The following is a 114,813-nucleotide window of genomic DNA, read 5'->3' as shown; positions in this document are numbered from 1 at the left end:
AGTGGCCAGCAAGGTTTCAAGCGGGCGGTGATAAAGATGGCGGATGACCAGCCGTTCCATCGCAACACCGGCTCCAAAGGTGATGGCAAATGCCAAGGGCAACGCCATCACCAAAGACAAGGTGTAATCCGGCACAATCAGTTGCACGACATAGCCGGTATACGCGCCCATCATGATGAACTCGCCATGGGCCATGTTTATCACCCCCATTTGCCCAAAGGTGATGGCAAGGCCGATAGCCGCAAGAAAATAGATCGAAGCCAACGATAATCCATCCAGCGTCAGATCCACCGACTGTGCCCATCCCACACGGGTTTCGACCGCGTCGAGGGTTTCGCGCGCCGCATCGGTGATTGCCGGGTTGCCCTCGTCATAGACTTCGTAAAAGACATGAGATGACAGGGCCTCGAGCTTGTCGTCCTCGGTCACAAGCGGCGGGACGATCCCGGCCTCGGCCAAGGCGCTATAGGCCTTTTGGCGCGCGGCCTTGGTGTCCAATTGGGCCACCGGCACGCCCCCCACGCGGCCCTCCACGATGTTGGCCTCAAGCTCGGCACGCAACTCTGACGCGGTAACCGCAGGCGGGGCAAGACCGGCCTCCACCAGCTCGGCATAGGCGGCATCGGGGGTGTTCGTTGGGTCGATAATGCGGGCAATATTGCCCTCGGGGCGGGTTGGCGCGACGCCTGTTGAACTGGCAAGGATCTGGCTTAGTGCGGCGCGCACCTCAACCGAGGTGTCCGATGACAGACTCTTGATGGCTGCCACCCGTTTTTCGGGATCATCCCCGAAGCGCGCCGTCAGAAAGGTGATCAATTGCTCTTTGCGGGCGCGGATATCAGGGTCGGTCTCGGTGTCCAGCGACGCGATCAGCGGCTCAAGTTGCGTGGCGTTGCCGCGGCGGGCAATGCTTTCCAAGGCCGCCTTGCGGCGCTCTGCATCCGGGTCAGACAGTTGGAATTGAACCAAAACAGTACTAATGACCCGGCGCACACCGCCATTGGGTTTGATCTGGGTAAACCCATCAGCCGGGGCCGTGGTTTCCGCACCGCTGTCAATATCTGTCAGGGCAAGGGTTTCGCCGTCCTCGGAGGCAAAGAAGAACCGCCCGCTGGCATCATCGCGCCAGACATTCTTTTCCGCCCATTGCTCCAAAAACAGCGCGGCCCGTGGTGAGCCGGATGTTGCCAAGTCTTCCACAACATCCCCGACCGAGCCGCGCGATGGTTTGGCGACCTCGTCTGCGTGGGTCTGCAATATGTGTTGAAGATCTTGGGCCGCGGCTGCGCTGACAAAGACAGACAGCCAGACTAGGCAAAGCAGGGCACGAATCATGAGGACACGAGCTTTCAATAAAAGGGGTGCTGGGTTCGTCCGGGCGCAGGTGGCCTGCGCCCGGAAACAGGCTTAGTAGTTCGAAGTCATCTGCACACAGGTCTCGGTTTCGGTGTTGTACATACCGCACCCGAGGTCTTTCCAATCCGAGACCAGAACCGCGCTTTCAGGCAGGTAATCCGTCCATGCATCGCCCGGAACCTCTTCGGTTTGTGAGACGATGTCGAACTGACCATCCGCGGTGATTTCACCGATCAACACCGGTTTGGTCAGGTGGTGATTGGGCAGCATGACCGCCGTCCCGCCAGTCAGGTTCGGGAACTCTTGCCCGTACATGGCTTCACGCACGGCGTCCACATCGGTGGTGCCCGCTTCGGTGACTGCGTTCACCCACATGTTGAAGCCGATATAATGCGCCTCCATCGGGTCATTGGTCACGCGGTCTTCGCCCATGCGCGCTTTCCATGCGGCGATCCATTCTTCATTGGCCGGGGTATCGGCCGACTGGAAGTAATTCCACGCCGCCAAGTGGCCGACAAGGTTCGAGGTATCAAAGCCTGAAAGCTCTTCCTCACCAACCGAAAAGGCGACCACGGGAATATCCGCGCTGTCGATGCCCGATGCGGCCAGTTCCTTGTAAAAGCCCACGTTCGCGTCACCGTTGATGGTGGAAACCACGCCCACGAAGGACCCATCCTCGCCCAGTTCCACAACATCCGACACGATGGTCGACCAGTCCGAGTGCCCGAAGGGCGTATAGTTGACGAAGATGTCGTCTTCGGGGATGCCCTTATCCATCAGGTATTGCTTCAGGATATTATTTGTGGTGCGCGGATAGACATAGTCGGTGCCCAAAAGCGCGAATTTCTCGACCCCCAGTTCTTCGAGGTAATAGTCCACCGCCGGGATCGCCTGCTGGTTGGGCGCGGCCCCGGTGTAGAAGACGTTTTTCGAGCTTTCCTCGCCTTCGTATTGCACCGGGTAGAACATCAAACCATTGAGTTCTTCCAGAACCGGCAGCGCCGATTTGCGGCTCACACTCGTCCAGGAGCCAAAGATCACGTCAACCTCGTTGACGGTTAGCAACTCACGCGCCTTTTCGGCGAAGAGCGGCCAGTCCGAGGCCGGATCAACGACCACCGGCTCAATCTCACAGCCCAGAACGCCGCCTTTCTCGTTCTGCTGGTCGATCAGCATTAGCATGGTGTCTTTCAGGGTCGTTTCTGAAATCGCCATGGTGCCGGACAGCGAATGCAAGACGCCGACTTTCACCGGGCAGTCCTGCGCCATGGCGGGCAGCGCCGTCAGGCCAAGTGCCGTGGCGCCGATAATGTTCCAAGGATTAATCTTCATAGGTCTTTCTCCACGCGGGGTCGCCCGCCGCATTGCGCTGTTGCGCGCAAGGGCATAGGTTTAACCCCGCAACCAATGTTGCAATCAGTGTGGCGGCCGTTTCGAGGTCCAAGTCAAATGGTCGTCACACGCCCCCAAGCCTTCTGTCGGATCGCCGACATGGGCACAGGCTCCTGAAACATTCTGCAACGCGGCACTGCGATCAATCTGCGGGGCCTCTTTTCCAAGGCCGCCTCGATTTTAGCTTAATTTTTGCGCGATATTGATGGGCGTTGCCGCAAATTTAGGCGTTATTTCGGATCATTCGCTTCGCAGGTGCAGCATCATTGGCCTTGGCGCGGCCTGCGTGGTCAAACCCAAGGCATCCAATGCGCCAGAGGCCCGCCATCACCAAGATGCAAACGCATATCGCCCACACCACCCCCCCGCGTGCGCGGGGCCAGGTTGCGCTGTCGTCCAAACTGGTCAATGGCCAAAGCGTGCTGGCCGATCTACACCAATCCGGCGCGTTCAAAGTTCTGTTCCCGCGTGGCAATGATGCACTGCGGCCCATCCTGCTGAATACGGCCGGCGGGCTGACGGGCGGCGATCGGTTTGCGCTTGATGTCCATGTCGCGGCAGGTACTCACATCAGCCTGACAACCCAAGCTGCCGAACGCGCCTATCGCGCGCAACCGGGTGAGGTCGGGGATGTTCAGACCACCGCCAAGGTGCAGGATGGTGGCTGCCTGCATTGGCTGCCTCAGGAACTTATCCTTTACAACGGATGCGCATTGGAGCGGCAGCTGCGGATCGATCTGTCCGCCACGGCCCGGCTTTTGATGGTCGAACCCGTCGTCTTTGGCCGCGCCGCCATGGGCGAAACCGTGACCGCGGGCCATTTCAAAGATCGTATCGAAGTGACACGCGCCGGGTGCCCGCTTTACCGCGACGCGCTGCGGCTCAAAGGTGACATAGCCGCCAAACTGGCGGGCCCCGGAACCGCTCAAGGCGCGGCGGCGATGGCCAGTGGTCTTTACGTCGCGCCCAATGCCGAAGCGATGCTTGACGCTGTTCGCCAGCACCTTGGCGATTTGGGCGGGGCCAGTCTTCTGCAAGCGGATGCCCTCGCCCTGCGCCTCATTGCCCCTGACAGCCATATCCTGCGCCAGCATCTTTTGCCGGTGCTTGATCTGCTTAGCCAATCCACTTTACCCGTCTCCTGGAGATTGTAACCCATGAACCTTAGCCCGCGAGAGAAAGACAAGCTTCTTGTCGCCATGGCCGCCGAGGTCGCCCGCAAGCGCCTGTCGCGCGGTGTGCGCCTGAACCATCCCGAAGCGATCGCGCTGATCACCGATGTGGTGGTTGAAGGTGCACGCGATGGCCGCTCTGTTGCCGACATGATGCAGACCGGGGCTCAGGTCATCACGCGTGACCAATGCATGGAGGGCGTGCCCGAGATGATCGACGAAGTGCAGGTCGAGGCCACCTTTCCCGATGGCACCAAGCTTGTCACCGTCCATAACCCGATCCGATAGGAGACAGAAATGAGATATACCCTTCCACTTGTCCTGCTTGCCAGCCCGGCCTTGGCACATGATGGTATTCACGCCCACCCCCACGGGCTTGAGGCCTGGATTGTCGGCCTTGGGCTTCTGGTCATTGCCGCCGTTGGCGTGGTTGCCCTCAAGGTGCGCAAATGATCCCCGGTCAGGTCTTCGCGGCAGAGGGCGAGTTGACCCTCAACGCCGGGGCCGAGGCGATCACCCTTATGGTCGCCAACACTGGTGACCGCCCCGTTCAGGTCGGCAGTCACTACCATTTCGCCGAGGCCAACCCGGCCCTGGAGTTCGACCGTAGCAAGGCACGCGGCCGCCGCCTCGACATCGCGGCGGGAACCGCCGTGCGGTTCGAGCCGGGACAACGCCGCGAGGTGCAGTTGATCCCGATCACGGGCGCGCGCCGCATCTTTGGGTTCAATCAACAGGTGATGGGGGCACTCTGATCATGCCAGCCAAGATCAAACGTTCCGACTATGCCGCCATGTTCGGCCCCACGGTGGGCGACACGCTACGTCTTGCCGATACTGACCTTATGATCGAAGTCGAACGCGACCTGACCGGCCCTTACGGTGAAGAGGTCAAGTTCGGCGGCGGCAAGGTCATTCGCGACGGCATGGGGCAAGCGCAGACCACTCGCGGCGAGGGCGCGGTCGATACCGTCATCACCAACGCGCTGATCGTCGATCACACCGGCATCTACAAGGCCGACGTGGGCCTCAAGGACGGGCGCATTCACAAGATCGGCAAGGGGGGCAACCCCGACACGCAACCGGGCGTCGATATCTTCATCGCCCCCGGCACCGAAGTAATCGCCGGTGAGGGGCGCATCCTCACCGCAGGCGGGTTCGACAGCCATATCCATTTCATCTGCCCGCAACAGATCGAGGATGCGCTGCATTCCGGGCTAACAACCATGCTAGGCGGCGGCACCGGCCCGGCGCATGGCACATTGGCCACCACCTGCACGCCGGGTCCGTGGCATATCGGGCGAATGCTGCAAGCGGCGGATGCCTTCCCGATGAACCTTGCCTTTGCAGGCAAGGGCAACGCCTCGCTTCCCGCAGCACTTGAGGAACAGGTGAACGCAGGCGCTTGCGCGCTGAAACTGCACGAGGATTGGGGCACCACGCCGGGCGCGATTGATTGCTGCCTCAGCGTGGCCGATGCCATGGACGTTCAGGTGATGATCCACACCGACACCCTGAACGAATCCGGCTTTGTCGAAAACACCGTCGCTGCCATGAAGGGTCGCACCATCCATGCCTTCCACACCGAAGGCGCGGGCGGCGGCCACGCCCCCGATATCATCAAGATTTGCGGGCAGGATAACGTCTTGCCCTCCTCCACCAACCCGACCCGCCCCTTCACCGTCAACACGCTGGAAGAGCATCTCGATATGCTCATGGTGTGTCACCACCTCGACAAATCCATCCCCGAGGATGTGGCCTTTGCCGAAAGCCGCATCCGGCGCGAAACCATCGCCGCCGAGGATATCCTGCACGACATGGGCGCGTTTTCGATCATCGCCTCTGACAGTCAGGCCATGGGCCGGGTGGGCGAGGTGCTGATCCGCACATGGCAAACCGCCGACAAGATGAAGAAGCAGCGCGGGCGACTGCCCGAGGAAACCGGCGAGAACGACAATATGCGCGTTCGCCGCTATATCGCCAAATACACGATCAACCCGGCCATCGCGCACGGGCTGTCGCATGAAATCGGGAGCATCGAAGAAGGCAAACGCGCCGATCTGGTGCTTTGGAACCCGGCGTTTTTCGGGGTGAAGCCCGAAATGGTCCTGCTGGGCGGCACCATCGTCTGCGCCCAGATGGGTGACCCCAACGCCTCCATCCCAACGCCACAGCCGGTCTATAGCCGCCCGATGTTTGGGGCCTATGGGCGCTCTGTCGAACAGTCCGCCGTTTGCTTTGTATCCCAAGCGGCACAGGCCAACGGCATCGGCGATACCCTTGGGCTGGCCAAGCAAACCATCGCGGTCAACAACACCCGCGCCATCGGCAAGAAAGACCTGATCCTGAACAACGCCATGCCCGAGGTCGAGGTAAACCCCGAAACCTACGAAGTACGCGCCGACGGCGAATTGCTCACCTGCCAACCTGCCGAAACGCTGCCCATGGCGCAACGCTACTTTCTGTTTTGAGGTCTGCCATGACAAAGTTGCCCATCGCACAAACCCTGCACCGCAAAGGCCACTGGACCGGCCCGGCCCAAACCTGCACGTTGGACTACGACGCGCGCTTTTTGCGCCGCAAACGCCTGACCACCGACGAAGGTCAGGGCTTTGTCGTCGATCTTGCACAAACCACTTCGCTGGATCACGGCGATGCCTTGGAAACCGACACGGGCGCGCGGGTGATGATCTGTGCGGCGGCTGAAAACGTGCTTATTGTCACGGGCAACAACCTTGCCCGTCTGGCATGGCATATCGGCAACCGGCACACGCCTTGCCAAATCGAACACGACCGGCTGCTTATTCAGAACGATCCGGTGATTGCCCATATGCTTGAACATCTGGGCACCAATCTGACCGAGGCCAAGCTACCCTTCACCCCTGAAGGTGGGGCCTACGGCCATGGCCGGACCCATTCGCACGAACACGGGGCAACAGCCCATGCCCACTGATCCAAGGCTGCTGATCCTGACGCAATGGCTTTCGCCCGCATATCCGACAGGGGCCTTCGCGTGGTCACATGGGCTTGAGGCCGCAATTCACGCGGGATGGGTCCGTGATGCGCAATCGCTGGAGGGCTGGCTGGAAGACCTGCTCACCGATGGCTCTGGCCGGTCCGACGCCATATTCATTGCCCTAGCTGCAACCTGTAGCCACCCCAAGACGCTGCGCGGGATTGATGACACCGCGCGCGCCTTATGCGCCGCCTCCGAGCGTATTAAAGAAAGCGAACGCCAAGGCGCGGCTTTTGCCCGTATCACTCGCACGGTCTGGGAATTGGACCTGCCAGATTGCCTTATGCCGGTTGCCCTTGGGCGCGCGGCGCATTTGGTGGCCCTCCCTAAGCGCGTAGTTACAGCACTGTATTTGCAAAATTTTTGCTCCAACCTGATCGCGGCTGCGCAACGCCTAATGCCGCTTGGTCAGACCGACGGTCAGATGATCCTTGCCCGGCTGGGTCCGCTTTGCGCCTCTCTTGCCGCCGAAACCATAAGCGCCCGCGAGGACGATCTCTATTCAAACTGCTTCTTGTCGGACATCGCGGCTATGAAACACGAAACAGTAGAACCAAGGCTTTTCCAATCATGACACAAATGAACGGTCCTGTACGTATCGGTATAGGAGGCCCGGTCGGGGCCGGAAAAACGACGCTCACCGCCCGGCTGGCCGAACGGCTGAAGAAAGATTTCTCAATCGGGGTCATTACCAACGACATCTACACCCAAGAGGACGCCGAGGCCCTGATGCGGATGCAAATTTTGCCATCAGACCGGGTGATCGGGGTCGAAACCGGCGGCTGTCCGCATACAGCAATCCGCGAGGATGCCAGCATCAACCTTGCTGCCGTGGCCGAGATGCAATCCCGCCATGTCGATATAGACATCGTGTTGATCGAATCCGGTGGCGATAACCTTTCGGCCACCTTTAGCCCGGAACTGGCCGACCTGACAATCTATATCATCGACGTCGCCGCAGGCGAGGAAATACCCCGCAAAGGCGGTCCCGCCATCACCCGGTCGGATATCCTCGTGATAAACAAGGCCGACCTTGCCCCCCATGTCGGGGCCTCGCTCGACGTGATGCAGCGCGACGCCACCCACATGCGCAATGGGCGGCCATTTGTCATAACCAGCCTTAAGAACGGGTGCTGCGATACCGAAATTGTTGATTTGATATTTGAACATGCCGGTTTGCAACGGAGCGCCTGATGGGTTTCAATTGCAAGGGGGAATAGAAGTCTGAATGGGAAGCGCATTGCTTTGAGCGTATCACTCAGCAAGGGAGATGCCATTTGAAATTGACCTTATTGGTGCGGCTGAACGAAGGCTTTGATGTCCGAGCAAAACAGCGGCAACTTGCGCGCCATATTTGCGAGGGCTAACTGTGGCCGCCAAGGCGACATCTGGAGAAGCCTTAAAAGCGCACATGGCAGCAGCGCAAAAGCTGCCCAGCTGCTTGGACACATCTGTTGGAGGTTTGCAATGGGCCGATCACGTTCCGAATGGCGACGAAGGCTCCCGGCTTTGTAAAGCTTGCTTTTTCGCGCAGCTGCCCTTCGCCCACAGCGTGCCATTCGGCAAAGCAGGCTTAACGGAAAATTCGCTGCAAATTGCCAGAATGACCAAAATAATTTGTTGTCTACGCCAACTTCTAGCCCTTGTACCCGGTGAACTTAAGTTCACTCTGCCGGTTGATCTGCCAGTATCCGATAAACTGACGCCCTGCCGATACCGATGCGCTTTGCAATTTCGGTTGGCCCCACTCCCGACTTAGAAAGTTCCAACACTTCGGATGAATGCGCGCGCGCCGTGGCCTTACGCCCTTTGTATTTTCCTGCCGCTTTCGCCTTGGCTATACCTTCCCGTTGCCGTTCCAGCATAATCTCGCGCTCGAACTGAGCAATACTAGTCAGCATGTTGAGAACCAACCTTCCGTTCGCTGTGCTGGTGTCTATAGCACCGTCGAGTATCCGAAGAGCGACGTTCTTGGCTTCAAGGCGTTCCGTTATCTTGACTAAGTGGGAAACCGACCGGGCCAAGCGATCCAGTTTGGTGACAACCAAGACGTCCCCGTTGCGAGCAAAGTCTATCGCCTCTTCAAGTTTCTCACGATTGGCCACGTCGACTGACGAGACCTGTTCTGTGAAAACCTTCTCACAACCTGCGCCCTGAAGGTCTCGCTGCTGGGCTTCAAGTCCGGCTTTTTGGTCTAGCGTTGATGTTCTGGCGTAACCTATTAGCATGCAGGTGAACTCCTGTATCAAAATGTCTAAGACATATAGATACAAGTGTATCAAAAATCAAGATATAGCTTTTGTGAGACGCTTTTTGGCCGAACAGATACTGTCTCGCAGGGGCAAGGCCTATTGGGCACAACTTGCACTCTCGGCCCATAGCGGACCTCGGACGTTACCACTTACGCTGCAGTGCCGCCTCCCCGAACCGGACATTCGCGCAATGCTCAGCATATCTGGAGAGGAAATTACTGCTTCACAGAAGATTACCGACCTTAATAGACGTCGCTGGTCACAAGTAGGTCGGCCACGGGGGTACTTTATCCTTTCTTGCTGCTGAGATGCTGATCCTGTCAGACTAAGATCATCCGACAATCAACTCGCGTTGGGTTTTGAATGCGCCCATTTTCTAATCACCCAGATGAATCTCGCGCCAGGCTATAGAATTGCGCGGCACTCTGTATGCCCGTTTGTTGCTCGGAGGCCACCAAATTGTCATTTCGAACGCGATGGGTACAAAACTAACAATAGTCGTTGTCGAAGAGGATCGAGATCGCGCAATCGCGATTATAGATGCCTTGAAGGACAGCTTGGACTGCGATGTCTTCGTGATTTCGGGAGCCACTGGACTTGGCCGTAAGATTGCGGCGCATGCGCCCGATATCGTCTTGATCGACATAGACAACCCAACGCGCGACATGCTGGAAGAACTCACGCTGGCCTCTGGGCCCTTGGAGCGCCCGGTGGCGATGTTCGTTTCGGGGGCGGCGGGCGGATTGGCGCAGACCGCGATCGAGGCGGGGGTTTCGGCCTATGTGGTCGATGGGCTGTCGCCCGAGCGCATCAAGCCGGTGCTGGATACCGCCATTGCGCGGTTCCGCATGGTGCGACAGATGCGCAGCGAGCTGGCCGAAACGCGGCGTGCCTTGGAAGAGCGCAAGGTGATCGACCGCGCCAAGGGGCTTTTGATGAAGGCCAAGGGTATTGATGAGGATGCCGCTTATGCCCTGTTGCGCAAGACAGCGATGGATCAGGGCCGCCGCGTGGCGGATGTTGCCGAGGCGCTGGTCACGGCCTCGGGGCTATTGGGATGAAGACGGTGGATATCTCTGTGGCCTATATGCCCTTGGTGGATGCAGCCCCCTTGATAGTGGCCCAAGAGATGGGTTTTGCCGAAACTGAAGGTATATCGCTGGATCTGATTGCCGCGCCCTCATGGTCATCGGTGCGGGATATGCTGGCTTTTGGGCGTGTGGATGCGGCGCATTTGCTTTCGCCTGTGCCGGTGGCCATGGCCTTGCGTCTTGGCGGGGTGTCAACCCCGATATCGGCGGTGTCGATCCTGTCGGCCAATGGCAATGTTCTGGGGGTTGGGCGCGCCTTGGAAGAGACATTGCGCGCGACTGGATACGATTTTGATTTCAATGATCCGATTAAGGCCGCCGCCGCGTTATCCGCTGTGCGCGAGGGGCCAATCACCTTTGGCGTGCCGTTTCCGTTTTCCATGCATGTAGAGCTTTTGCGCTATTGGTGCGGCCATACGGAGTTGGGCGAGGATGGCATTGATATTCGCACCGTACCCCCACCCTTGATGGCCGAAGCCCTGGCCGCAGGAGATATCGATGCCTTTTGCGTTGGCGAGCCGTGGGGGTCGGTCGCGGTGGACCGCGGGCTTGGGGCGTTGTTGCTGCCCGGAAAAGCAATTTGGGAGTTCGCGCCGGAAAAAGTTCTGGCCGTGCGTACAGATTGGGCCGAGACCGAGCCTGACCTGTTGGGCCGCTTGATGCGGGCCGTCTGGCGGGCGGGGCGGTGGCTTGCCAACCCGGACAGCCGAAGTGCCGCAAGCGAAATACTGTCGCGCAAGGCCTATCTGGATGTTCCCGCGGAATTGATCGACCGGGCGCTTTCGGGGCATCTGTCGGTCTCTGGCTGCGGTGAGCAACGCAGGATTGAGCATTTCATCGAGTTCTACGCCGGAGCGGCGACCTTTCCGTGGCGCAGTCAGGCCAAATGGATTGCCCATCAATTGCTGCAACGCCACGGGGCGAGCGACGTGGTTTCGGTGGCACAAGCGGCGGGTGTCTTCCGAAGCGATCTGCATCGCCGTCACTTGGACGCGACCGGGGCGGATTTACCCGGGGCATCGGAAAAACTGGAAGGCGCGATTCGTCATGCAACCGCCGTTGCGTCAATGAAAGGCGGGATCAGCCTGCTGCCGGATGCGTTTTTCGATGGCCAAATTTTTGATCCAAACGAATGTGAGTGATGCATTTTTAGGCAATCGCCGCTGCGACATCGCTTTGTTGGGGCCGGCTTTCACGCTTTCAGCGATTTTTGCTTTGCCAAAATGCTGCGCTGCCGCATGGTGATTGCATCAGCCCACAACGGGGTGAGCTGATCCGAATTTTCCCACCGACAGGGACTTCTTGAGCAAGGCCGCTCGCGCACCGCTGATTTTCAGCGGTCTGTGCAGTGGCCTTTTTTGCGTTTGCCCGGGTCTCCTTCTTCCTTCCCGGGCACATCGAAAGGAAAAACGATGAAAAACCTTCTTTTTGGGCTGGCCGCCTCGACTGCGTTGCTGAGCCCTGCGTTCGCCGAAATGCTGCAACTAGAAAAAGATGAACTGACCTTCGGTTTTATCAAGCTGACGGATATGGCGCCGCTCGCTGTGGCCTATGAAAAGGGATATTTCCTCGACGAGGGCCTGTTCGTGACGCTTGAGGCGCAGGCCAACTGGAAAGTCCTTCTGGATGGCGTGATCGACGGGCAACTGGACGGTGCGCACATGCTGGCCGGTCAGCCGCTGGCCGCCACGATCGGCTTTGGCACCGAGGCGCATATCATCACGCCCTTTTCCATGGACCTGAACGGCAATGGCATCACCGTCAGCAACGAGGTCTGGGAAAAGATGCTGCCGCACATCCCGAAAATGGACGATGGCCGCCCGCAGCACCCGATTTCCGCCGAGGCGCTGGCCCCGGTGGTGGAAGAGTTCAAGGCCGAGGGCAAACCGTTCAACATGGGCATGGTCTTCCCGGTGTCGACGCATAACTACGAGCTGCGCTATTGGCTGGCCGCCGGTGGTCTGCACCCGGGCTATTACAGTGAGCAGAATATCTCGGGTCAGATCGACGCCGATGTGTTCCTGTCGGTGACGCCGCCGCCGCAGATGCCCGCCACCTTGGAGGCTGGCACGATCCATGGCTATTGCGTGGGGGAACCGTGGAACCAGCAAGCGGTCTTCAAAGGCATCGGTGTGCCGGTGATCACCGATTACCAACTGTGGAAGAACAACCCCGAGAAGGTCTTTGGTATCACCGCCGAGTTTGCCGAGGAAAACCCCAATACCACGCTGGCGCTGACCAAGGCGCTTATCCGGGCCGCGCAGTGGTTGGATGAAAACGACAACGCCAACCGCCCTGAAGCGGTCGAGATCCTGAGCCGTTCGGAATATGTGGGGGCCGATTACGAGGTGATCGCCAACTCGATGACCGGGTTCTTTGAATTCGAGAAGGGCGACAAGCGCGACATTCCCGATTTCAACGTCTTCTTCCGGCACAATGCGACTTATCCCTTCTATTCGGATGCTATTTGGTACCTGACGCAGATGCGCCGCTGGGGCCAGATTTCCGAACCCAAGGCAGATAGCTGGTACGACGAGGTCGCCAAATCGGTCTACAAGCCTGAGATCTATCTGGAAGCGGCGCGGATGCTGGTCGATGAGGGTCTTGCCGATGAGGCGGACTTCCCTTGGGACAGCGACGGTTACAAGGCCCCGACGCCGGCCGAGGATATCATTGACGGTATCCCCTACGACGGCCGCGCGCCCAATGCCTATCTCGACAGCTTGCCGATTGGCCTGAAGGGCGAACAGCGTGTCGTCGGCACCGAGGTCGAAGGCTGACCAAAGCGTTGCACCGCGCCTTGATCCCCAAAGCGCGGTGCACCCGATCCCTGACATCAAGGACTATTCCCATGACAACCGTCGACCCCGATTTCGCAAATGCAGAGGCAAAAGAGGCCCGGCGCGCGCGCCTCTTCACCCGCATCAACGCCGCCGACAAATGGTTTCAGGTGCTTGGCCTGAGCTGGATGACGCCCGTTCTCAAAGCCGTGGCCGGGGACAACCCTCAAGCGCAGTTCAAGGAGATCTGGCGCCTTCTGGCAGTGCCCCTGTTGGCGATCTTTGCCTTTCTGCTTCTATGGGGCAGCTTGGCCCCCAAGGTGGAAACATCGCTGGGCGCGGTGCCGGGACCGGCGCAGGTTTGGCAAGAGGCGGTCAACCTGCACGAAGACGCGCAGGCCAAGGCCGAAAAACGCGCCGAATTTCAGGCCAAGGTCGATCAGTTGAACGAACGGTTGATAGCCAATGGCCGCGAACCAAAGGAGCGCGCCTATACCGGCGCCCCCAGCTATTACGAGCAAATCTGGACCTCGATTCAGACGGTGTTCTTTGGCTTCCTTCTGGCCACGGTGATTGCCGTGCCGCTTGGCATCCTTGCGGGGCTTTCGCCGACGGCCAATGCGGGCCTCAACCCGTTGATCCAGATTTTCAAACCGGTTTCGCCTTTGGCGTGGCTGCCGATCGTGACGATGATTGTCTCGGCGCTGGCCGCGACCGAGGGCGGGCTGTTTCCGAAAAGCTTTATCATCTCGGCGGTGACGGTGACGCTGTGTTCGCTTTGGCCCACCTTGATCAACACGTCGCTGGGCGTGGCGAGCATCGACAAGGATTTGGTCAATGTCTCGAAGGTTCTGAAAATGAACACTTGGACCAAGATCACCAAGCTGGTCCTGCCCTCGGCGCTGCCGCTGATCTTTACCGGGCTGCGCCTGAGCCTTGGTGTGGGTTGGATGGTTCTGATTGCCGCCGAGATGCTGGCCCAGAACCCCGGCCTTGGCAAATTCGTCTGGGATGAGTTCCAGAACGGATCAAGCTCTAGCCTTGCCAAGATCATGGTTGCGGTCTTCACCATCGGGATCATCGGCTTCTTGCTGGATCGGGTGATGTACGCGCTGCAATCCCTTTTCACCTTTACGAATAACCGGTGAGCGACATGAGCATTCTGAAGTTTGATAACGTCAGCAAATCCTTCGGCGAAGGCACGCATAAGACGAATGTGCTCAAGGATATCGACCTTGAGGTGGCCGAAGGCGAGTTTCTGGTGATCCTTGGTTTCTCGGGCACTGGCAAGACCACCTTGATCAACCTGATGGCGGGGCTGGAACGCCCCACCACGGGCAGCGTCACCTTCAAGGACGCCCCGATCACTGGGCCAGGCCCGGAACGCGGTGTGATCTTTCAAAGTTACTCGCTGATGCCGTGGCTGACGGTGAGCGGCAATGTCGGCCTTGCAGTGGAGACGGTTTTCCCAGGGCTGAGCAAGGCCGAGAAAGCCGAGAAGGTTGCGCATTACGTGGATATGGTGGGGCTGAGCCATGCCGCCAGCCGCCGCCCGGCGGAATTGTCGGGCGGGATGCGGCAGCGGGTGAATGTGGCCCGCGCACTGGCCATGAACCCCGAAATGCTGCTTCTGGACGAGCCGCTTTCGGCGCTGGATGCGCTGACGCGGGCCAATCTGGCCGACGAGATCGAGCATATCTGGGAGGCCGACAAGAAAACCTGCGTTCTGATCACCAACGACGTGGACGAGGCGATTATTCTGGCCGACCGGATTATCGCGCTGAACCCAGATGGAACACTGGGTGAGGAATTCATAGTCTCCATTCCGCGCCCGCGTGAACGCAGTGCCATGAACGCTGATGACACATTCAAGCGGCTGCGGGCAAATGTGACGAAATACCTGATGGATGTGGGGATCGAAGCCAAGGTGGAAGGCACCCGCGAATTGCCGGATGTAACGCCCATTCATGGCGTACCGACTGCGGTGCAGGATGCCCAAAAGGGCCTGATCGGGTCTCGGTTCCTCGACTTTTCGCAGCTTCATAAGGTTTATCCCACACCCAAGGGGCCGCTGACCGTGGTCGAGGATTTCGACCTCAAGATCGACCGGGGGGAGTTCATTTCGCTGATCGGGCATTCGGGCTGTGGTAAATCCACGGTGCTGACCATGGCCGCCGGGCTGAACGAAATATCCAAAGGTGCCATCAAGCTGGATGGTCGCCACGTCGAGGGGGCCGACCCCGAACGCGCGGTGGTCTTTCAATCGCCCAACCTGTTTCCCTGGCTGACCGCCAAGGAGAACGTGGCGATCGGGGTGGACAAGGTTTATCCCAAGGCCTCACAGGCCGAGCGCCAGGACGTGGTGGAATACTATCTTGAGCGTGTCGGTCTTGCCGAGGCGATGGACAAGCCCGCCGTTGATCTGTCGAACGGTATGAAACAGCGGGCCGGCATTGCGCGCGCCTTTGCGCTGTCGCCCAAGCTTTTGCTTCTGGATGAACCGTTCGGGATGCTGGACAGCCTGACGCGCTGGGAGTTGCAGGAAGTTCTGATGGAGGTCTGGAGCCGCACCAAGGTGACGGCGATCTGTGTCACCCATGACGTGGACGAGGCGATTTTGCTGGCGGATCGGGTGGTGATGATGACCAACGGCCCGCAGGCCACGATTGGCAAGATCACGAAGGTCGACTTACCGCGCCCCCGGACCCGCAAGGTCCTGTTGGAGCACCCCGATTACTATGCCTACCGGCAAGAGGTGCTTGATTTCCTTGAGGAATATGAACACGGCGCTAAGCCCAAAACATCAGCCCCAAAACCCATAGCGGCGGAGTGAACCCATGACACAGAAACTGGTTATAATCGGGGCGGGTATGGCCTCGGGCCGGGTGATCGAACATTTGGTCGAAGAAAACGCCGGCGCCTTTGACATTACGCTGTTCAATGCCGAGCCACGCGGCAATTACAACCGCATCATGCTCTCGCCCGTGCTGTCCGGCGACAAGACCTATGAGGATATCGTCACACACGGTGCCGATTGGTATGAAGCGCATGGCGTCACCTGCCGCTTCGGCGAGCATGTGGTGAAGATCGACCGCGAGATGAAGGTTGTCGAAGGTCAGAACGGCTATGTGCCCTATGACAAGCTGATCATCGCTACCGGCTCGGCCCCGTTTTTAATTCCCGTTGAGGGCAAGGATTTGCCCGGAGTCATCACCTACCGCGATCTGGACGACACCAACGCCATGATCGAGGCCGCGCAAAAAGGCGGCAAGGCCGTGGTGATCGGTGGCGGTCTTTTGGGCCTTGAGGCGGCTGCAGGTCTGGCTGAGCGGGGCATGGAGGTCACTGTGCTGCACCTCATGGGCCATCTGATGGAGCGGCAGCTGGACGAGGCCGCCGGATACCTCCTGCGCCGCGATCTGGAAAAGCGCGGGATCACGATCATGACCCAAGCCTCGACCGCCGCCATTCTGGGCGAAGATAGGGTCGAAGGTGTCATGTTGGAGGATAACACCGCGCTGGAGGCCGATTTAGTCGTCATGGCGGTGGGGATCCGGCCCGAAACTCGGCTGGCCACCGATGCCGGGGTCGAGGTGGCCCGCGGCATTGAGGTGAATGCCCAGATGCAGACCTCGGACCCGAATATTTACGCCGTGGGCGAATGCGTGGAATTCGACGGCCATCTGTTTGGCCTTGTCGCGCCGCTTTACGATCAGGCGAAGGTGTTGGCCCATACCTTGATGGATCAACCCGATGCCTTTGTGGTCAAGGATATTGCCACCAAGCTGAAGGTGACTGGCTGTGACCTGTTCAGCGCAGGCGATTTCGCCGAGGGTGACGGCCGCGAGGATATCGTTTTTCGCGATCCGGCGCGCGGTATTTACAAGCGTTTGGTGATCGAGGGCGATCATCTGGTTGGGGCGGTGATGTATGGCGACACCGCCGACGGCAATTGGTTTTTCGGGCTGATCAAGGACGGCACCGAAATTGATGAGATGCGCGAGACGCTGATCTTTGGCCCGACCTTTCAGGGGGGCGAACAAGCGGACCCTCTCTCAGCCGTTGCAGCCTTGCCGCGTGACGCGGAAATCTGCGGTTGTAACGGCATTTGCAAAGGTAAGATCGTGGATGCCATCGAAGGCGGGGCGACGGACCTTGGGGCCGTCAAGGCACAGACCAAGGCCAGCGCCTCCTGCGGGACCTGTACAGGGCTGGTTGAGCAGCTTTTGCAGGTGACTTTGGGCGATGACTTCGAAGCGCCGACAGCGCAGCCTGTTTGTGGCTGTACCGACTTGAGCCACGAGGATGTGCGCCGCCTGATCAAGTCGCAGGAGCTGAAATCGCAGGCGGCGGTTTGGCAGGAGTTGGGGTGGAAAACGCCCAATGGCTGCCATGCCTGCCGCCCGGCGGTGAATTTCTACCTGCTGGCCGACTGGCCGCTTGAGTATCAGGACGATCCGCAAAGCCGGTTCGTCAACGAGCGCAAGCACGCCAACATCCAGAAGGACGGCACCTTCAGCGTGGTGCCGCGCATGTGGGGCGGGATCACCAACCCCGATGAATTGCGCGCCATCGCGGACGCCGCCGATAAATATAACGTGCCCACCGTCAAGGTGACCGGCGGGCAGCGGATCGACCTTCTTGGGGTCAAGGGCGAAGACCTGCCGGCGATCTGGGCGGACTTGAATCGCGCGGGGCTGGTCTCGGGTCATGCCTATTCCAAGGGGCTGCGCACGGTGAAAACCTGCGTCGGGACCGATCATTGCCGCTTTGGCACGCAGGACAGCACGGGCCTTGGCATCAAGCTGGAACAGGCGCTTTGGGGGTCTTGGACGCCGCACAAGGTCAAGCTGGCTGTCTCAGGTTGTCCGCGCAATTGCGCCGAGGCGACCTGCAAGGATGTCGGCATCGTCTGCGTCGACAGTGGCTATCAGGTGAGTGTCGGCGGTGCTGCGGGTATGGACGTGAAGGAAACCGAGCGCCTGATCGACGTGCCCACCGAGGAGGAGGCCATCGCGGTGACGATCGCCTTCGTCCAGCTTTATCGTGAAAACGCAAAGTATCTTGACCGACCCTATAAGTGGCTTGCCAAGGTCGGGTTGGATTGGGTGAAAGAGCGCATCATGGACACCGATGAGCGCGCCCGACTGATCGAGGCGTTTGAGCTTTCGCAATCCATCTACCGCAAGGATCCATGGGCCGAGCACGCGCAAGAGCGCGCGTCAAGTTATGCGCCCTTGGCGGATCTGACATTGGAGGCCGCAGAATGAGCTGGATCGACATCGGACATATCGACGACATTCCCCCGCGCGGGGCGCGGGTGGTGAAAACGCCGGTGGGTTGCGTGGCCCTGTTCCGCACCGCCGAGGCCGAGGTGTTCGCCGCATCGAACACCTGCCCGCACAAGGGCGGCCCACTTTCCGAAGGGATCGTGCATGGGCAATCTGTGACCTGCCCACTGCACAACTGGGTCTTTAACCTCGATACCGGCCAAGCCGATGGCGAGGACGGGCGCATCGCCACCTATCCTGTGCGTCTGGAGGGCGCGCGTATCTTGCTGGATGGTGAGGCCGTGGGCAAAAGGAGTGCCGCGTGATGGATGGCACGGGCCTGCCGGAGACCCGCTCGACATGCCCTTATTGCGGCGTGGGCTGCGGGGTACTTTTGCGCCCCGATGGGCAAGGCGGGCTGGATGTACGCGGTGATCCCGAACATCCGGCGAACTTTGGGAGGCTGTGTTCCAAGGGCTCGGCGCTGGCCGAAACCGTGGGGCTGGAGCATCGCCTGTTGGCGCCGCAGGTCAATGGGCGCGAAGCCGGTTGGGACGAGGCATTGCAATTGGTGGCGGATCGGTTCGCCGACACCGTCGCGCAAAATGGCCCCGACAGCGTGGCGTTCTATGTCTCGGGTCAATTGCTGACTGAGGATTATTACGTCGCCAACAAGCTGATGAAAGGCTTCATCGGCTCGGCCAATATCGACACCAATTCGCGGCTCTGCATGGCGTCCAGTGTGGCAGGCCACAAGCGCGCCTTTGGCACAGATACGGTGCCCGGCACCTATGAGGATTTGGATGAGGCCGACCTGGTGGTTCTGGTCGGCTCCAACCTCGCCTGGTGCCACCCGGTGCTGTACCAGCGCTTTTTGGACACGCGAAAAAAGCGCGGAACGCGGATCGTTGTGATTGATCCGCGCCGCACGGCAAGCTGCGACGGGGCCGATATGCATCTGGCCTTGCAGCCCGGCAGCGATGTGGCGCTGTTCAACCGCTTGCTTGCCACGCTTTATGAAGGTGGTGCGTTGGACAAGGCCTATATCGCTCGGACGCAAGGGTTTGACGCGGCTTTGGCTGCGGCGCTGCGCGACGACGTATCTGTCACCGGTTTGAGCGACGACGAGATCACCGCCTTTTGTGAGCTTTGGATGCAAAACGAAAAGGTGGTGACCATCTATAGTCAAGGCGTCAACCAATCGACCAGCGGTTCGGATAAGGTCAATTCCATCCTCAACTGTCACCTCGCCACCGGCCGCATCGGCAAGCCGGGCATGGGGCCGCTTTCGGTCACCGGGCAGCCCAATGCCATGGGCGGGCGCGAGGTTGGCGGCTTGGCCAATATGCTGGCCTGTCACCTTGATCTGGAAAACCCCGATCATCGCGCAGCTGTGCGCGATTTTTGGGATGCGCCGAGCATCCCAGAGGCCCCGGGTCTCAAGGCGGTGGATATGTTCCGCGCCGTGGGTGACGGGCGGATCAAAGCCCTGTGGATCATCCACACCAACCCCGCCGTGTCGATGCCCGAGGCCGACGCGGTGCGCGACGCGATCGAGGGCTGCGATTTCACGGTGGTCAGCGATATCACGGCGGCCACAGATACGGGGCGGCTGGCTGATGTTGTGTTGCCGGCCACGGCATGGGCCGAAAAAGATGGCACCGTCACCAATTCCGACCGCACGATCAGCCGCCAGCGCAGCGTTCTACCCGCCCCCAAAAACGCTCGCGCCGATTGGGCCATTCTGGCCGAGGTCGGGCAGCGCATGGGCCATGACCGGGCCTTCGATTATGACAGCCCGGCCGAGATTTTCGGCGAATATGCGGCGCTGTCGGGGATTGCAGGACGGTTTGGGCGGGATTTCGATATCTCGCGCCTTTCGCAGTTGAACGACGCGGACTACGCGGCACTTGCACCGATCCGCTGGCCTGTCACGGCGGCGCGCGAAGGCGGTCGCTTTTTTGCAGACGGTCGTTTTTTCCATGCCGATGGAAAGGCGAGGTTCGTGCCAGTAAGCTATAGGCCGCCGGCCTCGAAAACCGGGCCGCGCTATCCATTTCGCCTCAACACCGGGCGGCTGCGGGACCAGTGGCACACCATGACCCGTACAGCCCTTAGCCCCCGCCTGTCTGCCCATATGCCAGAGCCGTTTGTCGAGTTGCACCCCGAGGATGCCACGGCCCAGGGCATTGAGCCCGCCGATCTTGTGGAGCTGCAAAGCCCCCACGGCCGGGCAATATTGCGCGCGCGGATCACCGACACGGTGCAGCCCGGACAGGTCTTCGCCCCGATGCACTGGACCGGGCAAACCGCGCCGTCGGCCCGGATTGATGCGCTTGTCGCTGCGATGACCGACCCGGTGTCGGGTCAGCCGGAAAGCAAGGCCAGCGTTGTGGCGCTGTCGCGCTTCGAGGCGGATTGGTACGGCTTTGCCGTGTCGCGTGCCGAAATGACGCCAAAGGCCGAATACTGGGCCATGGCCCGCACCAAGCACGGCTATCGCGCGGAGTTAGCGGGCCTTACGCCTTGCAAGGATTGGGAGGAGGAAGCCAAACGCCTGTTCGATGCGCCCGGCGCCGAGGTGACATCGGTCTTGGATGCAGGGCGCAGTGTGGCGCGTGTGGCCTTGTACGAGGCTGGCGCATTGATCGGTGCGGTCTTCGTGGCGCCGCGCCCGGTGGCGGTGATGCGTGACTATCTGATGGGATTGCCGGGGGGCGCAGCCGAAGCTGTGCTTCAGGGGCGCCCGGCGGCGGATGTTCCGAACCCGGGGCCGGTTCTGTGTTCGTGCCTCGGTGTTGGGGTGAATACCATCGTCGAGGCAGTCGAGAAGCAGGGGTTGATTTCGGTCGACGCGATTGGGGAGGCCTTGGGGGCGGGCACAAATTGCGGGTCGTGCCGCCCCGAGATCGCAACCCTCTTGCAAAACCTGCGCAGACCGGAGGCGGCACAATGAGCCTTGCAGAGCATGTCCGCACCTTGGGGCGTGGCCCCGGACGGTCGCGGTCTTTGACCCAAACCGAGGCCTATGACGCCATGCATCTGATGCTGTCGGGCGATGCGGCGCCGGCGGCGGTGGGCGCGCTATTGATGCTTTTGCGTATGAAGGGGGAAACCGCCGAGGAAATCGCCGGGCTTGCCTGCGCGGCACAGGCCAGCGCACCGCGTATTGAGGCGGTCGATCTGGATTGGCCAAGCTATGCGGCGGGGCGCACCCGCGGGGCGCCGTGGTTCCTGTTTTCCGCCGCCATGGTGGCGCGGGCCGGACACCGGGTTTTGCTGCATGGCTGGAACGGGGCGGACCAAAAAATTCGCGAGGGGCTTCAAACCGCAGGCATCAAAACTGCGCGCACTGCCGATGAGGCCAATATCCTGCTGGATCGTCATGGCATTGCCTATCTGCCACTTGAAACCCTGCATCCCGCACTTTTTCGCCTTTTGACGCTGCGCGACGTGTTGGGCCTTCGTTCGTGTATCAACACGGTGTGCCGCATGTTGAACCCGGGGCGCGCGAAGGCCAGCGTGCAAGGGGTTTTCCATCCGTCCTATCGGCTACTGCAAGCTGATGCCGCCGCCCTATTGGAGTGGCAGAGCCTAAGCGTGATCAAGGGCGGCGGCGGTGAATTTGAACGTCACCCCTCCAAACAAATCGCGGCGTTTGGGCTGCGGCGCGGGCGGCTCTATCAATCGGTCCTGCCTGCCTTGCTGGATGAAACACGGCGGCTCTCCTCGGCGTCAGCCCCGCCACTGATCGCGGCACGGCAGCCTCACAGCCTACCGGCCTTTGAGACGCAAACCATTGTCGGCACTGCGCGGTTGGCGCTTGAGACACTTGGCCACTCGGATGCAACCGAACTGGCCACCTCGCTTTGCACCGCGTCGGCCCCTCTCCACCCCGCTTGAAAAGGATACAGCCATGAAAGCCTTCCCTATGTTCATTCGTACCAGCGGCCGCCGCGTTGTGATCGTGGGCGGTGGTGAACAGGCCGCCCAGAAAACCCGGCTGATGCTGAAAACTGACGCCCGCATCGTGCTTGTTGCTGCCCTCCTTGAGCCTGAGCTTGAGGGTGTTGTGGCTGAGGGTAAGGCCGAGCATATCCCCGCATTATCCGCCGAGGTTTTCAAAGACGCGGCAATGGTCTTTGTCGGAACCGGATGCCCAGGATTTGATGCGGCCGTGCATGGCGTGGCCAAGGCCATGGGCTGCGCCGTGAATGTGGTCGACCAGCCCGAGTTGTGCGACATGACCACGCCTGCGATCGTTGATCGCGATCCCATCGTCGTCGCCATCGGCAGCGAAGGCACCGCGCCGGTCCTGACGCGCGATATCAAGACCCGACTGGAACGGACGCTACCGCAAAACCTCGGGGGGTTGGCCGCCTTGGCCGGACGCTTGCGCCGCAGTGTCGAGACTCATGTGCCCCGGCCACAGCGCCGCGCGCTTTGGGCTTGGGTTTTCAAGGGCGCACCGCGTGACCTTTGGGTGCGCGGCGGGGAGCGCAAGGCCGCGCGTCAAATCAAAACGGCGATCGCCGCAGGCGCAGCCCCGCAAGATGCCGCACAAGGCTGTGTCTCGCTTGTCGGCGCCGGGCCGGGTGCGCGGGATCTGATGACCCTGCGCGCGGTGGAGCGTCTACAGGAGGCTGATGTTATCTTTTATGACCGTCTGGTGGACAGTGAGGTTCTGGAATTGGCGCGTCGCGACGCCGAACGGGTTTTCGTTGGCAAACATGTTGGCGCTCATAGCTGGCCGCAGGAGCAGATCAACCAGATGATCGTGGCCGAGGCCCTTAAAGGTCGCCGTGTGGTGCGCCTCAAATCGGGGGATCCGGCGATCTTCGGACGCGCCAGCGAAGAGATCGAAGCGGCTAAGGCCGCAGGTGTGCCGGTTGAGCTGGTCCCCGGCGTGACGGCGGCTTCGGCGGCGGCCTCTGCGCTCGGCCAAAGCTTGACCGAGCGCGGGGTTGCCAACACCTTGGTTCTGGCGACGGGGACAGGACATGAAAAAGACCCACTGCCCGATTGCACACGTCTTTCCGGGCCGGGCACGACGACAGCGTTTTATATGTCGGTCGGGCAAGCCGCTCGGATATCAGAATCGCTCATGCGGCAAGGCTTGCCAGCACAGGCGCCCGTCCAAATCGCAGTGGACTTATCGAAGCCCAGTCAACGGCTGTTGACCACCGAGGTGGCGAGGCTGGCCGAAACGATTGCACAGCAGACCATAATGCGATGTGCGGTTTTGCTTGTGACCTGGCCCGAGAACCAAGAGGCTCAAAGTACGCCTTTCGGCACCGAAAGGCGTGAAGCTCCGATTCAGGCGTGGAATGAAATTGAAGTTGTGTGAAGCTCTTCTCCTGCAGGTCCATTCGACACGAAGCATGATGATCAACATGGACCAATCGCAAAGGCATCACCTTTCTTGGAGGACGAAAACAGTCGAAAACCACAATTTGAAAGGTCAAAAAACCTTCTGATTGGTTCCAACTGCGACTTGCGCATATCGCTACAAAGCTAACTTTCGGCTTGGTGCCGCCTTGCAGCAATTCCAAGAAAAGGGTCATACAAAAGGGTACTGGATGTCGGCTTCCAGCATCTATCTTTGATCCAATCGCAGGTGCAGAGAATAACCGGTTTCCGCCCTTGTTGCAGAATCCCCCTCATTCCTGTCCTTCACGGAAAATCATAAGAAAAGACTTATGGTGGGTATAATGGTGGATTATAATATGCAAAAATTTGTTAAGTAACGAAAATATATATATTTTTATCAATTTTGTGGTGCCGGTGATAGGACTCGAACCTACGACCCCATCATTACGAATGACGTGCTCTACCAGCTGAGCTACACCGGCACTCGGAGCGCGGCTATAGCACCGCGCGCGCCCCTGTGGAAGCGTTATTTTTCAGCTTTTTCTTCGGGCGTGTCGCCTTCGTCTTCAACGATCTCGGCATCCACCACGTCGGCATCCGCCTCAGATTCCTCGTTGTCGCCCAACGACTTATCCTCAACTGCTCCGACGATCAGTGGCAGCATTTCAACACCGGTGGCGGTGCTGACCGCTTGGGCTGGCGGCGATTTCCACGACAGGGTGTCGAAGGATTCACAATGCTCACAAACCGGCGCCCATTCGGCGTGGATATGGTGGCAGTTGTCGCAAACCCATTGCGGCCCACGCGGCGCCGACAGCGCCCGCGCCAGCCAGCCCTTGACCACCGCGTCCGAGGCGCCTTCGCCCCGCTCCACGGCCGCCATAATCGTCAAAGCCCGCGCATCCGGGTCGCCTTCGGCCAAATCGCCCAAGGCGCGCCGCGCCGCCGGGAAGTCTTCCGCAGCGATGTGCAGCTCGGCTTCAAGCAGTTTGGTTTCGCGATTATCGGAATGAACGCGAAGCAATTTGTTGAAGCGTTTCAGACGCTTATCTGGTGACTCATCGGGCTCAATCTCGGCAAAGGCTGCCGCCAGATCAGGGTGTGGTTGGGCATCCCATGCCTTCTTAATGACCCGCGTCGCATAGCGTTTCGAGCCTTGCTCGATATACCCCCGCGCGGCCAGAACAGCGGCTGGGACCAGATCGGGCGACAGGCGATTGGCCTCGATCGCGGCTTCCCGCGCCTCGATGCTCTGACCCTCTTCAAGAACCTCGCGCGCTTCCGACAAGGCCAGAACCGCATCGCGCCGCTTGTGCACATCCCGTGGCAGGGTGCCGTACTTCAGCTTGGCATTCAGGGTCTCGCGAGCGCCTTTCCAATCCTCGGTCTTGGCCTGCAACTGCAGGAGCGAATCCTGTACTTCGGCATGCTTGGGCTTCAGGGCAAAAGCCGTCTGCGCCAGCTTGAGCGCCGTTTCGGTCTCGCCGTCCGACAGCTTCTGCTTCAGCAGCCCCCGGACGCCAACGAAACGGGTATTCTCGTTTTTCAACAAACGTTTATAAACTGCCTCGGCCTTTTTACGATCACCGGACATTTCAGCAGCCTGAGCCGTGATCAGGTTCGTCAGGGCAGGCTTCTTCAGATATTTCTCGGCCTTGTTGGCCTTGCTCATTGCCACGTCACCTTCACCCGATGCCAAAGCAAGCAACCCCTCGGACAAGGCGCGATAACCTTTTTCCTGCCGGTTGCGATCAAAGTACCGCGACAGGGCCGTCTCATCGCCGTTGATGAACTTCAAAACGGCAATCAAAAGACCGGCCAGCTTCAGGAGAATCCAAATCGCCAGCACCAAGAGCAACAGCGCGATCACGGTCATCATCGGGCTGAGGTTGAACTCATACCCCGCCATGACGATCTGTACCCCGCCGTCTAGTTCCAGCAGGAACCAGGCGCCATAGGCGGCAGCAGCAACCAGGGCGCCGAAAACAACTATTTTAATTATCGACCAAAGCATAAAACGCCCTTTCAGGTTCAGTTCAGGTTTTCGCCAAGCGCTTGCGCGGCAGCGATGGCATCCAAGCGCTGAGCCGCAGCGCCGGACCAATCGGACAACTCGGCACGGCCTTTTTCGGGAAGCCCCTCCAGTTCCGCCAGTGCATCCGTCAATCGGCCTTCCCGCAAGGCAGCTTCGGCGCGACTTAGCACCGCATCAGGGCTGTTGCCTTCTTTCGGTTCAAGCGAACGACCGCCCAGTTGCGCAAAAAGGAAATCGGAAAACCCGCCGTTTTCACCCTCATTCGTAGCGACAGAACGCGAGGCGCCAAGTGCCCGCCGTGCCGCGTCGGGGAAGCTTTCTTGCAATGCCGTAAGAGACGCCACGCCTTGATCAGCGACGGACGCAAGCGCCTCTGGCACCTCGACTCCGGCGGATTGCAAGTCGGCCAGTGCCGGGGCAAAGCCGGTGCCTGCATCCAATGCTGTTTGGATACGTGTCAGCGCCGCACGCCGCATGGTGGCCTGTGCCGTGGCCTCGGCGTTTTCTTCCAGTTCACGCGCCTCAGCGGTCATGGCTTCGATTTCGGAACGCTGTGCTGCCATTGCATCCTGCAAGGCGCGCAATTCCCGCTCATAAGCGGCGACGGCAGAGTCCGAGGCCCCTTGGGTTATCGGGCGTTGTTCAACGTCGGTGAGGCGCGAGTCGAGCGTGGAAAGCTGGCTTTCGATATCTGCCAATTGGTTGGAAATATCAGAGACAGAGGCCGCGATCGATTCCTGTGCTGTTTCGATACCGCTCAGGTCAGGGCCTTGTACGGCTGTGTCGAGCTTGCTGTCGAGATCGGCGATCCGGGCGGCTTGTTCGTCAAGCGTAGCTTGTAGGTCGGCGGTTGTCTTGTCTTCGGATTGAGCGCCGAATGGTAGGAATCCTTCGGGCAGATACTGCGCGGCACCGATACCGATGGCCGCGGCGGCAATCCCGCCAAGCAGCATTGGAAAGAACCCGCCCTTGCGTATGACGACCTGTTTCTCGGCGGGTGGCGTGGGTGCCATCGGCTCTGGCTGGGGCGAAATATCATCATCGCTTGACGACTTATCACTGGCCAGCTCGAGTTCTGCGTCTGCGTCTGCGTCTGCGTCTGCGTCTGCGTCTGCGTCGGGCGTTGCCTCATTATCCTCGGATACACCCTCTTCCGGCTTGGTGTCAGAAGAGCTTTCATCCACGTTGGCGTCGTTCGGCTCAATCTCGGTGGCTTGAGTGTCTTCGGACAGCGGAGTTTCCGTGTCAGTCGCAGGGTTTTCTTCCACCGTACTATCTTTTGACGATTTGTTTTTTCCAGCCACTATAAAACACCCTTTCGAATCTTGCGCGCGCTGCGCATCTTTGGACCTTACTGCGCAGGTTAGCGGCCCTCAAGTCGGTTGGCTTTGATCCAAAGCTGTTCAACGGTCTCTTGCATCGCATCCCCATTGGGGACCTCTGCGACGACCATGCGATTAACGTAGGGCTGTGGTACCTGGTCGGCCACGGCTTGGCTTATTGCAACGATGGTCAGGTCCGCTCGCCAGTTTGCCTGTCGCGCTTGGGCAAAGAATAACCCCGCACTGCGTGGGGAAAACAGGGGAAGAATAACTTCCCCTCCCCGTTCCAAGATTCGTTGAGCCTTAGCGCTGAGTGGTCTTGGTTGCTGGTGGTATAAAACGGCCTCCAGAGTCTCTATTCCGGCGTCAGACAGAGTTTTGGCCAGAGGGGATGCGGCATGCTCTCCCCTTATATAAAGACAAGGCGCAGGCGGAGACTCGGTTATGATTTGCTTTGTAAGCTGCTTGACATCGCCCTTTCCAATCGTAACGCGCAGGCCGATGGCGCGTGCTGCCTCGCCTGTGGCAAACCCGACAGCATAGGCAGGGATATCGCGCTTATCAGTGAGGTTGGCAAAGGCTTCGACCCCGTTGCGAGACGTGAAGATCAGCGTGCCGAAGGGGGCGAGGTCAGGCAAATGGGCGCAGGTTTCTATTTGCATGATGGGCGATGTACAAACCGTACATTTTTTGCCAAGTTTTGTACGTAATGCCGTAGCAAACTCTGAACCTGCAGGATCGGGTCGGGTGATCAGGATGCTTGGCGTCATCTGGTGTCCGCAGTTGTCTGTGTCACCCCTTGGTGTTACCTGCCTGACAACACTCATGCAACGGGCACACCATGGACCAGACCCTGACCATTCTTGGCTTGGAGAGCAGCTGTGACGACACGGCGGCGGCTGTCGTGCGGGTTGGAGCCGATGGAGCGACGGTCTTATCTTCCGTCGTGCATGGCCAAACCGCGTTGCACCAGGATTTTGGCGGTGTTGTGCCCGAAATCGCGGCGCGCGCCCATGCCGAGAAACTGGATAGTTCGGTTGCGGGAGCGATGTGTGAAGCCGAGGTTGGCTTTGGCGATCTGGATGCTGTGGCTGTCACGGCGGGGCCGGGCCTGATTGGTGGGGTTCTTTCGGGTGTGATGTGCGCCAAGGGGATTGCCGCAGGTACGGGCTTGCCTTTGATCGGCGTAAACCATCTGGCCGGTCATGCCCTGACCCCGCGCCTGACCGATGGGGCCACCTACCCCTACCTGATGCTTTTGGTGTCGGGCGGGCATTGTCAGTTCCTGATCGTGCGGGGGCCCGAGGATTTTTCGCGGCTGGGCGGGACCATCGACGATGCGCCGGGCGAGGCCTTTGACAAGGTCGCCCGCCTGTTGGGCCTGCCGCAGCCCGGTGGCCCGGCAGTGGAGCGCGAAGCCGCTCAGGGTGACGCAAAGCGGTTCAAGCTGCCCCGCCCGCTATTGGATAGGCCGCAATGCGATATGTCCTTTTCTGGTTTGAAGACTTCCGTACTGCGTATCCGGGATGCCTTGGTGGTGGAAAAAGGCGGGCTGACCCGTCAGGATCGGGCCGATTTATGCGCGGGCTTTCAAGCCTCTGTCGTGGATGTCTTGGCTGAGAAAACCCGGCGGGCCATGAGGCTTTACATGGACGAACAGCCGACCAAGCCAGTGATTGCCGTGGCGGGAGGTGTTGCCGCAAATAAGGCTATTCGTGGTGCATTAGAGACTGTTTCCACAGATTTTGGCGCGGCGTTTCTTGCACCACCTTTGTGGCTTTGTACCGACAACGCGGCCATGATTGCCTACGCGGGGGCAGAGCGTTTCGCGCTGGGCCATCGTGATGGTATGGACCTTATGGCGCGGCCACGCTGGCCCTTGGATCAAAACAGCCCTGCGATGTTGGGCAGCGGAAAAAAGGGGGCCAAGGCATGATCACGGTGATGGGTGCAGGGGCTTTTGGTACGGCTTTGGCGGTTTCTCTGTCCAGAGACTGCCCTATCCTGCTCTGGGCACATGATCCACGGCACGTCGAGGAGCTTCGGAGAACCCGGGAGAACGAACGCCGCTTGCCCGGTGTACCCCTGTCGGAGAATATTACCTTTTCGGCAGAAGTTGAGCCAAAAACCGACCAAGACATCGTCCTCTTGGCGGTGCCGATGCAACGCCTGCGCGGTGTTCTGGAACAGCACCGTGAGGCGTTGGCGCAGGCGCGTCTTGTTGCCTGTTGCAAGGGGATGGAGTTAAGCACAGGACTTGGCCCCGTTCAGATCATCCATGAAGTTTGCCCCGGATCGAGGCCTGCGATTCTTACGGGGCCTTCCTTTGCATCAGACATTGCCAAGGGGCTGCCGACGGCTCTGACCTTGGCCTGTGCCCATGAGGCCGAGGGGGAAACACTCCAAAAAGCTCTTACCACGGCGAATTTGAGACTGTATCGAACGACTGACACAATAGGAGCCGAGCTTGGCGGAGCCTTGAAGAATGTCATGGCAATCGGCGCCGGTGTGGTTATGGGGGCAGCCTTGGGCGATAGTGCGCGCGCGGCCCTGATGACACGCGGATTTGCCGAGATGACGCGGATGGCGGTGGCGGTTGGGGCTGAGCCCGAGACATTGTCGGGGCTGTCAGGGTTTGGCGATCTGGTTCTGACCTGTACCTCCGAGCAATCGCGAAACTATCGATTTGGGTTGAGCATGGGGCGAAACGAGACCTTTGATTCGTCGGTGACCGTCGAAGGTGCCGCGACTGCGCAGGCCGTTCAAAGCCGGGCGCAGGCGCTTGGCCTCGACATGCCGATTACGGCTGCGATCACCAGGTTGATCGCTGGGGAATTGCGGGTGGATCAGGCCATGGATATGCTTTTGTCACGACCATTGAAGGAAGAATAAATGCTGATTGCCCTGATTGCCCGCGACAAGCCCGGTTCTCTGAACATCCGTAAGGCCAACCGGGATGCGCATCTGGCCTACATTGAAGAGACTGGTGTGGTCGCGGAAGCCGGCCCGCTTTTGAACGATGCGAATGAAATGATTGGCTCTCTAGTCATTTTGGAGGTCAACGACATGGCTGCGGCGCAGGACTGGGCCAAGGATGATCCCTATGCCAAGGCGGATCTTTTCGCGGATGTAGAGTTGATCCCTTGGAAGAAGGTGATTGGTTGATGCGCTATTGGCTATTCAAATCCGAGCCTTCGACTTGGAGCTGGGATGACCAGCAAGCAAAGGGTGACGCGGGTGAGGAATGGGATGGCGTGCGCAACTATCAGGCCCGCAATTTTATGCGTGAGATGGCGATAGGTGACCGTGGCTTTTTCTACCATAGCCAAAAAGAAAAGGCCGTGGTTGGGATCGTTGAGGTGATTGCCGAGGCGCACCCCGATAGCACAACGGACGATCCGCGCTGGGAATGTGTGGATATCAAGGCGATAAAGGGTGTGAAAACACCTGTGACACTTGACATGATCAAGCATGACGAACGCCTGGCTGATATGGTTCTCGTCAATAATTCGCGACTATCGGTGCAGCCGGTTACCGAGGGCGAGTGGTGCATAATTTGTGATATGGCAGGCGTGGCGGCCCAAAAAAGCTGAGCGTGGATATGATGAACGGAGGGTATTCGGCGGATGCCGGTACCCTCCGTTACCCCACGTGCTCCCTACACACCACACGCGTCTTTGGAATGGGTTCCGGCCATCCTGGCCTGTTGCGCCCCACACTAACTTATTCCGACAGTTGCGCCAAACACGAAGTGCAAAGGATGCAGTTCAAATTGGCTGGTTTGTCCGAATTCTAAAGTGCATGGCTTCAAACATTTTCCACAAGGCCATGATTCGAACGGCGAGATGCCTGTTCCGTGTCGGTTTGCCATCGATGAATGTATTAAACGGGCGCGATGCTGCATCGCAGAGTTTAGCGATTTTGAACAGGGACTTCTCTCCGATATCAGACCTTTGATATCTATAAGAAATCCAAGAAAAAGTGAAAAAATTTACAAAATAGGAATTACATCAGAAAAAATTTTCTCTAAAAAATCCCGCCTTAACAGGGGCATATTTCAAAATTTACATATTTCATGTAGTGTATACGAATGGATACACAAGTGGGGCCGCCCAAGTCGCAACAATCTTGCTGCGATGCCGCTATCGGAGGAGCGCGGAGGGTACCCTAAGATGGATTACGCGGCTGTGACCCGGGTGGTTCGAAAAGGGACAGGAGGACTCAACCGATGGACGGAACGAAAGCGCCGCAATCTGCGGCCAATCTTATTCTTTTAGGGCCGCCGGGCGCGGGCAAAGGCACGCAGGCGCGGATGCTGCAAGAGCGGTTCGGCCTTGTGCAACTGAGCACCGGTGACCTTTTGCGCGCAGCCGTTGCCGCGGGCACCGAAGCAGGCAAGCAGGCGAAAGCCGTCATGGAAGCCGGGGATCTGGTGAGCGATGACATCGTCATCGCCATTTTGCGAGATCGTCTGGGTGATGATGACTGCGTGCGGGGTGTTATCCTTGATGGTTTCCCGCGCACCACCGCGCAGGCCGAGGCATTGGACGAGTTGATGGCCGAAAGCGGCAGCGAGATCGGTGCCGCGATCAGCCTTGAGGTGGACGACGCCGCCATGGTGACCCGGATTGCCGGGCGCTACACCTGTGGCAATTGCGGTGAAGGCTACCACGATGAATTCAAGCAGCCCCAAACCGAGGGCACATGCGACAAATGCGGTGGCACCGAGATGAAGCGCCGGGCCGACGACAATGCCGAGACCGTCTCGCAACGTCTGAAGGCCTATCACGCGCAGACCGCGCCGCTGATTGAATACTACGACAACAAGGGCGCGCTGAAGCGTGTCGATGCGATGGGCGACATCGACGCCATTGCAAAAGAGCTGACCGTGATCGTCGAACAGGTGGTCGCGTAAGGGAGAGCCGGTGGCGCACCCGCGCAGCCGGAAAAGAGGAAACTGGAACGGGAGGACAAGACGTGTCCGAAGAGTCTTCAAACAACGCGTATTGGAAAGCCAATCTGCGTCTTATTATCGGGAGCCTGGTGATCTGGGCGCTCGTGTCGTTCGGGTTCGGCATTCTGCTGCGCCCGGCCCTGTCGGGGATCGCTGTTGGCGGCTCTGACTTGGGCTTTTGGTTTGCGCAGCAAGGGTCGATCCTGGTCTTTCTTGGCCTGATCTTCTTCTACGCTTGGCGCATGAACAAGCTGGACGCCGAACACGGCGTTGGCGAAGAGTAAGGACCTGAACAATGGATCAGTTTACACTTAACCTGCTTTTCGTCGGCGCGTCTTTCGCGCTTTATATCGGTATCGCCATTTGGGCGCGTGCCGGTTCCACCAGCGAATTCTACGCCGCTGGGCGTGGTGTTCACCCCGTGACCAACGGTATGGCAACTGCGGCTGACTGGATGTCGGCGGCCTCGTTCATTTCGATGGCGGGCCTGATTGCCTTTACCGGCTATGACAACTCGTCCTTCCTGATGGGTTGGACCGGTGGCTACGTGCTTCTGGCGCTGCTGCTGGCCCCGTATTTGCGGAAGTTCGGCAAGTTCACCGTGTCGGAATTCATCGGTGACCGTTTCTACAGCTCCACCGCGCGCCTTGTGGCCGTGATCTGCTTGATCGTGGCATCGACCACCTATGTGATCGGTCAGATGACTGGCGTGGGCGTGGCCTTCGGCCGCTTCCTTGAGGTGGACAACACGACCGGCCTGTTGATCGGTGCCTGTGTGGTTTTCGCCTATGCGGTGTTTGGCGGCATGAAGGGTGTGACCTATACGCAGGTTGCACAGTACTGTGTGCTTATTCTTGCCTATACCATCCCGGCGATCTTCATCTCGTTGCAGTTGACGGGTAACCCGATCCCGGCGCTGGGCCTGTTTGGGGAGCACGCCGCAAGCGGTGAGCCGCTTTTGGCCAAGCTGGACCAGATCGTGACCGAGCTGGGCTTCAACGAATATACCGCACACCACGCGGATACGCTGAACATGGTGCTGTTCACCCTGTCGCTGATGATCGGTACTGCCGGTCTGCCGCACGTGATCATGCGCTTCTTCACCGTTCCCAAGGTGTCGGACGCCCGTTGGTCGGCCGGTTGGACGCTTGTCTTTATCGCCCTGCTGTACCTCACGGCCCCGGCTGTGGGTGCCATGGCGCGCCTCAACATCACCGAGCTGATGTGGCCGGAAGGCACCAGCGGTCAGGCGGTTTCGGTTGAACAGATCGAAAGCGATCCGGCCTATGACTGGATGGCGACTTGGCAGAAAACCGGCCTTCTGGGTTGGGAAGACAAGAACGGCGACGGCCGTATCCAGTACTACAACGATGGCAATGCCGAGATGCAGGAACGTGCCGCGGAAGCCGGTTGGGAAGGTAACGAGCTGACCAACTTCAACCGTGACATCCTTGTTCTGGCCAACCCCGAGATTGCCAACCTTCCCGGTTGGGTGATCGGTCTGGTTGCTGCCGGTGGTCTGGCCGCGGCCCTGTCCACGGCGGCGGGTCTGTTGCTGGCGATTTCGTCAGCGGTGAGCCATGACTTGATCAAGGGGCAATTCAAGCCGAATATCAGCGAGAAGGGCGAACTCATGTCGGCCCGTATCGCGATGGCGGTGGCCATTGCGGTGGCAACCTACCTTGGTCTGAACCCGCCGGGCTTCGCGGCGCAGACGGTGGCCCTTGCCTTCGGACTTGCGGCGGCCTCGATCTTCCCGGCACTGATGATGGGCATCTTTACCAAGGTGAACAACAAAGGTGCCGTGGCAGGTATGCTGGCCGGTCTGATCGTGACCTTGATCTATATCTTCCTGCACAAGGGTTGGTTCTTTATCCCTGACACCAACACGTTCAGTGATGCTGACCCGCTGCTGGGGACGATCAAGTCGACCTCCTTCGGTGCAATCGGTGCGATGATCAACTTCGCGGTGGCCTTCATCGTCTCGAAGTCGAGCGATCCGATCCCCGAAGAGATCAACGAGCTGGTCGAAAGCGTCCGCGTGCCGAAAGGTGCAGGCGCGGCAGCAGCAGATCACTAAGACTGATACAGCAAGGGGCGCCATTGGCGCCCCTTCTTCCGTCCCCATGCCATTTCGCATAAACGGGGGATGTCTTTTAGACAGATAGTTTACAGCCATCCGACAGGAGCCACTTGCATGGCCGAAAGCCCCGCAGAGATTCTGCATGTTCTGACCCATTTCGCCCCTTTTGATATGTTGTCCGAGGCAAAGCGCCGCGCGCTTGCCGAGAAGGCCAAGCGGATTATGGCGCCGGTGGGAACGGTTTTGTTCGAGGAAGGGGAGCCGCTTGAGGGGCTCTACCTTGTGGAGCGGGGAACACTGGATATTGAATCGAGCAGCGCCGACCTGATTTCGCAACGTGGGCCGGGCGACATCATGGGCGAGCGGGGTCTGTTGCGCGACGGTCGGGCCATGTTGACCGCCAGGGTGACCGAGGACAGTCGGCTCATCGTGATTCCAGCCAAGGTGTTTTTGGCGGCATTGGAAGACAGTGATGAACTGTCGGCGTGGTTTGGCCGCTCTGCGCCAACCGAGGGGGAGCGCGACGAAGGCCCCTATGCCACGGGTCTGACCGCCTTGCAGGTGTCGGACCTGATGGCGAAAACGCCTGTGACCTGCCCGGAAAGCAACACCGTGACCGATGTGGCAAAGGTGATGCGGGATAAGAAGATTTCCTCGGTTCTGGTGATGGAAGACACCAACCTGACCGGGATTGTCACCGTGCACGACATGACCAACAAGGTGCTGGCTGAGGGCCTCACCGGGGATATTCCGGTGGCGCAGGTGATGACGCCCAAGCCGATGACAATCGCGCCCGATGCGCTGGGCCTGGATGCATTGATGATGATGTCGGACCACGGGATCAATCATCTGCCGGTGGAATCGCGCGGCAATATCGTGGGGATGATCGGCAAGACCGACCTGTTCCGACGTCAGGCCGCCACGGCCAGTCACATGATCGCCGATATCGTGCAGGCCGAAGATGCCGAGACCATGGCGCAGGTCATGGAGCGTGTGCCGGAATTGCTATCGCAGCTGGTGAGCGCGGGCACCCGGCCACAGGCAGTGACCCGGCGGATTACCGATATTACCGATGCGATCACCCGGCGTTTGCTGGTGCTGGGTGAGGAAAAACTTGGCCCTGCGCCAGTGCCCTATCTATGGCTCGCCTGCGGGAGCCAAGGGCGGCGCGAACAAACCGGGCAATCGGATCAAGATAACTGTTTGATCCTGCACGATGACATGAAACCCGAGCATGACGCCTATTTCGCCAAGCTGGCGCAGTTTGTCAGTGATGGCCTTGATACCTGCGGGTTTATCTATTGCCCCGGTGACATGATGGCCACCAACCCCCGCTGGCGACAGCCGCGCCGGGTGTGGCAGGAGTATTTCAAAGGCTGGATCGCGCAGCCCGATAATGAGGCGCAGATGCTGGCCTCGGTCATGTTTGATCTGCGCCCGATTGCCGGTGATGAAAGCCTTTTCGAGGATATGCAGGAAGACACCCTGCGCATGGCGCGCAAGAATTCAATCTTCGTGGCGCATATGATTTCGAACTCTCTCAAGCATACGCCGCCTTTGAACCTGTTTCGGGGGTTTGCCTTGATCCGCTCGGGCGAGCATAAGAACATGGTGGACCTGAAACACTCCGGCGTGGTGCCGGTGGTGGATTTGGGTCGAATTTACGCCCTGCAAGGCGGGTTCGAGGCAGTGAATACGCTTGATCGGATCGAAGAGGCCCGCGAAAGGGGTGTGATTTCGCAATCCGGCGCGCACGACCTGTTGGATGCTTATGAGTTGATCGCCGAAACCCGCCTGCGCCATCAGGCGATGCAGATCAGGAATGGCGAAAGCCCGGATAACTTCATGGCCCCCGGTGAACTTTCGGAATTGGAGCGCAACCACCTGCGCGATGCTTTCATGGTGATCAAAACCATGCAGTCAGCAGTCGGGCAGGGCAAAGGGGCATTGGGGTAAGCGATGTTTATGGAGCTTTTAGCCAGTTTTGCCGCCGGGATCGGGGCCGCGGGCCTTGTCCTGTTGCTGAACCTGATTACGGGCAATCGCCTTCCGAAATGGGCCATGCCGGTGGGCGCAGGTCTGGCGATGATCGGCTTTGCGATCTGGTCGGAATATAGTTGGGCCGAGCGGACCATTGGCGCACTGCCCGAGGGCGTTGAGGTTATTGAAACGGTCGAGGAATCGCGGTTCTGGAAGCCTTGGACGTATATCGCGCCGCAAACGACCCGGGTTTTGGCCGCAGATATCGCCGGAATCCGCGAAAATGATTCAGTTCAAGGCGCGCGGCTTGTCGATCTGTATTTATTCGAACGGTGGCAGGCACCGGGGAAGGTGATGGAATTGGTCCGTTGCGATGACCCGGCCCGTGCGCTTGCGACTGAGGCGGCTCTTGCTGATCCGGAGGAGGCGGCCAAATGGCTGCCGGTGACGCGGGAGGACCCGATTTACGGTGCTGTCTGCACCGACTGAGCCGGAGGGAGGCCAGACCGATGGAGGAGAAAAAAGTACTGCTGGTGGAGGACGAGGACAACATTGCCCTTGCCCTTGAACACCTGATTGCGCGTCAGGGATATGCCCTGCGCCGGATCGCGGATGGCACCCTGGCGATGGAGGCGATTGTCGAGGATCACCCCGATTTGGTGGTTTTGGATGTCATGCTTCCGGGCAGTTCGGGCTATGAAATTTGCCAATCCATTCGTCGAGATGCCAAGCTGGCCGATATCAAGGTTCTGATGATGACCGCCCGGGGCGGAGAGGTTGAGCGGCGCAAGGGCATGGCGCTTGGGGCCGACGACTTCATGACCAAACCCTTTGCCACCTCGGACCTGACCAACCGCATCAAAACCTTGCTGGAAGAGCCTTCCAATGCGTGAGCGTTTTGGACTTCGGCTGCGCTTTGCGCTGTTTTTCGCGGCGCTTGGCGTTGGTGGGGTTGCGATCCTGATCGGTGCCCTGTGGCTTGGCTTTAACCGCAATGGCGGCCCGATGGATGGCTATGTTCTGGCCGGGCTTGCCGCGGGCTTTGGTATCTTGGGGCTGACCGCTTGGATTGGCTACCTTTTCGATGAGAACGTCGCGCGTCCGATCCTTGGGTTGGCCTCGGACCTAAACACCCGGGCACGGGCCGATGTGGGGGCTGAAATCGACGAAGAACAGGCCCGCTATCTGGGTGCATTGGCCCCTGCGGCGCGGGCCATTCACGAAGCGCTTTCGGAAGCACGCGAGGCGCAAGAGCGGGCTGTGGCGCGCGAGACTGACCGCTTGGCGCGCGAAAAGGCGCTGTTCGAGGCGCTGTTGCGTGATTTGGCCGAAGGGGTTGTGGTGGTGACGCCTGACAACCGCCTTATGCTGTTCAACCGTGCGGCTGAGGATTTGCTTGGTGGTCTGGGATTGGATCGGCCTTTGGGCGCATACATACGATTGGATCCCTTGAGCCATGCGATTGAGCGTTTGGACAAGAACCTGGCGCGTGGCCATTCGGAGGCCGAAAGTTTCCTTGTACCGACTGCCGATGGAGAGCGCTTTTTGCTGGGGCGGGTCAGCCCGGTTTTGTCGGGGGATGACCGTCTGGGCCATGTCCTGATTTTCCATGACGCGACCGAGGATTTGCAAGCCCACGCCGACCGTGACCATCTGTTCAACACCTTGATGGAAGACGTCCGTCGCCCGGCGGCGGCCATTGGCGCGGTCTTGGATGTCTTGCAGTCGGATGCCGATATTCCGCCCAAGACGCGGGCCACATTTGATGCCGCCATGAACGAAGAATTATCACGCCTTTTCAATTGTTTGCGTGATATGGATGCACGTCATGGAAAGATTACAACACGTCATTGGCCAATGTCCAAAGTGGCAGCGGATGATATTTTCGAAGGGCTGAAAGCGCGTATTGATCTGCCTTTGCAAACCGACGGTGGCGCGCATTTCCTGCGGTGTGATGGCTTTGCCATCATGGAGGTCATGGCCCGTGTGGTGCAGGGCTTGTCGCAGGAGGGTGGTCGCGATGGCTTTGCCCTACGGGCCGAACGGCATGGCAATGAGGTTTGGCTGAGCTTGCAATGGCAAGGTGCGGAGGTGCGTGAGAGCGACCTTGACGCCTGGCTGAAACAGCCCTTGTCGGAAAGCTATGGCGCCTATTCGGGGCGTGATGTTCTGGAAGGGCATCGCACGGAAATCTGGTCAGAAACAGGGGGTTACGGGCATCGTATCGTGCTTCCGCTGGAAGCGTCAGGCGCACCTGCCTTGGCGTCGGAAGATGTCCGCCCCGAGTTTTACGACTTCAATTTGCCCACAAACGTTGGCGAGGTGGCCGAACGGAAGCTGGCCGATCTGTCCTTTGTGGTCTTTGACACCGAGACCACGGGCCTTGCGCCCAGTGGTGGCGACAAGATCGTGCAGATTGCGGGCGTTCGAATCGTCAATGGGCGTATCCTGCGTGGCGAGGTGTTCGACACGCTGGTAAATCCTGGGTGCGCGATCCCGCCGGCCTCGACCAAGGTGCATGGCATCAGTGATGATATGGTCACTGAAGCCCCAGATATTGTGAGTGCTGGACAGGCGTTTCATAGATATTGCGAGGGTGGCGTGTTGGTTGCCCATAACGCACCCTTCGATATGGCGTTTCTCAGGCGCGATGAATCTTTGATCGGACAACAGTTTGATCACCCGGTTTTATGTACTGTTCTGCTGTCGGCGGCGCTTTATGAACATACGGGCGAGCATACCTTGGATGCATTGGCTGAACGGTTTGGCGTGACCATTCCACCCGAGTTGAGGCACACCGCCTTGGGGGATGCCATGGCCACGGCGGAAGTGTTTTTGCAGATGATCGGAGTGATGCAAGCGGCGGGGATTGATACCCTTGGTGATGCTATTTCCGCCGGTCAAAGGATGACGAAAATCCGCAAGGCGCAGGATTACTGATTTTCGTACGAGTCGTACGGTTGACCACTGGTTTTCGTACGAAAAACGGCAAGATCAGCGAGCTGAGCGTACGAAATTCCAAAGTCTTAACAATTGTAAATGTTAAGCGGCCATTAATGCCCGCCTGCTACGCCTGATGCCGGGTGAGAGAAAGGTGTTGGAGATGAGTGCGCAAGGTGGGAACGTCGCGCCGGTCATCATCAAACGAAAGAAGGTCACGGGTGGTGATGGCCACCACGGCGGAGCGTGGAAGGTTGCCTACGCCGATTTCGTGACTGCCATGATGGCATTCTTTCTTTTGATGTGGCTGCTGAACGCGACGACAGAACAACAAAGAAAGGGTATTGCCGACTACTTCAGTCCGACGATTCCAATCAATCGGATTTCGGGTGGGGGTGACGGCGATTTCGGGGGCGAAAGCGTTTTCTCTGAAGAGACACTGCCGCAGAATGGCACAGGGGCCACGAACCGCCGACCGACCGAAGCGCGGCAAGCGCGGGGCGAGATGGGTCTTGCGGCCGAAGGGGCCGAAACGACTGATGCGGCCAGCAGTCGCGAACAGGCGACTGACCCAGCTTTGAAGGAAGTGAAGGATGCTCTTACGGCAAGGTCCGGGGAAAGCATGGTGTCGCAAAAAACGCGACGGCATATCCTGACCCGTGTTACCGACGAGGGGCTTTTGATCGAGATTTTTGATTTGCCCGGGGCGCAGCTTTTCAAACCGGGCTCGGCGGAGCCGACAGACCTTTTGTACCAGATTGCTGGTATTCTGAGCGAGGCAGGCAACTTGGTGGAGAATGGTATCGCCGTCGAGGGCCATATACGGGCTGCGCCCGTGGTTCTGGCGCACAACCCGGTTTGGAATCTCTCCGCCGAACGTGCGAATGCCATGCGTCAGCTCTTGCAGGATCGTGGGCTACCGCCCGACCGGATGCAGCGTGTGACTGGACATGCCGACCGGGAACCGGCGGTGCGCAATCCAATGGCCCTGCGCAACAACCGGATCGAGGTGATCTTCCTGAGGTCGGATAGCATTTGAAATAGGTGGCTTTTTATCTGTTAGGCCGCTGTTAAATGGAACGCCTTACATCTGGTGCCCGACTCCTGTCGATGCAGCAGAAAGGCGTGTCCATGACTATTTCTTCCTCGTTGAATGCCGGTGTGGCGGGTTTGAGTGCGAATGCAACGCGCTTGGCCGCGATTTCCGATAATATCGCGAATTCCGAGACCTATGGTTACAAAAGGGTCGAAGCCGATTTCCAATCACTGGTGATTTCGTCGAATGGCGGCAGCTATTCAGCGGGTGGTGTGCGGTCGAGCACGCAGCGCCTGATTGATCAGAGTGGTTCGCTCGTGTCCACTTCGAACGCGACGGACCTTGCGGTGCGTGGCCGGGGGATGTTGCCGGTCGCGGCGGCAAGCGAAGTGGAAGTGGCCAATGGCAACGCGCAGATGTTGTTGACCACCACCGGATCATTCCGAACCGACGCCGAAGGCCGTTTGCGCACGGAATCGGGCCTTGTCCTGATGGGCTGGCCCGCCAACCCGGATGGGACGATCCCGGCCTTTCCGCGCGATACAAGCGATGGATTGGAGCCGGTTCAGATCAACGTTAACCAGTTGACCGGTGAGCCTACAACCGAGCTTGATCTTGGTGTGAACCTTCCCGCGACGGACACCGCCGCCGGGTCGAGTGGAACGCCGCAGCAATTGTCGATCGAGTATTATGACAACCTTGGCAAATCCGAGAACATTCTGATTGAGTTCACGCCAACCGTGCCCGCCACGGGGTCATCGAACGAGTGGACGATGACGATGACGGACTCGGCGCAAGCCGGGGCGGTGATCGGCGAGTATACCCTGCAATTCGATAATTCGCGTTCCTCGGGTGGAACGCTGCAAAGCGTGACGGCGACGACCGGAGGTGCCTATGACGCGGCCACGGGAAACCTGATTGTGAACGTTGCCGGCGGACCGATGGAGATCAACATAGGCCAGCTGGGAGCCAGCAATGGCCTGACGCAGCTTTCTGACAGTTTCGCCCCGCTGTCGATTTCGAAAAACGGCTCTCCAGTGGGCAATATGACTTCGGCGGAAGTGGATGAGAACGGGTTCGTCCATGCCTCTTTCGACACTGGCATCACGCGGATCATCTATCAGGTGCCGCTTGTCGATCTGCCAAACCCCAACGGCATGGTGGCCATGGACCAGCAAACCTATCTACCGTCGCCTGAAAGCGGGTCGTTTTTTCTGTGGGATGCCGGTGATGGCCCGACAGGTGATGTTGTGTCTTTCGCCTTGGAAGAATCGGCCACCGATGTGGCCGGTGAACTGACCGACATGATCCAGACGCAGCGCGCCTATTCCTCGAATGCGAAGGTGATCCAGACCGTGGATGAGATGTTGCAGGAAACGACCAACATCAAACGCTAAGCGCGCCTGACCCCCGGATGAGGAGACAAAAGGCATGGGTATTTCAACCGCCTTGAACAATGCGTTAAGTGGGCTTTCGGCAACTTCGCGCACCACCGAAGTAATCTCGACCAACCTCGCGAATGCCCTGACTGAGGGATATTCCACACGAAAGGTGACACTTTCGACGAGTGATATCGCGGGTGGCGTACGCGTACTTGGTATTGAAAGGCAAAAAGATCAGGCGCTTGTCGCCGATCTGATGTTGGCCACGAGCGAAAAGGCAGGTGCAAATACCCGTGCAGAATTCCTGCAGGGTATTGAGCGGGCCATTGGCCTGCCGGGGGAATCGCAGTCTCTGTCGGACAGTTTGGCGGCGTTTGAGGCCAGCATTGTAACTGCGGCGACCAAACCGGAGGATGAGAATCGCCTGAATGCGGTCCTTGGCCGTGCGACCGAGTTGACCGAGGCGATGAAGTCCGCGTCGGGCGCGATCCAAGATGCCCGTGGCCGCGTAGATTCCGAGATCGGACAGTTGGTCAGCGAAGTGAATGTGGCTCTGGATCAACTTGCCAAGATCAACAGGACAGTCGTTTCTGCCAATATTTCGGGTCAATCGGCGGCCAATCTCATGGATCAGCGTGATCAGATCTTGGCGCAATTATCCGAGGCGGTGCCTGTTCGCAGTGTCCCGCGAGAAAATGGCGCGATCGCCGTTTTTACCACAGGAGGGGCTATCCTTCTGGATGGCACGGCGGCGAAGCTTGAATTCACGACGTCGAACGTCGTCGCACCGCATATGACCGGGGATAACGGTTTACTGTCGGGGCTGACGATCAACGGGGTCGCGGTGCCACCGCGCGGAGATGGCAGCCCCATCGAAGGAGGGCGTCTGGCGGCGCTTTTCGATGCGCGTGATGGTCTGGCCGTGGAGGCGCAGCGCAATCTGGATGCCGTCGCGCGAGACCTGATGGAGCGCTTCGAGGCCCCGGGGCCAGACCCGACACTTTCCCCCGGAGATGCTGCACTTTTCACCGATGAGGGGGCAGCCTTTGACCCGGCCGATGAGGTGGGCCTTGCCGGGCGCCTTTCGATCAATGCCCTAGCCGATCCGGATCAGGGTGGCGAGCTATGGCGCTTGCGTGATGGATTGAACGCAGGCACCCCAGGCCCAGCGGGAAACAGCGATCTGTTGCTGGCAATGGGGGAAGCCCTGAGCCTGCCTCAATCCATGGCCTCGGGTGATTTGGGCGGCTCGGCGCGGGGTCTCTCTGATCATATTGGCATGCTTGTCTCGAAGATCGGACAAGAACGTTTGACGCAGGATCAGTCTCTGTCATTCGCTAATGTGCGGCATGCGGAACTCTCGGAAATGCAGGCGCGCAATGCTGTGGACAGCGATGATCAGATGCAGCGCCTTCTCGAAGTGGAGCAAGCCTATGCTGCCAATGCCCGGCTGATCGAGACAATCAATACAATGATGGACAGCCTTTTGAGGATTTGAGACATGAGCCTGCAAACCATTGGTGATCTGGCCCGCGGAGCCATGCTGCGCCGTCAGAACTCGGAACTGAAAACCCAGATGACCCGGCTTACTGAGGAAGTGTCGACCGGCCGCAGCGCCGACCCGGTGCGGCATTTGTCGGGTCAGCTTTCTGGCCTCGCAGATATTGAGCATAGTCTGACATTGAATCGAAGTTACAAGTCTGCCGCAACCGAGGCAGGCCTGATTGCCACGGCCATGCAAGCGGCATTGGGGCGCGTGGAGGCGGACACCAGTGCCCTTGCGGAAGGTCTTGTCCTGGCAGAGACAACAGGTGGCAGCATCGAAATACCGGTTTTGGCCGGGCAGGCGCGCGATACTCTGGACGGGCTGGTCGGCAGTTTGTCCACCCGCGTCGTTGGACGCTCTATTTTTGCGGGCTCGGATGTCACGGCCCAGCCACTGGCTTCGACCGAGACCCTCGTGAACGCGGTTCAAGCCGCGCTTGGCGGAGCGAGTGACGCTGCCAGTGTCGAAGCCGCCGTCGCCGGGTTCTTTGCGCCTGGCGGTGATTTCGACACACTGATCTATCAAGGCGGTACCGAACCAATTGGCGCTATTCCCCTTGGATCTGGTGAGGCTGTCACATTGGATATCAGGGCCGATTCCGCCGCATTGCGCGCTGGAATACAAAACACGGTGCTGGCGGTTTTGGCGGGAGAGGACAGCATTGCCCTGACCCAGCAAGAGCGTCAGACGCTGATGACGCGCGCGGGTGAGGGCCTTTTGAGCGCGCAAGGGCAGATTGCCCTACTTCGGGCGGATCTGGGCCATGCGGAATATCGCATAGAGCAAGCGACAAGCCGCATCGCAAGCGAGATTTCCGCTCTTGAGACTGGGCGCAACAGCCTGACCTCGGTCGACCCGTTTACCGCGGCGACCGAGCTTGAGGCGGTACAGCTTCAGCTTGAGACACTTTACACGATCACCGCGCGGTCTTCGCGCCTCAGCCTGGTGAACTTCCTGACATGATTTATCTGCGCCGTTTAGTGACTGCCATCGCAGGCATCGTCACACTTCTTGCCGTGATCTTTGCTTCGGGCGTGACGCATGCTGCGCCTATCCGCCTGAAGGACTTGGTGGAGTTCGATGGGGTCCGGGGCAATGATCTTGTCGGGTATGGCCTCGTGGTCGGATTGAATGGCACGGGGGATGGATTGCGCAATGCGCCATTCACCGAGGAAATCATGACCAACATCCTTGAAAGGCTGGGTGTGAATGTGACAGGGGAGCAATTCCGACCCAAGAACGTGGCTGCCGTTCTGGTCACCGCCAGCATGCCGCCTTTCTCGCGAACAGGGGGCAAGATTGATGTGACTGTATCCGCCATTGGCGATTCCAGCAGTCTTTTGGGTGGCACCTTGGTGATGACGCCGCTTAATGCCGCAGATGGTCAGATCTATGCCGTGGCGCAGGGAACGATCATCGCGGGCGGTGCGGCGGCCGAGGGCGCGGCTGCGGAAGTGGTGCAAGGGGTCCCGACTTCGGGAGTGATCCCCGCTGGTGCGCGGATCGAACGCGAGATTGATTTCGCGCTTTCGTCCTTGGAGACTTTACGCTTGGCCCTGAGAGAGCCGGATTTCACGACGGCTGCGCGCATTGAGTCTGCCATCAATCAGGTGTTCGGACGGCGCGCGGCCCTAATGCTGGATTCCGGCACGGTCCGCTTGAACGTTGCCGCGACCGGGGCACGGTCGCCCGCCCATATGTTGGGGCGGATCGAGAATATTCTTGTCGAACCTGAGCGCAAGGCACGCGTTGTTGTGGATCAACGCTCGGGAACCATCGTGATGGGGCAGGATGTTAGGATATCCCGCGTTGCAGTGAGCCAAGGCAATCTGACGCTGCGGGTTCAAGAGGCACCGGTGGTCGTGCAGCCAAACCCATTTTCCGAAGGCGAGACCGTCGTCGTGCCGCGCACCGCCGCCGATATCGAAGAAGACGAAGGAACCGGCCTAGCCGAGGTGGCTCCGGGCACCTCTCTTTCGGAGGTGATTGCCGGACTCAATGCACTTGGTGTGGCCCCCCGCGACATGATCGACATTCTGAAGAGTATCAAGGCGGCGGGCGCGCTTCATGCAGAGTTCGTGGTACGATGATGATTGAACCGCTCCAAGCTGAGGCACACGGCAATCAGCGGTTATTCAGAGACATAATTCACCTTCAATACCCAGGATCTCTGCGCGCCCTTGATCGTACATGCCGTTGTCTTTCTTGATTGGAGCGTGGCTTTTGCGGCCCGGAAAAAGCGTGACGGGATACTCGGTTGATTGGTGTCGTCGGGTTGATTCTTGTTCGATGATTGACAAGGCTCCGCGCCTGATCCGGGTATTCAGTACCGGACGAGACGGGGAAGGGGTTACCTCTGGGGCAAGCGTTGTGCCAAGTCCGCGGTGTTTGGATTTGGGAGGTTGAGCTGGCCAGGTTTCGACTTCTGTAGGCAGCGTGGCGCGTGAGATGTGACAGCCGCCCATTTTTATAAAGGCGACCTATCAGAGACTAAAAATATCCGCGTACGAGACTTTCCGCGAGGAGCGTCCAGCCGTCGGCGATGACAAAGAACGCCAGCTTGAAAGGTAGCGAAACGATGACCGGGGGAACCATCATCATACCCATCGACATCAGGATGGCAGCGACGACGAGATCGATGATCAGGAAAGGCAGGAAGACCAAAAAGCCGATTTGAAAGGCGCGGGCAATTTCCGAAAGCATGAAGCTCGGCACCAGAACCGAAAGCGGGGCTTCGGGGGCGGCCGTCATCCCGGCGGTATCAGGCCGCAGGTTGGCCATGCTGCTGAAGGTGGCATTGTCGACACGGCTAGCCATGAAATCGCGAAACGGTGCAAGGGCCAGCTGCGCCGCCTCTTCGACTTCAATCGTCTCGTCGAGCAGCGGGGCGATGCCGCTGGCCCATGCCTCCGAGAAAACCGGCTCCATCACGTAGTAGGTGAGGAACAAGGCAAGACTGACGATCAGCATGTTTGGCGGTGACTGTTGCAGTCCGATTCCCTGCCGCAGAATCGACAACACGGTGACGATGAATGGGAAGCAGGTGATCATGATGGCCAGCCCCGGCGCCAGGCTGAGGACGGTGATCAAAAGAATCAACTGGATTGTTCGGGCGCTGATCGAGCCACCTTGGCCTAGTGAAATGGCGATTTCCTGGGCCTCGGCCGGCCCTGCAAGGCACAGGGCCGCAATTAAGGACAGAGCCGCGAATAGTTGGTGAAAGCGCATGGTGTGTTTAGCCCAACCCGTCATGCAGGTCAGCCACTTCGGTCAGGCGCACGGCCAGTTGTCCGGCATTGTCGCCCTCCATTTCTTCCAATTCACCGCGGGCGATCAGGCGTTCACCGACATAGAGTTCCACTGCGTCATCGACGCGCTTGTCGAGTGGTAAGACGGCGTCACGCTTGAGCGTCAGAAGTTCACGGATCAAAGGGCGTGTTTTGCCCACCGATATCGTGATTTCGATAGGCACGGATGAAAAGGGGGTTTTGAGCTCAGCATCTTGCGGGACGTCTGCATCTGGAGTGTCGGTCATCAGGCGGAATCCTTCATCTCGTTCAGGGTGTCGGCGTAATAGGTTTCGATTGCTTCGGAGATCGCGGATAGCACCGCTTTTGTGTCGATCTCTCGTTCTTGGTCTTCAAGGCGCAGGCGCACCTGACCTTCGGCCATGACAGGATCAGGAATAACCGAGACCGACAGCTGGTCTTCGCCGTTCAGCAAGGATTCGAGGGTCGGAGCGGTTGCTGGCGCTGTCAGGAGGGTGACCGTGCCGGTTTCTTGCGCGTCCAAGAAATCGTGCAAAATCTCTCGGACCCTTTCGCCAAGGCTATCCTGTGCGAGACGCGGCAACACCGCTTCGACCATTTGATCGAGCAAGGGTTTCAGCGCCTTGAGCGCGGCTACCTGCGCCTCGTGAAAGGTAAAAGAGAGATCTTGGAGATTCTGGGCAAAATCTGCGGATATATGGCTTGCGTCATCAGTCGCGGCCTTGGTGGAATCGTCCCACCCCGCCTGATAGCCCCGTTCGAACGCCGCGAGCTTTTCTTCTTCGAGTGCAACATCGGTCAAGGCCACGGGGTCGCCCTCGGTTAGGGCGCTGAAGTCTTCGAGTAGATGTGAAATACTCATCAAGCGTTTTCCTCTTCGCCTTCGAGCCAGTTACGCAGAATCTCAACGGTTTCTTGCTGTCGCTCACCGATCAGATTGCGCAGACGTTCGGCCGGATCTTCGGCGGTGCGAGTGAGCGCGGGCACGTCTGTTTCGTTGTCCTGAGGCACCTCCGGACCCGCGACTAGAGACATGCCAGAAGGATCGCGGGCACCATCATCTATCTCGCCCGTCAGGACGCGCGTCGCTTCTTCGTTGGGCGGTGTCTCGGGCGGTTCAGACGATAGAAGGGCGGGACTTTCGGGTTGGGTTCGCATCAGGATGGGGCGCACAACGAACAACCCCAAAATCAGTGCGACAACCGCCAAGACAATCGCCTGGATGATCGACATCAGATCCAGAGCGAGGCCAGCCAGGAACCCGGTTTCGGCACCGGTTCCGCTGGGCAGGACGGTTTCGAACTGCATCGTCTTGAGCGTTATGACATCCCCCCGTTCCTCATCGAAGCCCACGGCAGAGGCCACGAGGTCGCGGAGCGCGGTCAATTCTTCCTCCGGTCTAGGGGTGAAGGCCTCTGAACCATCGGGATTTGTGGTTGTCGTGCCATTGACCAGTACGGCGACAGTCAGGCGCTTGATCGCGCCAGGGGCGACGGTGATCTGACGTTCGGTCTCGGACACTTCATAGTTCACGCGTTCACGCGTCTCGCTTGATTGGCTGGACGAGGTGTCGCCGGCACCGGCTTCACCATCTGGCAGATTCGAGGCAACGGTGACATCACCGCCGCCTTGATCCGACGAGGTATTCGTCCGCTCTTCGGAATCGGTGCTGATCGCGACACGGCTTTGTGGATCAATCCGACGTTCGCGCATTGATTCGGTTCGGGTGACGGTATCGAGGCTGAGTTCGACCACCGCATTGCCGGGACCGACGCGGGCCTCAAGCAGGCGCTGCACCCTTTTGCGCATGGCCTCGGCCCGGTCGTCAGTGGCATTGGTCGGCGCATCTTCGGTCACGCCGATCAACCCCCCGGTGCTGTCAATGATCGACACATCATCGGGTGCAAGGCCCGTGACCGCCGAGGCAACCAAGTAGCGCAAAGCGCGGGCGTGTTTCGAGGTGAGCGCGCCGCTTGCGGTGTTGATCATCACCGAAGCGGAAGGCTCGACATCCCGTTGGAACGGGTTTGAACCTGTGCTTGCCAGATGGACACGTGCACCGGTGATAGCGGGATGCGCTTGTATCGTGCGGGCCAGTTCACCCTCTTTCGCGCGCCAATAGGCGGCATCGAACATTTGCGACGTGGTTCCGAACCCCGACATCGAATCAAGCAGTTCATAACCCTTGGTCGAGGTTGCGGGCAGGCCTTCGCTTGCCAGTGTCATGCGCAATTCATCGCGGCGCGCCGATTCGACGAAGATTGCGCCGCCGCGGACGTCATAGGCCACGCCCCTTTGCTCAAGGGCGGCGACGACATCGCCTGCGGCGCCACTTTCAAGGCCCGCGTAAAGTAAAGTCAGACTTGGCGATGAGGCCATGCGTGCGAGGCCCAAGACCGCTGCGAAAACCGCCGCTGTGGCCAAGAAAACGATCACCCGCCGCCGCGCGTCCAGCGCATTCCAGACATCTAAAATCTGCTGCAATTCTTTGCCTCCTGATCCCCGGCTTCTGCCGTTCGCTGAGGTCATCTTTCGCTGATCTGGCTTAACAATCGGTTAGTTCCTGCGTGCCTATAGTTTGTCAGAGGCGACTCGCAGGTGACAAAGATGACCGAGACGGAAAACACTGAAGAAGACCCACCCAAGAAGGCGTCAAAACTGCCGCTGATTCTTGGGTTGGTTCTGGCTTTGGTAGGCGGTGGCGGAGGATTCTTCGCCGTCTATTCAGGCATGATTCTCGCGCCGGACAGTGCCGAAACAACCGCCGAGGAAGAATCGCCCGATAAAGTAAAAGCGATGCCCGATGTCGCCTTCGTGCCGGTCGATCCGATGGTGATCTCTCTGGGTTCAAGCGCTGCGAGACACCTGCGGTTTCAAGCACAGCTTGAGGTAGGAGCGCCGTACGAGGCCGAAGTGACCAAGTTGATGCCGCGGGTTGTCGACGTGCTCAACAGCTACCTGCGGGCGCTGGAACCAGAGGACCTTGAGGCGAGTTCGGCCCTGATTCGCTTGCGGGCGCAAATGTTGCGCCGTGTGCAGATCGTAACCGGGGGTGACCGGGTGCGGGACCTGCTGATCATGGAATTCGTACTGAATTGAGGTGAGGGATGGAATTGATTGCCGATATATTGCTTGTCGCGGGCGCGCTGGGCGCTGGCTTCTACTGTTTCGTTTTGGCCAGACGCTTGCGCCGCTTCAATGACCTGGAAAATGGTGTCGGCGGGGCTGTGGCCGTTCTGTCGGCACAGGTCGATGATCTGGCCAAGACACTGGAGGCGGCCCAAAGCACGGCGAGCAACTCCACACAATCACTGGAAGGGTTGACCGACCGGGCCGAAACCGTGGCCAAACGGTTGGAGCTCATGGTGGCCTCGATGCACGACGTGCCCACGAGCGCGCCGGCACCCAAGGCGCCGGATGGGCCGGTTTTCAAGCGCCATAACGCGAATGACAGTGAGGTGGCATGATGACCCGGAAGAACCGCCGACGTCAGCCGGGCCGCGGAGCCCTTGTCATGATCGCTAGCATCTTGTTGCTATCTGCAGGTTTGCGGATGGGGGATGGGGCAGGGCAGGCTTTGGCTCTTGCCAAGGATGGGGTCGAGGTCAGTCCATTGTCGGAGGCCGCTCCCCGGGCTTGCGAAACACCAGAGGACCTCAAGCGTGTTCTTGCAGCTATACAGCAACGCGAAAAGACTCTGACTCAGCGCGATACGGCGATAAGGGATCGAATGCAGGCGCTTTCCGTGGCTGAGCGCGAGACCGACAAGAAACTGAACGCCCTTCGCGAGGCTGAGGAAAGCCTCAGGCAGACGATTGCCATGGCCGAAAGCGCCGCAGAAACCGATCTGGGTCGCTTGACCAAGGTCTATGAGAGCATGAAGCCCAAGCAAGCGGCTGCCTTGTTCGAGGAAATGGACCCGAATTTCGCCGCCGGTTTTCTTGGTCGAATGCGCCCCGAAGCTGCCGCCGCAATAATGGCAGGCCTTACGCCGCAGGCCGCGCATACCTTCAGCGTCGTTCTGGCCGGCCGCAACGCGAATGTTCCCAAAGAGTGAAGCAGGGCGCGGCACGTGCCGCGTTCCTCTCAGCAACGGCTGGAGAAGAAAATGCTTGGTATAATTGGTATTGTTATGATCTTCGCCATGGTGTTTGGCGGATATTTGGCCGCAGGTGGCAAGCTTGGCATCATCTTGAAGGCTTTGCCTTTCGAGATGATGATGATTGGCGGCGCAGCGGTCGGGGCTTTTCTGATCAGCAACGACATGTCCGCCGTCAAACATACGGCCAAGGATATCGGCAAGGTCTTCAAGGGCCCTAAATGGAAGCCTGATGACTATCGTGACCTGCTTTGCCTGCTATTTGAGCTGATCCGGTTGGCCCGGCAAAATCCGGTGGCCATCGAGGAGCATATCGAGACGCCCGAGGAGTCTTCGATTTTTTCGAAGTATCCCAAAATTCTCGCGGACAAAGAGGCCGTGGCGCTGATCAGCGATACCATGCGGTCTGCTTCGATGAACTATGACGACCCGCATCAGGTTGAAGAGATTCTGGACAAGCGGATGGAGGCGACACTGCACCATTCCATGCACCCCAGTCACGCGCTGCAAACCGTGGCGGACGGTCTTCCGGCTCTGGGTATCGTGGCGGCCGTGCTTGGGGTGATCAAGACCATGGCGTCGATTGATCAACCGCCGGAAATCTTGGGTAAGATGATCGGCGGCGCGCTTGTCGGCACCTTTCTGGGGGTGTTCCTTGCCTATGGTTTCGTTGGGCCATTCGCGGGCAAGGTCAAGGCCGTGGTTGAGGAAGACAGTCATTTCTATCATCTGATCCGCGAGGTGTTGGTCGCCAATTTGCATAACCATGCCACGAACATCTGTATCGAGGTCGGGCGCCAGAATACCCCGTCGCATATCCGACCGAGTTTTTCCGATCTTGAAGAGGCGCTCAAAGGCGTCAAACAGGATGCGGCCTGATGCGAGTATTGGCGCTGACCATCTTTTCCATGATGTGGCCTTTGGGGCTGTTTGCCCAGGAAGTGACCATTCGCTCGGGTGAGCATGAGGATTTCACGCGTCTGGTGTTCGACCTTCCCGTGCGGGCGGAATGGACCTTGTCTGATGACTCAAACAGCAAGGTGTTTGCCTTTGACCAACCGTTCCAGTTTCGGACTGAGGCTGTGTTCGATCGCATCCCGCGCGATCGGCTGAGGGCCGTGCAACAATCGGAACCCGGCCAGCTGCGGCTTGATCTTGCCTGTGACTGTGACGTCGATGCATTCTGGCATACCTCGACAATGCTCGTGGTGGATATCGCGGATGCTTCTGCCGGCTCGCCGGTGGTGAGGCCACGATTGCGACAGGTCGCAACAGCTCGCAGACCGGCGAGAGATCATAAGGAGACTGGCCCAATTACGATTTGGCCGCGAACCAAGCCATCGGTGAGCTTGGCAGAGCAGGCATTGTCCGCACCTCCAATGTTGAACGAGGCCAAGCCGATTGCACAGGCCAATGAAAGCCTGAGAAAGGCCAAAGATCTGCGTCAGAAACATGCGCAGGTCATGGGGCAGATTGCGCGGGCTGCCTCCCAAGGATTGTTGTCACCCAACGTGCAATGGCCGAGCCAAGGCCCGGCAAGCCAACAGGAGACGGAAAGCGCGAAAGAGGGTGCATCGGATGCCGCAGAGAAACCCGCACCGCAAGAGACCAAGCCGGAACCACTGGCCAACCTGCGCGCGCGATCCAGCATTGACCGTGATGTCTTGGCGCATGCCGAGCAGTTGATCGGCCCTTTATCGGGCCGAGGTGATTGCCTGTCGGACAAGCTCACTCGGGTTGCGAATTGGGGGACCGAGGAACCATTTGGCGCACAAATCGGGCCATTGAACAGGCGTCTGTTCGGGGAATTCGACAAGCCCGACGAAAGCGTGGCCTTGGCCTTGGCGCGGCTTTATGTCTTTTTCGGGTTCGGGGCCGAAGCGCAGCGTGCGCTTGGCCTTGTCGCTACTCCGTCGTTGGAAACGACCATCTTGCAGGCCATGGCGCAAATCCTGCGAGAAGGCCATGCATCACCTCAATCGGTGCTGTCAAAGCAGTTGGATTGTGCGACGTCCGTCGCGGTTTGGGCCGCTCTGTCTTATCAAGAGCTGCCTGCCGATATGCCTGTGGATACAGATGCGGTTCTGCGCGCCTTTTCCGGCTTGCCACCACACCTGAGGCGGTACGTGGGCCCCACGTTGTCGCAGAGGTTTCTCGATGCGGACCGAACTGAAACCGCCAATCGCATCCTGCGGATCCTGGAGCGCGGCACCGAGAATGTTTCACCCCAAATTGGCATGGCGAAGGCCGAGCTAAGGCTGGCTGAAGGTGATGCCGAAGGTGCGGGCAAGACGCTTGATGAGGTTGTCGAGCAGAATGCGGAACCATCAGCCCAGGCGTTGGTGCGCCGTATAGAAACGCTTTGGGAGTCTGGTGAGGATATTTCTTTCGAGATGGCGCAATTGGCGGGAGCCTATGCCAGTGAGAACCGCAACGCCGCCATACATAAGGATTTGATCTGGGCCCATGTGGCTGCGCTTGCTGCCTCGGGGGCGTTCCATCAAGCCTTTGACGAACTTCGCCGGGTTCAGTCGAGCGAACCAGAGGCGTTTGTTGGTCTGGAGAATGATGTGATGAGCCGTCTCGCACAAAAGGGCGATGATCTGGAGTTTCTTCAGTATGCCCTTCCGCAGGTGCCCGGGGCTGTGCCGAATCTGGAGCCTGCTGTGGACAATGCCATTGCCGCCCGTTTTCTGGCGCTTGGATTTTCCGATGCGGCGCGACATCACCTCCAAGGTCCTGCCCGAGGTACGGCGCAAAGAGACAGGCAAATACTACGCGCCCGCGTTGCCTTGCACGAAGGTCGTCCTCGGCAAGCCGAAGTTGAATTACTGGGTCTTGCAGGCGCAGATGCAAATGCGCTGCGGGCCGAAGCGCGTAGCCGTTTGGGCCAACACGCCGCCGCGGCACAGCTTTTTGCCAGTGCCGGACGGGATGACGACGCCAGATTGCAAGCGTGGCTGGCCGAGGATTGGGAGGAGCTGGCGGCACAGGGCGCGCCCTTGTCGGAGGTGGCGGAATACATGACCGCCCCCCCGCAAAGCGATGAGACCGATGTGGGACAGTTGCGTCAAAGCCGCGACTTGCTTGGCGAAAGCGGGGAAGTGCGTGAGATGCTTCGCGACCTTCTGGAAACCCGCGCCTTTGAGACAGAAGACGGATAGAGAACCCGATCTGCAATTACTGAAAATCAACTCTTTTTCGATAGCTCTCTCACAAGTGCAGAACGCACTTTCAAGGAAGGTCACAAAGTGCCCAAGAAACGAAGAGCGTTTTTCTCTCAACCCAACAAAGCGCGCACGACGGCGAGTATGGGCCGCTTGCCTGCGTTGGCAAACGAGGCAGGGTTGCTTCACCAGAGCGCTGCCAATTCCGCGCAACTCGTGTTGCTGCTTGTTTCGTGGCCCTCAACCGGTGTGAGCCCAGGCTATGATGCTTCGAGCGCCTGGCAATCCGAACCTCAACAGGCAGCAGACTACTCATCACTCTCTTTGCACTACGGCAGGAGAGCGGCGCACTGCCAAATGATTGTCGGAGTACGCTAGCCCATGGGTAATCTCTCCGTGCGAGCCCTCTTTCAACCGACTGTGCTTCTGGCGCTGGCGCTGATGGCAATCATCGTCATGATGATCTTGCCGATGCCGGCCGCCGTTCTCGACGTGGGACTTGCCGCGTCATTCGCACTGGCGATTTTGATCTTCACCGTCACGCTTTTTATCGAAAAGCCGTTGGATTTCTCATCTTTTCCAACGATCCTTCTGGCCTCCCTGATGCTTCGGTTATCGCTGAACGTGTCGTCGACAAAGTTGATCATCGGACAGGGGCACACCGGCACCGGCGCCGCGGGGGACGTGATCGAAGGGTTTGCAAACTTCGTCATGGGCGGAAGCGTCTTTCTTGGCCTGGTCGTTTTCGGCGTGCTGCTGATCGTGAACTTCATGGTGATCACAAAGGGGGCGGCGCGCATGGCCGAGGTAGGCGCGCGATTTGCCCTTGATGGTATGCCGGGCAAGCAGCTGGCCATCGATAGCGATATCTCCGCAGGGGCCATCGACCACGCTGAAGCACGCGAGCGGCGCGAGCGGGAGCAACAGGAAACCACGTTTTTCGGGTCGCTCGACGGGGCGTCAAAATTCGTCAAAGGTGATGCAGTCGCCGGTCTGCTCATCACGCTTTTGAACCTTGTGATGGGCCTGATCATGGGCACTGTCGTGCATGATATGGCTATCGCAACCGCCTTTGAGACCTATGCAATTCTCACGGTCGGCGATGGACTCGTCACGCAAATTCCGGCGGTTGTCATTTCCATCGCATCGGCGCTTTTGCTTGCTCGTGGTGGCGCAAAGGGGGCGACCGATCTCGCGCTTGGGGCGCAGCTTGGCAGGCACCCGGTGGCGGTGGCGACGGTCGCACTCTTGATGGTGCTTTTCGCGTTGGTGCCGGGGCTGCCCTTCGTGCCCTTCATGCTGGGTGGCATCGGCCTTGGGGCCATGGCCCTTTGGTTGCATCGTGAAAATCGTGCCGCCGAAGTCTCAGAGGCAAGCCCCGACCCCGAGGTACCCTTGCCGGCCGAACGGTCGCTGGGGGACATCCTTGAACTTGACGATATCCATGTCGAATTCGCCCCAGATCTGGTCAACATGGTTCTGGACCCGGGAACTGGGCTGGATACCCGGATCGCCAATATCCGAAAGCATGTGGCGACGCATTTTGGAGTGATCCTGCCGGAAGTTCGCCTGACGGATGAGCCAGCCCTGCCGCCGGGAAGTTACGTGATCCGTGTGCAGGGGGTAGAGCAAGCACGGGATACACTGCGACCCGATCAGGTCCTTCTGCTTGACCCCGACAGTACATCGGAACTCCCGTCTGGTGAGGCCGTATCAGAGCCTGTTTACGGCGCGCCGGCCCGATGGATCAATGCCCGTGGGCAAGAGGACCTAGCCCTGGCCGGGGCGACCATCGTAGCTCCTGCCGAAGTGCTGGCGACCCATTTGCTTGAGGTGATCCGAGGTAATCTGAGCCGCTTGCTGACCATGAAATCCATGCGTCGCCTGCTGGACGAGATGGTCAATCTCTCTGATCCGAAACGGGCCGAGGCCAACCGCAAGCTGCTTGACGAAACGATTCCCGATCGCGTGCCATCTGATCTTTTGCATGCCGTCTTGCGCCTACTATTGGCTGAGCAGGTGTCAATCCGAAATCTGCCGTTGATCCTTGAGGCTGTGGCCGAAGCACGACAGGCGCATGCCACGCCCGAGGCGATTTGCGAGCATGTGCGCCAGCGTCTTGGATTTCAGCTTGTCGCTGGCCTTCAGCAAGCGGATGGGAGCCTGCCGCTCATACAATTGGCGCCAGAGTGGGAGGATACGTTCTCGACCTACCAAGTGGATGGTGACCGTGGGCGCTTGGACGTCGCGCTTCCGCCCGAGTTGTTCAATACCCTGACGAGTGGCGTTGCCGAAGAGGTCAACAAGGTGGCGCAGCAGGGGATCTCACCTGCGATCGTCACCTCGACCGCGCGCCGGAGATTTCTCAAGACTGCTCTATCTGCGAAGCGGATCAACACGCCCGTTCTTTCCTTCGAGGAGATCGGTCTGGACGCAAGGCCAAGTCTTGTCGGTATGGTGGCAGCATGACAGCGGCGGATGCGGCCCTGGACCTGACGCAGGGCCTCTTGTGGTTGCATATCGCCGTTTTCCTGCGTGTCGGTCCGGCGATTTTCCTGTTTCCCGGCCTTGGTGAAAGCACGGTTCCCGTACGGGTCAAACTTGTGCTGGCCTTGTTGATCACCGTCTTCACCGCTCCGGCCGTCGCGCCATGGATTCCGCCGGAAGCGACCAATTCGGGTGGTTTTTTCTGGCTGGTGCTGAGCGAAACCGCCATTGGCATCCTGATTGGCCTTGGCGTTCGGTTATTTGTCATGGCGCTGCAAACGGCAGGTTCGATTGCTGGGCAGTCGACATCGCTTTCGCATATTCTGGGTGGCGCGGGTGTGACGCCTCTTCCCGCGATCGGTCATTTCTTGGTGATCGGCGGCCTGGCCTTGGTCATGATCCTCGGCCTGCATGTGCGCGCGATCCAGATGGTGATCCTGACATATGGTATTTTTCCTGTAGGCATCCTGCCAGAGGCGTCTTCGGTCGGGCAATGGGGAATGCGGCAGGTTGCGGGCGCTTTTGCATTGGCCTTCACCTTGGCGGCACCATTCGTGATTGTTTCGGTGCTTTACAATCTGACGCTCGGCATCATCAACCGGGCCATGCCACAGCTGATGGTCGTTTTCGTCGGTGCACCGGTCATTACCGGATTGGGCCTGCTCTTCTTGTTTCTCCTTGCCCCTACAATGCTGACTATATGGGCGCATGCACTTGATGGCTTCCTGGCCAACCCATTGGGAGCGGGATGAATGTCAGGGCAGGACGATGAGGCAGACAAATCCCACGAACCGACGCAGCACAAGCTGGACGAGGCGCGCAAGAAAGGTGAGGTTGCTCGCTCAGTTGACATGACAACGGCAGCGTCCTACGCGGGGTTCTTGTTGGCCGGTTTGGTCGCGGGCACGGCTTCGATCCAGATGATGAGCGAGGGCTTGATGGTGCTGGTCGGCCAATCGTCGCATTTGGCACCGGTTCTATTCGACGGTCCGGCCACGCCGCTTATGGGCGGATTGATCGGCACCGTTGGCTTGGCCTTGTTGGCTTGGTTCTTGGTTCCTGCGGGTTTGGCGATTTTGTCGGTTTTGGCGCAACGCAGCTTTGTCTTCGCGCCCAGCAAGGTGAAGCCCAAGACCTCACGGTTGAACCCAGTCCAGAATGCCAAGCAGAAATACGGGCCATCCGGCCTGTTCGAATTTGCCAAGAGCTTTGTGAAGCTGCTGAGTTACTCACTCGTCCTTGGGCTCTACCTGACCTACCGTTTGCCGGACATGGCCGGGACGCTGCACGCCGAGCCACAGATCGTGGGTGCCTTGCTCGCCCGGATGGTCGTCGAATTCATGTCGGTCGTTCTGGTGATCGCGCTTGTGATTGGTGGTGTCGATCTCGTGTTTCAGCATCACGACCACCGTCGCAAAAACCGGATGTCCCATCGTGAGATCAAGGAGGAGCACAAGCAAAACGAAGGTGATCCGCACATGAAGCAGCAGCGCCGCCAACGCGCCACCGAGATCGCCACGAACCAGATGATGGCAGATGTGCCAAAGGCCGACGTGGTCATCATGAACCCGACGCATTATGCCGTGGCCTTGCAGTGGAGCCGCGCGCCGGGTGCGGCACCGGTTTGCGTGGCGAAAGGCAAGGACCACTTGGCCCTCACGATACGCGATCTGGCTATCGAACACGGTGTGCCCGTTCGCGTTGATCCCCCAACGGCCCGCGCCATTCATGCAATGACCGAGATAGGAGCGGAAATTGACACCTCGCAATATCGCACGGTCGCTGCCGCGATCCGGTTTGCGGACAAGATGAGACACAAGGCGAAGGGGTTCCGGAGATGACACAGTTGGTCGGTGATCTGGTGGTTTTGACAGAGGCTCTATATCGCTCAAAACTGGCTGAATTAGAGCCTGTTTTGGTCGAAGAACGTCGCCTTCGTCGTGCCTTGGCCGAACTCGATGAAAAAACAAGTAAAAACGCCGCAGTCCCCGCCGATGAATTGACGGATCTGCAACGTTTGGGCGGGGATATGATGTGGCGTGCTTGGGTCGCTGAAAGCCGCGCAGAGCTACAGATTCGTTTGGCGCAGGTTTTGGCGAGGAAGGCAGAGAAAATGGCAGCCCTTTGTAAGTCCTTCGGTAAGGCCGAGGCTGTGTCCATACTGAACCGACGACAGGCCGAGGTGCGCAAGGCCCTTCGTGAGAAGGCGACACTTGAAGAGATTCAGTCTCTAATGTTGCTCAAATCGGGTCAATGGAGCGCCCCAACAGGTCTTGGGGCTTCAGAGTTGCAGCTATGATCAGCTGTCGGAACAGCCCAAGCCTTGCCGCGTCAAATGTCCTGACGAGCAAGGTCCGTGATCAGGATGCTGCCAACGCCTTTTCCGATAATGCCTTGCGCCACGTCTTTCAGCGCTCCACGTAGCACGTCCATGTTGTTGGAATTGGTGAATTCACCTTCAAAGCCTCCCATATTCGCGTGATCGAAGAGCACCTGAAGAAATCCATCACGTAGCTTCGGCTCGCGCTCGTAAACCACGGATGTCAGATCCTGTTGCACTTCAATGCTCAAGGACATCACGACGAGCGAATCGACCAGATCATTGTTCACGACTGGAACGACGAATTGATTGTTCAACTTAACGTATGCCAATTCCGAGGCATCCTGCTTGTCGTCCTTTGCCGTATCCTTGCTCTGGCTTTCCTCCTTGGTATCTTGCGTTTCCTTTGCCTTGATATCCACTTCTTTATCGGGCGGTGCGGGTCGCAGGGCAAGGCCCGCACCGACGCCGCCACCCAGACCGACAAGCAAAAGAAGTACAGGAAGGAGTTTTCTGAACATCTCGGAGTCCTCAGAAAGGCAGAAGCATATCAAGCGCTTGCTGCCCATAGCGGGGCTGCTGCACATCGGTGATCTGGCCGCGCCCGCCGTAGGAAATCCGCGCCGCGGCGATCTTGTCATAGGTAATTTCGTTCTGCCGCGAGATATCGCCGGGCCGGACGTAGCCTGTGACCAGCAACTCGCGCAGTTCGAAGTTCACCCGAACCTCCTGTGTCCCTTCGATGGCCAGCACTCCGTTGGGCAAGACCTGTGTCACTGTTGCGGCCACCCTGAGGGTCAGTTCCTCTCGGCGGCTAACCGACCCATCACCGCCAGATTGTCCCGAGGAGTTGAGCGAGACCGCATCCGCCATGCTCGCCCCGTCGGGCAGGCGTTCGTCAATGCGCTGTGGCAGGCCGAGAAGCTGCGGCACGCCCATGTTCTGCGACGCATTGCGTGATCGGGAGGTGGAGTTCTCGATAGCTGCTTCCTCGTCGATCTCGATGACGACGGTGAGGATATCGCCCCGTTGCATTGCCCGGCGGTCGCCGAATAAGGATTGTCGACTGCCAGACCAAAGCGAGGCTTCATCCACCGGCGTCTGCACGTCGCTGTGCAGGGGAAGCCCAGGTTGGAGCATGGCAACATGTTCCGAGGTCGCCTCAGTGGGGGTGAAGCTGGGTGGCTTGCCGAAATGATCCAGCCGGCCACCACAGCCTGCAAGCGTGATCAATGCAATAAAACAGAGACTATTTCGGCTCAAATACATATTTTTTCCTTATCGTGACACCATGATTTGCCCGTCCGGAAGAACCCGGCCCGACACGGTATTGCGCGAGGACATGTTCATAACGCGCACGGTCTCTCCAGACCCCGCCCGGTCCAGTGAGCGCCCCTCGGTTGTGATTTGCAGCCCGTTCTTCTCGAAGATCAGCGGCACAACCTGATTGCGCTCCACTAATGCGGGTTGCCCTACATCGTTCATCCGGATGGGCCGCCCGGCGTAAAGCGACACCCGCGCTTCCAGCCCGATCACCGCTTCGGGGCTGGTGGCCGCGCCGGGGATGTCGACGGCTTTCACCACCACATCGCCGGGGCCGATGATGCTTTGGGCCCGAATGGTGCGCGTTGCCAAAACCGTATCGGCCATGGCGGGTACCCCTAGGGTCAGTAGAAAGGCGGCAAGCCGGATCATCAGCGCACCTGCGTGGTTGCGCCAAGCATCTGATCCGCGGCGGAAATGACCTTGGAATTGAGCTCATAACCGCGCTGTGCCTCGATCAACTCGGTCACTTCGCGGACCGGATCAACCGAGCTGTCCTCAAGATAGCCCTGCCGAAGGGTGCCAAGCCCGTCCTGGCCGGGCGTGGAGGTTAGCGCCGCACCCGACGCCTCGGTTTCAAGGAAAAGATTGCTGCCGATGGCCTCCAACCCCTTGGCGTTGGTAAAACCGGCCATGTTCAATTGCCCGACCAATTGTGCCTCGGCGGCATCGCGGAAGTACACGTAAACCTCCCCCGCCGGGTTGATCGACAGGCTGCTCGCATCGTCGGGGATGGTGATCTCGGGCTGCACGGGGTAGCCGTCCGAGGTGACAATCAATCCATCCGCCGAGCGTTTCAGCGCACCGTCGCGCGTAAAAGCCGATTGACCCGATGGCAGGCTGACCTCCAGGTATCCATTGCCTTCAATCGCTACATCCAGATCGCCACCCGTGGCCGAAAGCGCCCCCTGCGCAAGGTTCACGGAAACGGCGGCAGGCCTCACCCCAAGGCCAAGCTGCACCCCGGTGGGCAAAACCGTGCCATCATTTGCGTTGACCGTACCGGGGCGGGCCATCTGCTGGTAATGCAGATCGGCAAATTCCGCCCGGCGGGTGTTATAGCCGGTGGTCGACATATTCGCGAGGTTGTTGGAAATTGTTTCAACCCGCATCTGTTGGGCGGCCATGCCCGTGGCGGCAATTTTCAGGGCGCGCATATCTGTCTCCTGCGATTAACGTGTGAAGGCCTTGAGGGCCGTGCGGATGCGCTCGTTCTCGGCATCCAGGAAGCTTTGCCCCATCTCGTAGGCGCGTTGGATTTCCACCATTCGCGCGATCTGTCCGATGGGGTCGACATTGGCGCTTTCAAGGAAGCCCTGAACGATGCGCGTGTCCAAAACAGGCTCTGTTCCGCCTTCCGTCCGGAACATCACGCCATCTTCGCGAATGAGGTCATGGGCGTCGATTGGACGCACAAGGCCCAATTGTCCAAGGGGGCGACCATCCGCGCTCAGTGTGCCATCGCGCGACACAGACACGTCTTTCGCATCGGGCGGCACGAAAACCGGTGCGCCGCCAGCATCCAGCACGCGGAAACCATCGTTTGTCACCATCTCGCCTGCGGCCGAGAGCGTGAAATTCCCCGCCCGGGTCAAGCGCTCCCCCTGCGGTGTTTCGATCAGGAAGAAACCGGGCCCCTCAATCGCGAAATCAAGTGTACCGCCCGTTGGTGTCAGCGCCCCTTGCAGCATCGAGGTATTGCGCACATTGGCCGTTGCCATCGAAAGCGAGGGGCCACCTTCGGTGCGCATCACATGTTCGGCAAAGATCAATCCCTCCTGCCTGTATCCGGTGGTCGAGGCATTGGCGATATTGTTGGCAACCACCTGCAACTCGCGCAAGAGGCCCGATTGCCGTGTCAGGGTCGTGTAACCTGTATTCTCCAATCTATCCTCCGATGATAAGCGGAATCAGCCGGTCTTGGAAAAAACCGACCAGTGTCTGCGTCATGAATCCCATGGTCAGCCAAAAGGTCGCCACGATCGCCGCCAGTTTCGGAACGAAAGTCAGGGTCAGCTCCTGGATCGAGGTCAGAGCCTGAAACAAGCCTACCGTGACGCCCGCAAACAAGGCCATCGCCAGGATCGGGAAGGAGATGATCACTGCCACCCAAAGGCCCTGACGCATGGAGTCGAAGAAAACCACCTGATCCAGCATGATCAGACCGGCATTCTCAGGATTTCCTGATAGGCTTCGACCACCTTGTTGCGCACCGTTACCGCGGTTTCCACAGCCAGTTCGGTTTGCGCCAGGGCATGCACGAGGGCATGCGGGTCGGCTTCGCCGGTCATCGCCGCCTTGGCGGTGGCCTCGCTTTCGCGCAGGGTGGCGGCGAAATCGCGCGCGACATCGCCAAAGGTTTCCGCTGGTCCGCCCGCGCCGGGCTTTGCCTCGGTCGCGGGGCGGGCCGCTGCATATTGCTGAACAGCGGAAAGGGATTTGATATCCATTCTGGATCTCCTTTATTTGCGAAGCAGGTCCATCAGGCCCGAAGACATTTGCCGTGCCTGCTCGAACATTTTGAGGTTCGCCTCATAGCTGCGCTGCGCTTCGCGCGCGTCAGCGATTTCAATCACCAGATCCACGTTGGATCCTTGATAATGGCCGGATTTGTCGGCCATGGGGTGGGTTGGGTCATAAACTTGTTTGAGTGGGCCGCGATCCAACTGCACAGGCCCGGTTTCCACTCGGCCTGTACCTTCTCCCGCGGTGAATTCGGTATGAAAAGCGATGGTCTTGCGCCGGTATCCCGGCGTATCGGCATTGGCTATATTTTCCGACAAATGGCGAAGGCGTTGTGCCTGCGCTTTCAAACCGCTGGCGGTCACGTCAAGGGATTTGGCAAATTCGCTCATTCTGGGTCTCCTCAACGGGTGCTGACGGCACCGCGCAGTACCGTCAGGGAGTGCTTGTAGATGGCCAGTGCGCGGTTATGTTGCCGCTTGACCTCCACAGCCTTGACCATCTCGGTTTCGATCGAAACCGAGTTGCTGTTGGGGTCGGTCTCTCCCTCCTGGCGAACGGTGGGTTCATAGGGCTGGTCCGCACTTGCTCCATGCAAGTGCGCGGCGCGTGTGGCCCTCGGGCGAAAATCGCCCTTATCGGTCTCTAAATAGGCCTTAAATGGCTCCAGATCCCGTGCGGCATAGCCGGGTGTATCGGCATTGGCCATGTTTTGCGCAATCAGCGCCTGCCGCGCGCCCGCATGATGCGCCATGGCAGACGACATGCGAAAGATATCCAGATTTTCAAACATCGGGGCTTCTCCCTCGATTGGCTTCAATCAAGGCTTAACCGTGATTCCTTTAGAAAGGGTTTGCGTAAAAGCATTTGGAGTTGCCGATGACCGAAAACATCCTGCCCCCCCCGACACGCCAGATCGCCCGCCTGAAGGCCGTTCGCCCGGTTGGCCGGGTCAGCGCGGTACAGGGCCATGCCCTTTGTTTGTCCGGCCTTTCCGGCGAGGCGCGGCTTGGCGATCGTGTGCGCATTGAGCGGGTATCCGGCCCGCTGCATGGTGAGATCGTTCAACTGGAAGATGGCCGCACCGTGATCTTGCCGGATGAAGCACCAGTTGGCGTGGCATTGGGCGATTCGGCGCTTTTGCTGGACGCCGCAACGATCTCGCCCGCGCCGGGATGGATCGGTAGGGTCATTGACCCTTTTGGCACCCCCCTCGACGGGATGCCACTGGCCCCCGGGCAGGTCTCCTATCCCCTGCGGGCGCATCCGCCAGCGCCAGCGGAGCGGCGCGCGCTGGGGGAGCGGCTGGAAACCGGCATGGCTGCGTTCAATACGGTCTTGCCCATCGTGCGCGGACAGCGTCTCGGGCTCTTCGCCGGCTCGGGCGTGGGAAAATCCAGCCTTCTGGGGCATCTGGGCAAGAACATGCAGGCCGATGTTGTGGTAATCGCGCTGATCGGGGAGCGTGGCCGCGAGTTGCGCGAATTCGTCGAGAAAGTACTTGGGCCCGCGGGGATGCGCCGCGCCGTCATAGTTGCCGCGACTTCTGATATGTCGCCGCTGATCCGGCGGCGTTGCGCTTGGGCAGCCATGGCGGTTGCGGAGTTTTTTCGGGATAGGGGGCAGCATGTGCTGTTTCTCGCCGACTCCATCACCCGCTTTGCCGAGGCGCATCGCGAGGTGGCGACCGCCTCTGGTGAGATGCCCGCGCTGCGCGGTTACCCGGCCACGACCTCTCATATGATCATGTCGCTTTGTGAACGCGCTGGCCCCGGTGTGGGGCAGGCGGGGGATATAACCGCGCTGTTCAGCGTTCTGGTTGCCGGCTCGGATATGGACGAGCCTGTCGCGGATATCCTGCGCGGGGTTCTGGATGGTCACGTGGTGCTTGACCGCAAGATCGCGGAGCGTGGCCGCTACCCGGCGATTGACCTTCTCCGTTCAGTTTCGCGTAGCCTGCCAGCCGCTGCCAATGACGACGAAAACGCCCTTATTTCGAAAGTGCGCGCGCACCTGGGCGCCTATGCTGCGTCCGAGACCATGATTCGTGCCGGGCTTTACACTGAGGGTAGTGACCCGGATTTGGATCAGGCGGTTCGGATATGGCCAGATCTGGATGCATTTTTAGCTGAAACAGAGCCGAATTCAGCGTCGGATAGTTTTGCCCGCCTTGGCCTCATTCTGCGGCGTGGCGGCGGACGCTCTGCGCGCCGAGCCGACCAGGCCCAGCAACCACAAGAAACCGGAACGGATTATTCCAAAACGGCTTTGACGCGGCATACCCCGGTGAGGTGAGACAGGTCAAAAACGGCTTGTGGCTTGCTGCAACAGTGTCAGGGCAATCGCGTTTGAGCTTTGCCCCTGCATCCCGTCTACCTGATTGCGCAGAAGGTAGCGCTCAATCAGCGTGTCCATGGTTTTCGCATCGGCAAGGTCGGCCAACTGTGCGATGCCCAGCTGGCTTTCGCTTCGATCCTTGAAAACCTCCAACTGCTTGTCGAGGTCAAGTTGCGCGAAACTATCCGGCAAACCCAATGCCACTTCGAAAACCCGGCGCAGGGGTGGCGTACCCATGATGCGAAACCAAAGGGCATCCTGACTTTCAGAGGGTTCCCGCGCGATCTCGGCAAGCTCCCGCTCGGCATTCAGGGCCAGCCGCAGGCTTTCATCCTGGTCGCCAACCGCCACTTCGAAAGAGATTTGCCTGTAGCGCGCAGTGATCTCGGCACCAAATCCTGCTCGTTGAGTCGACGGCGTTCCACCGTCGCCAAACCCAAAGGCCTCAGCCAAGGATTTGTACCGCTCATCGGACATCTTGTTGGCAAGTGCGTCTTCATTTGTCACGCCACCTTCCAGGATACGGCGGATCAAAAAACGATTGTCCAAGTCGTCCTGCAAATCGAAGGCTCCCAAGGCGATCCGCAGCAGTCGACGGTCTGAAACAAGCTCTTCTGCACTGGTGATTTCGCCGATCATGGCTTCGAAATAGGCCGTGTCCCGACTAATCCTTGGTGAGCGCTCGAAGGCATCGGTCTGGCTCTCCTTCGTCGCATTGAGAAACGTCCAGCCCCCAAGGCCCGAAAGCGGTATGATCGGCTGGAAACTCATTGCACCGCATGCGCCATAAGGCGGTCTTCGCGAGGCAGTAGCGCACGGAGTGCCTTCAAGCCCTGATAAAAGCGATCATTCAACACCGCTTCGGTTGCAAGTGAAAGGTGAGAATGGCTATCAGGGTCCGTGAAAACCCGGCTCAGCTCCTCGATCTGGCGCAACAACGGCAGGCGTGCATCCTCGGGCCTCGCATCGCCCGAAAGGACAAGCTGAGCGGCATAGCAGACACGGCGCACCGGCGTATTGGCTTCGTGCGGGTGAATCGCATCGCGCAGGCGCAAGATATTCGCATCCGGCGTCAGGATCGAAAAGCGCGAGCGCCGCTCACCGTTCTCGACGACCGCGCCATTGATCAGGACCCGTTCCTTCGGGCTCAGTTTCAGGACAAGGCCACTCATTGGTTCGATCCCTGATCGCGCAACCCCCTGAGGATTGCGGTATTGACTTCGATCAACGGCGCGGCATTGGCCCCGTCGTTCAGGACCCGGCTGCTGTACTGATGAGTGAACTCTGCCAAGTAAACGATGCGTGCGCGCAGCATTTCGGGCAGTGCGTTGCCCGCATCCGCCGCGTCTGTAGCAAGAATGGTCCAGAGCCGACGGTTATCATGGATTGCAGAGGCCAGCTCTGGGAAGTCCGCCTTGCCGCGCTGCATGGCGGTCTTGAGTGCATGTGTGATCCGCGCGATGGCGTCATATTCCACACTGCGATGGGTGCGGACAGCCTGCGCGTCCTGCCGATAGGCGTTGTGTGCTCTGAGGGTCGCGTTCACGTCATTTCCTTCCGGGAATAGTCTGTCAGTTCAGGGCGAACCGGGGCGCCCCATGCGGGACGCCCCGAGCGCCATTAGCCACTGAACAGTGACAGGATGGCCTGCGGTGCCTGATTGGCGATCGACAGCGATTGCGTGGCAAGTTGCTGTTGAACCTGTAGCGCCTGCAATCGTGCCGAAGCCTCTTCCATGTCCGCATCCACCAGCGAACCGATTCCGGATTTCATCGCATCCATGACCTTGCCGACAAACTCGTTCTGGTCCGAAATGCGCTTGGCCGAGGCACCCAAGGCCGCCGCGCCATCCACGGCGGTCTGGATATGCGCCTCGATATTGGCGATCGAACTGTCAGCGGCACTTGCGCTCGACACGTCAATGTCGGTCAGGTCGATGTTGGTTTCAAAATCGACAGAGGCCACGGTGATATTGGCCGCCGTTACGGTGCCTGCGGCATCGCGATCAAGCGACGACAGCACGGTGATGTTACCCCCCGCCGCGTTAAGCAGGTTCGCCCCGTTGAACTGCGAGGCGGAGATGATCGAGTTCACCTGATTGGTCAACTCGGTCACATCCGCGGTAATCTTGGCATGGTCAACGTTCTCGCCCGTGGCGGTGACCACTTTTTCCTTGATCTCGTTGAGCAGGTTGGTGATCTGCTCTGCCCCTGCGGCGGCCACCGCCACGGTGGATTCGCCCAGCGAAAGCGACTCTGACACAGCCTTGAAGCCGCTGACATCCGATTCCATCACCTTGGAAATCGCCCAGATGGCCGAATTGTCCTTGGCGGTGCCAATCGCCTTGCCGGTCGACACCATGTCTTGTGTTTTGGCAAGATTCGAGTTGACAGATTTCAGGGTTTGCAGCGCCACCATCGCGCTATTGTTCGTCAGAATGCTCGACATAGCATATTCCTTCAGCCTTTGGCGCTTTTGCGCCTGTTCCAAACTACCGCCTCAACCAGAGGTCGGGCTAAACAGTCGTTCTGACATTTGCAGCTGGTGGGGCCTTGGCCGCCTGCCGCGCCACCCATTTCGGATGCAGGCACAGCATGGGCTTTCAGATGCTAACGGAACCCTAAACCAGGCTTCCGATCTGCCGGGCATTTGAGACAAATCACTCAGGCCCGTTTTTCAACGCTATAGTCCGCCTCCCCTTCGATGGTCGTTTTGGTGCCTTTGGCGTCGTAGGTTTCAAGCCCGCGGCGCACGCGGCGCAGGGCGGCCATTCGTGCCGCAACGTGCCGGATGCCTTGCAATGCTCCGTCCAAAAGCGCTTGGTTGCGGCGAACCTTCGCCTCAACCGCCTCCATTCCGGGTCGCTCGGCCTCGGTCAGGTCATTGAGCGCATCGATCAGGCGCTCCTTGTTCTCCAATAGCGTCGTGATCGCCTCAAGGTCGCCCTCCAGAAGCGCCGCGCGCTCTTGTTCCAGAAGATCATCCAGGCGGTCAATCAGGCTCTGCGCGTCATCATGGCTCATTTCGGGCCTCCATCATTGATTTTAGAAAATGCTCGGCCAGGCCGATGCCGCCGCTCTTGGCGATCTCATCGGCCACCGCTTGCCGGTGAAATGATGCGAACTGATCCTCTCCGGTCCCGCCGGAAAATGAATTCTCTTGTTGTCCGAACCCGGCTCCTTTCAACATCTCTGCTAAAAACGTTGCCTCAAGTTTCTGCGCGGCCTCGCGCGCGGCGTTGTGGGCTGGTTTGGCCGCTGGGCCTATCGGGGGAATCGGTAAAAAATCGGTCACTGTTTTACCTCGAATTGTGGATAAGACCCCGCCATTTGACCGCAATACGGTAAAGAACCGGTAACTGCGATCTGCGATGCTCATCGGGAACTGTGGAAGAAATCCCGGAGAGCCGCATGTTTTTGATACCCAATGGCCTTGGCCCACCATCGCAAACCGCGCACGAGAATCAGATCACCGTCAGGTCCGGCGATGTCTCTGAAACAGCCTTTCTGTCGGTCTTCGATGCAGCTGTATTGAAACGCGCCGGGCGCGTGGATGGCGTTCTCGCCGAAACCTTGCCAGAAGCGCCCGCTTCTGGCGATCCCAAGGACGTCGGCAAAGCAATCGCGCCCACCACCGAAGGCGTGTTGGAGAGCACTTCCACTGGTGACATGCCGGAGGACACTCCGACCGCCGACGCAACGGGGCCCCATACCCATACGACACCCATCCTGCAGGACACGGCTCCGGCTCGAATCCGGCAAAACCCGCAATCTTCACAACCTGTCATGCCTCATGCCGTGAACCCGGCGCCCATGGCTGCCAAAGCGCCCGGTCGTGATGTCGCGCAGTCAGCGTCACTTGCAACGGTGGCACATCCCCCGACGATGTCGCATCCGTCGGAAACCAATCAACAGAGACCTTGGCCAAAAGATCCGGAACAGGCTAAGCCCTTGCCCAAACCGACCAAGGTTAACCGAACTTCCATGCCAATTGATGTCTTCGAAACCGGCTCAAGGCTTCGGCCCGCCGCAGCACAAGCCGCCAGCATCAATACCGTGCAGGGCACTGTGAGCAGCACCCCTTTGGAAGACCGGCCGCCAACGCCTGACACCGGGGGCATTGCCCGATCCAATTCAGGCCAAGCCATGCCGGCTGACCACGTCGCACCAACATTGCCCGCCGCAGCACAAGCCGCCAGCATCAATACCGTGCAGGGCACTGTGAGCAGCAACCCCTTGGAAGACCGGCCACCAACGCCTGACACCGGGGGCATTGCCCGATCCAATGCAGGCCAAGCCATACCGGCTGAGCGCGTGGCACCGATATTGCCCGCCGCAGCACAAGAGGCGAAGACGACAACCCGGCCCGTCAATGACAAAGCTACACCGTTCAATACGGAAACCAGCGAGAAAAACCGTGCTGACCCGCCGCAACCACGGCAATCCGGTGCATACCCGCCCCCTCAGGCCACCACACCCCCCCAAGCGGGTGCCACGCCGCCCACTCCCACCGCGGCCCCGATGCAGACAACCGCGGCGCCGGTGTTCAAAGCTGAATTGACCGAAGAGAGCCTGCGCAGCCCGGTGAGTCACGACGATGCGCGCTCCGATCTGCGCCTGACGGCCGAAGGTGGCCCGCGCCCGGCCGGTCCGCTGTCGCAAGCCCCGCAATCTCCCGATTTGCCGCGCCACATAGCGCAGCAGATCGTCGAGGCGCTACAGCGCGGCGGGGGCGGGAAAGAGCGTGGTATCGACCTCTTGCTCAACCCGGCCGAGCTTGGCCGCGTCCGTATCAGCCTGTCACCTGGCGATGCCGGCCTTACCGTCAACATTGTTGCGGACCGTCCCGAAACCTTGGACCTTATGCGCCGCAATATCGACATGCTGGCGCAGGATTTCCAAAGCATCGGCTACGACACCACCGATTTCGCCTTCGCGCATCATGGTCACGATGAGGAAGACCAAGGGCGCAACGCCCCTCAGAAGCAAACCCCGCATGTGACCCAAGACGCCGAGGCACCTTCTCGAGTAACCGCAACGATTGACACCGATCGTGTCGATATCAGACTCTAAAAAGGCCAAAACATGGAAATTTCCACAAACACCAACACGCTATCCACAAACGTCCAGTCATCCACGTCCCAAACCGAAAGTGAGCAGGCCGTTCTAAGTTCCGACTTTGAAACCTTTCTCAAGATGCTAACCACGCAAATGGAATACCAAGACCCTCTCAACCCGGTGGATTCGACCGACTTCGCCACCCAATTGGCGACCTTTTCCAGCGTCGAACAGCAGGTTATGACGAACGACTTGCTGACCGACCTCAACACGCAGATCGGGGCGCTCAGCATGGCACAGCTTACGGGCTGGATCGGAATGGAAGCCCGTGCAGACATGCCAATCGCTTTTGAAGGCGAGCCGGTTACGCTGACTCTACAAACCAGTGATCTCGCCGACAGTGCGCAACTGGTGATCCACGACGCCAACGGTACGCTCGTGCAGCGGCTTGATATCCCGCCGCGCGGCGGCGAATTTGTATGGGCCGGTCTGGATTCCGACGGTACACCGCTTCCCAATGGCCAGTACAGCGCCACGGTCGAATCCTATTCGCAGGGTGATGTGATCGAAACCCACCCCGCGCAGGTGCATGCCACCATCACTGAAGCCCGCCAAAACGGCGCCCAAACTGAACTGGTAATGGCGGGCGGACAGACTGTCTTGGCAACGGATGTTGCCGCGTTGCGCGAGCCCTCCGGGTGATCTGTAGAGGCAACTTGCCCCTTGTCTCGGCGCGGGGGCGCTGCCATAGCCTCCGACACTGATCGAACCGTTCACCGTGCCGGACCGTAAAACAGTGACAACGCCCCGCGAATCCGCCCTAATCCAGACGCTGACACAGGAATTGGCCAGCGGCGATCACATCCCGCCAGAGGCGCGATGGGTGCGCCTGCATGGTGGCCGCACCAATCATGTCTGGCGGATCACTGGCCCCGAGGGTGGCGAAACTCTGGTCGTGAAGCTCTACGATAAAGATGCCGACAACCCGCTTTTTCCGAACCGGCCAGAGGATGAAGCGCGTGTGCTTCGGGCCTTGGAAGGTCGCGGATTGGCACCGCGTTTGCTCCACCATGTGGTCACGCGGCTTGGGCCCTGCCTTATCTACAGCCACCTTGAAGGCGCAGCTTGGCGGCAGGATCCCAAAGCCGCCGCCGCCCTTCTGCACCGCGTGCACCGCGTGACGCCGCCCCAAGGTCTGCGCCTGTCCCCTGATGGCAGCATGTCACTGGAACAACAGACCGCCGCGATCCTCGGCCGTTTTGGCAAATCTCTGGCCGACTTGCCGGACCTTCCGCCCCAAGGCGTCAAACCATCTGGCGCGGCCTGCCTGCTGCACGGCGATCCCGTGCCCGGCAACATGATTGATTGCGGTGAACGCCTTATGCTGATCGACTGGCAATGCCCTGCTATTGGCGACCCGTGCGAAGATATCGCGTTGTTCCTGTCTCCCGCGATGCAGATCGCCTATCGCGGCGAGGCACTTTCCAGAACGGAAGAGTGCGCGTTCCTTTCGGCCTATGACGATACGGAAACCCTATGCCGCTACGCCCATCTTGCGCCATGGTATCACGCGCGCACTTTGGCCTATTGCCTATGGCAAGCAGAACAGGGCGAATCTGCCGCGTCAGACCGTGCAAAAGCCGAACACGCCGCCCTTCTCATGGCGACACGCCGCAGCAAGACTTTTGACCACAGCTAGAATGATGCAAATTGTGGCATAAACGCCTTACTCAACCTTTATCTGTATTATTCCATGAAAATGGGTTTCTCTTAGCGCGCCGCCGTGCAACAACTATGATGATCCTCGCGTAAGGATTCCTAGTATCTCACACCGGTATGGAGAGTATTATGAAAAAGATTTCGACTTTCGCCGCCGCTGCCGCCGTCGCTCTGGCAGCTGCTGCACCGGCCGTCGCTGACGACGCCAAGGTAAACAGCGATCCGTTCGTTTCGTCGCAGGGGTCTCTGGCCCTTGGCGCGTTGGGTGCGGCTGGCGGTGTTGCAGCAGCGACCGTCGCAACAATCTTGGTGGTTGCAGCCGTCGAGTCGAGCGACGACACCTAAGTCGTTTAGCGATAAAGATTACAAAAGGCGGTCCCTTGCGGGCCGCCTTTTTGCTTTGAAACGCGCCTTCAGCGAAGGTGTTGAATGATCACAGACCCATTCATCGGGCTGACCCACTGCTGCGCCTGAAGAATACGCCCCGTGTGTGCATCAACCTGGTAACTGTTGGTGAAACGCGTGGTCTGCGCTTTGCAGGTCTCGCGCACCTTCACGGCCTGCCGGTCCAGCTCCCCGACCTGATAGCGCACCTTGCCACCCGGAGTGATCTGGCAGGTGGTTTCAAGAACCACCGTCTGGTTTTCTCCATCCAGATAGCGTTGTACGCGCTGAACAGTTCCGGCCTTGCGCCCCCGCACCAAGGCCAGCGATGCATCCACCCCGGATGACATCAGGTCTTCGCCAAACCCTCGCGTCGCCGTCAGCATCCCGCGTTTCAACGTCACGCTGCGCCGATCCGAGGTGCCGTGCGTGGCATAGGCACCATTGGTCTCGATGCGCGGCATGATGGTGATGGCTTGCCGCTTGGGCAGGACGACAAATGCCAGAGGCTCATCGGTGGCTTGCAAGGATTGCTGCATAGCCGCGGCCATCTGCGCCGCATTGGGCGTTTTGGCCTCCTGTTTCGGTATCAATGCTCCCTTGACTATCGCCAGACCGGCAGTGCTGTTAGCACCGTCCCCGCCACTACAGCCGCCCAAAAGCGCAAGCGCGCAGGTGGCCAGCCCTGAAAGAACCCTCATCTTCATCTCCAGAATTTCCCCCAGGTCTTGGCCATTTCGGGCTCATGTGTGCTGCGCACCGCCTCGTAAAGCCGGTCGTTTACCCGCAGGCGCGCGCCCCCATCTCGCGAAAGCGAGCGGATGACGGTGTTGGATTTCGTACGCGTCGGCTGGCCGGTCCCCCAGGAAAGCGGGATCGTGATGCGAATGCCCTTGTCGAAAGACCCTTCGCCGAAGGTGGCCGAGGACACATTGGTTTTCGTCGCATAGGCTCCAACGCGCCAGCCGTTCGCGAACTCCCGGCCGAGGGCCAGGGTGGCCCCCCAGTCACCGGCAAGATACCGGCCCGCATCCACCCGCCCGTGAAAGCCGCGCCCGAAATCGTAATAGGCCGAAACATGGCCATTAAACTCGGGGATGGAGCCGGTTCCGGTGTTGCGCGTCCGGGTGTCGAACAACTGATCGTAGTCGCGGGGGGTGACATAATTCACCTCAGCCCCAAGCGCGAGACGGCTATCCACCGGTTTCCACAGGACTTCGGCCGAGGCCCCGGCATACATCTTTTCCAGATAACCCACCGTGAACCGGCTATAGATGTCCTTCGCCGGACGGCCGAAATGCGCCAGCGTCAGGTAATCGATCGTCGGATCATCCGTGCGCGAATAGAGCGCCACGTTCGACCGTACCCGTGGCAGACCCGATGGCCCCGGAAGCGAGACCTTGTCCAGATCGCCGAACAGTTTGTAAGAGACCGACCCCGAGGCGCGGAAGCCTCCCGCGATGTGATAATCTCCCTCGACCCGAATACCGCCATTGGCGCGCACCGGGTTGTCCGGATCGAAAACCGAGAAGTTCAGGAACGGGCCAACGGTCCAGTCAAAGCGCGGGAATGCATCATCGACAAGCGCGGGCTGAGGACCCATGGCCAGCGGGTCACTGAACCGCGCCGCGGCCAATATGTCCTCCGCCGGGGCATTCTCAAGCCGCTCAAGGTCACGACGCCGGAAGGTGACCGAACTGACAGGCATGCCCTTTTCCACCTGCGTGATGGTCAGGACCTCCACCGATGCCGGCAAGGTCCGGGTCAGAACCCGGGCCGTGCGACCTACAGCTTGCGCGCGCATGTCATAGCGTGGATTGCGGATTGTCACATGCGCCTGCGTTGCGCTCAGGTCGAACCCATGCAGGCGCAGGCCCTCGGTCTCAAGGCTTCGGGCCACACTGGCGCGCACCGTCGCAGGCCTCTGCGGGTCGCGAGTCCATCCCAGATCGGCCGCCGCGCCCGGGTCGCGTCGCGCCACCGGCAAGGGCGCTGTTTCCGCGCCGCCGTTCACCGCGGGCTTGCGCGCATTCAAGGCCAAGGTGACATTAAAGCCGATTTCGCTTCCATGCAGCGAATACACCCCAAGACTGAGCGCATCGCTCACCCGGTAATCGACACCGAAATTCCAAGGTGTCTCGCGGCGCGTGATCCCGTCCAGCACTTCCCGGTCATACCCGTCCGAAGAATACTCGACACTCACGTTCATCCGGTCCGTCAGCTGATAACTCAACCCCGCGAACCCGGCCACATCACCCCGGAACCACCTGTCATAGGTCGGAACACCGCCCTCCCCAAGCAAAGAGGTGGGTCGCGTTCCGGTGTTGCCGAAGGCTCCATAACTGCCCAACCGCCCCCAGCCGACACCGGCAGTCACCCGAAGACGCTCTCCAACGGATTTGGTCGCGACGATATACTCACCGCCAAAAAGCCCAGTCCCCACAAGATCCTGAAGGCCAATGTTCACGGCGGGCATATACTGCCCTTCGTTCACCAGACGGTAACTCAGATCGAAACTGCGGTCGTAATAGGTGGAGTATGGCGGGCGCCCGGGGCCGGGCACCAACCCGTAGATCGAAGAATACCGAAACGAGGCGCTCAAGCGTTTCGTGACCTGAAAGCTCAGCGTCGTCTTGGTCGCACCGTCATAATGGTCAATTGTGGTCGAAAGCTGGCCCAAGGGCGCCATCTCGGCCGTCGGCATATCAATAAGACCGCCCGGCGTGCCATAGGAATTGGTTTCGGTCGTGGTCTGGTTCTCGGCCGCCCCCACCATGGGCCAAGCTGCCAGAACGGCCACCACGGCCATCGTCTTTGATCTAAAGATCACTTACACCACTCCACAATTCCAGTTTGTTTCGTGGCACTCTAATTAACCTTAAGGCTGTCGACAACGTGACTTTGCGCCGGTCTATGTTCCGGAGCGATGTGTCGCTTTTTAGGAACGGGTCAGTTCAGCAGAAACACGGCCGCCATGACAGCGCCCCCGGTCACGGCCCCGCCCATGGCCCATATGGCGGGCCATATGCGGCTTTGGCGGGGTTCTGGCGTGACAGGCATGGATTGCCGAATCAACGCATTCTCCACGATTCCGGGCAGGCGCGGCCCATAGCGCGACAAGACGGCCAGCGTCTTGCCCAAGTCCCGGCTCACGGCGCGCGGGCCGATGTTCTTGCGGATGTAATCTTCGACCACCGGCCGGGCCACCTGCCAGATGTTGATCTGCGGGTTCAGGCTTCGCGCGACGCCTTCCACCACAACCATCGTCCGTTGCAACAGGATCAACTCGGTCCTGGTTTCCATGCCAAAGCGTTCCGTGACCTCAAACAGGTAGCTTAGCAAGCTGCCCATCGAAATATGGCTCGCATCCATGCCGAAAATCGGTTCGCCCACGGCGCGCAGCGCGCGGGCAAATTCATCCACATCCCGGTCGGCGGGCACATATCCCGCCTCGAAATGCACCTCCGCCACCCGGCGGTAATCGCGCTTGATAAAGCCATAAAGAATCTCGGCATAAACCCGGCGAGTGTATTCGTCGATATGCCCCATGATCCCGAAATCATAGGCGATGATATCGCCGTTCGGCGCAACCTTCAGGTTGCCTTGGTGCATATCGGCGTGGAAATACCCATCGCGAAGCGCATGGCTCAGGAACAGTTGCAAAACCCGCTCGCCCAAAGCCACCCGGTCATGCCCGCCCGCATCCAGCGCGGCATTATCTCCCAAAGGCAAGCCATCGGCCCAGCCCATGGTCATCACCCGGCGCCGCGACAGGGGCCATTTGATCTCGGGCAGGGTAAAGCCCACGTCCTCGGTGGTATTGGCGGCAAATTCACTGGCCGAGGAGGCCTCAAGCCGCAAATCCAGCTCGCCCATGACCACGCCTTCAAAATGCGCAATCACATCCGTCGGACGCAGGCGGCGCGACGAAGGCGACAGAAATTCAATGACATTGGCGGCGAAATAAAACGCGTCGATATCCTTGCGAAAGGCCTTTTCGATACCGGGCCGCAGCACCTTGACCGCCACCGCCTCGCCAGTGTCGCGCACCCGTGCCTGATGCACCTGCGCGATCGAGGCCGCGGCCACCGGCGGGCTGAACTCGTCAAACAGGCTGTCCACCTCCGCGTTCAGCTCTTGCTCGATGCTCTCGCGCGCCTCCTCCACCGAAAAAGGCGGCAGCTTGTCCTGCAGCACCCGCAATTGCGTGGCCAGATCATCGCCCACCAGATCGGGCCGTGTCGAAAGGATTTGCCCGAACTTGATATAGGCCGGGCCAAGTGCCGTCAGCGCGCGGGTGGCGGGGGGCATACTCGGGTCACCCTTGTAACCCAACCACTGAAACGGCCATGCCAGAAAGCGCATGATCGCCCGCACCTGCGGCGGCGCGTCCATCGCCTCCATCACAAGGCCCATGGCCCCCGTGCGCTCAAGCGTGGCGCCGGTTCGGATCAGGCGCAGGATATTGTGCGGTCCGCGCATTTAAATCTTCCACCCCGAATGAAGGCAGGCAATCCCAAGGCTCAGGTTGCGATATTTCGCATTCTCGAATCCCGCGCCGCGCACCATTCCAAGGAAGGTGTCTTGGTCCGGGAACTTGCGGATCGATTCCACCAGATATTGGTAACTGTCACGATCCCCGGCAATCGCCTGCCCCATGCGCGGGATGATGTGGAAGGAATACAAATCATAGGCCCACTGCATCAACTCGTTGGGAATCTGGCTGAATTCCAGCACCATCACCCGCCCGCCGGGTTTCAAAACCCTGTAGGCCTCGGCCAAGGCCTCCTCGGGCCGGGTTACGTTCCTGATCCCGAAACTGATGGTGTAAACGTCAAAACTGTTATCCTCGAAGGGCAGGGCCATCGCATCGCCCACCACCCAGTCAAGGCTGTCGGCCATGGCCTCGGCTTCGGCCCGCTTGCGGCCCTCCACCAACATCGGCTCGGTCAGGTCCAACACCGTGGCATGGCCCGCGCCCGCACGCTTCAGAAACCGGAACGAGATATCGCCGGTGCCGCCCGCCACATCCAAAAGCCGCTGACCGGGTCGCGGGGCCAGCCAATCCATCATCGCATCCTTCCAGATACGGTGTATCCCGAAAGACATGGCATCGTTCATGACGTCATATTTCGACGCGACCGATCCGAAAACGCCCCGCACGCGGCCCGCCTTCTCGCCCTCGGGCACGTCCTGAAATCCGAAATGGGTGGTTTTCTCACTCATGGTCGCACCGGGGCCTTGCCGTTCAACTCTCTCGCCCTTCTTATAGGGCGCAAACCGGGGGTTACAATGCACCCGCACCACGACAGGACCAAACCATGCCCGAATTGCCCGAGGTTGAGACAGTGCGCCGCGGCCTTGCCCCCGCGATGGAGGGCGCGGCAATCACGAAAGCGCAAGTGAACCGCCCCGATCTGCGCTGGTCGTTCCCCGACAACATGGCCGCGCGCCTCACGGGGCAGACCGTGCAAACCCTGCGCCGCCGCTCGAAGTACATCCTTGCCGATCTGTCCAGCGGCGAAACCCTACTGATTCACCTCGGCATGTCGGGTCGGATGACCGTCTCGGGCGACCCGCTTGGCCGCTTCCACCATGACCACCCCACGCCGGAAAAACACGACCATGTGGTGCTGGATATGTCGAACGGCGCACGCATCACCTTCAACGACCCCCGCCGCTTCGGCGCGATGGACCTGATGGACACCGCAACCGCCGATTCCCACCCGCTTCTGGCCAAACTCGGCCCCGAACCGCTGGGCAATACCTTCGACGGCCCCTATCTCGCCGCGCAACTCAAAACCCGCAACACACCAATCAAATCCGCCCTTCTGGATCAGCGAATCGTCGCAGGTTTGGGCAACATCTACGTCTGCGAAACCCTGTTCCGCGCCGGAATTTCCCCCAAACGCCGGGCAAAAAATCTCTCAAGCCACCGCGCCGCCGCCCTCGTCCCGATCATCCGCGATGTCCTGACCGATGCCATCACCGCCGGCGGCTCCTCGCTCAAGGATTTTCGCCAAGCAGACGGTGAGCTTGGCTATTTTCAACACAGTTTCGACACCTATGACCGCGAGGGCCACCCCTGCCGCAAACCGGGCTGCACAGGCACCATAAAACGAATCGTTCAGTCGGGCCGCTCCAGTTTCTATTGCCCGGTCTGTCAAAGATAAGGTTGATCGCCCCGCCAACAGTGGTAAGGAATCCATTCTGACTGAAACAAGCGAAAGCAGATTTCATGGCCTTTGAGACGATCATCGTCGAAGTAGAAGACCACGTCGCCCTTATCAAACTCAACCGCCCGGATGCCCTCAATGCCCTCAACGATCAGTTGATGCGCGAGCTGTGCAAGGCGTTGAAAGAGGCGCAGGCAAACGAAAAGGTGCGTTGCATCATCCTCACCGGTTCCGACAAGGCATTCGCCGCCGGGGCCGACATCAAAATGATGAGCGGCAAGGGATTCGTCGACGTCTTCACCGAAGACCTCTTCGGCCCCGAAAGCGAGGCCATCATGGGCATTCGCAAGCCGATCATCGCCGCGGTCTCCGGCTACGCGCTGGGCGGCGGGTGCGAATTGGCGATGATGTGCGATTTCATCATCGCCTCGGACACCGCCAAATTTGGCCAGCCCGAGATCAACCTCGGCGTCATGGCGGGCCTTGGTGGCTCACAGCGCCTGACGCGCTTCATCGGCAAATCCAAGGCGATGGACATGAACCTGACGGGCCGCTTCATGGACGCGGATGAGGCCGAACGCTCCGGCCTCGTCTCCCGCGTCGTGCCCGCCAAAAAGCTGATGGAGGAGGCCCGCTCCGCCGCCGAGAAGATCGCCGAGAAATCCATGGTCACCACCATGGCGGTGAAAGAGGCGGTCAACCGCTCCTACGAGACCACCCTGCGCGAAGGGCTCTTGTTCGAACGCCGCGTCTTCCACTCGCTCTTTGCAACCGAAGACCAATCCGAAGGCATGGCCGCCTTCGTCGAAAAACGCGAACCACAATTCCGCGACAAGTAGAGCGTTTCCAGTTTACCTTGACTTAAACTGCATCACCAATATCCCGAGAAGGCCGTAGGCGTGGCAGGGTATTGGTGATGCAACAATAACTGGAAACGCTTTAAGCCGGGATATAGGTTAAGAAATCGCAAAAGGCGCGGGCTTCGGTCCGCGCCTTTTGTTTTTGTGCAGGCGCGGAATCAAGGCCGAAGGCCGCCGCGCCAAAGCCGACGCGCCCCGTCGCCCTAAAGGGGCGCCGACATGATGACGGCACGCCTTCGGCGTGACGCGGCGGCTTTTGGGCAACGACAGAACACCGCTTGAGGTCATTCGGACACGGCAACCATAAAGCACAGCCGCCCACATCGCCCAATCGCCCCCGCGCGCGTCGTCTTTGGCGCGGCTCAACCAAAAACCTTTACAAAACTAGTTTTATAGTTATTTTTTCACCATGAGCACAACATCCCCCAACGCCCGCGCCCTTGCCGCCCTTGGCCATGACGCCCGCCTGTCGATCTTCCGCCTGCTGGTCAAAGCCGGTGACGATGGCTTGCGGATCAGTGACATCGGCGCACATCTCGGCATCGCCCCTTCCACCTTGGCGCATCACCTCTCAACCCTCGTCGAGGCTGGGCTTGTCAAACAAGACAAACGCGGGCGCGAGGTGGTCAACCGCGTGGATTACCCCGCCATGCACCGCGTGGTCGATTTCCTCACTTCCGAATGCTGCGTCGGCGTCACCGTGAAAACACCCGAGGCCACCGAATGACCGAACAAACCACCTGCTGCGCACCCAAGCCCGCCTCGCCACTGCAACGGCTTTGGTCCGAGCATCGGATCTGGCTTATTTCGGCTCTGATCCTGCTGATCCTTGCCATTTTCGACACAGCGCAAGCCATGCAAAGTGCCACCTTCACCGCCAAGGCGCTCTTGCACACCGCGCCCTACCTGATCCTCTCCATCGGCATCGCCGCATGGGCCGGGGCCACCGGGGCCGATAACCTCATTGCCCGCGCCTTCACCGGCGCGCCCGCGCTGATGATCCTGCTGGGCGCTTTGGCCGGGGGCCTCTCGCCCTTCTGCTCCTGCGGGGTCATCCCGCTGATCGCCGCCTTGCTCGCCATGGGGGTTCCCCTCTCGGCGGTCATGGCCTTTTGGCTGGCCTCGCCCATCATGGACCCGTCAATGTTTGTCCTCACCACCGGCGTCTTGGGCCTTCAATTCGCCGTGGCCAAGACCGCCGCCGCCATTGGTCTAGGCGTCTTTGGTGGCACGGTCGTGCATCTGCTGGCCCGGGGCGGGGGCCTCGCCAACCCGCTGCGCGAAGGCATCGGCAACGGCGGTTGCGGGGCTTCGACCGTGCGCGCGCCCAAACCCGTCGTCTGGCGCTTCTGGCAAGACGCCGAGCGGCTTCAGAAGTTCGCCCGAGTCGCATGGGATACCACCCTGTTCCTCGCCAAATGGCTCACCCTCGCCTTCCTGATCGAAAGCCTGATGCTGGCTTGGATCCCTGCGGAAACCGTCACTGCCACCCTTGGCGGCACCGGCCTTCTGCCGATCATTTCGGCCACCCTCGTCGGCGTCCCGGCTTACCTCAACGGCTATGCCGCCCTGCCGCTCGTCGGCGGGCTGATCGAACAGGGCATGGCCCCCGGCGCGGGCTTGGCCTTCCTCGTCGCAGGCGGCGTCACCTCGATCCCGGCGGCCATGGCCGTCTGGGCGCTGGCCCGCCCGCCGGTCTTCGCGCTTTACATCGCGCTGTCCCTGTCGGGGGCCTTCGCGGTGGGGCTGTTGTTTCAACTGTGGCAAATGGTTTGAAACCTCCTTCTGCACGGTTTGCGCCAGTAGGCCACCAAGAGGTTTCCAAAGCCTTTAATCACCGTGCGTAGGGTGCGCATTCACTGCGCACCAACCCCCCGCATCAATGTGTTTCGTACGACTCGTACGACAGCCCAAAAGAAACCCCCGATTTTCGTACGAAATCGGGGGTCTTTGCGTACGAATCGTACGAAATCCAGCAGTTAACGAAATCAGTCCTTCACAAACATTTTTCGCGGCCTGTCACAGAAAGTTTCCGCCGGTCCATCCTCTTTGATCAGGATGGATTCGGTGATCTCAAGGCCCCAATCCGACATCCAAAGCCCTGGCATGAAATGGAAAGTCATCCCCGGCTCCAGCACGGTTTCGTCCTCGGCCCGCAGGCTGATGGTCCGCTCGCCCCAATCCGGCGGATAGCTGAGGCCAATGGGATAGCCACAGCGCGCACCGCGCTCAATCCCAGCTTTTTCAAGGGGTTGGGCCAAGGCATTGGCAATGTCGCAGGCCCGGTTACCGGCCCGTGCGGCCTCTAAACCGGCCTCTAACCCTTCAACCAGCGCCTTTTCCGCATCCAGCAGGAATTGCGGCGGCTTGCCAAGGAAAAGCGTCCGGCAGAAGGGCGCGTGATAGCGGCGGTAACATCCTGAAATCTCGAAGAAAGTTGCTTCGCCTTCCGCAAAATCGCGGCCATCCCACGTCAGGTGCGGCGCGGCAGCATCCGAGCCCGAGGGCAGCAGTGGCACAATCGCCGGGTAATCGCCCCAGGCACCATCCACGCCGCGAATGCCATCGCGCATGATTTCGGCCACCACCTCGTTCTTCGGCACCCCCACTTCAACCCGCTCCAAAAGGCCATCCACGATCTTCTCACTGATCGCCGCGGCCTTGCGAATGAAGGACAGTTCTTCCTCCGACTTGACCCCACGTTGCCAGTTCACAAGCGCCGTTGCGTCAACGAAGGTAGCATTGGGAAGCTCGGCTTGAAGAACCGCGTAAGCCTTTGCCGAGAAATAATAATTATCCATCTCAACGCCAATGCGCTTGGCGTCGACGCCCATGCCGCGCAGGCGCTCGGCAAGGTCTTGCATCGGGTGCCGCTCGGTGGATTGCACGTAGTTGTCGGCGTAACCCATCACCCTGTCGTCGGTCATCCAGACGGTCCGCACCCCGCCATTGGCATCCTGATTTCGACCCCACCAAATCGGGTCCGCATCCGGCAGCACGATCACACCCTGATGGACGTAAAACGACCAGCCGTCATAGCCGGTCAGCCAGTTCTGATTCGACGGGTCCGTGACAAACAGAACATCCACGCCATTGGCCTCCATAGCCTTGCGCGTCTTGTCCAACCGGCGATCAAACTCACCTTGTGAAAAGGGTAGGTCCTTATGGATCATCGTTCATCCTCACTGTCGGGTTTACCCCATACTCTGCCCTATGTGTTTGATTGCCCCAAGAAAAACGGCACTTGGTGTCGCTTTTGGGAAATTTCTTGTCCTGCGCTTGACGCTACGCTGCGCCGACGCAAAGCTGCCGGACAAGCAAACAGGGAGAGATCAATGCAGCCAACTCTGGCCGATATCTATGCCGCGGCCAAGGTCATTCGCGGCGTGGCCGATGCCACACCTTTGGTCCCGTCTCCTTTCATGTCCAACAAGGCAGGGGCGGATTTCCTGTTGAAATTGGAGAACATGCAGCCCATTGGCGCCTTCAAATTGCGTGGGGCCTACAACGCTGTGGCGGGGGTGCAGGATGCCAAGGGCGTCACCTGCTGCTCCACCGGCAACCATGGGCGGGGTGTGGCCTTCGCCGCTCGCGAACGCGGGATGCGCGCCGTGATCTGCATGTCGGAACTGGTGCCACAGGCCAAGGTTGATGGGATCAAAGCGCTTGGCGCAGAGGTGGCCATCAAAGGGCGGTGCCAAGACGACGCCTTGGCCGAATCTCATCGCCTTGTCGCCGAAGAAGGCCTTGTTGAAATCTCCCCCTTTGACGATCCGCTGGTGATCTCGGGACAGGGGACTATCGGTTTGGAAATTCTTCAATCTCGCCCGGATGTTACCACCCTTCTGGTGCCGCTTTCCGGGGGTGGTTTGGCCGCCGGTGTCGCCCTCGCGGCAAAGTCGATCAACCCCAATATCCGCGTTGTCGGCATCACCATGGATCGCGGCGCGGCGATGTACGAAAGCATCAAGGCGGGCCGCCCTGTCGAGGTGCCAGAAGTGGCCAGTCTGGCCGACTCCCTTGGGGGCGGTATCGGGATGCAGAACAAACTCAGTTTCCCGATGTGCCGCGACCTTCTGGATGAGATCGTTTTGGTGACCGAGGAAGAAATCTATCACGCCATGCAGGTGCTCTATTACGAGGACCGCATGGTCGCCGAAGGGGCTTGCGTTGTCGGTCTGGCGGCTGTGCTGACGGGCAAGGTCACTTTGGACGGTCCTACCGCCACGATTATTACCGGCCGCAATCTAGACATGCCCACCTTCACCCGCATCATGACCGGCCAAGATGTGCAACTTGGCGATACCATCGTAACAGGAACGCCCTATGCCGCATGACATCCGCATCGTGACCGAGGCCGATTTGCGTGCGGCTGTCGGCTTGGACATCGAAACCGTCGACGTGGTTGAGCAGGCCTTCACCGCCCTTGCCGGGGGTGAGGTTGTGATGCCCCCGATCCTGTCGATGGACCTGCCCGCCGCCAATGGCGAAGTCGATGTAAAAACCGCCTATATTCCCGGGTTTGAGGGCTTCGCGATCAAGGTCAGTCCGGGGTTTTTCGACAACCCAAAACTGGGCCTTGCGTCGCTGAATGGCCTGATGATCCTCTTCTCCGCCAAAACCGGGTTGGTGCAGGCGCTGTTCCTCGACAATGGCTATCTCACCGACATTCGCACCGCCGCCGCCGGGGCCGTGGCGGCCCGCCACCTTGCCCCGCATACCGTTGAAACCGCAGGGGTCATCGGCACGGGGGTGCAGGCGCGTCTGCAAATGCAAGCGGCACATCTGGTGCGACCTTTCAAACGCCTTCTGGTCTGGGGCCGGGACGCCGCCAAGGCGCAAACCTGCGCCGAGGATATGGCAACACAATTGGGGATCGAGGCGCAAGCCATATCGGATCCCGCCGAACTGGTCGCGCAAAGCCAGCTTGTCGTCACCACCACCCCCGCGCGTGAACCTGTCCTACAGGCTGAATGGCTGCATCCGGGTGTGCATATCACGGCCATGGGATCAGATCAGGAAGGCAAAAACGAGATTGACCCTAAGGCCCTGATGCAGGCCGATCTTTATGTCGCTGACCGCGTCAGCCAGACCGAAAAACTGGGCGAGCTGCGCAGCGCGCAGGAAGCCGGGCTTTGGGATCGCGGTATTCCCGCCGAATTGGGGCAGGTGATCACCGGACAGGCCCCGGGCAGGCGAAGCGAAGAAGACATCACAATTGCCGACCTCACCGGCACCGGCGCACAGGACACTGCCATTGCCAGCCATGTCTACCAGATGCTCAAGGATGGTCCTGCTGGTACGGTGATCTCTGCATGAAGCTAGGGGTTTATCAGTGCAAAGATGCGGGCTTGAGCGCGGCAGAGCGGTTGGCGAAGCTGGAAAAGCAAATCGCCGGGCAGGGCCTTGATATGGTTCTCTGCCCTGAGCTTTACCCGACAGGCTATAACCCAACACTGGATTACAATGCCCTGTCTGAGCCTTCGGATGGCCCCTTTGCGCATGCGATCGGAACGCTTGCCCGCAACCACGGCACCGCGATCGCCTATGGCTATCCTGAGCGGGCGGGGGATACCCTTTACAACTCCGCCGCCCTGATCGACGCCTCGGGCACGCTTTTGGCCAATCATCGCAAACGTCTTCCCTCGCCGCAAAGTTTCGAAGTGGCCACCTTTGCCAAAGGCCCTTCGGTTACCTTTGCCGACCTATGCGGCCTGCGTGTGGCCATCATCATCTGTTACGAGGTGGAATTCCCCGAAAGCCTGCGCCAAGCCGCGCAGGGCGGTGCGCAGCTTGTGCTTGTCCCAACGGCTTTGGGCGCGGAATGGGGCGTGGTGGCCGAGAAGATGGTGCCAACCCGCGCCTTTGAAAACGGTGTCTGGTTGGCCTATGCCGATCACGCGGGCGAAGAGGGTGGATTGGCCTTCTTTGGCGGCTCGCGTATCGTGGCCCCCGATGGGCAGGACGCGGCGGTTGTCGGGCCGGGGCGCGAAGGGCTGATCACCGCTAAGGTGGACGTGGCCCGCGTGACGGCGGCACAGGCGCGGTTGCCTTACTTGCAAAATTGTGTGGAGCTTTGATGGGCAAGGCATGCTGAAACTCGATGATCGTGATCTTGCCATCCTGCGGGTGCTGTCCACCGATGGCCGCATCACCAAGGCACAATTGGCCGAACGTGTAGGGCTTTCGGCAAGCCCCTGTTGGGAACGCCTTCGCAAACTTGAGGATGCCGGGGTCATCGAAGGCTACAACGCACGGCTGAACCTCAAGAAACTCGGGCCGCATGTCACCGTGTTCGTCGCCGCCGAACTGGCCGACCACACACCAGCCAGCTTCCGTGCGTTCGAGGAAAGCGTACAGCATTATCAGGAGGTCACGGCCTGCTGGGCGCTGGGCGGTGGGTTTGATTACCTGATGCAGATCGTGACCACGGATATCGACAGCTATCAACGCCTGATCGACGAGATGCTGGAGGCGCGCATCGGGCTGGCGCGGTACTTCACCTATATCGTGACCAAGCCGGTGAAATCCCCGTCGATGCCACCCATTGCAGAGCTTGCAGAGTGAATCATCTGCAAATTGGGCTCCTTGAAGAAGAATCATCTGTAATAGCTATGAAGTTCAGCCCCAACCTTTGCCTGTGAACAGATAATTCTTCCTCAAACGGAGGGAGAATTATGTCTGATTCAGCGATCTGGACCCGCAATGGCGTCACCGACGCCCGACTTGTCCGCAATTTTTCCTATGTGAACGGGAAATGGACCGCAGGGGATGAAAACGCGACTATCACAGTGACCAACCCGGCCGATGGCGTGGTGCTGGGCGATGTGGCCAGCCTCTCCGCCGAACAGGCGCAAACTGCTGTCGACGCCGCACAGTCGGCTTTTCCCGATTGGTCCATGACCTTGCCCCAGGACCGCTCGGCCATCTTGCGCCGTTGGTTCGACCTGATGCTGGAGCATAAGGAAGACTTGGCGCGGATCATGGTCTTGGAACAGGGCAAACCCCTGTCTGAGGCGCGCGGCGAAATCGACTATGCCGCTAGCTTCGTGGAGTACTACGCCGAAGAGGCCAAGCGCCCGAATATCGAAGGGGTCACAAGCCATCTTCCTGATGCCGAGGTTGAGCTTTGGTTGGAACCCGTGGGCGTCGCGGCCCTGATCACCCCGTGGAACTTTCCCTGTGCCATGCTGACGCGCAAGGCGGCGGCGGCCATGGCGGCGGGCTGTACCATCGTGGCACATCCGTCTGGCGAAACGCCCTATTCGGCGCTGGCCTTGGCCGAACTGGCGGAACGCGCGGGTATTCCGGCGGGCGTTTTCAATGTGCTGACCGGTAAGGCCGCGACCATTGTTGAGCCTTGGACGCAGGACAAGCGCGTGCGCGCCCTGTCGTTCACCGGCTCGACCGAAGTGGGGCGACTCCTCTACCGCCAATCGGCCGACACGGTGAAACGCTTGGTGATGGAGCTGGGTGGCCATGCTCCTGTGATCGTCTTCAAGGGTAGCGATATGGACATCGCGATCGAAGAGACAATGGGTGCCAAATGGGCCACCACCGGGCAAGACTGCCTTGGGGCCAACCGTATCTATGTTGAGCGTGCTATTTACGATGAATTCTGCAATCGTTTCGTCGAGGCGACCAAAGCCCTGACTCTTGGCAAAGGCATGGATGACCCCGACCTTGGTCCGTTGATGAACGAAAAAGCCGTGCAAAAGCAGGAAGAACACGTTGCCGATGCGCTGTCGAAGGGCGCAAAGCTCGCTTGCGGAGGCAAGCGCGACGACCTTGGCCCGCTGTTCTACCAACCCACCGTGCTGACCGATGTGCCCGAAGACGCGGCCATCATGCACGAGGAGACTTTTGGCCCTGTCGCGGCGATTACTTCCTTTGACACAGAAGAAGAAGTGGTGCGCCGCGCCAATGACACCGAATACGGCCTTGTCGCCTATCTGCACAGCCATGACCCCCGCCGTATCTACCGCGTGACGCGCGCGTTGCAATTCGGCATGGTGGCTGTGAACCGTACCAAGGTCACCGGCGCGCCAATTCCCTTTGGCGGGGTCAAGCAATCGGGCCTTGGCCGTGAAGGTGCCCGAAAGGGCATGGAAGAATTTATGGAGATCAAATACGTCTGCCGCGATTGGGCGTGAGCGGGCGAAATCTTGCAAAGATTTCGGTCCGGAGTTTTCGGAAAATTCCGGTGCCGGTACCATACGAAAGGACAAAAAATGCTGAAGAACGACCAACTGGACCAATGGGACCGCGATAACTTTTTCCATCCCTCGACGCATCTTGCGCAATTTGCGCGGGGTGAGGCCCCAAACCGCGTGATCACCGGCGGCACAAACTGCCATATCGAAGACCGTGACGGGAACAAGCTGCTGGATGCCTTCGCTGGCCTTTACTGCGTCAACGTTGGCTATGGCCGTCAGGACATTGCCGATGCGATTGCCGAGCAAGCCAAGGAACTTGCCTATTACCATGCCTATGTGGGCCACGGCACGGAGGCGAGCATCACCCTGTCCAAGATGATCATGGACCGCGCGCCGAAGAACATGAGCAAGGTTTATTTTGGCCTGTCGGGGTCGGACGCGAACGAGACCAACGTCAAACTGATATGGTACTACAACAACATCCTTGGCCGCCCAGAGAAGAAGAAGATCATTTCGCGCTGGCGCGGCTATCACGGCTCGGGCCTGATGACTGGTTCGCTGACTGGGTTGGAACTGTTCCACAAGAAGTTTGACCTGCCTCTGACGCAGGTGATCCATACCGAAGCGCCCTACTACTTCCGCCGTGACGATCTTGATCAAACCGAAGAGCAATTCGTGCAGCATTGCGTTGATGAACTGGAAGCTCTCATAGAACGCGAAGGGGCCGACACCATTGCCGCCTTCATCGGTGAGCCGGTTTTGGGTACCGGGGGTATCGTTCCGCCGCCCGCAGGCTACTGGGCGGCAATCCAAGAGGTGCTGAAGAAGCATGACATCCTTTTGGTTGCTGACGAGGTTGTTACCGGTTTTGGCCGTCTGGGCACCATGTTCGGCTCGGACCACTATGGGCTGGAGCCTGACCTGATCACGATCGCCAAGGGTCTGACTTCGGCCTATGCCCCGCTGTCCGGCTCCATCGTGGGCGAAAAGATGTGGAAGGTGTTGGAGCAAGGCACCGACGAGAATGGCCCCATCGGCCATGGCTGGACCTACTCGGCGCACCCGATTGGGGCTGCGGCTGGCGTTGCCAATCTCAAGTTATTGGATGAACTGGACCTGATCGCCAATAACCGTACTGTTGGCACTTACCTCAACCAGACCATGACCGAGGCTTTGGGTGACCATGCCAATGTGGGCGATGTTCGTGGCGAAGGAATGCTTTGCGCCGTTGAATTCGTGAAGGACAAGGGCAGTCGTACCTTCTTTGACGCCTCCGAAAAAGTCGGCCCCCAGATCGCGGCGGCGCTGGCATCGGAACATGTGATTGCTCGGGCAATGCCGCAGGGCGATATCCTTGGCTTCGCTCCACCCTTCTGCTTGACGCAAGCCGAAGCGGATGAAGTCGTGGCCAAGACCGCAAAGGCGGTAAATTCCGTCTTGGGGTAATGAAAAACGCCCTTTTCGCGAATCAGTAAAAGGAAAACAAAAACGCCTTCTCGCCCTATGGCGTGAAGGCGTTTTTACCGTTTTTGCCTTAAAAACTGGCCGATTGTTCTGCCGCTGCGTGAAAGTTTCAGTTTCCGACGAAATGGGCTTGCAAGCCAAGAATTTTGCCGTTTTAGTTCCAGCCGAACGTGAAAAAATCACGAGTAACAAACGACAGGGAGCCGCAAGTGGCCGAAAGTGCAAACCGCGACGCGTTCGTGGAATTTGAACGTGTGCAGAAAAGCTATGACGGTGAAACACTCGTCGTCAAAGACCTGAATCTCTCCATGCCCAAGGGCGAATTCCTGACGATGCTAGGGCCGTCGGGATCTGGAAAAACCACCTGCCTGATGATGCTCGCCGGCTTTGAGACGGCGACCCACGGCAAGATCATGTTGGACGGTGTCTCGATCAACAACATTCCGCCACACAAGCGCGGCATTGGCATGGTCTTTCAGAACTATGCGCTGTTCCCGCACATGACCGTGGCGGAGAACCTCAGTTTCCCGCTTGAGGTGCGCAAAATCGGCAAGTCCGATCGCGAGGCCAAGGTCAAGCGTGCGCTCGATATGGTGCAGATGGGGGATTTTGGAGGTCGCCGCCCGGCGCAGCTTTCGGGTGGTCAGCAACAGCGCGTCGCGCTGGCGCGTGCGCTTGTGTTCGAGCCCGAGCTTGTCTTGATGGACGAGCCGCTTGGCGCCCTTGATAAGCAGCTGCGCGAACATATGCAGTTCGAGATCACAAATCTCGCACATGACCTGGGCATCACCACGGTCTACGTGACGCACGACCAGACCGAGGCGCTGACCATGTCGGACCGTGTTGCCGTTTTTGACGATGGCCGTATTCAACAGTTGGCCCCACCCGATGAGCTTTACGAAAGCCCCGAGAACAGCTTCGTTGCGCAATTCATCGGCGAAAACAACACGCTTGAAGGCACCATCAAGGAAATCAACAATGGCCTTGCTTTGGTTGAACTTGACGACGGTGAACTGATTGATGCCAAGCCCGTGAACGTCAGCAAGCCAGGCGAGCGCACGACGATTTCGATCCGCCCCGAGCGTGTTGAGGTCGACACCGCAAAATTGGGCGAAAACGCCCACACGCTGAAGGCCGAGGTCGCCGAATTCATTTATATGGGTGATGTCTTCCGCACGCGTCTTAAGGTTGCGGGCAAGGACGATTTCATCATCAAGACCCGTAACTCGGCGGACCAACAGCGCCTACAACCCGGCCAGCAAGTGGAAATTGGTTGGTTGCCGCAGGATTGCCGGGCCCTCGACGCGGTATAAGTTAACAGTAATCGCAGCCCACAAGGACTGTGATGAGCCAGAGGCCATGCTGTTTTCACCCGTGACGCTTGGCCCGAAATGTAAAACGGGATGATACTTGGGAGTATGATATGAAACTCACAAAGACCCTTATGGCTTCTACCGCCCTGACGGTTGCAGCCGTTTCGGCGCACGCCGAAGACATGGCGAACTCGATGACGCTCGTCTCTTGGGGCGGCGCTTATCAGAAAAGCCAGGTGAACGCCTACACCAACCCCTACCAGGAAATGAACGAAGGCCTCGAAGTGGTCTGGGACGAAAGCTCGGCCGAAGCCGTGGCCAAGCTCCGCGCCATGGACGAAGCCGGCAACGTGACCTGGGACGTGGTTGACGTGGTTGCCGCGGACGCCCTGCGCCTCTGCGACGAAGGCCTCGCCATGGAAATCGACCCTGATGAGCATCTTGCCCCCGCGCCCGATGGCACGTCGGCTGAAGACGACTTTGGTGACCTGCTGGTCGGCGACTGCTTCATCCCGCAGATCGTTTATTCGACCACCTTCGGTTACCGCACCGACATGGTGCCTGAAGGTGCCGAAGCGCCCTCCGACATCTGCTCGGTCTTCGACACCGAGACTTATCCGGGCAAGCGTTCGCTTGAAAAGCGCCCGATCAACAACATGGAATGGGCGCTGCTCTGCGACGGTGTTGCCAAGGATGAAGTCTATGACGTTCTGGCCACCGAAGAAGGTCAACAGCAAGCACTCGACAAGCTGGACACCATCAAGGATGACGTGATCTGGTGGTCTGCTGGTGCCGACACGCCGCAGCTTCTGGCCGATGGCGAAGTCTTCATGGGCTCGACCTACAACGGTCGTCTGTTCAGCGTGATCGAAGAGCAGGATCAGCCGGTTGCGATGATGTGGGACGCTCAGGTGTTTGACCTGGACGGCTGGATCATCCCTGCCAACCTGCCTGAGGACCGTCTGGCCCGTGCGCTTGACTTCATCTACTTCGCCACCGACACGCAGCGTCTGGCCGATCAGGCCAAGTGGATCTCCTACGGTCCGGCACGTGCCTCCTCGGCACCGCTGGTTGGTCAACACGCGGAACTGGGTATCGACATGGCACCGCACATGCCGACCGACCCGGAAAACGCCAAGAACACCTTCCTCTACAACTACGAGTTCTGGGCTGACTACCGCGACGATATCGACGCCAAATTCCAAGCATGGCTGGCCCAATAATCCAGCCCGCCGCTTGATATGATACCGGGAGGGCCGTTTGCGGCCCTCTCCTCCCACAAAAAGAAATCACCAACGGGGACAAGATGAGCGATACCACCGATACCGGCCCGGTTCTGGCCGCTGACGGCACACCGCTGAAGCGAAGCCTGAATCGCGCGCTCAGACGGCAGAAGTTGCGCGCCCTTGGGTTGATCGCGCCGTTGCTGATCTTTGTTCTTGTCACCTTTATCGCGCCGATCGCGGATATGCTTTTTCGCTCGGTCGAGAACCAGATCGTCTCGAACACGCTGCCTGGCACCGTGCAACAGCTGGAAAGCTGGGATTCCACTTCGGGCGAAGCTCCGGGCGAAGCGGTCTACGAGGCGCTTTATTATGATATGTTCCTTGCTTCAGAGGCCAAGGAACATACGCGTCTTGGTACGCGACTGAATTACGAAGAAACCGGCGTTTCCTCGCTTTTCCGCTCATCGGGTCGTAGCGTCGATGATATCGGCGAAGACTACATTGACGCGCTTGAGGACCTCAACGAAGTCTGGGAAGACGAGAGCTTTTGGTACACGCTGATGAGCGGTGGCGAGGACGCGGCGAAAAACAGGGGTCTGCTTGAAGAAGAACGGGACCGGCTGGCCAGCCTTACAAGTGACAACTTTGGTGGCAACATCGGCTTTGTGCCCGGTCAGGAGATTTCCGATCTTTTGCCGAATACGGCGCGTGCTTACACTTCCTTTGCGCTCTTCACAGTAGTTGCTGACGAAGATGTCGTTGCCGAGGAAGAGCCTTGGGAGGCCGTCAAGATCGCGTTGGTACAAGATCTCAAGCGTGGCGTGGACCTTTCAGGATACAGTGGTTTTGGCGCGGACGAATTGCGTGCTGCCCAAGATATGCTGGCTGAGCAACCCGACATCGCGTTCAAGGAAGCCTTTCTTGAAATGGACGAAGATTGGGCTGCCACAGACAATTGGCGCACCATTCAGGTTTACAGCCCGCCTTTCACCACGGGCTATTTTTTGAACGCCATTGATATGCAGAAAGGGGTTGATGGTCCGGAAGCGCGCCCCGAGAACCAGCAGATTTATATCATGCTGTTCAAACGGACCCTTTTCATGTCGCTGGTCATTACCGGCAGCTGCATCTTGCTGGCCTATCCCGTGGCTTACCTCCTGTCGAACCTTCCGATGCGAACAGCCAACCTTTTGATGATCCTCGTGCTTTTGCCTTTCTGGACGTCACTTCTGGTGCGAACTTCGGCGTGGAAGGTGATGCTGCAACAACAAGGCGTGATCAACGATACGCTGGTCTGGTTGGGCCTTGTGGATGATGCCGGCAGGTTAATTATGATCAACAACCAGTTCGGCACGATCGTGGCGATGACTCATATCCTGCTACCTTTCATGATCCTGCCGATGTATTCGGTGATGTCGACGATCCCGCCGTCCTACGTTCGTGCGGCGCGTAGCCTTGGCGCCACCAACTGGACATCCTTCTGGCGGGTCTATTTCCCGCAGTCGGTGCCGGGTATCGGTGCGGGGTCGATCCTCGTGTTCATCCTCGCCATTGGCTACTACATCACGCCCGAAATCGTGGGTGGGACGACGGGTACATTCATCTCGAACCGGATTGCCTATCACATCTCAAGCTCTTTGAACTGGGGCTTGGCAGCGGCCTTGGGCTCGATCCTTTTGGCGGCGGTCCTGATCCTCTACTGGGCCTACGACAAGATCGTCGGCATCGACAACGTGAAGCTGGGGTAACGGATATGACCATTACTGTGATCGAACCCAAACCCGTGCCCTTTGTTGCCGCTGTTGTGGCGGCGGCCGGTGCTTTCTGTGGTCTCTTCGTTGGTACAGCGCAGGGCAATAGCCTACTCGGCGTTTTCGCCGGTGCGGCAATAACGGCGGCCTTAGCCGTCGTATTCCTCACCGTATTTCGGCAAGAAAAGGCTGCCCGTTGGATTACAACGTTGGGCACCGCGGCAATCGGTTTCGCTTTTGGCGGCGCCATGGGCGGGCTGATTGGCCTTGCTTTTGGCTGGTTCTTCGGGTGGTTTATCTTCTGGTTGGGCGAGGGGCGCTATCGCTCCAAACTGCCCCCCTATACCACGTCACTACAGGTCTTCTATCATTTCCTGTTCCGGGTGATCTGCGGGATGATCTTCTTCTTCCTGATCACGCCCATTGTCGTGGTGATGCCTCTTAGCTTCAACGCTGAAGACTTCTTCACGTTCACGCCGGAAATGCTGCGGCTTGATCCTGAAGGCTATTCGCTCAAGCACTATCGCGATTTCTTCACCAACGATGACTGGCAACAAGCGATGTGGAACTCGATTTCCATTGCGCCGATTGCCACGCTGCTGTCGGTAAGCTTCGGCACCTTGGCCGCTATCGGCCTGAGTTCTGAGCATGTACCCTTCCGCCGCCCGATCATGGCGATCCTAATCTCGCCCATGATTGTGCCGCTGATTATTTCCGCGGCAGGGATGTACTTCTTCTATTCGCGGCTTGGGCTGCAAGGTACCTTCTGGGGCGTTGTTCTGGCACACGCGGCCCTTGGCATTCCCTTTGTGATCATCACGGTGACGGCGACCTTGGTCGGGTTTGACCGCTCGCTCACACGCGCGGCGGCCAACATGGGTGCCGATCCGGTGACCACCTTCTTCCGGGTGCAGATGCCTTTGATCTTGCCGGGTGTAATCTCGGGGGGGTTGTTTGCCTTCATCACATCGTTTGACGAGGTGGTTGTCGTGCTCTTTGTCGGCTCTGCTGGGCAGAAAACCCTGCCGTGGCAGATGTTCACCGGCCTGCGCGAACAAATCTCGCCCACCATTCTTGCCGTGGCGACGATCCTTGTGGCAATCTCGATCTGTCTTTTGACAACGGTCGAACTGCTGCGCCGGCGGTCTGAACGCCTGCGCGGGATGAGTCCGGGTTAAGCCTAGGCAAACTCAAACGAATAGGGCCGGACCATGTGTCCGGCCTTTTCAGTTTGCCCGGATCACATCAATCACGCGCCCATCACGATATTCGCTGACCGCCACGATCCGGCCCTCTGGCCAATCGCGCGGGGCGGGGTCTCCATGATTGCCAAAGAGATTGTGCCGGGACAGTGTTGGAATACCTGCCTCTTGCAGGTCCTGCACGGCGTGCCGCCATCTATCGCTGCAAATGGTCACGCCAGCTTCTGTAACGACTGCATCGACGGATGCCCCTGGTGTCGTCCTGTGCAGAGTGTCACGAACAATCTTTGGACCGCTTTTGCTTTGCAACGACGTTGTGACAATCGTCATTCGCGCGCCTTCGGCCACATCGCTATGCCCGCCCGAGCCGCCGATGATCCGCCCGTCACTGGTGGTCGTGACATTGACGTTCAGGTCACGATCCACCTCGGTGGCCCCAAGAACGACCACCCCCAATTGATGCGCTACGGCATCGGCGTGGGCGGGGCTGGCATAGTCCGAGGCGGATATTCCAACGTGTGTAGGGTCATGGGTGTAAGAGCGTACAGCTTTCTGATCGAAGGCCTGCACATCCCGCAACTCTCGAAAAAGCCCTCCCTCATGCATCCTAACCAAGGGTGCCGTGATTCCGCCACAGGCGAAATCCCCAACGATGCCTTGTTCCGCCATGAGCGGCCCAAGCGCCTTGGCAACCGCAATCGAAGTTGCGCCAGCGCCGGTTTGAAAGGAAAATCCGGGAGCCCGCATCTCGGTCATTCCAATCAGGGCCGAGGTCATCGCCGCGATTTCTTGACCTCCAGCACTGGGGGCACGGGCGGTGGTGCCGGAGGCAATCCTAGAGGCGTTTCCAAGGCAATCCACCCTAACAATCTGATCGACGCGGTCGTGAGGAATACAAATACGCGGCAATACTTGATCCGGCATATCCGTGACCGCGATCACATGCGCCGCATGGGCTGCATCCACCATGGCATAGCCCAAGGGCCCGCAGGCCGATCGACCAACAGCACCGCTTAGATTGCCTATCGCATCAACACCCGGTGCGGCGATCACCGCAATATCAATTGAAAGCCTTCCAGACTCAATGGCCGCCGCCCGCCCGCCGTGGGTTTGCAAAACTGCCGGCGTGGCCAGTTTGCCCGCGCGTACAGCGTCAGCCACGGGACCGTTCAAGTAGCTGGTGGTGATCCGCGTGATAACCCCCCGCTCAATCAGCGGAACCAAACCGGCATGACAGGGAAATATCGACGAGGGCGCGATATGCAGGTCGCGCACCCCCATCTTTGCACAAACCTCAAGGGTCTGAACCACTAGGGAATCCCCATCCCGCAGATGGTGATGAAATGACAGCGTGGCTCCATCCTGGAGGCCAGAGGCCGCAAGCGCGGCCTCAAGCGATTGGGTGCGGAAAGCGTTGCCCCCGAATCTGGGCGCACGAGGCGGAGCAAGTCGAATAGCCGACCCATCCCATGGCGTTACCGGGCCATAGCCTTCGATGAACGCCGGAAGGGTAGGGCGGCCTGCCACTTAGCTACGAACCAGCTTCTCGTATCCTTCGGCAATCTCACGCGTCAAAGCGCCCACCTCGAAGGTGTACTCGCCGATCTGACCCACGGGCGTGACCTCCGCCGCCGAACCGGTCAGCCAGCATTGCTCGAACCCTTCCAGTTCCTCGGGCATGATGTGGCGCACGTTCACTTTGATCCCACGCTTTTCAAGCATCCCGATCACGGTTTGCCGCGTAAGGCCATTAAGGATCGAATCCGGGTCGGGTGTATGCACCTCGCCATCCTTGACGAAGAATACATTGGCACCCGTGGCTTCGGCGACGTACCCACGGTAATCCATGAAAAGCGCGTCCGAACACCCCTTGGCTTCGGCGGCATGCTTGGACATGGTGCAGATCATGTAAAGGCCAGCAGCTTTGGCGGCGGTGGGGATGGTCTCGGGGCTGGGCCGCTTCCACTTGGCGATATCGAGCTTTGCACCCTTCATCTTGGCATCACCATAGTAATTGCCCCATTCCCAAGCGGCGACTGCCATGCGCACAGGGTTGCGAGCAGAGGCGACACCCATGTCCTCACCCGCACCACGGAAGGCGACAACGCGCACATAGGCATCCTCAAGATTGTTGGCGTCCAGGACAGCGCGCTTGGCGGCTTCGATCTCGTCAACGGTATAGGGAATTGGCATATCCAGCAGATCACCGGATTTCAAAAGTCTCTCGGAATGCTTCCGCGACAAGAAGATCTTCCCGTCATAGCAACGCTCGCCCTCGAATACTGAACTGGCATAATGCAGTGCATGCGTCAGGATATGGACATTGGCGCCACGCCAGTCGACTAGTTGTCCGTCCATCCAGATTTTACCATCACGATCATCGTAGCCAGTCATCGTCTTTCTCCCGCTCCAAGGGTGTACTTTGCATATGTTGCGCAAGATACGTCCGAAGTGGACACAATATTGCGCCAAAACTGCGATTCGCTACCAGTTCGCTCTTGGAATGTCAATAAAGCTGACATAATATGGCGGGAAGTTTGATTCAGTTCAGAGGGGTGCAGCATGCCGGACCGTCAAGGTGGTGAGACCCTCCTTTTTCTAACCGACGAACAACTGCGTCAGGGCATCGAGGCAATGTTTTTTGCCTATCGCGGGTTCACCGCCGATCCTGACCGCATTCTTGCGACTCTTGCCTACGGTCGGGCGCACCACCGGGCACTCCACTTCATTTCCCGATGCCCCGGAACCACGGTGAACAACCTTTTGGGTATTCTTGGCGTTACCAAGCAATCCTTGAACCGGGTCTTGCGGACCTTGATTGAGGACGGCTTGGTCGAAAGCCACATTGGCACGTCGGACAAGCGGGAGCGAAACCTGCATTTGACTGACGAGGGAAAATCTCTTGAACGCAAGCTCTCGGATGCGCAGCGCAATCGCATGCGAGCGGCCTATCGCGAAGCAGGTCCAGAAGCCGTTGCTGGTTTCCGGCAAGTGTTGGAGGCCATGATGGATCCGGAGTTGCGCCGAAAATACCATGCTATCCGGGAAAAGGACACATGACAGCACCCGCGCCCCACCTTCTGATCGTGGATGATGATGAGCGCATTCGCGGTTTGCTGCGCAAATTCTTGGCGCGCCACGGCTTTCTTGTGTCCGTTGCTCGCGATGCGGAACATGCAAGACGCATTCTTTCCGGGTTGGAGTTCGACATGATCGTGATGGACGTGATGATGCCGGGTGAAGATGGCGTCGCGCTGACACGATCGTTGCGGGAAAAGATTGCGACGCCAATCCTGCTTCTTACGGCCAAAGGTGAAACCGAAGACCGGATTAGTGGTCTTGAGGCGGGCGCGGATGATTACTTGGCAAAGCCCTTTGAGCCCAAGGAACTGCTGCTTCGGATCAATGCCATCTTGAGGCGAATGCCAGATCCTGAGATCGAGGCGACTGCCCCCAAGGTTTTGCAAATGGGTTATGTCCGTTTTGACATCGAACGGTCCGAATTGATGCGCGGTGACGAAACGGTACGCCTTACCGCGACCGAGGTTCAACTGATGCGTATCTTCTCGGAAAACCTGCGTGAGCCAGTAAGCCGCGCAATGCTGGTTGAGGAATTGGGCCGCGACAAGGGACAAGCTCAGGAACGGGCGGTGGACGTGCAAATCACGCGCCTGCGCCGCAAGATCGAAGCCGATCCAAAGCAGCCCCGCTATCTCCAGACTGTTCGGGGCGAAGGATACATGCTCGCCCCGGATTGACGGAGCTTGACCCAAAGCGTTTCGCGAAAAACCTGCACCAAGGGTCTTCGCGAAATGCCGTGCTCCGCTCACTCGTTGCAGGCGTTCCGCCTTTCACTGCTGTCTCAGGTTAAAGCCGGAATGCCCTAATTGAGCGCCTTCGGCGCACAGGTTGGTTGAGTGCAGGGGGCGTTGCCCCCTCTTGGCCTTTGGCCAATTCACCCCCAGGATATTTCTGGCCAGAAGAAAGGGGCTTTTGGGTTTGGGCGCGCAATCCCCTTGATAGACTCAGGGTTCGACTGTATCTGACAAAGCATGACACGGATTTTCGACATGGACGATCGCGCGCGCCTGCCCTGGCGTTTCTTTGGTGCGACCATGACGGTGCTGTCGCGCCTATGAACGGCATGCACCCTGTTCAGCCTATTTTCGATCGCCAAAACGGGAGAGGACCAATGTCCCCCAAAACACTCTATGATAAAATCTGGGATGCGCATCTTGTGCACGAAGCCGAGGATGGCACATCCCTGCTCTACATCGACCGCCACCTTGTGCACGAAGTGACCAGCCCGCAAGCCTTTGAAGGGCTGCGTATGGCGGGCCGGAAGGTGCGCAAGCCGGAAAACACCATCGCAGTGCCGGATCACAATGTTCCGACGACGCCGGACCGCGTGAAAGGGATTAAGAACGAAGAAAGCCGTATTCAGGTCGAGGCGCTTGACAAGAACGCCAAGGATTTCGGCATCAACTACTATCCTGTGAACGATGTGCGCCAGGGTATCGTGCATATCGTCGGCCCTGAACAGGGCTGGACCCTTCCGGGGATGACCGTGGTTTGCGGCGACAGCCATACCGCCACGCACGGCGCCTTCGGCGCATTGGCACATGGTATCGGTACATCCGAGGTCGAGCATGTTCTGGCGACCCAGACCCTGATTCAGTCCAAATCGAAGAACATGAAGGTAGAGATCACCGGGCAGTTGCGCCCCGGTGTGACGGCCAAGGATATCACCCTTTCGGTGATTGGTGAGACCGGTACCGCCGGCGGCACCGGTTACGTCATTGAGTATTGTGGCGAGGCGATTCGCTCGCTTTCGATGGAAGGGCGGATGACCGTCTGCAACATGGCTATCGAGGGCGGCGCGCGTGCAGGTTTGATCGCCCCGGACGAGACCACCTTCGAGTATATCAATGGCCGTCCGCATGCGCCGAAGGGCGCACAATGGGAAGCCGCGATGGCATGGTGGAAAACGCTCTATTCCGATGACGACGCGCATTGGGACAAGGTGATCACCATCAAAGGCGAGGACATTGCTCCGGTTGTCACTTGGGGCACATCGCCGGAGGATGTCCTGCCCATCACTGATACTGTCCCGAATCCAAGTGATTTCGACGGTGGCAAAGTTGACGCCGCCAAGCGCGCGTTGGAGTACATGGGCCTTCAAGCAGGCCAAAAGCTCAGTGATATCGAAATTGACACGGTCTTTATCGGCTCCTGCACCAATGGCCGGATAGAGGATCTTCGGGCCGCCGCCGAAATCCTGAAAGGCAAAAAGATCAAGGAAGGTCTGCGTGCGATGGTCGTGCCCGGTTCGGGGCTTGTGCGCGCCCAGGCCGAGGACGAAGGCCTTGCCGACATCTTCAAGGACGCCGGGTTTGAATGGCGGCTCGCGGGTTGTTCCATGTGCCTTGCGATGAACCCGGATCAGCTTAGCCCCGGTGAGCGTTGCGCAGCCACGTCGAACCGGAACTTCGAGGGCCGTCAAGGCCGCGGCGGGCGCACGCATCTGATGTCGCCACAAATGGCAGCGGCCGCTGCCATCACCGGAAAGCTGACCGACGTTCGGGAGATGATGTAATGGAAAAGTTCGAAAAACTTACAGGTATCGCGGCACCGATGCCGTTGATCAATGTCGATACTGACATGATCATCCCCAAACTGTTCTTGAAAACCATCAAGCGATCGGGCCTGGGCAAAAATCTGTTCGATGAAATGCGGTTTGACGACGATGGCCACGAAATCCCCGATTTCGTGCTGAACAAACCGCAGTACCGCGAGGCGGAGATTCTGGTTGCCGGGGATAACTTCGGTTGCGGTTCCAGCCGCGAACATGCCCCTTGGGCGATCAAGGACTTTGGCATTCGCTGTGTCATCGCGCCCAGTTTTGCCGATATCTTCTACAATAACTGCTTCAAGAACGGCATTCTGCCCATAGCTTTGCCGCAAGAGCGGGTCGATGTGTTGATGAAAGATGCCCAGAAGGGCTCGAACGCGCGGATGATTGTGGACCTTGAAGCCCAAACCGTCACCACATCGGATGGCGAGATTGTGGCATTTGAGATTGACGCTTTCAAAAAGCACTGTTTGCTTGAAGGTCTGGACGACATTGCACTGACCTTGGAAAAAGGCCCTGCAATTGACAGTTTTGAGGAAAAAGCTGGCGCGGCGCGCCCTTGGGTCTAAGCGAAAACATGAATTTTGGAATGGCCGCTGCGGTTTTTTGCTTTGGCGGCCATTAATTTTCCCAATATGTAAACCGTTTCTTAGCGAATAGCGTGTAGGCTATAGTAGCGGCAGGCTGGAGAACCGCTACATTTTGTGCCCGCGCACAAGGCCGTCAGATTTTCGCGCCTGTATTGATGCATTCTCGCACCACTCAATCCATCAAATTGCCCGAAAATCAATGTCTTGTGAGACAATGACTTGAGCCGGAAAGCGAAAGTAGGCAAAAATTGGGCAAGAATGAGGCAATCCGCGACGACAAGCGGGGTCAAGTTGGAACAACGGCGCGGCAACGTATCGCGACGGACCAGTTTGAAGGGAAATGGGCAGTGGTTTCGCAGCTGACAAGCGCGCTTTTACGTGCAGTCATGGTTGGTATGATGGTGGCCACACCGTCACTGATCTTGCCGCATACAGCGGCCGATACCGCGCAAGTCGTGGTGGTCTTGGCCATCCTCGCCGCATGCATGACCTTCATCGAATACTATGGCCGTTATCCCAGCTTTATTGAGTTTCGATTTGCACCCCCGTTTAATCGCATGCGTTTTATTGGCTTGTTCGTGACCGTTGTTCTTCTATCCATGATCTGCCGGGGTCAAACCGACCCGACAGGGTGGACAATCATAATCACGAAAGCTGGCGCTGTGCTCGGGGGGCTTATCGACTTCCCATTCTCACCTGTTCGGCTTGTCGTGTTGATGATGCCAGATGGTGCCGACCCTGAGCTGATTTCTACAGTACGCATAGCGGCAGGTATTTCCTATTCGGTGTCCGTGGCCATGATGATCGTCTTTCTCGTGCTCGTGCGTGGGTTCGGCTGGCCGGTGCGAAATGGTGCGTTCAATGTCTGGGTCAACTTGCCGCTCTTCGATCCGACAGGTGGCGGCGATGTTCTGCAACGTCTGCGGCGCGATTCCGGTCTTAACATTGTGTTAGGGTGTTTGCTGCCATTCTTGATTCCGGCGGCCATCAAGGCGGCATCGGATTTCGTGGATCCGGCCTTTATGTCCAGCCCGCAAACCTTGGTGTGGACGACAACGGCATGGGCTTTCCTACCTGCAAGTATGCTGATGCGCGGGATCGCCATGGGGCGGGTCGCCCAGATGATCGAAGACAAGCGCCGCCGCGCTTACGCACAGGCCGAACTCGAGAATATGCAGCGCGCCTAGCCGCCTGCCTTTGTGCGCTGGTCTTGAACCTCGCGCCTCTTGCGGCGGAAACCCTACGTATCGCAACGATGAATGCCGCGCTCGAACGCAATGGCCCGGGCCTCTTGCTGCGCGACATACTCCGAGACGATCCACAAGTTACCGCTTTTGCCGCGGTCGTTCGACGAGTCAATCCCGATATTCTGGTACTGCAAGGCGTGGACTATGACCATGGTCAAGTTGCGCTGACCGCTCTACGAGACCGTATAGCGGACTTGGGAGGGCCGCGATTTGCCTATCTTTTTGCTCGGCGGCCAAACACCGGAATGACAACCGGACTCGATATGGACGGGGACGGTTATCTTGGACGAGCACGGGATAAGCAAGGCTACGGTTGGTTCGCTGGCCAAGGCGGTATGGCCATACTCTCGCGCTATCCATTTGATATCGACGGTGTGCAGGATTTCACGGCATTGAAATGGAAGGATATTCCGGGAGCTCATTTGCCCAAGTCCAAGGGTGCCCCCTTTCCATCAACCGCTGCCCAAACTGTGCAGCGCCTGTCTTCCGTGGCCCATTGGGTCGTCCCGGTGGTCGTTTCGAAGAATAGGTCGCTCCACATCTTGACCTTCCATGCCACGCCCCCGGTGTTCGATGGTCCCGAAGATCGGAACGGCCGACGCAACCATGATGAAATCCGTTTCTGGCAACTCTACCTTGATGGCAAATTCGGACAGCCACCTCGGAGTGAATTTGTTCTTGTTGGCAATGCCAACGTTGATCCCACCGACGGTGAGGGGCGAAAAGAGGGCATTCAAAATCTCTTGGCCGACCCGCGCTTGCAAGACCCAAAGCCCAAGCGGCCCGTATCGCGAAACGCCAATCGGTTTGACGCCGAAAGACTGGATACCGTGGCATGGCCCGATGATGGCCCCGGCCATCTCCGGGTTCAGTATATCTTACCATCGATTGATCTTGATGTGCAGGGCGCGGGTGTTCACTGGCCACCAAGCGATGCGCCCGAGGCTGCCGATGCACGTGCCGCGGGCCCGCATCGCATGGTTTGGGTCGACCTTGCCATGCCTTGATAAGCCCGGCTTTCTTGACCATTGCCGGTACTCAGGCTAGGCGATGTCCAACTTGATCAACTCGAAGGACCCACGCCATGAGTACCCCCTCGCTTCTTATTCTCCCCGGTGATGGCATCGGCCCCGAAGTCATGGCCGAGGTCACCAAGATCATCGACTGGTTCGGCGCCAAGCGCGACATGCCTTTTGATGTAAGCGAGGATCTGGTCGGTGGGGCCGCCTATGATAAACACGGCACGCCCCTGCACGACGATACCATGGCCAAAGCGCAAGAGGTTGACGCAGTACTTCTTGGAGCGGTGGGCGGCCCGAAATACGATGTGCTGGACTTCAGCGTGAAACCCGAACGCGGCCTTTTGCGCCTCCGCAAGGAAATGGACCTTTTCGCCAATCTGCGCCCGGCGCAGTGTTTTGATGCATTGGCGGATTTCTCAAGCCTAAAGCGCGATGTGGTTGCAGGCCTAGACATCATGATCGTCCGCGAGTTGACCTCCGGCGTCTATTTCGGAGAGCCGCGCGGCATCTTCGAAGAAGGCAACGAGCGCGTCGGTATCAACACGCAACGCTACACTGAATCCGAAGTGGATCGTGTTGCACGTAGTGCCTTCGAACTGGCCATGCGCCGCAACAAGAAACTCTGCTCGATGGAAAAGGCAAACGTGATGGAATCCGGCATTCTTTGGCGTGAGGTCGTTACCGAAGTGGCCAAAGATTACCCCGAGGTCGAACTCTCGCACATGTACGCCGATGCCGGCGCGATGCAACTCTGCCGCTGGCCCAAACAGTTCGACGTCATCGTGACCGACAACCTGTTTGGCGATCTTCTGTCCGATGCCGCCGCCATGCTGACCGGGTCGCTTGGTATGCTTCCCTCGGCTTCGCTGGGTGCCCCGATGGCCAATGGCCGGCCCAAGGCGCTGTATGAGCCAGTCCACGGCTCCGCGCCCGACATCGCGGGTGAAGGAAAGGCCAACCCGATTGCCTGCATTCTCAGCTTCGCCATGGCCCTGCGCTATAGCTTCGACAAGGGTGACGAGGCCACGCGCCTTGAACAAGCTGTCGAGTCGGTACTGGCTGAAGGCAAGCGCACCGCCGACCTTCTGGGTGAAGAGGGCGCACAACCGGTTTCGACCAGCGAAATGGGCGACGCAATTATCGCCGCCTTGGACAGCAGCCTTTGACCGTGGCGCGGGCGGCATCGCCACCCGCATTTCCCATCCACGACAACCGATTCCGCCCTTGCATTTCCCAAGACGCGGGTTTAATCGCCTGTCTCACGGTCGGAGTGTAGCTCAGCCTGGTAGAGCACTGTCTTCGGGAGGCAGGGGTCGGAGGTTCGAATCCTCTCACTCCGACCAAGTTCTCGACATCCAACTTTTATGACCTAGGGCTGCGTTTCGCCCTGTTGCGCAGGTATGTTTTGCCTAAACTGTCGCAAACCCGACAGGAGGCCTCGATGCCAAACGATCCACAAACCCTCACCTCGCTTCGGCGCGAGTTTCATATGGCCCCGGAACTCGGCTTCCACGAGGTGAACACCAAGGCGCGTGTTGCGCAAATCCTGCGCGATCTGGGGCTTGAGGTGCATGAAGGTACCGGCGTTGTTGGCATCCTGCGCGCCGGTCAAGGCAATCGCGCCATCGGCTTGCGGGCTGATTTGGATGCCCTGCCGATCCATGAAACCAGCCGACACGACTACCCCTCGCAAACCCCCGGCGTGATGCACGCCTGCGGCCACGATGGACATATGACCATGCTGCTCGGCGCGGCCCAAACCCTTTCCGCCAATCCGGAATTCGATGGCACCGTCGTCTTTCTGTTCCAACCGAACGAGGAACACGGCCTCGGTGCCCGCGCCATGATCGACGAAGGCGTATTAGAGCGCTTCCCGATCGAGGAGGTCTATGCCATCCACAACCTGCCGGGCGCGCCTTTGGGCCAGATTTCCACCCGCCACGGGCTTATCTGTTCCAGCGAAAGCCTGTTTGAAATCCATATCCAAGGGCAGGGCGGCCATGCCTCCATGCCGCAGGCCGGGCGCGATGCCATCACCATCGGGGCCGAAATGGTGCAGGCCTTGCAAACCATCGTGTCACGCAAACTGGCCCCCGGTGCGGGCGCGGTGGTTTCGGTGACCGAGTTCCTCACGGATGGCCAGCGTAATGTCTTGCCCGGTCATGCGACGCTCAAGGGCGATGTGCGCGCCCGCGACCCACAGGACCGCGAGGCGATTGAAGGCTTAATGTGCCAAATCACCGAAGGTATCGCCAAGGCTCACGGCATCACCGCTGAGATGACCTTCAAAACCGAGTTTATCGAAACCATCAACGCGTCCGAGCCGACCGAGGCAATTGTCAACACCGCCCGCACCATGGGCCTCGACACCCTGGCAGATCGCCAACCCATGAGCTTTTCCGAGGACTTCGCGCATTTCGCCGCCGCCGTTCCCGCCTGCTTCCTGCTGATGGGCAATGGCGAGGAGGGGCCACACGCCCAACCCCTGCACAGTAGCGATTATGACTTCAACGATGCGCTCCTGCCCATCGGGGCCGAGTTCTGGGCCAAACTGGTGCGCAATCGCCTGCCCAAACCGGCCTGACCTGCGCGCATTGGTCCGTTCGGGTTTTCTTGCGCTTGGCGGCTAAGGGGTTAGTCTCGCGCTACTGCAATCAACGGGCACATCACATGTGGAGCGCGCACATCAAATTGGGCTTAGCCAAGCTGCAACTTGCGGCGGCTTTGGTCTGCGCGTTTCCTGCCGTATCTTGGGCGGATGAAGTCACCGTTTTCGCGGCCTCAAGCCTGACGGATGCTCTGCAAAAGATCGAACCGCTGTTCGAGGCGGAAACAGGCCATGACCTGCGGCTATCGCTGGCAGGCTCCTCGAAACTCGCCCGACAAATCCAGATGGGCGCGCCCGCCGATGTCTTCATTTCAGCCAATACGGATTGGATGAACCGTTTAGAGGAAGAGGGGCTAATCGCCTCTGAAACTCGCCGCGATCTGCTTGGCAATGCGCTGGTCCTCATCGCCCATGATCCCGATACACCGCCCGTCACCATCGACAAAAGCCTCGATTTACCCGCCCTTTTGGGCGACGGGCGTTTGGCCATGGCCTTGGTGGATGCGGTTCCGGCGGGCATCTATGGCAAAGCCGCCCTGCAACATTTCGACCTTTGGGAAGGCGTGGCCCCGCAAGTTGCGCAAGCGGGCAGCGTTCGCGCGGCGCTCGCCTTTGTCGCGTCAGGCGCCACGCCGCTGGGCATCGTCTATGAAACCGATGCCAGCGCCGAAAAAAGCGTGAAAGTGATCGCCCGCTTCCCTGCCGGCTCCCATCCTCCAATCCTCTACCCGGTGGCGGCATTGACCCCGGTCAAAAAACCCGCAGTATCTGAACTTCTAAGTTTCCTAGACACCCCTGAGGTACAGGACATCTTCACCAAGGCGGGCTTCACCCGCCCGGCGGGGCAATAAGTAATGGACTGGCTCACCCCCGAGGAATGGCAAGCCGTGGCGCTCTCGCTTCGCGTGGCCTTTTGGGCCACGCTCTTCTGCCTGCCCATCGGGGTCTTTACCGCCTATGCCTTGGCCCGCTGGGCCTTTCCGGGGCGGCAACTGCTCAACATTCTGGTCCACCTTCCACTGATCATGCCGCCCGTCGTCACGGGTTATCTGTTGCTGATCGCCTTCGGCCCACAAGGCGGGCTTGGTGCGCTCCTCAAAGAGACCTTCGGCCTCACCTTCGCTTTCCGTTGGACGGGCGCGGCACTCGCCTCGGGGGTCATGGCCTTCCCCTTCATGGTCCGCGCCGCGCGTCTTTCGATCGAGGCGGTTGATCCCAAACTGGAACAGGCCGCCGCCACCTTGGGTGCCTCGCGCGCATGGGTCTTTGTCACAGTGACACTGCCGATGATCCTGCCGGGCATCTTGGCGGGTTGTGTGCTGGCCTTCGCCAAGGGCATGGGCGAATTCGGCGCGACCATCACCTTCGTGTCCAACATCCCCGGCGAAACCCAAACCATCCCTCTGGCCATCGACCTCGCGCTTGAAACCCCGGGTGGCGAGGGGCGGGTGATGCGCCTTGCGCTGATCTCCATCGCCCTCGCGGCAGGGGCTTTGGCCCTGTCCGAATGGGTCTCGCGCCGCGTGGCGGCAAGGGTAGGTGGCGTATGACACTCGCTTGCCATCTCAAACATGCCTTCCCCGGCTTCACCCTCGATGCCCACTTCGAGGTGCCCGAGGGGTTAACCGTGCTCTATGGGCGCTCCGGCTCGGGAAAAACGACCGTGGTCAATGCGGCTGCGGGCCTTCTGCGCCCCGATGAAGGGCGCATGCAGGTCGATGATTGGCTACTGTTCGACACGGCCCAAAAAGCATGGCTCCCGCCCCACAAACGCCGCGTCGGCTATATCTTCCAAGAAGGGCGCCTGTTCCCACACCTTACCGTCGCCCAAAACCTGCGCTATGGCCACTGGTTCGCCCCAAAAGGTGCAACTCCCGAACCTATGGACCGGGTGGTAAATATGCTTGGGCTCGGCCCGCTACTGCATCGCCGCCCCGCCGCTCTTTCAGGGGGCGAAAAGCAACGTGTCGCCATTGGCCGGGCGCTTCTGGCCGCCCCGCGCATGATCTTGGCGGATGAACCCCTTTCCGCCCTCGACGACGCCCGAAAGTCCGAGGTGCTTCCCTATTTCGAACGCCTGCGCGACGAGGTGGAAATTCCCATCCTCTACGTCACCCATTCAGCGGCCGAGGTGGCCCGCCTTGCCACCACCGTCGTCACCCTCGAAGACGGTCGCGTGACAGGCCAAGGTACCGCCGCCGAGGTGCTGGGCGATCCATCCGTCACGCCGCTTGGCGCGCGGGCGGCGGGCGCGGTGCTTGAGGCGACGATCACCAAACACCACCCCGATGCCCTGACCGAGCTCAACGCCGGTGGAACGCCGCTGTTCCTGCCTGCGCTCGCCCAACCCGAGGGCAGCAGCGTGCGGGTCCGCATCGCAGCACATGATGTGATCCTCTCCACCACGGAACCCGCCGACCTTTCGGCCCTCAACATCCTGCCCGGCACCGTCCAAGACATCCGCAGCGGCCAAGGCCCCGGGGCCATTGTTTCGCTCGACACAGCCGCCGGACGCATCCTTGCCCGCGTCACCCGCCGCTCGGCCGAGCGCCTTGACTTGAAAACCGGCACGCCCTGCTATGCGGTGATCAAATCCGTGGCCCTCGCGCCGCAAGACATCGGCGGATAAAAAAAGCCCCGCCACAAGGGCGGGGCACGAGGTAAGTGCCTAAAGCGTCAGGCCACAGGCACCGGCGGTGTTCAGTTGTTTATGTAATTCAGTTCGGACGCTCGGCCATCTCGGCGCGGATCTGCTGCCGGAAAATGTCGATCGGCACGCGCTTGCCTTCGCGCTTGATGCACCAATAGGTCCAACCGTTACAGCTTGGTGCGCCTTCCAAGGCGGCCCCCACCTGATGGATGGAGCCACGCACATCGTCGCCTACCAGCGTACCATCGGCGCGGACCTTGGCCTTGTGGCGTCCATTCATGCTTAGAAGCTCTTCGCCCGGGCGCAGCATGCCGCGTTCGACAAGTTGGCCGAAGGGGACGCGCGGCTCGGCACGCTTGGCCTTGGACACTTCCAGTGCTTCGCGATCGAACTTGCGGATACCGGCCAACCGCTTCTCCGCCACCTTGCGATAGGCTGCCTCGCGTTCGATCCCGATGAAATCCCGGCCCAGCATCTTGGCCACGGCCCCCGTGGTCCCGGTGCCAAAGAACGGGTCAAGCACCACGTCGCCCGGGTTGGTGCTGCCCACCAACACACGATGCAACAGGCTTTCGGGTTTTTGCGTCGGGTGGGCCTTGTCGCCGTTGTCATCCTTCAGGCGTTCGTGCCCGGTGCAAATCGGCAAAACCCAATCGCTGCGCATCTGCACGCCTTCGTTCAGCGATTTCAGCGCCTCGTAGTTGAAGGTGTATTTCGCGCCCTCGGCCTTGCTGGCCCAGATCATCGTTTCATGCGCATTGGTCAGACGCTTGCCCCGGAAATTCGGCATTGGGTTCGACTTGCGCCAAACCACGTCATTCAAAATCCAGAACCCCTCGTTCTGAAGCGCGGCCCCGACACGGAAAATGTTGTGATAACTGCCAATCACCCAGATCGCACCATTGGGCTTGAGCAACCGACGCGCCGCCTTGAGCCACTCACGGGTAAAGCGGTCATAAGCCTCGAAACTGGCAAATTGATCCCAGGCATCATCCACCGCATCTACAGCGCTATTATCAGGCCGATGCAAATCGCCCTTCAGCTGCAAGTTATAGGGTGGATCGGCAAAGATCAGGTCCACGGATTGTTCGGGAAGACTGTTCATCATCTCGATGCAGTCGCCGTCCATGATCGTATTGAGCGGGAGCGCTTGCGCACTCTTGGCTTTGGTCATCGTTTTCATTTTCTGCCTCTGTCCCGGCGCTTTGTGCGCTCTGGTCGTTGAGGTCAAAGATGAGTCAAAGCTGATTCGCCGTCAATTTCTTTTTTGAATCAGTCACTTATAGATTTTTCTTGATACAAGATATTGTGTACCGGTTTGAAAGAACGTCTATGGTGTGGGGTCACACCAAGATTTTGAAGGGCCTCTTTGTGGGTTTTTGACGGGTATCCCGCATTGCTTTCCCACCCATAGCCGGGAAACTGTTGCGCCAAATCCCACATGATGCGATCGCGCCTTATTTTGGCCACAATTGAGGCCGCCGAAATCGACAAAGAAACCGCATCTCCGTTGATGATTGCCCGCGCCGGAAGGGTCAGGTCACCGGGGATCATATTACCATCAATCAGCGCCATATCGGGCGCGCTGGACAACCCCGCAATCGCCCTCTCCATTGCCAGATGCGAGGCACGCAGGATGTTCAGTTCATCAATCTCTTCGACCGTGGCATGCGCCACCGACACCTCGGCACAGTCCATCAGCGCGTCATGCAAGGCCTCGCGCCGCTTCGCGCTGAGTTTCTTTGAATCGTGCAATCCTTCGGGGATATTCCCGGGGTCCAAAACCACCGCCGCCGCCGTGACCGGCCCGGCCAAGGGGCCACGGCCCACCTCGTCTACGCCAGCCACACGGGCGAACCCCTGCGCGATGGCCGCTTGCTCATGGGAGAAATCTGGTCCTGTCATAGGCTGCTCAAACCACGCCGCGCCCGGAAATGCAAAAGGGAAGGGCATATGCCCTTCCCTTTTGACTGCTCGATTATCCGGTGCCAGTGCTTACCAGCGGGCATTCGCCTCGCGGTAGCCATGGCGATAGAGGCACCGCCCGCGATAGATCGTGCGCATATGCCCATGACGGCCCCGTACACGGGTTTCGCAATTGCGCGGCAATGAGTTCACGTAGCTATAGTTGCGGGCAAGGCAGCGGCGGCCAAAACCACGAATGTCCCGGCCATGGCGCACGCGGGCCTGAACTCGGCAGGCACCGGGCAACAGCTTGCGCTTCACCCGGTCGGGCAGGGGGCGCGCCCCGTCATATCTGTGGTGGCGATGGCCCAGCTTCCGGCCATGGCCGCGATGGCGATTGTCGTGGCGCAGGTGATCACGGTTGCGGGTCACGACACGATCCTTGTCGTCCTTGGCGTCGGCGATGGCCGCACCAAGAATGGCAAGCGCGGCGACCCCGGCGATGACCTTGGCCACGTCTTCACTGTCGGCGCGGGCAGGGGCAGCGCTCAGGCCGGTTACCGCCATTGCGGCAGCAACGATAAGGGTAATGAACTTGCGATGCATGGGTCTTGTCCTTTCATCAGGTTGATCCCGGGCCCGGCCTGCATGGCCAAAGCCGATGCCCCAATCTGTGCCCCGCACCTAAAGACAGGCAATAACGGCCCCCTGTTATTGGATAACAGCCTGCTTTGGGCCCACCTGCATCGCATGGATATTGAATAGCCACGCCATTCGGCGCACTTTGGGCGCATGACAAAGACATTCCTCTCCCTCGCCCTGACCGGCGTTCTCCTTCTTGCCACGCCCTCCTTGGCGCAGGCCGCCTGCACCGCCGAATACAAGGCCAAGCGCGATAATCCGCTGGAACTGCATTACGATGTGGCGCAAATCAGTGGCCCCTGTACGATAGAGAACGCACGCGCACAGTTGGCCGATCAACTGTCCCGCCGGGGGCTGATCCTTCTCAAGGTGCTCTCGGTGAAAGACCAATGAAGTAGGGGTTTGCCCGTTGTCCGAGTCTGAAACCACCGCCTCTGATGCGCTCCGCTCCGGCACCCGCGTTGTCACCTTCGGGGTGGCCGCCGTGGTGCTGATCCTCGCACTGGCCGCCGTTTTCCTGTTCCTGACCCTGCCCGACGCCAATGCCTTCAACGCCCGCGTCGAACGTATCTTTGTGGAAAACGATGCGCTCACTTCTGATGCCGAGATCAAGCTGCTGGAAATCCTCGCCCTCTCCGGCACGGCATTCTCCGAAACGCTCACCAGCTACCGCATGGTGATCTTCGTGCTCTTGGTCTTTGCCACGGCCCTTCTGGTGGCTGCCCTCGTGTTCCTCTTGATGCTCGTCGCCCTCAACCGCCGCATGGCGCAAATCGAACGCTCTGGCATTCAGGTCAGCTCGCTTTTGATCAGCCGCGAGGAAAACGCCGTCTACCTCAATAACCACGGCTTCAAACTCACCGACGCGGCCATGGAAACCCTTTCGATCCTCGCCGAGGCCCGGATGGACGACGACGTGCTGACCGGTGCGCAGATCGAGGCGATGATCTCGGGCCGCGCGACGGAGGACTGCGAAGAAGCCGCCGGCGCCACCCGCATCAAACGCCTGCGCGATACATTGGGCAACCAACTGGTCAGCGAACTTCTGGTCAAAAACATCGCCCGCCGCGGCTATATGCTGGCCATCGACAAGGATGTGATCCGGGTGATCTAAACGGTGGGGGCCACACCCGCCTCCCTCTTCGGCGCGTCCCGCGCCTGTGACCCAAAGGGGCGCGCGGCTTTGCCGCGCGAAGGCAAAGAGGATAGGGCCATCTGGCGACCCCGGCAGGAAGGGATACCTGAGCTTATAGTAGGCCTTATATACTTGATTTAAATATGTTCTTTAGGCATGTATGCCATACATTTCGCCACACATTCTGGGTGTAGTTGTGAAGACGAAGAACCACCACATGATCAAACGCGGGGATCGCTGGCATCTTAAGTTGCGCATCCCCACAGACGTGCAATCGTTCTACGAGGGGCGGTCGTCCATGTTCATTGAGCAGTCCCTCAAGACCAGTGATGTAATTGCTGCAAGACAGCTCCGAGACGCCAAGCTGAAAAACTATCAATCACTGTGGTCTGAAATGCGCGTCCGACTATTGCGAGAGCAAAGGCCTAGCGCATCTAAAGCGACTGAATACGTCGGTGACGATACCTTGTTGATTGAGGAACGAGAAGAGCAGCTAGACGATATACCTGAACACATATCTTTGCTGTGGGATAAGATTGATCGGTTGGCATATCCCAAAGCACCATCAGGGGGCGTGGATGAACTCAACGAAGCACGTGAGGAAGTAATCAACAGTCCTGAAGGGTCCAAGATATGGCGGGAGATACAGATACTGCAGGGGTCACTTACGCCGCTTGAACCATACTGCTGGGAATGGTTCGAGACAAAGCGAGGCAAAGCACACAAGACCAAGATTGAGTATCGCCGCGCCATTTCGATCTTACTCAGCAGCTTCACTAGCAAGGAGGAAATCACCCAGCGCAAGGCGAGGCGGTTCCTGCACGACCTTCTAACTGCCAATGCGAAAGCAACGGTGCAGAAGTACACAACAGCCTATCGAGGCATATGGCGTTACCATGGATGGAAAAGCGATGCAGACATGTGGTCAGTCCGCGAAATGGACAGCGCGGTAGGAACAACCAAAGTACGAGCTGTAACCGATGATGACTATCTGCGGATCATGGATGCCATTAAAGGAACTAGAAAGCGCAGGCTGTGGCTGGCAATCAGGATTGCGGCTTACAGCGGCGCATCACGAAGCGGCATCTGTGGCTTGAAACTGGAAGGCGCGGATACTGATAGACCCTCCCTATACCTGCCAGAGACAAAGAAGGACTGGCGAACAAGGCGCATACCCTGCCACCCAGAAATACTAGAGGACGCAGCCGAATGGGTTAAGTCACCACTCGCCCCTACAACGCTAACGAATGAGTTCACAGAGGTGAAGCAGAAGCTGGGATACGGAAGGGACTTGGTCTTTCATAGCCACAGACATTCCGTTGCTAACAAGCTGGAAAACGCGCGTGTCAGTTCACGGGAGATTAAGCGACTACTAGGTCATAGGATCGGCAGCATCACGTTTGACACGTACAGTGCAGAGGGTCTGGGGTACGACGTGTTGAGTGAGGTGGTGGGGCAGATTGTTTGGCCGAAGGTGGAGTGGTGAAGATGCAGCCAACCACAGGAGTCTCAGAGAGAGTCTGTGAGTGCGCTTGACCCCTTGGTGGCACCTTGCCCACCCGAAAGACATTAGGGCGACTCAGTGAGTCTCTCAGCGCTTCTACGGCCCTAATCAATTAAGTGCCACCATCAGACATTACATACATGTCGGGGGCCTCTCTAGGGGTAACTGCAAGCTGAAGACTTCATGCTGCTGATACCTGTTGCTCTCCTTGCCAGACCTCAATCGTGGGGGGGTAAGGGGGGGGCATCTGGGGATGCAGCTGAAGATAGTATTGATGGGTAAAGCTATAGCTATAGCTATGCTATTCGCCTTGAGCCTATGAGCTTAGGGTTAAGAGCTTATGTTATGGAGACCTCCCCCTCCCAGCAGGTAGGAGGTCAATAAAGCATAAGTGTAGATACCTACAGCTATTGAGCATACTTAGACTTAGCCCTGCCGAAGCTACGGCTAGGACTGAAACGATAGAAGTGCAGCGTTCACGGTTTGAGATTCCTGCAATGTTTTCTGCCGCAGATTTCTGAGCGGCCTACCATATAGGTAGCGATTGCTTTTGTTCCCCCATGGTAGGGGTGGGTGCTATGGATGCTGAATGGTATTGAGGGGCCAGCCAAGAGGACAGCCCCTTAGCGCTGCACTCAACGCCCCTCAGCGGCCACTAAGCTGGAGGAGGTCAGGTAGACCCTCAACCTACCTATGCTTAGCAAGTATTCCGTAGTATGGCTGGGGCCTCCAAGCACCTCCCAGCCAAAGCGGCTAAGCGTGATGGTGTCGAGCTGCACGTACAGTCTTCCAATGTACGGGATGGTGATCCAGATGAGGTCTTTCATATTCGCGTGTCCTTCTGCTTTGGAACCACGCAAGACGTTGATAACAATGCCAGTCGGCATAACCCGCCTTGCTTCTAGCTCTATCCTGCCTTGACCCAACACACAAGCTGCGACCTGCAGCAGACAGCTGTGGGTTTATGAGTTTTGTCCGTAAGGGTATAGCCTAGCGTACATTAAGGCATCTGCCCTAAAGTGTGTACGCAAGGCTTGACTTGAGTCTACGTACAGCATAATGTGCGTACACAACCCAAACGGACATTAGGGCATCATGAGCAAGACCATCCTTTACGCGCGTGTCTCCACTGCAGACCAAACACTTGACCACCAGAAAGCTCAGGCTGAGGCTGCAGGCTTCGAAATTGACGAGGTGATCGCGGATCATGGTGTGTCAGGTGTCAGCACCACACTGCAGGAACGGCCAGAGGGGAAGCGTCTTTACGACAAGCTGCGCCATGGTGACATTCTGGTCGTGCGCTGGGTGGACCGTCTGGGCCGCAACTACCAAGACGTCACCGACACCATCCGCCACTTCATGAGGCAGGGGGTCGTGGTGAAGACGGTGATTAATGGCCTGACCTTCGACGGGGCCACAAAAGACCCCATGCAGGAGGCTGTGAGAGACGCGCTGATAGCCTTCATGGCTGCGACGGCACAGGCACAGGCTGAAGCCACCAAGGAGGCGCAAAAGGCGGGCATAGCGGCTGCTAAGCAGGACGGCACCAAGTATAGGGGTAAGAAGCCGAGTTATGATCGGGAAACGCTAGGCGTGGTCTTGGACATGCTGAGCAAAGGCTCAGGGGCTTCTGAGGTCAGCAAGGTGACCGGGCTGACGCGGCAGACTGTTTTGCGGATTAAGAAAGACCCTGCAGCGGCTGAGGGGGCGTTGAGCAAGTGGAAGATGTAGTCTACACGTCTCCAATCTAACATTTATTCCAGTTGCTCATGCTTTACGCGAATAAACGGGGCCTTGATCTACTTGCGTGGTGTTTGACGGCGCTCCATGATGTGCGAAATGAGATCGGGGGGCCTAATGGCAAACATTGAAGAAATGGTTGAAGAGACGCGGACTTCGCTGGAGAGGGTACAGCAGTTTGACGCGCAGCAGCTGGTACAGCGTGAAAAGCTGGGTCAGTTAAGCTTTGAGGATGCGGTCGAGCCAGCCAAGAAGCTCGTAGGGCTGTTTCTCCAGTTGCCCGCAAGCATAGTTGAAGCGCTCCCTGTCAATGAGCTTAAAGCGATCAAGCAGCAATCAGACGCAACATATCAGCTATTCCAAGACATCCTCGATTTCGACATGGAGCA

The 114,813-nt window shown here is 59.1% G+C and carries 113 protein-coding genes and 2 tRNA genes (1 of these 115 only partly in view); 79 read left to right on the top strand and 36 right to left on the bottom strand.

The window, feature by feature from the left end:
- Positions 1-1,335, bottom strand: partial view of an urea ABC transporter permease subunit UrtB gene (urtB, locus tag QZ498_RS03365; RefSeq protein ID WP_294620226.1) — the 5' portion only. 594 nt of this gene lie to the left of the window's left edge; only the first 1,335 of its 1,929 coding nucleotides appear in the window; the start codon lies at positions 1,333-1,335; its stop codon lies off the left edge, out of view.
- A 72-nt stretch (positions 1,336-1,407) separates the two neighbouring features.
- The gene (gene urtA, locus QZ498_RS03360) at positions 1,408-2,688 is read right to left on the bottom strand and encodes an urea ABC transporter substrate-binding protein (RefSeq protein ID WP_294620224.1); all 1,281 of its coding nucleotides are present in this window, start codon (positions 2,686-2,688) and stop codon (positions 1,408-1,410) included.
- Positions 2,689-3,056: 368 nt separating this feature from the next.
- On the opposite strand from urtA, the gene QZ498_RS03355 reads away from it, so the two are divergent.
- Genes QZ498_RS03355 through ureG form a run of 8 tightly spaced genes read left to right on the top strand, consistent with a single transcriptional unit; the run spans position 3,057 to position 8,129 of the window.
- Positions 3,057-3,902, top strand: a complete 846-nt coding sequence (locus QZ498_RS03355) for an urease accessory protein UreD (protein ID WP_294620222.1) — start codon at positions 3,057-3,059, stop codon at positions 3,900-3,902.
- A gap of 3 nt (positions 3,903-3,905) precedes the next feature.
- Positions 3,906-4,208, top strand: coding sequence for an urease subunit gamma (locus tag QZ498_RS03350; RefSeq protein ID WP_294620220.1), 303 nt, complete (start codon positions 3,906-3,908; stop codon positions 4,206-4,208).
- A gap of 9 nt (positions 4,209-4,217) precedes the next feature.
- Complete coding sequence (locus QZ498_RS03345; protein ID WP_294620218.1) at positions 4,218-4,373, top strand: hypothetical protein; 156 nt, start codon at positions 4,218-4,220, stop codon at positions 4,371-4,373.
- Entirely contained in the window at positions 4,370-4,675 is a 306-nt protein-coding gene (locus QZ498_RS03340; protein ID WP_294620216.1) for an urease subunit beta, read from the top strand. The genes QZ498_RS03345 and QZ498_RS03340 overlap by 4 nt, the downstream gene beginning before the upstream one ends.
- Before the next feature lie 2 nt (positions 4,676-4,677).
- Entirely contained in the window at positions 4,678-6,390 is a 1,713-nt protein-coding gene (gene ureC / locus QZ498_RS03335; RefSeq protein WP_294620215.1) for an urease subunit alpha, read from the top strand.
- Positions 6,391-6,398: 8 nt separating this feature from the next.
- Entirely contained in the window at positions 6,399-6,872 is a 474-nt protein-coding gene (locus tag QZ498_RS03330; protein ID WP_294620214.1) for an urease accessory protein UreE, read from the top strand.
- The gene (locus tag QZ498_RS03325) at positions 6,862-7,509 is read left to right on the top strand and encodes an urease accessory protein UreF (protein WP_294620213.1); all 648 of its coding nucleotides are present in this window, start codon (positions 6,862-6,864) and stop codon (positions 7,507-7,509) included. Before QZ498_RS03330 ends, QZ498_RS03325 begins: the two co-directional genes overlap by 11 nt.
- Entirely contained in the window at positions 7,506-8,129 is a 624-nt protein-coding gene (gene ureG, locus QZ498_RS03320; RefSeq protein WP_294620211.1) for an urease accessory protein UreG, read from the top strand. Before QZ498_RS03325 ends, ureG begins: the two co-directional genes overlap by 4 nt.
- Positions 8,130-8,599: 470 nt before the next feature.
- Here the strand turns inward: ureG and QZ498_RS03315 are convergent, their stop codons facing one another.
- Positions 8,600-9,163, bottom strand: coding sequence for a recombinase family protein (locus QZ498_RS03315; protein ID WP_294620209.1), 564 nt, complete (start codon positions 9,161-9,163; stop codon positions 8,600-8,602).
- 500 nt (positions 9,164-9,663) lie between these two features.
- On the opposite strand from QZ498_RS03315, the gene QZ498_RS03310 reads away from it, so the two are divergent.
- The 10 genes from QZ498_RS03310 to cysG all read left to right on the top strand — a co-directional run bounded on the left by QZ498_RS03310 (position 9,664) and on the right by cysG (position 23,675).
- Entirely contained in the window at positions 9,664-10,248 is a 585-nt protein-coding gene (locus QZ498_RS03310) for an ANTAR domain-containing response regulator (RefSeq protein ID WP_294620207.1), read from the top strand.
- Complete coding sequence (locus QZ498_RS03305) at positions 10,245-11,420, top strand: ABC transporter substrate-binding protein (protein WP_294620205.1); 1,176 nt, start codon at positions 10,245-10,247, stop codon at positions 11,418-11,420. Before QZ498_RS03310 ends, QZ498_RS03305 begins: the two co-directional genes overlap by 4 nt.
- A gap of 270 nt (positions 11,421-11,690) precedes the next feature.
- On the top strand, positions 11,691-13,058 hold the full coding sequence (locus QZ498_RS03300) for a CmpA/NrtA family ABC transporter substrate-binding protein (RefSeq protein ID WP_294620203.1): 1,368 nt from the start codon (positions 11,691-11,693) through the stop codon (positions 13,056-13,058).
- A 71-nt stretch (positions 13,059-13,129) separates the two neighbouring features.
- Entirely contained in the window at positions 13,130-14,206 is a 1,077-nt protein-coding gene (locus QZ498_RS03295; protein ID WP_294620201.1) for an ABC transporter permease, read from the top strand.
- A 5-nt stretch (positions 14,207-14,211) separates the two neighbouring features.
- Complete coding sequence (locus QZ498_RS03290) at positions 14,212-15,891, top strand: ABC transporter ATP-binding protein (RefSeq protein WP_294620199.1); 1,680 nt, start codon at positions 14,212-14,214, stop codon at positions 15,889-15,891.
- Positions 15,892-15,895: 4 nt separating this feature from the next.
- Entirely contained in the window at positions 15,896-18,328 is a 2,433-nt protein-coding gene (gene nirB, locus QZ498_RS03285; RefSeq protein WP_294620197.1) for a nitrite reductase large subunit NirB, read from the top strand.
- The gene (nirD, locus tag QZ498_RS03280; protein ID WP_294620195.1) at positions 18,325-18,654 is read left to right on the top strand and encodes a nitrite reductase small subunit NirD; all 330 of its coding nucleotides are present in this window, start codon (positions 18,325-18,327) and stop codon (positions 18,652-18,654) included. Before nirB ends, nirD begins: the two co-directional genes overlap by 4 nt.
- A complete protein-coding gene (locus QZ498_RS03275; protein ID WP_294620254.1) occupies positions 18,654-21,284 on the top strand; it encodes a nitrate reductase in 2,631 nt (876 codons plus the stop codon). Before nirD ends, QZ498_RS03275 begins: the two co-directional genes overlap by 1 nt.
- The gene (locus QZ498_RS03270) at positions 21,281-22,231 is read left to right on the top strand and encodes a glycosyl transferase family protein (RefSeq protein ID WP_294620193.1); all 951 of its coding nucleotides are present in this window, start codon (positions 21,281-21,283) and stop codon (positions 22,229-22,231) included. Before QZ498_RS03275 ends, QZ498_RS03270 begins: the two co-directional genes overlap by 4 nt.
- Positions 22,232-22,244: 13 nt before the next feature.
- Positions 22,245-23,675 carry a siroheme synthase CysG gene (gene cysG, locus QZ498_RS03265; protein WP_294620191.1) on the top strand — a complete coding sequence of 477 codons (1,431 nt, stop codon included), beginning with the start codon at positions 22,245-22,247 and terminating at the stop codon, positions 23,673-23,675.
- 429 nt (positions 23,676-24,104) lie between these two features.
- On the opposite strand, the gene QZ498_RS03260 is transcribed toward cysG, so the two are convergent.
- The 4 genes from QZ498_RS03260 to QZ498_RS03245 all read right to left on the bottom strand — a co-directional run bounded on the left by QZ498_RS03260 (position 24,105) and on the right by QZ498_RS03245 (position 27,825).
- A tRNA-Thr gene (locus QZ498_RS03260) sits at positions 24,105-24,180 on the bottom strand.
- A 44-nt stretch (positions 24,181-24,224) separates the two neighbouring features.
- Positions 24,225-25,712, bottom strand: a complete 1,488-nt coding sequence (locus QZ498_RS03255; protein WP_294620189.1) for a heme biosynthesis HemY N-terminal domain-containing protein — start codon at positions 25,710-25,712, stop codon at positions 24,225-24,227.
- 17 nt (positions 25,713-25,729) lie between these two features.
- The gene (locus QZ498_RS03250) at positions 25,730-27,037 is read right to left on the bottom strand and encodes a hypothetical protein (RefSeq protein WP_294620188.1); all 1,308 of its coding nucleotides are present in this window, start codon (positions 27,035-27,037) and stop codon (positions 25,730-25,732) included.
- Between the two features lie 59 nt (positions 27,038-27,096).
- A complete protein-coding gene (locus tag QZ498_RS03245) occupies positions 27,097-27,825 on the bottom strand; it encodes a uroporphyrinogen-III synthase (protein ID WP_294620186.1) in 729 nt (242 codons plus the stop codon).
- Between the two features lie 71 nt (positions 27,826-27,896).
- On the opposite strand from QZ498_RS03245, the gene tsaD reads away from it, so the two are divergent.
- From tsaD to QZ498_RS03165, 16 genes are all read left to right on the top strand, one after another.
- On the top strand, positions 27,897-28,991 hold the full coding sequence (tsaD, locus tag QZ498_RS03240) for a tRNA (adenosine(37)-N6)-threonylcarbamoyltransferase complex transferase subunit TsaD (protein ID WP_294620184.1): 1,095 nt from the start codon (positions 27,897-27,899) through the stop codon (positions 28,989-28,991).
- The gene (locus QZ498_RS03235; RefSeq protein ID WP_294620182.1) at positions 28,988-29,947 is read left to right on the top strand and encodes an NAD(P)H-dependent glycerol-3-phosphate dehydrogenase; all 960 of its coding nucleotides are present in this window, start codon (positions 28,988-28,990) and stop codon (positions 29,945-29,947) included. Before tsaD ends, QZ498_RS03235 begins: the two co-directional genes overlap by 4 nt.
- Positions 29,948-30,220: a YciI family protein gene (locus QZ498_RS03230; RefSeq protein WP_294620180.1), complete on the top strand. Its 273-nt coding sequence runs from the start codon at positions 29,948-29,950 to the stop codon at positions 30,218-30,220.
- Complete coding sequence (locus tag QZ498_RS03225) at positions 30,220-30,648, top strand: EVE domain-containing protein (RefSeq protein ID WP_294620178.1); 429 nt, start codon at positions 30,220-30,222, stop codon at positions 30,646-30,648. Before QZ498_RS03230 ends, QZ498_RS03225 begins: the two co-directional genes overlap by 1 nt.
- Positions 30,649-31,283: 635 nt before the next feature.
- Positions 31,284-31,970 (top strand): adenylate kinase, encoded by a 687-nt coding sequence (locus tag QZ498_RS03220; RefSeq protein ID WP_294620176.1) that lies wholly within the window; start codon positions 31,284-31,286, stop codon positions 31,968-31,970.
- Between the two features lie 62 nt (positions 31,971-32,032).
- Positions 32,033-32,293: a DUF4212 domain-containing protein gene (locus QZ498_RS03215; protein WP_294620174.1), complete on the top strand. Its 261-nt coding sequence runs from the start codon at positions 32,033-32,035 to the stop codon at positions 32,291-32,293.
- 11 nt (positions 32,294-32,304) lie between these two features.
- Positions 32,305-34,089, top strand: coding sequence for a sodium:solute symporter family protein (locus tag QZ498_RS03210; protein WP_294620172.1), 1,785 nt, complete (start codon positions 32,305-32,307; stop codon positions 34,087-34,089).
- A gap of 117 nt (positions 34,090-34,206) precedes the next feature.
- Positions 34,207-36,048, top strand: a complete 1,842-nt coding sequence (locus QZ498_RS03205; RefSeq protein ID WP_294620170.1) for a DUF294 nucleotidyltransferase-like domain-containing protein — start codon at positions 34,207-34,209, stop codon at positions 36,046-36,048.
- 9 nt (positions 36,049-36,057) lie between these two features.
- Complete coding sequence (locus tag QZ498_RS03200; protein ID WP_294620168.1) at positions 36,058-36,561, top strand: hypothetical protein; 504 nt, start codon at positions 36,058-36,060, stop codon at positions 36,559-36,561.
- Between the two features lie 20 nt (positions 36,562-36,581).
- Entirely contained in the window at positions 36,582-36,965 is a 384-nt protein-coding gene (locus tag QZ498_RS03195; protein WP_294620167.1) for a response regulator, read from the top strand.
- A complete protein-coding gene (locus QZ498_RS03190) occupies positions 36,958-39,012 on the top strand; it encodes an exonuclease domain-containing protein (protein ID WP_294620166.1) in 2,055 nt (684 codons plus the stop codon). The genes QZ498_RS03195 and QZ498_RS03190 overlap by 8 nt, the downstream gene beginning before the upstream one ends.
- Before the next feature lie 163 nt (positions 39,013-39,175).
- Positions 39,176-40,051 (top strand): flagellar motor protein MotB, encoded by an 876-nt coding sequence (locus tag QZ498_RS03185; protein ID WP_294620164.1) that lies wholly within the window; start codon positions 39,176-39,178, stop codon positions 40,049-40,051.
- A gap of 92 nt (positions 40,052-40,143) precedes the next feature.
- Positions 40,144-41,445 (top strand): flagellar hook protein FlgE, encoded by a 1,302-nt coding sequence (locus tag QZ498_RS03180; RefSeq protein ID WP_294620162.1) that lies wholly within the window; start codon positions 40,144-40,146, stop codon positions 41,443-41,445.
- 34 nt (positions 41,446-41,479) lie between these two features.
- Positions 41,480-42,928, top strand: coding sequence for a flagellar hook-associated protein FlgK (gene flgK, locus QZ498_RS03175; protein ID WP_294620161.1), 1,449 nt, complete (start codon positions 41,480-41,482; stop codon positions 42,926-42,928).
- Between the two features lie 3 nt (positions 42,929-42,931).
- On the top strand, positions 42,932-43,939 hold the full coding sequence (locus QZ498_RS03170; RefSeq protein WP_294620160.1) for a flagellin: 1,008 nt from the start codon (positions 42,932-42,934) through the stop codon (positions 43,937-43,939).
- Complete coding sequence (locus QZ498_RS03165; RefSeq protein WP_294620159.1) at positions 43,936-45,066, top strand: flagellar basal body P-ring protein FlgI; 1,131 nt, start codon at positions 43,936-43,938, stop codon at positions 45,064-45,066. Before QZ498_RS03170 ends, QZ498_RS03165 begins: the two co-directional genes overlap by 4 nt.
- A gap of 400 nt (positions 45,067-45,466) precedes the next feature.
- Here the strand turns inward: QZ498_RS03165 and fliP are convergent, their stop codons facing one another.
- Genes fliP through fliF form a run of 4 tightly spaced genes read right to left on the bottom strand, consistent with a single transcriptional unit; the run spans position 45,467 to position 48,729 of the window.
- On the bottom strand, positions 45,467-46,204 hold the full coding sequence (fliP, locus tag QZ498_RS03160) for a flagellar type III secretion system pore protein FliP (protein WP_294620158.1): 738 nt from the start codon (positions 46,202-46,204) through the stop codon (positions 45,467-45,469).
- A gap of 7 nt (positions 46,205-46,211) precedes the next feature.
- Complete coding sequence (locus QZ498_RS03155) at positions 46,212-46,511, bottom strand: FliM/FliN family flagellar motor C-terminal domain-containing protein (RefSeq protein WP_294620157.1); 300 nt, start codon at positions 46,509-46,511, stop codon at positions 46,212-46,214.
- Complete coding sequence (locus tag QZ498_RS03150; RefSeq protein WP_294620156.1) at positions 46,511-47,107, bottom strand: flagellar biosynthesis protein; 597 nt, start codon at positions 47,105-47,107, stop codon at positions 46,511-46,513. Before QZ498_RS03150 ends, QZ498_RS03155 begins: the two co-directional genes overlap by 1 nt.
- Positions 47,107-48,729 (bottom strand): flagellar basal-body MS-ring/collar protein FliF, encoded by a 1,623-nt coding sequence (gene fliF, locus QZ498_RS03145; protein WP_294620155.1) that lies wholly within the window; start codon positions 48,727-48,729, stop codon positions 47,107-47,109. Before fliF ends, QZ498_RS03150 begins: the two co-directional genes overlap by 1 nt.
- Before the next feature lie 123 nt (positions 48,730-48,852).
- Between fliF and fliL the strand changes: the two genes are divergently transcribed.
- The 9 genes from fliL (at position 48,853) to QZ498_RS03100 (ending at position 58,297) form a co-directional block, all read left to right on the top strand.
- Positions 48,853-49,344 carry a flagellar basal body-associated FliL family protein gene (fliL, locus tag QZ498_RS03140; RefSeq protein ID WP_294620153.1) on the top strand — a complete coding sequence of 164 codons (492 nt, stop codon included), beginning with the start codon at positions 48,853-48,855 and terminating at the stop codon, positions 49,342-49,344.
- Positions 49,345-49,352: 8 nt separating this feature from the next.
- Positions 49,353-49,712, top strand: coding sequence for a hypothetical protein (locus tag QZ498_RS03135; RefSeq protein ID WP_294620151.1), 360 nt, complete (start codon positions 49,353-49,355; stop codon positions 49,710-49,712).
- Between the two features lie 47 nt (positions 49,713-49,759).
- Positions 49,760-50,302 (top strand): hypothetical protein, encoded by a 543-nt coding sequence (locus QZ498_RS03130; RefSeq protein WP_294620149.1) that lies wholly within the window; start codon positions 49,760-49,762, stop codon positions 50,300-50,302.
- Between the two features lie 51 nt (positions 50,303-50,353).
- Complete coding sequence (motA, locus tag QZ498_RS03125; protein WP_294620146.1) at positions 50,354-51,223, top strand: flagellar motor stator protein MotA; 870 nt, start codon at positions 50,354-50,356, stop codon at positions 51,221-51,223.
- Positions 51,223-53,508, top strand: a complete 2,286-nt coding sequence (locus QZ498_RS03120) for a hypothetical protein (protein ID WP_294620144.1) — start codon at positions 51,223-51,225, stop codon at positions 53,506-53,508. The genes motA and QZ498_RS03120 overlap by 1 nt, the downstream gene beginning before the upstream one ends.
- A 384-nt stretch (positions 53,509-53,892) precedes the next feature.
- Positions 53,893-55,980, top strand: coding sequence for a flagellar biosynthesis protein FlhA (gene flhA, locus QZ498_RS03115; RefSeq protein ID WP_294620142.1), 2,088 nt, complete (start codon positions 53,893-53,895; stop codon positions 55,978-55,980).
- Positions 55,977-56,750 (top strand): flagellar biosynthetic protein FliR, encoded by a 774-nt coding sequence (locus QZ498_RS03110; RefSeq protein ID WP_294620140.1) that lies wholly within the window; start codon positions 55,977-55,979, stop codon positions 56,748-56,750. The genes flhA and QZ498_RS03110 overlap by 4 nt, the downstream gene beginning before the upstream one ends.
- The gene (locus QZ498_RS03105; RefSeq protein ID WP_294620138.1) at positions 56,751-57,839 is read left to right on the top strand and encodes a flagellar biosynthesis protein FlhB; all 1,089 of its coding nucleotides are present in this window, start codon (positions 56,751-56,753) and stop codon (positions 57,837-57,839) included.
- Positions 57,836-58,297 (top strand): hypothetical protein, encoded by a 462-nt coding sequence (locus tag QZ498_RS03100; protein WP_294620136.1) that lies wholly within the window; start codon positions 57,836-57,838, stop codon positions 58,295-58,297. The genes QZ498_RS03105 and QZ498_RS03100 overlap by 4 nt, the downstream gene beginning before the upstream one ends.
- 32 nt (positions 58,298-58,329) lie before the next feature.
- Here QZ498_RS03100 and QZ498_RS03095 read toward each other — a convergent pair whose 3' ends face one another.
- Genes QZ498_RS03095 through QZ498_RS03055 form a run of 9 tightly spaced genes read right to left on the bottom strand, consistent with a single transcriptional unit; the run spans position 58,330 to position 62,897 of the window.
- On the bottom strand, positions 58,330-58,839 hold the full coding sequence (locus QZ498_RS03095; protein WP_294620134.1) for a flagellar basal body-associated FliL family protein: 510 nt from the start codon (positions 58,837-58,839) through the stop codon (positions 58,330-58,332).
- Positions 58,840-58,849: 10 nt separating this feature from the next.
- Entirely contained in the window at positions 58,850-59,587 is a 738-nt protein-coding gene (flgH, locus tag QZ498_RS03090; protein WP_294620132.1) for a flagellar basal body L-ring protein FlgH, read from the bottom strand.
- A 9-nt stretch (positions 59,588-59,596) separates the two neighbouring features.
- Complete coding sequence (gene flgA / locus QZ498_RS03085) at positions 59,597-60,013, bottom strand: flagellar basal body P-ring formation chaperone FlgA (protein WP_294620130.1); 417 nt, start codon at positions 60,011-60,013, stop codon at positions 59,597-59,599.
- Positions 60,013-60,798 (bottom strand): flagellar basal-body rod protein FlgG, encoded by a 786-nt coding sequence (gene flgG / locus QZ498_RS03080; RefSeq protein ID WP_294620127.1) that lies wholly within the window; start codon positions 60,796-60,798, stop codon positions 60,013-60,015. Before flgG ends, flgA begins: the two co-directional genes overlap by 1 nt.
- A 15-nt stretch (positions 60,799-60,813) precedes the next feature.
- On the bottom strand, positions 60,814-61,527 hold the full coding sequence (locus QZ498_RS03075; protein ID WP_294620125.1) for a flagellar hook-basal body complex protein: 714 nt from the start codon (positions 61,525-61,527) through the stop codon (positions 60,814-60,816).
- A 1-nt stretch (position 61,528) separates the two neighbouring features.
- Positions 61,529-61,798 carry a flagellar biosynthetic protein FliQ gene (locus QZ498_RS03070; protein ID WP_294620123.1) on the bottom strand — a complete coding sequence of 90 codons (270 nt, stop codon included), beginning with the start codon at positions 61,796-61,798 and terminating at the stop codon, positions 61,529-61,531.
- 2 nt (positions 61,799-61,800) lie between these two features.
- On the bottom strand, positions 61,801-62,091 hold the full coding sequence (fliE, locus tag QZ498_RS03065; RefSeq protein ID WP_294620121.1) for a flagellar hook-basal body complex protein FliE: 291 nt from the start codon (positions 62,089-62,091) through the stop codon (positions 61,801-61,803).
- Between the two features lie 12 nt (positions 62,092-62,103).
- Positions 62,104-62,496 carry a flagellar basal body rod protein FlgC gene (flgC, locus tag QZ498_RS03060; protein ID WP_294620119.1) on the bottom strand — a complete coding sequence of 131 codons (393 nt, stop codon included), beginning with the start codon at positions 62,494-62,496 and terminating at the stop codon, positions 62,104-62,106.
- Between the two features lie 11 nt (positions 62,497-62,507).
- Complete coding sequence (locus tag QZ498_RS03055; protein ID WP_294620117.1) at positions 62,508-62,897, bottom strand: FlgB family protein; 390 nt, start codon at positions 62,895-62,897, stop codon at positions 62,508-62,510.
- Between the two features lie 86 nt (positions 62,898-62,983).
- Between QZ498_RS03055 and QZ498_RS03050 the strand changes: the two genes are divergently transcribed.
- Entirely contained in the window at positions 62,984-64,399 is a 1,416-nt protein-coding gene (locus tag QZ498_RS03050) for a FliI/YscN family ATPase (protein ID WP_294620115.1), read from the top strand.
- 6 nt (positions 64,400-64,405) lie between these two features.
- On the opposite strand, the gene QZ498_RS03045 is transcribed toward QZ498_RS03050, so the two are convergent.
- From QZ498_RS03045 to QZ498_RS03020, 6 genes are all read right to left on the bottom strand, one after another.
- A complete protein-coding gene (locus QZ498_RS03045) occupies positions 64,406-65,212 on the bottom strand; it encodes a DUF1217 domain-containing protein (RefSeq protein ID WP_294620113.1) in 807 nt (268 codons plus the stop codon).
- On the bottom strand, positions 65,209-65,613 hold the full coding sequence (gene flbT, locus QZ498_RS03040) for a flagellar biosynthesis repressor FlbT (protein ID WP_294620111.1): 405 nt from the start codon (positions 65,611-65,613) through the stop codon (positions 65,209-65,211). Before flbT ends, QZ498_RS03045 begins: the two co-directional genes overlap by 4 nt.
- On the bottom strand, positions 65,610-65,987 hold the full coding sequence (flaF, locus tag QZ498_RS03035; RefSeq protein ID WP_294620109.1) for a flagellar biosynthesis regulator FlaF: 378 nt from the start codon (positions 65,985-65,987) through the stop codon (positions 65,610-65,612). Before flaF ends, flbT begins: the two co-directional genes overlap by 4 nt.
- 74 nt (positions 65,988-66,061) lie before the next feature.
- Positions 66,062-66,889 (bottom strand): flagellin, encoded by an 828-nt coding sequence (locus QZ498_RS03030; protein WP_294620108.1) that lies wholly within the window; start codon positions 66,887-66,889, stop codon positions 66,062-66,064.
- Positions 66,890-67,104: 215 nt separating this feature from the next.
- Entirely contained in the window at positions 67,105-67,464 is a 360-nt protein-coding gene (locus tag QZ498_RS03025; RefSeq protein WP_294620107.1) for a hypothetical protein, read from the bottom strand.
- The gene (locus QZ498_RS03020) at positions 67,454-67,819 is read right to left on the bottom strand and encodes a rod-binding protein (protein ID WP_367117617.1); all 366 of its coding nucleotides are present in this window, start codon (positions 67,817-67,819) and stop codon (positions 67,454-67,456) included. Before QZ498_RS03020 ends, QZ498_RS03025 begins: the two co-directional genes overlap by 11 nt.
- Before the next feature lie 32 nt (positions 67,820-67,851).
- Between QZ498_RS03020 and QZ498_RS03015 the strand changes: the two genes are divergently transcribed.
- The 4 genes from QZ498_RS03015 (at position 67,852) to QZ498_RS03000 (ending at position 71,562) form a co-directional block, all read left to right on the top strand.
- Positions 67,852-69,513 (top strand): flagellar hook-length control protein FliK, encoded by a 1,662-nt coding sequence (locus QZ498_RS03015; RefSeq protein WP_294620106.1) that lies wholly within the window; start codon positions 67,852-67,854, stop codon positions 69,511-69,513.
- A gap of 12 nt (positions 69,514-69,525) precedes the next feature.
- Positions 69,526-70,200: a flagellar hook capping FlgD N-terminal domain-containing protein gene (locus QZ498_RS03010; protein ID WP_294620105.1), complete on the top strand. Its 675-nt coding sequence runs from the start codon at positions 69,526-69,528 to the stop codon at positions 70,198-70,200.
- A gap of 94 nt (positions 70,201-70,294) precedes the next feature.
- A complete protein-coding gene (locus tag QZ498_RS03005) occupies positions 70,295-71,197 on the top strand; it encodes a phosphotransferase (protein WP_294620102.1) in 903 nt (300 codons plus the stop codon).
- A 149-nt stretch (positions 71,198-71,346) separates the two neighbouring features.
- On the top strand, positions 71,347-71,562 hold the full coding sequence (locus tag QZ498_RS03000; protein ID WP_294620100.1) for a hypothetical protein: 216 nt from the start codon (positions 71,347-71,349) through the stop codon (positions 71,560-71,562).
- Between the two features lie 68 nt (positions 71,563-71,630).
- Here QZ498_RS03000 and QZ498_RS02995 read toward each other — a convergent pair whose 3' ends face one another.
- From QZ498_RS02995 to ubiE, 4 genes are all read right to left on the bottom strand, one after another.
- Positions 71,631-72,302: a YjbF family lipoprotein gene (locus QZ498_RS02995; RefSeq protein WP_294620098.1), complete on the bottom strand. Its 672-nt coding sequence runs from the start codon at positions 72,300-72,302 to the stop codon at positions 71,631-71,633.
- Positions 72,303-72,304: 2 nt separating this feature from the next.
- Positions 72,305-74,431 (bottom strand): YjbH domain-containing protein, encoded by a 2,127-nt coding sequence (locus QZ498_RS02990; RefSeq protein ID WP_294620096.1) that lies wholly within the window; start codon positions 74,429-74,431, stop codon positions 72,305-72,307.
- Positions 74,432-74,550: 119 nt separating this feature from the next.
- Positions 74,551-76,083: a 2-polyprenylphenol 6-hydroxylase gene (gene ubiB / locus QZ498_RS02985; protein ID WP_294620094.1), complete on the bottom strand. Its 1,533-nt coding sequence runs from the start codon at positions 76,081-76,083 to the stop codon at positions 74,551-74,553.
- Positions 76,084-76,827, bottom strand: a complete 744-nt coding sequence (gene ubiE / locus QZ498_RS02980) for a bifunctional demethylmenaquinone methyltransferase/2-methoxy-6-polyprenyl-1,4-benzoquinol methylase UbiE (RefSeq protein ID WP_294620092.1) — start codon at positions 76,825-76,827, stop codon at positions 76,084-76,086.
- Between the two features lie 95 nt (positions 76,828-76,922).
- On the opposite strand from ubiE, the gene mutM reads away from it, so the two are divergent.
- From mutM to QZ498_RS02960, 4 genes are all read left to right on the top strand, one after another.
- Positions 76,923-77,774 (top strand): bifunctional DNA-formamidopyrimidine glycosylase/DNA-(apurinic or apyrimidinic site) lyase, encoded by an 852-nt coding sequence (mutM, locus tag QZ498_RS02975; protein ID WP_294620090.1) that lies wholly within the window; start codon positions 76,923-76,925, stop codon positions 77,772-77,774.
- A 65-nt stretch (positions 77,775-77,839) separates the two neighbouring features.
- Positions 77,840-78,616, top strand: coding sequence for an enoyl-CoA hydratase (locus tag QZ498_RS02970; RefSeq protein WP_294620088.1), 777 nt, complete (start codon positions 77,840-77,842; stop codon positions 78,614-78,616).
- 430 nt (positions 78,617-79,046) lie between these two features.
- Positions 79,047-79,364: a helix-turn-helix transcriptional regulator gene (locus QZ498_RS02965; protein WP_294620086.1), complete on the top strand. Its 318-nt coding sequence runs from the start codon at positions 79,047-79,049 to the stop codon at positions 79,362-79,364.
- Positions 79,361-80,413 carry a permease gene (locus QZ498_RS02960; protein WP_294620084.1) on the top strand — a complete coding sequence of 351 codons (1,053 nt, stop codon included), beginning with the start codon at positions 79,361-79,363 and terminating at the stop codon, positions 80,411-80,413. Before QZ498_RS02965 ends, QZ498_RS02960 begins: the two co-directional genes overlap by 4 nt.
- A gap of 212 nt (positions 80,414-80,625) precedes the next feature.
- Here the strand turns inward: QZ498_RS02960 and doeA are convergent, their stop codons facing one another.
- Positions 80,626-81,810: an ectoine hydrolase DoeA gene (gene doeA, locus QZ498_RS02955; RefSeq protein ID WP_294620082.1), complete on the bottom strand. Its 1,185-nt coding sequence runs from the start codon at positions 81,808-81,810 to the stop codon at positions 80,626-80,628.
- A gap of 162 nt (positions 81,811-81,972) precedes the next feature.
- Here doeA and eutB point away from each other — a divergent pair, with 162 nt between their 5' ends.
- The 10 genes from eutB to QZ498_RS02905 all read left to right on the top strand — a co-directional run bounded on the left by eutB (position 81,973) and on the right by QZ498_RS02905 (position 93,725).
- Positions 81,973-82,974, top strand: a complete 1,002-nt coding sequence (gene eutB / locus QZ498_RS02950) for a hydroxyectoine utilization dehydratase EutB (protein WP_294620080.1) — start codon at positions 81,973-81,975, stop codon at positions 82,972-82,974.
- The gene (locus QZ498_RS02945) at positions 82,964-83,956 is read left to right on the top strand and encodes a cyclodeaminase (RefSeq protein ID WP_294620078.1); all 993 of its coding nucleotides are present in this window, start codon (positions 82,964-82,966) and stop codon (positions 83,954-83,956) included. The genes eutB and QZ498_RS02945 overlap by 11 nt, the downstream gene beginning before the upstream one ends.
- 32 nt (positions 83,957-83,988) lie before the next feature.
- Positions 83,989-84,717 carry a nitrilase-related carbon-nitrogen hydrolase gene (locus tag QZ498_RS02940; RefSeq protein ID WP_294620076.1) on the top strand — a complete coding sequence of 243 codons (729 nt, stop codon included), beginning with the start codon at positions 83,989-83,991 and terminating at the stop codon, positions 84,715-84,717.
- A 13-nt stretch (positions 84,718-84,730) separates the two neighbouring features.
- Positions 84,731-85,204: an Lrp/AsnC family transcriptional regulator gene (locus QZ498_RS02935; RefSeq protein WP_294620249.1), complete on the top strand. Its 474-nt coding sequence runs from the start codon at positions 84,731-84,733 to the stop codon at positions 85,202-85,204.
- Positions 85,205-85,314: 110 nt separating this feature from the next.
- Positions 85,315-86,790, top strand: a complete 1,476-nt coding sequence (locus QZ498_RS02930) for an NAD-dependent succinate-semialdehyde dehydrogenase (protein WP_294620074.1) — start codon at positions 85,315-85,317, stop codon at positions 86,788-86,790.
- A 78-nt stretch (positions 86,791-86,868) separates the two neighbouring features.
- Complete coding sequence (locus QZ498_RS02925; protein WP_294620072.1) at positions 86,869-88,239, top strand: aspartate aminotransferase family protein; 1,371 nt, start codon at positions 86,869-86,871, stop codon at positions 88,237-88,239.
- A gap of 227 nt (positions 88,240-88,466) precedes the next feature.
- The gene (locus QZ498_RS02920; protein WP_294620069.1) at positions 88,467-89,570 is read left to right on the top strand and encodes an ABC transporter ATP-binding protein; all 1,104 of its coding nucleotides are present in this window, start codon (positions 88,467-88,469) and stop codon (positions 89,568-89,570) included.
- 110 nt (positions 89,571-89,680) lie between these two features.
- A complete protein-coding gene (locus tag QZ498_RS02915; RefSeq protein WP_294620067.1) occupies positions 89,681-90,793 on the top strand; it encodes an ABC transporter substrate-binding protein in 1,113 nt (370 codons plus the stop codon).
- A gap of 83 nt (positions 90,794-90,876) precedes the next feature.
- The gene (locus QZ498_RS02910; RefSeq protein ID WP_294620065.1) at positions 90,877-92,544 is read left to right on the top strand and encodes an ABC transporter permease; all 1,668 of its coding nucleotides are present in this window, start codon (positions 90,877-90,879) and stop codon (positions 92,542-92,544) included.
- Between the two features lie 5 nt (positions 92,545-92,549).
- The gene (locus tag QZ498_RS02905; protein WP_294620063.1) at positions 92,550-93,725 is read left to right on the top strand and encodes an ABC transporter permease; all 1,176 of its coding nucleotides are present in this window, start codon (positions 92,550-92,552) and stop codon (positions 93,723-93,725) included.
- A 48-nt stretch (positions 93,726-93,773) separates the two neighbouring features.
- On the opposite strand, the gene QZ498_RS02900 is transcribed toward QZ498_RS02905, so the two are convergent.
- Together QZ498_RS02900 and QZ498_RS02895 are read right to left on the bottom strand one after the other, a co-directional pair.
- Positions 93,774-95,276: a citrate lyase subunit alpha gene (locus QZ498_RS02900; protein ID WP_294620061.1), complete on the bottom strand. Its 1,503-nt coding sequence runs from the start codon at positions 95,274-95,276 to the stop codon at positions 93,774-93,776.
- On the bottom strand, positions 95,277-96,143 hold the full coding sequence (locus QZ498_RS02895) for a branched-chain amino acid aminotransferase (protein ID WP_294620059.1): 867 nt from the start codon (positions 96,141-96,143) through the stop codon (positions 95,277-95,279).
- 168 nt (positions 96,144-96,311) lie between these two features.
- Between QZ498_RS02895 and QZ498_RS02890 the strand changes: the two genes are divergently transcribed.
- The 12 genes from QZ498_RS02890 to modC all read left to right on the top strand — a co-directional run bounded on the left by QZ498_RS02890 (position 96,312) and on the right by modC (position 107,477).
- Positions 96,312-96,809: a MarR family transcriptional regulator gene (locus tag QZ498_RS02890; protein ID WP_294620057.1), complete on the top strand. Its 498-nt coding sequence runs from the start codon at positions 96,312-96,314 to the stop codon at positions 96,807-96,809.
- Positions 96,806-97,507, top strand: a complete 702-nt coding sequence (locus tag QZ498_RS02885; protein ID WP_294620055.1) for a response regulator — start codon at positions 96,806-96,808, stop codon at positions 97,505-97,507. Before QZ498_RS02890 ends, QZ498_RS02885 begins: the two co-directional genes overlap by 4 nt.
- A gap of 434 nt (positions 97,508-97,941) precedes the next feature.
- Positions 97,942-99,345, top strand: coding sequence for a 3-isopropylmalate dehydratase large subunit (leuC, locus tag QZ498_RS02880; RefSeq protein ID WP_294620053.1), 1,404 nt, complete (start codon positions 97,942-97,944; stop codon positions 99,343-99,345).
- The gene (gene leuD, locus QZ498_RS02875) at positions 99,345-99,950 is read left to right on the top strand and encodes a 3-isopropylmalate dehydratase small subunit (protein ID WP_294620051.1); all 606 of its coding nucleotides are present in this window, start codon (positions 99,345-99,347) and stop codon (positions 99,948-99,950) included. The genes leuC and leuD overlap by 1 nt, the downstream gene beginning before the upstream one ends.
- 416 nt (positions 99,951-100,366) lie before the next feature.
- Positions 100,367-101,158, top strand: coding sequence for a hypothetical protein (locus tag QZ498_RS02870; RefSeq protein WP_294620247.1), 792 nt, complete (start codon positions 100,367-100,369; stop codon positions 101,156-101,158).
- Positions 101,159-101,226: 68 nt separating this feature from the next.
- The gene (locus tag QZ498_RS02865; RefSeq protein WP_294620245.1) at positions 101,227-102,225 is read left to right on the top strand and encodes an endonuclease/exonuclease/phosphatase family protein; all 999 of its coding nucleotides are present in this window, start codon (positions 101,227-101,229) and stop codon (positions 102,223-102,225) included.
- Between the two features lie 77 nt (positions 102,226-102,302).
- The gene (leuB, locus tag QZ498_RS02860) at positions 102,303-103,406 is read left to right on the top strand and encodes a 3-isopropylmalate dehydrogenase (RefSeq protein ID WP_294620049.1); all 1,104 of its coding nucleotides are present in this window, start codon (positions 102,303-102,305) and stop codon (positions 103,404-103,406) included.
- Between the two features lie 100 nt (positions 103,407-103,506).
- Positions 103,507-103,583 (top strand) — tRNA-Pro (locus QZ498_RS02855).
- Positions 103,584-103,681: 98 nt separating this feature from the next.
- The gene (locus QZ498_RS02850; protein WP_294620047.1) at positions 103,682-104,824 is read left to right on the top strand and encodes an amidohydrolase; all 1,143 of its coding nucleotides are present in this window, start codon (positions 103,682-103,684) and stop codon (positions 104,822-104,824) included.
- Positions 104,825-104,910: 86 nt separating this feature from the next.
- Positions 104,911-105,699, top strand: coding sequence for a molybdate ABC transporter substrate-binding protein (gene modA / locus QZ498_RS02845; protein WP_294620045.1), 789 nt, complete (start codon positions 104,911-104,913; stop codon positions 105,697-105,699).
- A gap of 3 nt (positions 105,700-105,702) precedes the next feature.
- The gene (gene modB, locus QZ498_RS02840) at positions 105,703-106,398 is read left to right on the top strand and encodes a molybdate ABC transporter permease subunit (protein ID WP_294620043.1); all 696 of its coding nucleotides are present in this window, start codon (positions 105,703-105,705) and stop codon (positions 106,396-106,398) included.
- On the top strand, positions 106,395-107,477 hold the full coding sequence (gene modC, locus QZ498_RS02835; protein ID WP_294620041.1) for a molybdenum ABC transporter ATP-binding protein: 1,083 nt from the start codon (positions 106,395-106,397) through the stop codon (positions 107,475-107,477). The genes modB and modC overlap by 4 nt, the downstream gene beginning before the upstream one ends.
- An 88-nt stretch (positions 107,478-107,565) precedes the next feature.
- On the opposite strand, the gene QZ498_RS02830 is transcribed toward modC, so the two are convergent.
- The 3 genes from QZ498_RS02830 to QZ498_RS02820 all read right to left on the bottom strand — a co-directional run bounded on the left by QZ498_RS02830 (position 107,566) and on the right by QZ498_RS02820 (position 110,009).
- Entirely contained in the window at positions 107,566-108,681 is a 1,116-nt protein-coding gene (locus QZ498_RS02830) for a site-specific DNA-methyltransferase (protein WP_294620038.1), read from the bottom strand.
- A gap of 89 nt (positions 108,682-108,770) precedes the next feature.
- Positions 108,771-109,403: a ribonuclease HII gene (locus QZ498_RS02825; protein ID WP_294620036.1), complete on the bottom strand. Its 633-nt coding sequence runs from the start codon at positions 109,401-109,403 to the stop codon at positions 108,771-108,773.
- A gap of 90 nt (positions 109,404-109,493) precedes the next feature.
- A complete protein-coding gene (locus QZ498_RS02820) occupies positions 109,494-110,009 on the bottom strand; it encodes a hypothetical protein (RefSeq protein ID WP_294620033.1) in 516 nt (171 codons plus the stop codon).
- A 186-nt stretch (positions 110,010-110,195) separates the two neighbouring features.
- Between QZ498_RS02820 and QZ498_RS02815 the strand changes: the two genes are divergently transcribed.
- From QZ498_RS02815 to QZ498_RS02795, 5 genes are all read left to right on the top strand, one after another.
- The gene (locus QZ498_RS02815) at positions 110,196-110,438 is read left to right on the top strand and encodes a hypothetical protein (protein ID WP_294620031.1); all 243 of its coding nucleotides are present in this window, start codon (positions 110,196-110,198) and stop codon (positions 110,436-110,438) included.
- A 16-nt stretch (positions 110,439-110,454) separates the two neighbouring features.
- Positions 110,455-111,159 carry a hypothetical protein gene (locus tag QZ498_RS02810; RefSeq protein WP_294620029.1) on the top strand — a complete coding sequence of 235 codons (705 nt, stop codon included), beginning with the start codon at positions 110,455-110,457 and terminating at the stop codon, positions 111,157-111,159.
- A gap of 238 nt (positions 111,160-111,397) precedes the next feature.
- Positions 111,398-112,666, top strand: a complete 1,269-nt coding sequence (locus QZ498_RS02805) for a tyrosine-type recombinase/integrase (RefSeq protein ID WP_294620027.1) — start codon at positions 111,398-111,400, stop codon at positions 112,664-112,666.
- A gap of 1,113 nt (positions 112,667-113,779) precedes the next feature.
- On the top strand, positions 113,780-114,415 hold the full coding sequence (locus QZ498_RS02800) for a recombinase family protein (protein WP_294620025.1): 636 nt from the start codon (positions 113,780-113,782) through the stop codon (positions 114,413-114,415).
- 126 nt (positions 114,416-114,541) lie between these two features.
- A partial coding sequence (locus QZ498_RS02795; RefSeq protein ID WP_294620023.1) for a hypothetical protein occupies positions 114,542-114,813 on the top strand: 272 nt, incomplete at its 3' end.

This window comes from uncultured Roseovarius sp. (genome assembly GCF_913057115.1).
Classification (GTDB): domain Bacteria; phylum Pseudomonadota; class Alphaproteobacteria; order Rhodobacterales; family Rhodobacteraceae; genus Roseovarius.
The sequence above is the reverse complement of the archived record's forward strand: the minus strand, read 5'-3'. Positions and strand labels throughout refer to the sequence as shown.

Coding starts and splice junctions, on each gene's coding strand:
- QZ498_RS03345 (WP_294620218.1), top strand. CDS start 4,218: ATGAGATATACCCTTCCACTTGTCCTGCTTGCCAGCCCGGCCTTGGCA.
- QZ498_RS02800 (WP_294620025.1), top strand. CDS start 113,780: ATGAGCAAGACCATCCTTTACGCGCGTGTCTCCACTGCAGACCAAACA.
- ureC (WP_294620215.1), top strand. CDS start 4,678: ATGCCAGCCAAGATCAAACGTTCCGACTATGCCGCCATGTTCGGCCCC.
- QZ498_RS03150 (WP_294620156.1), bottom strand. CDS start 47,107: ATGAGTATTTCACATCTACTCGAAGACTTCAGCGCCCTAACCGAGGGC.
- QZ498_RS03120 (WP_294620144.1), top strand. CDS start 51,223: ATGCGAGTATTGGCGCTGACCATCTTTTCCATGATGTGGCCTTTGGGG.
- QZ498_RS02960 (WP_294620084.1), top strand. CDS start 79,361: ATGACCGAACAAACCACCTGCTGCGCACCCAAGCCCGCCTCGCCACTG.
- QZ498_RS03255 (WP_294620189.1), bottom strand. CDS start 25,712: ATGCTTTGGTCGATAATTAAAATAGTTGTTTTCGGCGCCCTGGTTGCT.
- QZ498_RS03315 (WP_294620209.1), bottom strand. CDS start 9,163: ATGCTAATAGGTTACGCCAGAACATCAACGCTAGACCAAAAAGCCGGA.
- tsaD (WP_294620184.1), top strand. CDS start 27,897: ATGGACCAGACCCTGACCATTCTTGGCTTGGAGAGCAGCTGTGACGAC.
- QZ498_RS03245 (WP_294620186.1), bottom strand. CDS start 27,825: ATGACGCCAAGCATCCTGATCACCCGACCCGATCCTGCAGGTTCAGAG.
- QZ498_RS02895 (WP_294620059.1), bottom strand. CDS start 96,143: ATGACTGGCTACGATGATCGTGATGGTAAAATCTGGATGGACGGACAA.
- QZ498_RS03275 (WP_294620254.1), top strand. CDS start 18,654: ATGGATGGCACGGGCCTGCCGGAGACCCGCTCGACATGCCCTTATTGC.
- QZ498_RS03095 (WP_294620134.1), bottom strand. CDS start 58,839: ATGTTCAGAAAACTCCTTCCTGTACTTCTTTTGCTTGTCGGTCTGGGT.
- flgC (WP_294620119.1), bottom strand. CDS start 62,496: ATGAGCGAATTTGCCAAATCCCTTGACGTGACCGCCAGCGGTTTGAAA.
- QZ498_RS03185 (WP_294620164.1), top strand. CDS start 39,176: ATGAGTGCGCAAGGTGGGAACGTCGCGCCGGTCATCATCAAACGAAAG.
- doeA (WP_294620082.1), bottom strand. CDS start 81,810: ATGATCCATAAGGACCTACCCTTTTCACAAGGTGAGTTTGATCGCCGG.
- QZ498_RS03310 (WP_294620207.1), top strand. CDS start 9,664: ATGGGTACAAAACTAACAATAGTCGTTGTCGAAGAGGATCGAGATCGC.
- QZ498_RS03110 (WP_294620140.1), top strand. CDS start 55,977: ATGACAGCGGCGGATGCGGCCCTGGACCTGACGCAGGGCCTCTTGTGG.
- QZ498_RS03230 (WP_294620180.1), top strand. CDS start 29,948: ATGCTGATTGCCCTGATTGCCCGCGACAAGCCCGGTTCTCTGAACATC.
- QZ498_RS03210 (WP_294620172.1), top strand. CDS start 32,305: ATGGATCAGTTTACACTTAACCTGCTTTTCGTCGGCGCGTCTTTCGCG.
- QZ498_RS03200 (WP_294620168.1), top strand. CDS start 36,058: ATGGAGCTTTTAGCCAGTTTTGCCGCCGGGATCGGGGCCGCGGGCCTT.
- QZ498_RS03155 (WP_294620157.1), bottom strand. CDS start 46,511: ATGACCGACACTCCAGATGCAGACGTCCCGCAAGATGCTGAGCTCAAA.
- QZ498_RS03225 (WP_294620178.1), top strand. CDS start 30,220: ATGCGCTATTGGCTATTCAAATCCGAGCCTTCGACTTGGAGCTGGGAT.
- QZ498_RS02970 (WP_294620088.1), top strand. CDS start 77,840: ATGGCCTTTGAGACGATCATCGTCGAAGTAGAAGACCACGTCGCCCTT.
- modA (WP_294620045.1), top strand. CDS start 104,911: ATGTGGAGCGCGCACATCAAATTGGGCTTAGCCAAGCTGCAACTTGCG.
- flgA (WP_294620130.1), bottom strand. CDS start 60,013: ATGATCCGGCTTGCCGCCTTTCTACTGACCCTAGGGGTACCCGCCATG.
- QZ498_RS03045 (WP_294620113.1), bottom strand. CDS start 65,212: ATGAGTTTCCAGCCGATCATACCGCTTTCGGGCCTTGGGGGCTGGACG.
- QZ498_RS03100 (WP_294620136.1), top strand. CDS start 57,836: ATGACACAGTTGGTCGGTGATCTGGTGGTTTTGACAGAGGCTCTATAT.
- QZ498_RS03350 (WP_294620220.1), top strand. CDS start 3,906: ATGAACCTTAGCCCGCGAGAGAAAGACAAGCTTCTTGTCGCCATGGCC.
- QZ498_RS02930 (WP_294620074.1), top strand. CDS start 85,315: ATGTCTGATTCAGCGATCTGGACCCGCAATGGCGTCACCGACGCCCGA.
- flgH (WP_294620132.1), bottom strand. CDS start 59,587: ATGTATTTGAGCCGAAATAGTCTCTGTTTTATTGCATTGATCACGCTT.
- QZ498_RS03235 (WP_294620182.1), top strand. CDS start 28,988: ATGATCACGGTGATGGGTGCAGGGGCTTTTGGTACGGCTTTGGCGGTT.
- flbT (WP_294620111.1), bottom strand. CDS start 65,613: ATGAGTGGCCTTGTCCTGAAACTGAGCCCGAAGGAACGGGTCCTGATC.
- QZ498_RS03305 (WP_294620205.1), top strand. CDS start 10,245: ATGAAGACGGTGGATATCTCTGTGGCCTATATGCCCTTGGTGGATGCA.
- QZ498_RS03355 (WP_294620222.1), top strand. CDS start 3,057: ATGCGCCAGAGGCCCGCCATCACCAAGATGCAAACGCATATCGCCCAC.
- QZ498_RS03220 (WP_294620176.1), top strand. CDS start 31,284: ATGGACGGAACGAAAGCGCCGCAATCTGCGGCCAATCTTATTCTTTTA.
- cysG (WP_294620191.1), top strand. CDS start 22,245: ATGAAAGCCTTCCCTATGTTCATTCGTACCAGCGGCCGCCGCGTTGTG.
- QZ498_RS03325 (WP_294620213.1), top strand. CDS start 6,862: ATGCCCACTGATCCAAGGCTGCTGATCCTGACGCAATGGCTTTCGCCC.
- QZ498_RS03130 (WP_294620149.1), top strand. CDS start 49,760: ATGATCGCTAGCATCTTGTTGCTATCTGCAGGTTTGCGGATGGGGGAT.
- QZ498_RS02820 (WP_294620033.1), bottom strand. CDS start 110,009: ATGCATCGCAAGTTCATTACCCTTATCGTTGCTGCCGCAATGGCGGTA.
- modC (WP_294620041.1), top strand. CDS start 106,395: ATGACACTCGCTTGCCATCTCAAACATGCCTTCCCCGGCTTCACCCTC.
- modB (WP_294620043.1), top strand. CDS start 105,703: ATGGACTGGCTCACCCCCGAGGAATGGCAAGCCGTGGCGCTCTCGCTT.
- QZ498_RS02965 (WP_294620086.1), top strand. CDS start 79,047: ATGAGCACAACATCCCCCAACGCCCGCGCCCTTGCCGCCCTTGGCCAT.
- QZ498_RS03015 (WP_294620106.1), top strand. CDS start 67,852: ATGTTTTTGATACCCAATGGCCTTGGCCCACCATCGCAAACCGCGCAC.
- fliL (WP_294620153.1), top strand. CDS start 48,853: ATGACCGAGACGGAAAACACTGAAGAAGACCCACCCAAGAAGGCGTCA.
- motA (WP_294620146.1), top strand. CDS start 50,354: ATGCTTGGTATAATTGGTATTGTTATGATCTTCGCCATGGTGTTTGGC.
- QZ498_RS03070 (WP_294620123.1), bottom strand. CDS start 61,798: ATGCTGGATCAGGTGGTTTTCTTCGACTCCATGCGTCAGGGCCTTTGG.
- QZ498_RS03030 (WP_294620108.1), bottom strand. CDS start 66,889: ATGTCGAGCATTCTGACGAACAATAGCGCGATGGTGGCGCTGCAAACC.
- ubiE (WP_294620092.1), bottom strand. CDS start 76,827: ATGAGTGAGAAAACCACCCATTTCGGATTTCAGGACGTGCCCGAGGGC.
- QZ498_RS03135 (WP_294620151.1), top strand. CDS start 49,353: ATGGAATTGATTGCCGATATATTGCTTGTCGCGGGCGCGCTGGGCGCT.
- QZ498_RS03330 (WP_294620214.1), top strand. CDS start 6,399: ATGACAAAGTTGCCCATCGCACAAACCCTGCACCGCAAAGGCCACTGG.
- QZ498_RS03105 (WP_294620138.1), top strand. CDS start 56,751: ATGTCAGGGCAGGACGATGAGGCAGACAAATCCCACGAACCGACGCAG.
- flgK (WP_294620161.1), top strand. CDS start 41,480: ATGGGTATTTCAACCGCCTTGAACAATGCGTTAAGTGGGCTTTCGGCA.
- QZ498_RS02890 (WP_294620057.1), top strand. CDS start 96,312: ATGCCGGACCGTCAAGGTGGTGAGACCCTCCTTTTTCTAACCGACGAA.
- QZ498_RS03270 (WP_294620193.1), top strand. CDS start 21,281: ATGAGCCTTGCAGAGCATGTCCGCACCTTGGGGCGTGGCCCCGGACGG.
- QZ498_RS02850 (WP_294620047.1), top strand. CDS start 103,682: ATGCCAAACGATCCACAAACCCTCACCTCGCTTCGGCGCGAGTTTCAT.
- QZ498_RS03290 (WP_294620199.1), top strand. CDS start 14,212: ATGAGCATTCTGAAGTTTGATAACGTCAGCAAATCCTTCGGCGAAGGC.
- flgG (WP_294620127.1), bottom strand. CDS start 60,798: ATGCGCGCCCTGAAAATTGCCGCCACGGGCATGGCCGCCCAACAGATG.
- QZ498_RS03165 (WP_294620159.1), top strand. CDS start 43,936: ATGATTTATCTGCGCCGTTTAGTGACTGCCATCGCAGGCATCGTCACA.
- QZ498_RS03300 (WP_294620203.1), top strand. CDS start 11,691: ATGAAAAACCTTCTTTTTGGGCTGGCCGCCTCGACTGCGTTGCTGAGC.
- QZ498_RS02805 (WP_294620027.1), top strand. CDS start 111,398: ATGATCAAACGCGGGGATCGCTGGCATCTTAAGTTGCGCATCCCCACA.
- QZ498_RS03195 (WP_294620167.1), top strand. CDS start 36,582: ATGGAGGAGAAAAAAGTACTGCTGGTGGAGGACGAGGACAACATTGCC.
- QZ498_RS02905 (WP_294620063.1), top strand. CDS start 92,550: ATGACCATTACTGTGATCGAACCCAAACCCGTGCCCTTTGTTGCCGCT.
- QZ498_RS02910 (WP_294620065.1), top strand. CDS start 90,877: ATGAGCGATACCACCGATACCGGCCCGGTTCTGGCCGCTGACGGCACA.
- QZ498_RS03000 (WP_294620100.1), top strand. CDS start 71,347: ATGAAAAAGATTTCGACTTTCGCCGCCGCTGCCGCCGTCGCTCTGGCA.
- QZ498_RS03340 (WP_294620216.1), top strand. CDS start 4,370: ATGATCCCCGGTCAGGTCTTCGCGGCAGAGGGCGAGTTGACCCTCAAC.
- QZ498_RS02870 (WP_294620247.1), top strand. CDS start 100,367: ATGATGGTGGCCACACCGTCACTGATCTTGCCGCATACAGCGGCCGAT.
- fliP (WP_294620158.1), bottom strand. CDS start 46,204: ATGCGCTTTCACCAACTATTCGCGGCTCTGTCCTTAATTGCGGCCCTG.
- QZ498_RS02815 (WP_294620031.1), top strand. CDS start 110,196: ATGACAAAGACATTCCTCTCCCTCGCCCTGACCGGCGTTCTCCTTCTT.
- QZ498_RS03010 (WP_294620105.1), top strand. CDS start 69,526: ATGGAAATTTCCACAAACACCAACACGCTATCCACAAACGTCCAGTCA.
- ubiB (WP_294620094.1), bottom strand. CDS start 76,083: ATGCGCGGACCGCACAATATCCTGCGCCTGATCCGAACCGGCGCCACG.
- QZ498_RS02865 (WP_294620245.1), top strand. CDS start 101,227: ATGAATGCCGCGCTCGAACGCAATGGCCCGGGCCTCTTGCTGCGCGAC.
- QZ498_RS03020 (WP_367117617.1), bottom strand. CDS start 67,819: ATGAGCATCGCAGATCGCAGTTACCGGTTCTTTACCGTATTGCGGTCA.
- nirB (WP_294620197.1), top strand. CDS start 15,896: ATGACACAGAAACTGGTTATAATCGGGGCGGGTATGGCCTCGGGCCGG.
- QZ498_RS03205 (WP_294620170.1), top strand. CDS start 34,207: ATGGCCGAAAGCCCCGCAGAGATTCTGCATGTTCTGACCCATTTCGCC.
- QZ498_RS03295 (WP_294620201.1), top strand. CDS start 13,130: ATGACAACCGTCGACCCCGATTTCGCAAATGCAGAGGCAAAAGAGGCC.
- leuC (WP_294620053.1), top strand. CDS start 97,942: ATGTCCCCCAAAACACTCTATGATAAAATCTGGGATGCGCATCTTGTG.
- QZ498_RS02945 (WP_294620078.1), top strand. CDS start 82,964: ATGCCGCATGACATCCGCATCGTGACCGAGGCCGATTTGCGTGCGGCT.
- mutM (WP_294620090.1), top strand. CDS start 76,923: ATGCCCGAATTGCCCGAGGTTGAGACAGTGCGCCGCGGCCTTGCCCCC.
- nirD (WP_294620195.1), top strand. CDS start 18,325: ATGAGCTGGATCGACATCGGACATATCGACGACATTCCCCCGCGCGGG.
- QZ498_RS03025 (WP_294620107.1), bottom strand. CDS start 67,464: ATGAGCCATGATGACGCGCAGAGCCTGATTGACCGCCTGGATGATCTT.
- QZ498_RS02885 (WP_294620055.1), top strand. CDS start 96,806: ATGACAGCACCCGCGCCCCACCTTCTGATCGTGGATGATGATGAGCGC.
- QZ498_RS02995 (WP_294620098.1), bottom strand. CDS start 72,302: ATGAGGGTTCTTTCAGGGCTGGCCACCTGCGCGCTTGCGCTTTTGGGC.
- QZ498_RS03055 (WP_294620117.1), bottom strand. CDS start 62,897: ATGTTTGAAAATCTGGATATCTTTCGCATGTCGTCTGCCATGGCGCAT.
- eutB (WP_294620080.1), top strand. CDS start 81,973: ATGCAGCCAACTCTGGCCGATATCTATGCCGCGGCCAAGGTCATTCGC.
- QZ498_RS03050 (WP_294620115.1), top strand. CDS start 62,984: ATGACCGAAAACATCCTGCCCCCCCCGACACGCCAGATCGCCCGCCTG.
- urtA (WP_294620224.1), bottom strand. CDS start 2,688: ATGAAGATTAATCCTTGGAACATTATCGGCGCCACGGCACTTGGCCTG.
- fliE (WP_294620121.1), bottom strand. CDS start 62,091: ATGGATATCAAATCCCTTTCCGCTGTTCAGCAATATGCAGCGGCCCGC.
- QZ498_RS02915 (WP_294620067.1), top strand. CDS start 89,681: ATGAAACTCACAAAGACCCTTATGGCTTCTACCGCCCTGACGGTTGCA.
- QZ498_RS02830 (WP_294620038.1), bottom strand. CDS start 108,681: ATGAAAACGATGACCAAAGCCAAGAGTGCGCAAGCGCTCCCGCTCAAT.
- leuB (WP_294620049.1), top strand. CDS start 102,303: ATGAGTACCCCCTCGCTTCTTATTCTCCCCGGTGATGGCATCGGCCCC.
- QZ498_RS02825 (WP_294620036.1), bottom strand. CDS start 109,403: ATGACAGGACCAGATTTCTCCCATGAGCAAGCGGCCATCGCGCAGGGG.
- leuD (WP_294620051.1), top strand. CDS start 99,345: ATGGAAAAGTTCGAAAAACTTACAGGTATCGCGGCACCGATGCCGTTG.
- ureG (WP_294620211.1), top strand. CDS start 7,506: ATGACACAAATGAACGGTCCTGTACGTATCGGTATAGGAGGCCCGGTC.
- QZ498_RS03180 (WP_294620162.1), top strand. CDS start 40,144: ATGACTATTTCTTCCTCGTTGAATGCCGGTGTGGCGGGTTTGAGTGCG.
- QZ498_RS03190 (WP_294620166.1), top strand. CDS start 36,958: ATGCGTGAGCGTTTTGGACTTCGGCTGCGCTTTGCGCTGTTTTTCGCG.
- flhA (WP_294620142.1), top strand. CDS start 53,893: ATGGGTAATCTCTCCGTGCGAGCCCTCTTTCAACCGACTGTGCTTCTG.
- QZ498_RS03170 (WP_294620160.1), top strand. CDS start 42,932: ATGAGCCTGCAAACCATTGGTGATCTGGCCCGCGGAGCCATGCTGCGC.
- QZ498_RS02925 (WP_294620072.1), top strand. CDS start 86,869: ATGCTGAAGAACGACCAACTGGACCAATGGGACCGCGATAACTTTTTC.